Annotated in this window: 96 protein-coding genes, 8 tRNA genes and 3 pseudogenes; 71 read left to right on the forward strand and 36 right to left on the reverse strand. The window is 33.3% G+C overall.

Annotation, left to right across the window (positions count from 1 at the left end; all coding sequences use genetic code 11):
• Nucleotides 1–290: 290 nt before the first annotated feature.
• Nucleotides 291–1,463 carry a type III PLP-dependent enzyme gene (locus NAAC61_RS06985; protein WP_202695576.1) on the reverse strand — a complete coding sequence of 391 codons (1,173 nt, stop codon included), beginning with the start codon at nt 1,461–1,463 and terminating at the stop codon, nt 291–293.
• 297 nt (nt 1,464–1,760) lie between these two features.
• Between NAAC61_RS06985 and NAAC61_RS06990 the strand changes: the two genes are divergently transcribed.
• The 3 genes from NAAC61_RS06990 to NAAC61_RS07000 all read left to right on the forward strand — a co-directional run bounded on the left by NAAC61_RS06990 (nt 1,761) and on the right by NAAC61_RS07000 (nt 3,571).
• Nucleotides 1,761–1,847, forward strand: a tRNA-Leu gene (locus tag NAAC61_RS06990).
• A 121-nt stretch (nt 1,848–1,968) separates the two neighbouring features.
• Nucleotides 1,969–2,919 carry a GAF domain-containing protein gene (locus tag NAAC61_RS06995; protein WP_202695577.1) on the forward strand — a complete coding sequence of 317 codons (951 nt, stop codon included), beginning with the start codon at nt 1,969–1,971 and terminating at the stop codon, nt 2,917–2,919.
• Nucleotides 2,920–2,935: 16 nt separating this feature from the next.
• Nucleotides 2,936–3,571: an NUDIX domain-containing protein gene (locus tag NAAC61_RS07000; RefSeq protein WP_202695578.1), complete on the forward strand. Its 636-nt coding sequence runs from the start codon at nt 2,936–2,938 to the stop codon at nt 3,569–3,571.
• On the opposite strand, the gene NAAC61_RS07005 is transcribed toward NAAC61_RS07000, so the two are convergent.
• The 5 genes from NAAC61_RS07005 to NAAC61_RS07025 form a co-directional block, all read right to left on the reverse strand.
• Complete coding sequence (locus NAAC61_RS07005) at nt 3,548–4,795, reverse strand: glycerate kinase type-2 family protein (RefSeq protein WP_202695579.1); 1,248 nt, start codon at nt 4,793–4,795, stop codon at nt 3,548–3,550. The two genes, NAAC61_RS07000 and NAAC61_RS07005, sit on opposite strands and share 24 nt — an antisense overlap.
• A gap of 12 nt (nt 4,796–4,807) precedes the next feature.
• Nucleotides 4,808–6,151: a GntP family permease gene (locus tag NAAC61_RS07010; protein ID WP_202695580.1), complete on the reverse strand. Its 1,344-nt coding sequence runs from the start codon at nt 6,149–6,151 to the stop codon at nt 4,808–4,810.
• A 23-nt stretch (nt 6,152–6,174) separates the two neighbouring features.
• Nucleotides 6,175–7,287: a sensor domain-containing diguanylate cyclase gene (locus NAAC61_RS07015; RefSeq protein ID WP_202695581.1), complete on the reverse strand. Its 1,113-nt coding sequence runs from the start codon at nt 7,285–7,287 to the stop codon at nt 6,175–6,177.
• 90 nt (nt 7,288–7,377) lie between these two features.
• On the reverse strand, nt 7,378–8,346 hold the full coding sequence (locus tag NAAC61_RS07020) for an ExsB family protein (protein WP_202695582.1): 969 nt from the start codon (nt 8,344–8,346) through the stop codon (nt 7,378–7,380).
• Nucleotides 8,347–8,359: 13 nt separating this feature from the next.
• On the reverse strand, nt 8,360–10,414 hold the full coding sequence (locus NAAC61_RS07025; protein WP_202695583.1) for an EAL domain-containing protein: 2,055 nt from the start codon (nt 10,412–10,414) through the stop codon (nt 8,360–8,362).
• Between the two features lie 196 nt (nt 10,415–10,610).
• Here NAAC61_RS07025 and NAAC61_RS07030 point away from each other — a divergent pair, with 196 nt between their 5' ends.
• Nucleotides 10,611–11,489, forward strand: a complete 879-nt coding sequence (locus NAAC61_RS07030; protein WP_443146887.1) for an acetamidase/formamidase family protein — start codon at nt 10,611–10,613, stop codon at nt 11,487–11,489.
• 30 nt (nt 11,490–11,519) lie between these two features.
• On the forward strand, nt 11,520–12,398 hold the full coding sequence (locus NAAC61_RS07035) for an AEC family transporter (protein WP_202695584.1): 879 nt from the start codon (nt 11,520–11,522) through the stop codon (nt 12,396–12,398).
• A gap of 32 nt (nt 12,399–12,430) precedes the next feature.
• Here the strand turns inward: NAAC61_RS07035 and NAAC61_RS07040 are convergent, their stop codons facing one another.
• From NAAC61_RS07040 to NAAC61_RS07070, 7 genes and pseudogenes are all read right to left on the reverse strand, one after another.
• Nucleotides 12,431–14,110, reverse strand: a complete 1,680-nt coding sequence (locus NAAC61_RS07040) for a putative ABC transporter permease subunit (RefSeq protein WP_202695585.1) — start codon at nt 14,108–14,110, stop codon at nt 12,431–12,433.
• Nucleotides 14,073–14,825 carry an ABC transporter ATP-binding protein gene (locus NAAC61_RS07045; RefSeq protein ID WP_202695586.1) on the reverse strand — a complete coding sequence of 251 codons (753 nt, stop codon included), beginning with the start codon at nt 14,823–14,825 and terminating at the stop codon, nt 14,073–14,075. The genes NAAC61_RS07040 and NAAC61_RS07045 overlap by 38 nt, the downstream gene beginning before the upstream one ends.
• Nucleotides 14,818–16,057, reverse strand: a pseudogene (locus NAAC61_RS07050) (peptidase U32 family protein). Before NAAC61_RS07050 ends, NAAC61_RS07045 begins: the two are co-directional and overlap by 8 nt.
• A gap of 478 nt (nt 16,058–16,535) precedes the next feature.
• Nucleotides 16,536–17,405: a hypothetical protein gene (locus NAAC61_RS07055; protein ID WP_202695587.1), complete on the reverse strand. Its 870-nt coding sequence runs from the start codon at nt 17,403–17,405 to the stop codon at nt 16,536–16,538.
• 6 nt (nt 17,406–17,411) lie between these two features.
• A complete protein-coding gene (locus tag NAAC61_RS07060) occupies nt 17,412–18,389 on the reverse strand; it encodes an AI-2E family transporter (protein ID WP_233187770.1) in 978 nt (325 codons plus the stop codon).
• A gap of 37 nt (nt 18,390–18,426) precedes the next feature.
• Nucleotides 18,427–18,981, reverse strand: a complete 555-nt coding sequence (locus tag NAAC61_RS07065; protein WP_121959696.1) for a DUF4416 family protein — start codon at nt 18,979–18,981, stop codon at nt 18,427–18,429.
• Entirely contained in the window at nt 18,968–19,447 is a 480-nt protein-coding gene (locus tag NAAC61_RS07070; protein ID WP_146026697.1) for a hypothetical protein, read from the reverse strand. The genes NAAC61_RS07065 and NAAC61_RS07070 overlap by 14 nt, the downstream gene beginning before the upstream one ends.
• Before the next feature lie 297 nt (nt 19,448–19,744).
• Here NAAC61_RS07070 and NAAC61_RS07075 point away from each other — a divergent pair, with 297 nt between their 5' ends.
• From NAAC61_RS07075 to NAAC61_RS07245, 36 genes are all read left to right on the forward strand, one after another.
• Nucleotides 19,745–21,424 (forward strand): acyl-CoA mutase large subunit family protein, encoded by a 1,680-nt coding sequence (locus NAAC61_RS07075; RefSeq protein ID WP_202695588.1) that lies wholly within the window; start codon nt 19,745–19,747, stop codon nt 21,422–21,424.
• A gap of 141 nt (nt 21,425–21,565) precedes the next feature.
• Nucleotides 21,566–21,967: a cobalamin B12-binding domain-containing protein gene (locus tag NAAC61_RS07080; protein ID WP_121514670.1), complete on the forward strand. Its 402-nt coding sequence runs from the start codon at nt 21,566–21,568 to the stop codon at nt 21,965–21,967.
• On the forward strand, nt 21,945–22,877 hold the full coding sequence (gene meaB, locus NAAC61_RS07085; protein ID WP_202695589.1) for a methylmalonyl Co-A mutase-associated GTPase MeaB: 933 nt from the start codon (nt 21,945–21,947) through the stop codon (nt 22,875–22,877). Before NAAC61_RS07080 ends, meaB begins: the two co-directional genes overlap by 23 nt.
• Nucleotides 22,861–23,265, forward strand: a complete 405-nt coding sequence (gene mce / locus NAAC61_RS07090; protein ID WP_202695590.1) for a methylmalonyl-CoA epimerase — start codon at nt 22,861–22,863, stop codon at nt 23,263–23,265. Before meaB ends, mce begins: the two co-directional genes overlap by 17 nt.
• Before the next feature lie 220 nt (nt 23,266–23,485).
• Complete coding sequence (locus tag NAAC61_RS07095; protein WP_202695591.1) at nt 23,486–25,042, forward strand: acyl-CoA carboxylase subunit beta; 1,557 nt, start codon at nt 23,486–23,488, stop codon at nt 25,040–25,042.
• A gap of 13 nt (nt 25,043–25,055) precedes the next feature.
• Nucleotides 25,056–25,448, forward strand: coding sequence for an OadG family transporter subunit (locus tag NAAC61_RS07100; protein ID WP_012208392.1), 393 nt, complete (start codon nt 25,056–25,058; stop codon nt 25,446–25,448).
• Between the two features lie 6 nt (nt 25,449–25,454).
• Nucleotides 25,455–25,925 (forward strand): biotin/lipoyl-containing protein, encoded by a 471-nt coding sequence (locus NAAC61_RS07105; protein WP_012208393.1) that lies wholly within the window; start codon nt 25,455–25,457, stop codon nt 25,923–25,925.
• A 46-nt stretch (nt 25,926–25,971) separates the two neighbouring features.
• Nucleotides 25,972–27,012: a potassium channel family protein gene (locus NAAC61_RS07110; protein ID WP_103065706.1), complete on the forward strand. Its 1,041-nt coding sequence runs from the start codon at nt 25,972–25,974 to the stop codon at nt 27,010–27,012.
• An 11-nt stretch (nt 27,013–27,023) separates the two neighbouring features.
• The gene (locus NAAC61_RS07115; RefSeq protein ID WP_202695592.1) at nt 27,024–28,352 is read left to right on the forward strand and encodes a hypothetical protein; all 1,329 of its coding nucleotides are present in this window, start codon (nt 27,024–27,026) and stop codon (nt 28,350–28,352) included.
• A 114-nt stretch (nt 28,353–28,466) separates the two neighbouring features.
• Entirely contained in the window at nt 28,467–28,844 is a 378-nt protein-coding gene (gene rpsF, locus NAAC61_RS07120; protein ID WP_012208396.1) for a 30S ribosomal protein S6, read from the forward strand.
• 22 nt (nt 28,845–28,866) lie between these two features.
• Nucleotides 28,867–29,382: a single-stranded DNA-binding protein gene (locus NAAC61_RS07125; protein ID WP_103065708.1), complete on the forward strand. Its 516-nt coding sequence runs from the start codon at nt 28,867–28,869 to the stop codon at nt 29,380–29,382.
• 87 nt (nt 29,383–29,469) lie between these two features.
• Entirely contained in the window at nt 29,470–29,700 is a 231-nt protein-coding gene (rpsR, locus tag NAAC61_RS07130; protein ID WP_012208398.1) for a 30S ribosomal protein S18, read from the forward strand.
• 113 nt (nt 29,701–29,813) lie between these two features.
• Nucleotides 29,814–30,263, forward strand: coding sequence for a 50S ribosomal protein L9 (rplI, locus tag NAAC61_RS07135; protein ID WP_103065709.1), 450 nt, complete (start codon nt 29,814–29,816; stop codon nt 30,261–30,263).
• Between the two features lie 25 nt (nt 30,264–30,288).
• Entirely contained in the window at nt 30,289–31,116 is an 828-nt protein-coding gene (locus NAAC61_RS07140; protein ID WP_202695593.1) for an MBL fold metallo-hydrolase, read from the forward strand.
• Between the two features lie 130 nt (nt 31,117–31,246).
• Nucleotides 31,247–31,717 (forward strand): NfeD family protein, encoded by a 471-nt coding sequence (locus NAAC61_RS07145; protein ID WP_103065711.1) that lies wholly within the window; start codon nt 31,247–31,249, stop codon nt 31,715–31,717.
• A 48-nt stretch (nt 31,718–31,765) separates the two neighbouring features.
• Nucleotides 31,766–32,695, forward strand: a complete 930-nt coding sequence (locus NAAC61_RS07150; protein WP_012208402.1) for an SPFH domain-containing protein — start codon at nt 31,766–31,768, stop codon at nt 32,693–32,695.
• A gap of 18 nt (nt 32,696–32,713) precedes the next feature.
• Nucleotides 32,714–33,235, forward strand: coding sequence for a hypothetical protein (locus tag NAAC61_RS07155; RefSeq protein WP_012208403.1), 522 nt, complete (start codon nt 32,714–32,716; stop codon nt 33,233–33,235).
• Between the two features lie 71 nt (nt 33,236–33,306).
• Nucleotides 33,307–33,603 carry a hypothetical protein gene (locus tag NAAC61_RS10740; protein WP_237729811.1) on the forward strand — a complete coding sequence of 99 codons (297 nt, stop codon included), beginning with the start codon at nt 33,307–33,309 and terminating at the stop codon, nt 33,601–33,603.
• Nucleotides 33,584–33,976 carry a thioredoxin family protein gene (locus NAAC61_RS10745; RefSeq protein ID WP_237729812.1) on the forward strand — a complete coding sequence of 131 codons (393 nt, stop codon included), beginning with the start codon at nt 33,584–33,586 and terminating at the stop codon, nt 33,974–33,976. The genes NAAC61_RS10740 and NAAC61_RS10745 overlap by 20 nt, the downstream gene beginning before the upstream one ends.
• 22 nt (nt 33,977–33,998) lie before the next feature.
• Nucleotides 33,999–35,000, forward strand: coding sequence for a thioredoxin-disulfide reductase (gene trxB, locus NAAC61_RS07165; RefSeq protein WP_121959709.1), 1,002 nt, complete (start codon nt 33,999–34,001; stop codon nt 34,998–35,000).
• Nucleotides 35,001–35,098: 98 nt separating this feature from the next.
• Nucleotides 35,099–35,374, forward strand: coding sequence for a 30S ribosomal protein S15 (gene rpsO / locus NAAC61_RS07170; RefSeq protein WP_012208406.1), 276 nt, complete (start codon nt 35,099–35,101; stop codon nt 35,372–35,374).
• Between the two features lie 60 nt (nt 35,375–35,434).
• Complete coding sequence (locus tag NAAC61_RS07175; protein WP_103065104.1) at nt 35,435–37,522, forward strand: polyribonucleotide nucleotidyltransferase; 2,088 nt, start codon at nt 35,435–35,437, stop codon at nt 37,520–37,522.
• Between the two features lie 402 nt (nt 37,523–37,924).
• Complete coding sequence (locus NAAC61_RS07180; protein WP_202695594.1) at nt 37,925–39,154, forward strand: M16 family metallopeptidase; 1,230 nt, start codon at nt 37,925–37,927, stop codon at nt 39,152–39,154.
• 23 nt (nt 39,155–39,177) lie between these two features.
• The gene (locus NAAC61_RS07185) at nt 39,178–40,218 is read left to right on the forward strand and encodes an HD-GYP domain-containing protein (protein WP_012208409.1); all 1,041 of its coding nucleotides are present in this window, start codon (nt 39,178–39,180) and stop codon (nt 40,216–40,218) included.
• A 3-nt stretch (nt 40,219–40,221) separates the two neighbouring features.
• Complete coding sequence (locus NAAC61_RS07190) at nt 40,222–40,893, forward strand: metal-dependent transcriptional regulator (protein ID WP_012208410.1); 672 nt, start codon at nt 40,222–40,224, stop codon at nt 40,891–40,893.
• A 51-nt stretch (nt 40,894–40,944) separates the two neighbouring features.
• Nucleotides 40,945–41,757, forward strand: a complete 813-nt coding sequence (locus tag NAAC61_RS07195) for a purine-nucleoside phosphorylase (RefSeq protein WP_012208411.1) — start codon at nt 40,945–40,947, stop codon at nt 41,755–41,757.
• Nucleotides 41,758–41,789: 32 nt separating this feature from the next.
• Nucleotides 41,790–42,797 (forward strand): DHH family phosphoesterase, encoded by a 1,008-nt coding sequence (locus NAAC61_RS07200; protein ID WP_202695595.1) that lies wholly within the window; start codon nt 41,790–41,792, stop codon nt 42,795–42,797.
• Nucleotides 42,798–42,812: 15 nt separating this feature from the next.
• The gene (locus NAAC61_RS07205) at nt 42,813–43,235 is read left to right on the forward strand and encodes a Na+/H+ antiporter subunit E (RefSeq protein WP_121514687.1); all 423 of its coding nucleotides are present in this window, start codon (nt 42,813–42,815) and stop codon (nt 43,233–43,235) included.
• A gap of 38 nt (nt 43,236–43,273) precedes the next feature.
• The gene (locus NAAC61_RS11355) at nt 43,274–43,489 is read left to right on the forward strand and encodes a monovalent cation/H+ antiporter complex subunit F (protein WP_158584887.1); all 216 of its coding nucleotides are present in this window, start codon (nt 43,274–43,276) and stop codon (nt 43,487–43,489) included.
• The gene (locus NAAC61_RS07215; protein WP_103065099.1) at nt 43,486–43,770 is read left to right on the forward strand and encodes a cation:proton antiporter; all 285 of its coding nucleotides are present in this window, start codon (nt 43,486–43,488) and stop codon (nt 43,768–43,770) included. Before NAAC61_RS11355 ends, NAAC61_RS07215 begins: the two co-directional genes overlap by 4 nt.
• Nucleotides 43,767–44,543, forward strand: coding sequence for a hydrogenase subunit MbhD domain-containing protein (locus NAAC61_RS07220; protein WP_202695596.1), 777 nt, complete (start codon nt 43,767–43,769; stop codon nt 44,541–44,543). Before NAAC61_RS07215 ends, NAAC61_RS07220 begins: the two co-directional genes overlap by 4 nt.
• Nucleotides 44,540–45,229: an MnhB domain-containing protein gene (locus tag NAAC61_RS07225; protein ID WP_202695597.1), complete on the forward strand. Its 690-nt coding sequence runs from the start codon at nt 44,540–44,542 to the stop codon at nt 45,227–45,229. Before NAAC61_RS07220 ends, NAAC61_RS07225 begins: the two co-directional genes overlap by 4 nt.
• Nucleotides 45,226–45,561: an NADH-quinone oxidoreductase subunit K gene (locus NAAC61_RS07230; protein ID WP_202695598.1), complete on the forward strand. Its 336-nt coding sequence runs from the start codon at nt 45,226–45,228 to the stop codon at nt 45,559–45,561. Before NAAC61_RS07225 ends, NAAC61_RS07230 begins: the two co-directional genes overlap by 4 nt.
• A 27-nt stretch (nt 45,562–45,588) precedes the next feature.
• On the forward strand, nt 45,589–46,647 hold the full coding sequence (locus tag NAAC61_RS07235; RefSeq protein WP_202695599.1) for a complex I subunit 5 family protein: 1,059 nt from the start codon (nt 45,589–45,591) through the stop codon (nt 46,645–46,647).
• Entirely contained in the window at nt 46,634–47,020 is a 387-nt protein-coding gene (locus NAAC61_RS07240) for a hypothetical protein (RefSeq protein WP_202695600.1), read from the forward strand. Before NAAC61_RS07235 ends, NAAC61_RS07240 begins: the two co-directional genes overlap by 14 nt.
• A gap of 101 nt (nt 47,021–47,121) precedes the next feature.
• On the forward strand, nt 47,122–48,423 hold the full coding sequence (locus tag NAAC61_RS07245) for a hypothetical protein (protein WP_121959720.1): 1,302 nt from the start codon (nt 47,122–47,124) through the stop codon (nt 48,421–48,423).
• Between the two features lie 69 nt (nt 48,424–48,492).
• Here NAAC61_RS07245 and NAAC61_RS07250 read toward each other — a convergent pair.
• Nucleotides 48,493–48,582, reverse strand: a tRNA-Leu gene (locus NAAC61_RS07250).
• 91 nt (nt 48,583–48,673) lie between these two features.
• On the opposite strand from NAAC61_RS07250, the gene NAAC61_RS07255 reads away from it, so the two are divergent.
• Nucleotides 48,674–49,975 carry an NAD(P)/FAD-dependent oxidoreductase gene (locus NAAC61_RS07255; protein WP_103065094.1) on the forward strand — a complete coding sequence of 434 codons (1,302 nt, stop codon included), beginning with the start codon at nt 48,674–48,676 and terminating at the stop codon, nt 49,973–49,975.
• Nucleotides 49,976–50,034: 59 nt separating this feature from the next.
• Nucleotides 50,035–50,109: transfer RNA gene (locus NAAC61_RS07260), tRNA-Gln, on the forward strand.
• Between the two features lie 37 nt (nt 50,110–50,146).
• Here NAAC61_RS07260 and NAAC61_RS07265 read toward each other — a convergent pair.
• From NAAC61_RS07265 to NAAC61_RS07300, 7 genes and pseudogenes are all read right to left on the reverse strand, one after another.
• The gene (locus tag NAAC61_RS07265) at nt 50,147–52,150 is read right to left on the reverse strand and encodes a peptidylprolyl isomerase (RefSeq protein ID WP_121959721.1); all 2,004 of its coding nucleotides are present in this window, start codon (nt 52,148–52,150) and stop codon (nt 50,147–50,149) included.
• Between the two features lie 150 nt (nt 52,151–52,300).
• Nucleotides 52,301–53,281, reverse strand: coding sequence for a thiamine pyrophosphate-dependent enzyme (locus NAAC61_RS07270; RefSeq protein ID WP_049755229.1), 981 nt, complete (start codon nt 53,279–53,281; stop codon nt 52,301–52,303).
• Between the two features lie 13 nt (nt 53,282–53,294).
• The gene (porA, locus tag NAAC61_RS07275) at nt 53,295–54,464 is read right to left on the reverse strand and encodes a pyruvate ferredoxin oxidoreductase (RefSeq protein WP_121959722.1); all 1,170 of its coding nucleotides are present in this window, start codon (nt 54,462–54,464) and stop codon (nt 53,295–53,297) included.
• A gap of 26 nt (nt 54,465–54,490) precedes the next feature.
• Nucleotides 54,491–54,791 (reverse strand): annotated as a pseudogene (locus tag NAAC61_RS07285) (4Fe-4S binding protein).
• A complete protein-coding gene (locus NAAC61_RS07290; protein WP_012208425.1) occupies nt 54,784–55,359 on the reverse strand; it encodes a 2-oxoacid:acceptor oxidoreductase family protein in 576 nt (191 codons plus the stop codon). The pseudogene NAAC61_RS07285 and the gene NAAC61_RS07290 overlap by 8 nt, the downstream one beginning before the upstream one ends.
• A 38-nt stretch (nt 55,360–55,397) precedes the next feature.
• Nucleotides 55,398–57,014 carry a glycoside hydrolase family 57 protein gene (locus NAAC61_RS07295; RefSeq protein WP_121959772.1) on the reverse strand — a complete coding sequence of 539 codons (1,617 nt, stop codon included), beginning with the start codon at nt 57,012–57,014 and terminating at the stop codon, nt 55,398–55,400.
• Nucleotides 57,015–57,076: 62 nt separating this feature from the next.
• Nucleotides 57,077–57,790, reverse strand: a complete 714-nt coding sequence (locus NAAC61_RS07300; RefSeq protein ID WP_202695602.1) for a DUF4912 domain-containing protein — start codon at nt 57,788–57,790, stop codon at nt 57,077–57,079.
• A gap of 175 nt (nt 57,791–57,965) precedes the next feature.
• Here NAAC61_RS07300 and NAAC61_RS07305 point away from each other — a divergent pair.
• The 4 genes from NAAC61_RS07305 to NAAC61_RS07320 all read left to right on the forward strand — a co-directional run bounded on the left by NAAC61_RS07305 (nt 57,966) and on the right by NAAC61_RS07320 (nt 58,289).
• Nucleotides 57,966–58,041, forward strand: a tRNA-Pro gene (locus NAAC61_RS07305).
• 13 nt (nt 58,042–58,054) lie between these two features.
• Nucleotides 58,055–58,130, forward strand: a tRNA-Gly gene (locus NAAC61_RS07310).
• Nucleotides 58,131–58,206 (forward strand) — tRNA-Arg (locus tag NAAC61_RS07315).
• An 8-nt stretch (nt 58,207–58,214) separates the two neighbouring features.
• Nucleotides 58,215–58,289: transfer RNA gene (locus NAAC61_RS07320), tRNA-His, on the forward strand.
• 16 nt (nt 58,290–58,305) lie between these two features.
• Here the strand turns inward: NAAC61_RS07320 and NAAC61_RS07325 are convergent.
• Genes NAAC61_RS07325 through NAAC61_RS07365 form a run of 9 tightly spaced genes read right to left on the reverse strand, consistent with a single transcriptional unit; the run spans nt 58,306 to nt 66,092 of the window.
• Nucleotides 58,306–59,514, reverse strand: a complete 1,209-nt coding sequence (locus tag NAAC61_RS07325) for a L,D-transpeptidase family protein (protein WP_049755234.1) — start codon at nt 59,512–59,514, stop codon at nt 58,306–58,308.
• Complete coding sequence (coaBC, locus tag NAAC61_RS07330; protein WP_012208429.1) at nt 59,447–60,646, reverse strand: bifunctional phosphopantothenoylcysteine decarboxylase/phosphopantothenate--cysteine ligase CoaBC; 1,200 nt, start codon at nt 60,644–60,646, stop codon at nt 59,447–59,449. Before coaBC ends, NAAC61_RS07325 begins: the two co-directional genes overlap by 68 nt.
• 7 nt (nt 60,647–60,653) lie before the next feature.
• Nucleotides 60,654–62,057 carry a glutamate--tRNA ligase gene (gene gltX, locus NAAC61_RS07335; protein WP_012208430.1) on the reverse strand — a complete coding sequence of 468 codons (1,404 nt, stop codon included), beginning with the start codon at nt 62,055–62,057 and terminating at the stop codon, nt 60,654–60,656.
• Complete coding sequence (locus NAAC61_RS07340) at nt 62,057–62,581, reverse strand: TIGR00725 family protein (protein ID WP_012208431.1); 525 nt, start codon at nt 62,579–62,581, stop codon at nt 62,057–62,059. Before NAAC61_RS07340 ends, gltX begins: the two co-directional genes overlap by 1 nt.
• Before the next feature lie 5 nt (nt 62,582–62,586).
• Nucleotides 62,587–63,297 carry an LPS export ABC transporter ATP-binding protein gene (lptB, locus tag NAAC61_RS07345; protein WP_103065083.1) on the reverse strand — a complete coding sequence of 237 codons (711 nt, stop codon included), beginning with the start codon at nt 63,295–63,297 and terminating at the stop codon, nt 62,587–62,589.
• 11 nt (nt 63,298–63,308) lie between these two features.
• Nucleotides 63,309–63,791, reverse strand: a complete 483-nt coding sequence (locus NAAC61_RS07350; RefSeq protein ID WP_012208433.1) for an OmpH family outer membrane protein — start codon at nt 63,789–63,791, stop codon at nt 63,309–63,311.
• A gap of 32 nt (nt 63,792–63,823) precedes the next feature.
• On the reverse strand, nt 63,824–64,546 hold the full coding sequence (rlmB, locus tag NAAC61_RS07355) for a 23S rRNA (guanosine(2251)-2'-O)-methyltransferase RlmB (RefSeq protein ID WP_103065081.1): 723 nt from the start codon (nt 64,544–64,546) through the stop codon (nt 63,824–63,826).
• Nucleotides 64,519–64,938, reverse strand: coding sequence for a Mini-ribonuclease 3 (locus NAAC61_RS07360; protein WP_103065080.1), 420 nt, complete (start codon nt 64,936–64,938; stop codon nt 64,519–64,521). The genes rlmB and NAAC61_RS07360 overlap by 28 nt, the downstream gene beginning before the upstream one ends.
• Nucleotides 64,935–66,092, reverse strand: coding sequence for a glycosyltransferase family 4 protein (locus tag NAAC61_RS07365; protein WP_103065079.1), 1,158 nt, complete (start codon nt 66,090–66,092; stop codon nt 64,935–64,937). Before NAAC61_RS07365 ends, NAAC61_RS07360 begins: the two co-directional genes overlap by 4 nt.
• A 127-nt stretch (nt 66,093–66,219) precedes the next feature.
• On the opposite strand from NAAC61_RS07365, the gene mutL reads away from it, so the two are divergent.
• Complete coding sequence (mutL, locus tag NAAC61_RS07370) at nt 66,220–68,085, forward strand: DNA mismatch repair endonuclease MutL (RefSeq protein WP_121959724.1); 1,866 nt, start codon at nt 66,220–66,222, stop codon at nt 68,083–68,085.
• Nucleotides 68,086–68,237: 152 nt separating this feature from the next.
• Here the strand turns inward: mutL and NAAC61_RS07375 are convergent, their stop codons facing one another.
• The 3 genes and pseudogenes from NAAC61_RS07375 to NAAC61_RS07385 all read right to left on the reverse strand — a co-directional run bounded on the left by NAAC61_RS07375 (nt 68,238) and on the right by NAAC61_RS07385 (nt 72,713).
• Complete coding sequence (locus NAAC61_RS07375; protein WP_121514697.1) at nt 68,238–70,130, reverse strand: 5'-nucleotidase C-terminal domain-containing protein; 1,893 nt, start codon at nt 70,128–70,130, stop codon at nt 68,238–68,240.
• Between the two features lie 135 nt (nt 70,131–70,265).
• Nucleotides 70,266–71,776 (reverse strand): annotated as a pseudogene (locus NAAC61_RS07380) (5'-nucleotidase C-terminal domain-containing protein).
• 37 nt (nt 71,777–71,813) lie between these two features.
• Nucleotides 71,814–72,713 carry a damage-control phosphatase ARMT1 family protein gene (locus NAAC61_RS07385; protein ID WP_121959725.1) on the reverse strand — a complete coding sequence of 300 codons (900 nt, stop codon included), beginning with the start codon at nt 72,711–72,713 and terminating at the stop codon, nt 71,814–71,816.
• Between the two features lie 292 nt (nt 72,714–73,005).
• On the opposite strand from NAAC61_RS07385, the gene rpmH reads away from it, so the two are divergent.
• The 6 genes from rpmH to NAAC61_RS07415 are packed head-to-tail and all read left to right on the forward strand — an operon-like array spanning nt 73,006 to nt 76,700.
• Nucleotides 73,006–73,140 (forward strand): 50S ribosomal protein L34, encoded by a 135-nt coding sequence (gene rpmH / locus NAAC61_RS07390; RefSeq protein ID WP_012208441.1) that lies wholly within the window; start codon nt 73,006–73,008, stop codon nt 73,138–73,140.
• Complete coding sequence (gene rnpA, locus NAAC61_RS07395) at nt 73,140–73,496, forward strand: ribonuclease P protein component (protein ID WP_121959726.1); 357 nt, start codon at nt 73,140–73,142, stop codon at nt 73,494–73,496. The genes rpmH and rnpA overlap by 1 nt, the downstream gene beginning before the upstream one ends.
• Nucleotides 73,493–73,762 (forward strand): membrane protein insertion efficiency factor YidD, encoded by a 270-nt coding sequence (gene yidD / locus NAAC61_RS07400; protein ID WP_121959727.1) that lies wholly within the window; start codon nt 73,493–73,495, stop codon nt 73,760–73,762. Before rnpA ends, yidD begins: the two co-directional genes overlap by 4 nt.
• A 1-nt stretch (nt 73,763) precedes the next feature.
• Entirely contained in the window at nt 73,764–75,152 is a 1,389-nt protein-coding gene (yidC, locus tag NAAC61_RS07405; protein ID WP_158245453.1) for a membrane protein insertase YidC, read from the forward strand.
• 8 nt (nt 75,153–75,160) lie between these two features.
• A complete protein-coding gene (gene jag, locus NAAC61_RS11220) occupies nt 75,161–75,814 on the forward strand; it encodes an RNA-binding cell elongation regulator Jag/EloR (RefSeq protein ID WP_121514701.1) in 654 nt (217 codons plus the stop codon).
• 58 nt (nt 75,815–75,872) lie between these two features.
• On the forward strand, nt 75,873–76,700 hold the full coding sequence (locus NAAC61_RS07415; RefSeq protein ID WP_121514702.1) for a hypothetical protein: 828 nt from the start codon (nt 75,873–75,875) through the stop codon (nt 76,698–76,700).
• A gap of 108 nt (nt 76,701–76,808) precedes the next feature.
• Here NAAC61_RS07415 and NAAC61_RS07420 read toward each other — a convergent pair.
• Nucleotides 76,809–76,883, reverse strand: a tRNA-Glu gene (locus NAAC61_RS07420).
• Nucleotides 76,884–76,970: 87 nt separating this feature from the next.
• A complete protein-coding gene (locus NAAC61_RS07425; protein ID WP_121514703.1) occupies nt 76,971–78,251 on the reverse strand; it encodes a sigma-70 family RNA polymerase sigma factor in 1,281 nt (426 codons plus the stop codon).
• Between the two features lie 346 nt (nt 78,252–78,597).
• On the opposite strand from NAAC61_RS07425, the gene rsxC reads away from it, so the two are divergent.
• The 5 genes from rsxC to rsxA are packed head-to-tail and all read left to right on the forward strand — an operon-like array spanning nt 78,598 to nt 82,790.
• Nucleotides 78,598–79,920: an electron transport complex subunit RsxC gene (rsxC, locus tag NAAC61_RS07430; protein ID WP_121514704.1), complete on the forward strand. Its 1,323-nt coding sequence runs from the start codon at nt 78,598–78,600 to the stop codon at nt 79,918–79,920.
• 1 nt (nt 79,921) lies between these two features.
• Nucleotides 79,922–80,902 carry an RnfABCDGE type electron transport complex subunit D gene (locus NAAC61_RS07435; RefSeq protein ID WP_012208449.1) on the forward strand — a complete coding sequence of 327 codons (981 nt, stop codon included), beginning with the start codon at nt 79,922–79,924 and terminating at the stop codon, nt 80,900–80,902.
• On the forward strand, nt 80,895–81,593 hold the full coding sequence (locus tag NAAC61_RS07440) for an RnfABCDGE type electron transport complex subunit G (RefSeq protein WP_121959729.1): 699 nt from the start codon (nt 80,895–80,897) through the stop codon (nt 81,591–81,593). The genes NAAC61_RS07435 and NAAC61_RS07440 overlap by 8 nt, the downstream gene beginning before the upstream one ends.
• A gap of 4 nt (nt 81,594–81,597) precedes the next feature.
• Complete coding sequence (gene rsxE / locus NAAC61_RS07445; protein ID WP_012208451.1) at nt 81,598–82,218, forward strand: electron transport complex subunit RsxE; 621 nt, start codon at nt 81,598–81,600, stop codon at nt 82,216–82,218.
• Entirely contained in the window at nt 82,215–82,790 is a 576-nt protein-coding gene (gene rsxA, locus NAAC61_RS07450; RefSeq protein WP_202695603.1) for an electron transport complex subunit RsxA, read from the forward strand. The genes rsxE and rsxA overlap by 4 nt, the downstream gene beginning before the upstream one ends.
• Before the next feature lie 21 nt (nt 82,791–82,811).
• Here rsxA and NAAC61_RS11225 read toward each other — a convergent pair whose 3' ends face one another.
• Nucleotides 82,812–84,854 carry a metallophosphoesterase gene (locus NAAC61_RS11225; RefSeq protein WP_202695604.1) on the reverse strand — a complete coding sequence of 681 codons (2,043 nt, stop codon included), beginning with the start codon at nt 84,852–84,854 and terminating at the stop codon, nt 82,812–82,814.
• Between the two features lie 112 nt (nt 84,855–84,966).
• Between NAAC61_RS11225 and frr the strand changes: the two genes are divergently transcribed.
• The 12 genes from frr to NAAC61_RS07515 all read left to right on the forward strand — a co-directional run bounded on the left by frr (nt 84,967) and on the right by NAAC61_RS07515 (nt 94,724).
• The gene (gene frr, locus NAAC61_RS07460) at nt 84,967–85,530 is read left to right on the forward strand and encodes a ribosome recycling factor (RefSeq protein WP_103065065.1); all 564 of its coding nucleotides are present in this window, start codon (nt 84,967–84,969) and stop codon (nt 85,528–85,530) included.
• A gap of 17 nt (nt 85,531–85,547) precedes the next feature.
• Nucleotides 85,548–86,270, forward strand: a complete 723-nt coding sequence (uppS, locus tag NAAC61_RS07465) for a polyprenyl diphosphate synthase (protein WP_041534266.1) — start codon at nt 85,548–85,550, stop codon at nt 86,268–86,270.
• Nucleotides 86,267–87,112, forward strand: a complete 846-nt coding sequence (locus NAAC61_RS07470) for a phosphatidate cytidylyltransferase (RefSeq protein ID WP_012208456.1) — start codon at nt 86,267–86,269, stop codon at nt 87,110–87,112. The genes uppS and NAAC61_RS07470 overlap by 4 nt, the downstream gene beginning before the upstream one ends.
• Nucleotides 87,113–87,121: 9 nt before the next feature.
• Nucleotides 87,122–87,523, forward strand: coding sequence for a prepilin-type N-terminal cleavage/methylation domain-containing protein (locus NAAC61_RS11050; protein WP_103065063.1), 402 nt, complete (start codon nt 87,122–87,124; stop codon nt 87,521–87,523).
• 114 nt (nt 87,524–87,637) lie between these two features.
• The gene (gene alaS, locus NAAC61_RS07480) at nt 87,638–90,268 is read left to right on the forward strand and encodes an alanine--tRNA ligase (protein ID WP_202695605.1); all 2,631 of its coding nucleotides are present in this window, start codon (nt 87,638–87,640) and stop codon (nt 90,266–90,268) included.
• A 2-nt stretch (nt 90,269–90,270) separates the two neighbouring features.
• Nucleotides 90,271–91,074 (forward strand): patatin-like phospholipase family protein, encoded by an 804-nt coding sequence (locus NAAC61_RS07485; protein WP_202695606.1) that lies wholly within the window; start codon nt 90,271–90,273, stop codon nt 91,072–91,074.
• Nucleotides 91,071–91,709, forward strand: coding sequence for a hypothetical protein (locus NAAC61_RS07490; RefSeq protein WP_202695607.1), 639 nt, complete (start codon nt 91,071–91,073; stop codon nt 91,707–91,709). The genes NAAC61_RS07485 and NAAC61_RS07490 overlap by 4 nt, the downstream gene beginning before the upstream one ends.
• 13 nt (nt 91,710–91,722) lie before the next feature.
• Entirely contained in the window at nt 91,723–92,871 is a 1,149-nt protein-coding gene (locus NAAC61_RS07495; RefSeq protein WP_202695608.1) for a type II secretion system F family protein, read from the forward strand.
• The gene (locus NAAC61_RS07500; RefSeq protein WP_121959735.1) at nt 92,849–93,274 is read left to right on the forward strand and encodes a hypothetical protein; all 426 of its coding nucleotides are present in this window, start codon (nt 92,849–92,851) and stop codon (nt 93,272–93,274) included. Before NAAC61_RS07495 ends, NAAC61_RS07500 begins: the two co-directional genes overlap by 23 nt.
• 28 nt (nt 93,275–93,302) lie before the next feature.
• Entirely contained in the window at nt 93,303–93,752 is a 450-nt protein-coding gene (locus NAAC61_RS07505) for a hypothetical protein (protein WP_202695609.1), read from the forward strand.
• Nucleotides 93,733–94,143: a hypothetical protein gene (locus tag NAAC61_RS07510; protein WP_202695610.1), complete on the forward strand. Its 411-nt coding sequence runs from the start codon at nt 93,733–93,735 to the stop codon at nt 94,141–94,143. Before NAAC61_RS07505 ends, NAAC61_RS07510 begins: the two co-directional genes overlap by 20 nt.
• Entirely contained in the window at nt 94,140–94,724 is a 585-nt protein-coding gene (locus NAAC61_RS07515) for a hypothetical protein (RefSeq protein ID WP_202695611.1), read from the forward strand. The genes NAAC61_RS07510 and NAAC61_RS07515 overlap by 4 nt, the downstream gene beginning before the upstream one ends.
• Nucleotides 94,725–95,205: the final 481 nt, after the last annotated feature.

Below are 95,205 nucleotides of genomic sequence, written 5' to 3' on the forward strand. Positions count from 1 at the left end.
AAAGAGCTTCATTCATCAAGGGCTTTACCCCTCAAACTTACTTAAAACAAAAATTTATTTTTTTAAAAGAACTTGGTTTGCTTAAAAACGCAAACTTTAATAACTCTTTCATCCATCAGCGTTGTATATATTACCACATCTCTCTCCACTTTGTCAATTTCTTTTTTATGAACTTATTTGAAAATTATTGTGAATTGATAATTTTGTCAAAAGTCTCTTTTAGAAAACATTGACCTTGTATTTAAAAAAATGAGGCCTTCAAAACCAGGCCTCATTGAAATTTTACGCAATTAGCTCTGTACCTCTTCCATTAATAGTATATTGTTTCTTAACAAAGCTTCTAAATCTTCGACTGTGTATACTTTAAGAGGTTCAATTCCATTAAAAGATGTCGCATATTCATTGGTGTAAGCACCAGTATTTATAAAATATACTATATCGTTATAATCAATATTAATTGGCAATTCAATTTCATCATAGATAGTATCTACACTGTCGCAGGTAGGACCAGCTAAGGTCATAGTTGTTGTTTCGGAATACTCTTTGCCTTCCACCAGCACTTCGTACCTGAAATTTTCAATGGTTTCCATTAAACCGTGAAAAACACCGGTATCTAAAAACACCCAGTTTTGTGTACCCTTTCTACTCCTTAAAAGAACTCTTGAGGCAATTATCCCTGCATTACCAACCATAGACCTTCCCGGCTCAGATAAAACTCTTAACCCTTTCACCCATCCAAGATACTCTTTGATCGATTCATTTATTATTTCTCCAATTTCTTCTACGTCCGGCACTGGTTTTGTATGTTCTACTGGAATACCACCGCCTAAATTCAGCATTTTTAAATCAATCTTTTGCTTGTGAAGTTTTTCAAAAACCTCACTGGCATTCAAAATTGCTTCCTTCCACTTGTATTTGTTATATGATTGCGAGCCTACGTGGAAAGACACCCCATATGGTATTAAACCTTTTCTTTTTGCATATTTTAGGATTTCTATTAGATGATCTACGTCCGTGCCAAATTTACCCGAAAGTGGCCAATCTGAATCGTTGGAACTCATTGACAATCTTCCATATACTTTTGCACCCGGGGCGTTTCTTGCAATCTTTTCAACTTCCATCTCCGAATCTACCGCAAAATATTCTACATTATTATCCCATGCAAATTTTATATCTTTTTCTTTCTTTATAGTATTTCCAAAACTCATTTTATCTGTAGAAATTCCCAACTTCATTAATTTTTCTATTTCCCCTCTTGATGCAACATCAAAAGAAGCTCCTAAATCTCTTAATGTTTCAAGTATACTAGGATGAGAATTGGCTTTTACCGCATAAAAAATTTCGACATCGTTGATTGAATTTTTGAGCTTGTAATAATTTTCCTTTACATAATTAGTATCTAACACTAAAAAAGGTGTTTCAAGAGTTTTTGCCGCTTCTCTTATGAGTTGCGTTAATTCCAATTTATCCAACCTCCCTAAGTTTTTTTGGATTACTATCTTTAGAAACTCTAAAATTCCATATATAGCGCCATTTTACCCCGCTCCCTACCCACAGTTGTCATGAAAGTATCGGGTTTTCAGAGAATCCCAATTTCAAAAATCATAAATTTCTAATTCAATATTTAATACACAAAAAGTAACGCACAAACATTTATTTAGTTAATATATAATTATGCTAAGTTACATTATTAAATATCCGGAATGGTATTCACAAAATCCCTTTGTAGTGGTATAATTTAAACGAATGGCAGTTAATAAGCCGAGGTGGCGGAATTGGTAGACGCGTAAGATTCAGGATCTTATGGGCTTTTGTCCGTGCGGGTTCAAGTCCCGCCCTCGGCACCATCCACCTTTCTTTAAGAGGCGGAAGCTCGTTTCTTCAGAAAAGGTGGTTTTTTATTTTATAAGTCAATTTTGATATAATTTAAATAGTTATCAGTTGATCAAAAGGAGGTCCATTGTATTAATGAGAAGCGTTTTTAGAGATTTTACTGATTATTTTTTTGAAGTATTGACTTATCCAAAAGAAAAATGGAATTTATTTTGGCAGGATTACAAAAGATCTTTAGATTTTATAAATCTTTATCAAGAAAAAAAAGATATCAAAGATGATGAGATTGTTGAAAAGTTTAAAAAAATTGGAAGAAGGGAACTTGACAGGGCTTTTTGGTACAAGCAAGAAATCATAAAAGATTTAAAAGCTGATATCATCAAGGACCTGACAAAATCCTCTGAAAAGTTTCAAGTTGACAGGGGAGATTATGCGGTTTATTTAACTGTGTTCACAGGTAATAGCCCTTACGAATTTTTAGAATCATTCATAGGAACCATAATTGGTATAGATATACTTTATTTTTATTTCAACAGAGATAAGATCGACCCAAAAACCCTAATAGAAGAAGCAATAATGAAATTCATTAATTCTACACCACCCAATAAGAAAAAAGCTGATTTTTGGATTTTATACGATAAAATTAAAACGCTTATCAGTGACAAAAATTATAACGATCAGCAGAGTATTTTAAAATTAATTTCTCAATTGTTAGCTGAAAGGATACCTTATTATAATTGGGTGGGTTTTTACCTAGTCGATGAGACAGAAGATAATTCTCTTGTATTAGGACCTTTTGTTGGAGAGCCAACAGAACATACAAAAATTAAGTTTGGACAAGGTATCTGTGGGCAAGCAGCAAGTACAAAAACGACCTTCGTTGTTGATGATGTTAGCAAAGAGGATAACTATCTTTCATGCAGCCCAAAAACACAATCAGAAATCGTTGTTCCCATATTTGATAAAAATGGCAATATTGTTGGTGAAATAGATATTGATAGTCATGAAAAAGCCCCTTTTGATCAAGACGATCGATCATTTTTGGAGCTATTGCCAAATTACTTTCTGAAAGATTTTGGTAAATAATAAATAAGGTGATTCTGTGAATATAGATAAAATTAAACAAATTTTTAAAGATTATTCTCCAAAACCTATAGGAATAGAAAAGTGTTTTTCTGTGTTGATTTCGTTGATACAAAAAGACAATTCTTTACACCTTTTATACGAATTGAGATCCAAAACTTTAGAGAGACAACCTGGTGAAATTTCTTTCCCAGGAGGAGAAATTGAGTCCAATGAAACTCCAAAAAATGCAGCTATTAGAGAAAGTTGTGAAGAATTAAATTTAAAACCAAATAACATAGAAATATTGGGAGCAGCTGATTATCTCCTTACTCCCTTTAATTATTTAATATATTCGTATGTTGGCTTTTTGAATATAAACGTTAACACAATAAAACCTAATGAAGAAGTGGAGGAAGTATTCACTGTACCTTTAGAATATTTCTTATCTCATGAACCTTTAGTACATAACACTTATCTTACAAATGAAATAGATGAAGGATTCCCTTACGATCTTATCCCTAATGGAAAAGATTACAACTGGAGAGTTGGTAAATACCCTGTTTATTTTTATGTCTACGAAGATAGAATTGTTTGGGGCATCACCGCCAGATTGACCTACGAGTTTATTAAGAAATTGAAACGTGATGATTCAATTACAGAGAATAAAAGTTAAATCATTTACATTTGTGCCGGTAGGTCCTGTTATAACTAGACCGTCAATACTTTGGAGAGCATGATATGAGTCGTTGTTATTTAATACCTTTTCAACATCTATTCCTTTCTCTTGTAATCTGTTGATCGTTTCTCCGTCAACTATTCCGCCGGCGGCATCCGTTGGACCATCAGTTCCATCTGTTCCTACAGAAGCGATCAAAACTTCTTGATATCCTTTAATGCCTCGTGCTGCTGATAAAACCAGTTCTTGATTCCTTCCTCCCTTACCATTTCCTCTAACATGAACAACTGTTTCTCCTCCTAAAATTATTGCACAAGGTGTGTTTAATGGTCTTTCTCTTTCTTTTTCCTCTCTAACTATGGCAGCTAAAAATGAGCCTGCTTCTTTTGCTTCACAATCAAGGGTAGTCGTTAAAATCATAGTATTATATCCCAAATGTTGAGCAATCCTGACAGCACTTTCACATACCTTAGTGACGCTACCTATAATCCTTGTTTCAACGTTATTTAGATGTTTTGGAGTCTCGTTTTTTAGAGCCCGTAAGATCTTTTCTGAAAGTTGTAAGTCATATTTTTTTATTATTTTTTCCACATCTTTGGTATTGGTAGAATCAGGGTATGCAGGACCAGATGCTATACTATCCAACCTATCCCCTAACACATCAGATAGAACGAGAGAATATATTTTGGCAGGTTCAACTAACTTTGCAAAATTCCCTCCTTTAACTCGAGAGAGATGTTTTCTCACTGTATTTATTTCCACTATATTTGCTCCGGACTTTAACAACATATCTGTTACTTTTTTTATGTCTTCTAAAGTAACATTCTCAACAGGAAGTTCAAAAAGGGCTGATCCTCCTCCTGAAACAAGAAATAAGACAACATCATCTTCACGCAAATTTTGTACCATTGCTATAGCTTTCTTTGTAGATTTTATGGTATTTTCATCTGGAATAGGGTGCCCCGCTTCATATATTTGCAGGCTTTCTATTGTGCCTTGAGAATGACCGTATTTTGTTATAACTATTCCATCTTTTACCCTTTCTTTTAAGAAATTTTTTGCTGCTTTAGCCATCCTCCAAGCAGCTTTACCTATAGCAACTATGTGAATATTATCTTGTAAATTCATTTTCTCTAGTTCTTGTTGAACAGCTTTTTCTGGTAAAACAGAATCTATTGAACTTTTTATTATTCTAAAGGCATCTTCACGTAAATTTTTCAAACAATCAACTCCCTACAAAATTATTAAACTGATAATCCATATAACAATTCCTGCTGTGACTCCTTCTACCAAAGTTCCCAACGTTTGAAGCTTATAAGCTTGATTAACACTCATTCTCGAAAATTGTGAAACAACCCAGAAATAACTATCGTTAGCATGAGATACCACCATAGATCCAGCTCCAATGGCAACCACAGACAATGCTATTGCAGCAGGTGTAGTCAAACCTAGAGAACTCATCAATGGAGCCATTAACGATGCAGTAGTTATTATGGCAACAGTTGAAGATCCTTGGGCCGATTTAATCGCTGCAGCTACGATAAAAGGCAGCCAGATACCTAAATTAGCTGTTGCTAAACCTTCGCCTAATACATTTGCAATTCCTGAATTTTGAAGGACTCTTCCAAATGCGCCACCGGCCCCTGTTATCAAAATAATAGATGCGGCATTCAACAATCCTTCACCTACCCAACCACTTGAAGAAAGCATCTTTTTATCTAATTTTTTGGGTAAAGTGAAAGCTATTAAAACTCCTATTAAAAGAGCGATTACTGGATTACCAATGAACCCAAAAAAGCTTCTAATAGCTCCGTCCCCAAAAGGCGTGGTTGGGAAATCAGAAATTGATTTTAAAAGAATCAATATGATAGGAACAACTATGGGCATGAAAGAATTAAAAGTCGAAGGGGCTTTCTTGGTTCTTTCCTCTATCTCTGTATCGCTTAATTCTGGTTCTGGTTCAATATATATTCTTTTGCCCATTATATTGGCGTATAGTACACCTATGAGCATAGCGGGAACAGAAACTATCAACCCAATCAAAATAACCATCCCCAAATCTGCACCTAAGATACCAGCAGCAGCTATGGGTCCTGGGGTAGGAGGAACCATTGTATGTGTTGCATATAATCCAAGACTAAGGGCAAGACCGGTTGCTGCAAGGGAGAACTTTGCCCTCTTCGTAACAGCCCTGTTCAATGGGGAAAGAATTACAAATCCAGAGTCACAAAAAACAGGGATGGAAACTATATAACCTATTATAGCCATAGCCAACGGAACTCTTTTTTCCCCAGTTAATTTTAAAGTAGCTTCCGCCATCTTAAAAGCACCACCAGACTTTTCAAGGAAAGTACCAATTATCGTACCAGCGGCAATTACAATGCCTATACTTCCAAGCGTTCCTCCAAAACCACCGGTAATTGAATCAACTATTTCCGTCAAACCCATTCCAGAAAAAATACCGAACAAAATCGCAGTGAAAAGTAAAACTAAGAAAGGGTGTAGCGTTAACCTTGCAGTTGCAAAAATTATAAAAATAACAGATAAAACCAATAAAAAGATCAACCATATACCCATTAGTAATACCCCCTTAATATTAATTAATGTATTTCTTTTTGCAAATACATCCTTTTGTCCGCTATTTCAATGGCTTTCTCAATATCAGGAGCTTCTTGAGGAACAAGACAGTAGCCTATACTTATAGAAGATATTATCAATGTATCTTTAATTGTTATTGGGGTTTTAACAGTTGATTTGATCCGTTGTATTATTATGTCAATACTATTGTTCTCTCTTATTTCATTTATTATTATAACAAATTCGTCTCCCCCGTACCTATAGATTAAATCATCAGATTTAATAGAATTTTGAATTCTCTTTGTAAGAATTTTTAAAGCTTGATCTCCAATGGTGTGCCCAAAATTATCGTTAATCTTTTTAAAATTGTCAAAGTCCAGAAAAATAACCGCCTTATTTGAACTATCGGATTTATGTTGAGAGATATATTTTTCAAGGGCTTTCCTATTGTATACCTGGGTTAAAATATCTAACTCTGAACTTAGAAACTGTTCGTGCAAAGAAAAAACCGTCTTTAAAATCCTATCTATGTCTTCTAAAAAGTAATTTATTAATTCTGTTTCAAATTTAGATACCCGTGCTTGCTTAAACCAATCAACATTCAAAACACCTATAATCTCATTTTTAACCGTAATCGGTATGCCCAACCAGGATTTAGACAAGCTATGTTTTTGGTTCCATAGGCCATTCTTTTTAGTGTCCTTTATGAAAAGTATTTTTTTTGTATTTAATACTTTTTTAATATGTTCCCCACTAATTTGTATTTCTGAGGCTACTTCCTCTAAAGGAAGAAAGTCTAAATTCTTTGACCAAAATAAAAATCTCCATTCATCATTAGGGGAAGTCAAGAAAAAACTCCAAGAATCGGCTTTTAAAAAGAGTGGTAACTTTTCAATAATAGATTTAAACGCATAATCCTTTTCGACCTCATTTTCTAAACAAGTAATAGCCGTTTCAAATAGAGAACTTTTAAATCGATTTCTTATAACCTTTTTCGGACTTGGAGGAGCGAAAGCAGGTGGTTTATCTTTTTCATTAACAATTCTTCGAACATAGATGGAGGTTTTTATACCCGTGTAAAAAACATAGATCAATATGAAAAAAAGTACAATTGAAATAATAATTATGTATACCATACTATCTCCCTCGAATGTTAGTTATAGTATAACTCTATTTACCCTAACATTATATCACGATTCTAACCCTATGGATAGAATTGCGATTTTTTAGAGCTTATTATAATCCACTACAGCGAAAGTCCAGAGTTTGTAGTTTGAGCTTTTTATCCATTCAGCAGTTATGGGCATAGCAAATTCAGGAGCCAATCTCCCATTCAATATCCAATATCTTGATTCTTCATTGTTATATATACCTGGATTTACCAAAATCTTGAGTTTTAAAGCAGTATCTACTATATCCACAAAATCTATTGTTTCTTCATTCTGAAGGAGACTTTTTATCTCTTCTAAAATTTCTTTAGAGGGCAAAGGCTTAACGTTAATCAAAGCTATATTTTTTGAAAGAGGGCCGATGATTTTAACGTTTGCGATCTCTCTTTGAACATTGTAAAAATCAAGTACATCGTGAATCACTTCGTTGGCAATGATATCAGCTCTTGAATGATAATCTCTATTTACAGACATTTTTAATAAATGCTTGTACTTACATCCCTCTCTTATTTTATTCTCCCCGATTTTTGGTATCATTATATTATAGTACTCTAAAATCTCATGTATCTCTTCTTTGTTCAAATTTAAAAGCGGAGAGTATATCCCGTCAAAAAACTTAATCCCAGTATTGCCCCACGAATCAGATAAGTTCGCACCTGAAGCAACTATACCCCTATAAGAAAACTGCTTTACCTTTCGGATCTTTACAATCCTTGTACATTGATTACAATTTGGGCCATGGTACATTATTTCTTCCTGTTCTTCTTCTCCACGTGAAAAAAACAATTTTAAACCTAACTGTTTGGATAAGGTTAAAACAGCTTCTAATCCTTTTGAGTAAGAATAACCACCGAAGCAAACGTTCACCAAAGTAATCTTGCTTTTGGGCAAAATATCTTTTGCAAGTAGAGCTACAACAGTACTGTCCATGCCTCCTGAAAAAGCTATATAAAGATGCTTATTACCTATTATTTCTTTCATTTCCTTTTTTATGGAATCTATTTTTTCTTCAATCGTTGTTGTCATTTCTCTCTCCCTTTTATATATTAATTCTTTCTTTTTTCAGAAAAAATTTGAACTGATCAAAGGGTAAGGGCTTACTAAAATAATAACCTTGTACCTCGTAGCACCCTTCCTCTTGAAGAAATAATAACTGTTCTTTATTCTCTACACCTTCTGCAATAACTTCAAGTCCTAGGCTTTTAGACATTGAAATGATACTTGATACTAATCTTTGAGACGTTTCATCATGTAAAATATTATCGATAAAACTTTTATCTATTTTTATCTTATCTACATCCAATTTATTTAAATAAGAAAGGGAGGAAAATCCTGTTCCAAAATCATCAAGGGCTATCTTTAATCCTGTTTCTTTCAAAGCCTCTATTTTTTTCTGAGCTGAATAAAAATCTTCTATGAATAGATCTTCTGTAAGCTCAATTCCTAAGTAAGAAGGATTTAAATTATACTTATGTAACATAATTTTGATGCTATGTATAAAATTCTCTCTTTCAAAAAATGATTTTGAGACATTGAAAAAAATCCTTATGTTTTTATTTAATGATTCGTTTATAACCCATGCGTTCTTTATTGTTTCTTCTAAAACAAATTGATCGATCCTATCCATGAACGCATTCTTTTTAGCAATACCTAAAAATACGTTTGGAGGCAAAACAGACCCATCGGCTTGTTTTAGTCTAATTAAAGCTTCGGCACCTATTATATTCATCTCTTTTGTATCTATTTGAGGCTGAAAGTACATCAATAATCTATTATTTTCTAATGCCAAATTTATCTCATCTTCCACTTTCTTTTCAAACCCAAAAATTTTCGATAATTCGGGTGAATAAAAATTGATAGATTGTCTCATTGAATTTTTTAAAGCCATTTCTGCCTGATTTATTAAATCTTCAGGATTTGCTGAATCAATTGGATAGCTACTTATACCTATCTTTATTTTCAAAAAAATTCTTTCACCCAATATTTGAAGTGGTATTGATAACTTATTTAAAAGGTTGGTCGCGAGACTTTCTAACTCGTCTATACTTTCAAAACAACCAAACAAAGCAAATTCATCTTTAGAGTTTGCTGAGGCAAAGTATTGTTTGCCAACAACTTCGGTAACTTCCTTTGCTACTTCTTTGATAACTCGATTCATCGTTTCTAAACCATAAAAATCAATTAATTCGTGCAATTCATCAATTTCCACTATCAAAAGAGCAAGTTTATTTTCTTTTGTGTTTTTTTGTAGAATCTCTTCAATCCTTTCCAATAAACCTTTCATGTTTGGCAAACCTGTCAAAGAATCATGTTTCAGCACTCTCGTTATTTCTTCTTCTTTTTTAACACTATTAGTAATATCCGTATTTATAGCCATATACCCTATTACTTTGTTGTTGTATCCTTTAATTTCAAAGAAATTTGAATACAAAAATATCATTTCACCATTCTTTTTTCTATCTATTATTCTTCCGCTCCAAAATCCTTTTGATTTAAGATCGTGCCACATCTGCTCATAAAAATTTTTATCATGCATATTTGAAGCCCAAAAGTGAGGATTTTGCCCCATAACCTCATCAAGAGTATAGCCGGTCATTTCTAAAAAAGCTTTGTTTACCCTTACTACTTTGTTGTTTTTATCAGTTATAATTATAGCCTGAGGGGAATTGTCAAACATCTCTTTTGGAAAAAATGTGTCTGGGCTCATCAATCCAAAATTTTGATTAGGATTGCGAACTAAAATGTATAAAACATCTTTTTCATCTCTTCTTTTTTTCTTTCCTGTTAAATCAAACTTATTAAAACCCTCTTTATTACTTTTCGAAGAGATTTTCAACGACCACTCAGCCTCGTATTCAATGTTGTAAAATTTATCGATTAGCTTTTGTGCATCTTCTTCTTTTATCAAAGCTAATAATTCGTCTAGATTATTTGGAAGTTCGTTTTTTCCAAGACCAGTTATTTGTTTTAAATTTTCTGAATAGATGATCTTACCACTTGACAGATCTAGTCGCATTATTGCTCCTGTATACATCTCCGAAGCGGATTCATACATATCCAATAGCTCTTCTATTGCCTTTTCGTCATTTTCCACCGTAACCTCTCCTATTAAAAAAAATTTGCTTTGAATTTTTTTTAAATCAAGCTTTATAATTATAGATAATTAAAACTTGTATGATAAAATATACATTGATTATATTATAGTCTTTTTAATTATAAATAAAGATAAAACAAAATTTTCAAAAAGTATTCCTTTTATTTACAGAAAAATCCTAAAGAGGTGATTAATGTTGATAAAAATTAAAAAAGAAAACTCTATATTTAATTTTTCTAAAACAAATACTCCCATTGCTAGGGTTAAACCCAAAGAAAAAATTTGCATAGAGACAAAAGATGCTTTAAGTGATGAAATAAGATCCGAGAACCAGCCTTTCGATTCAATAAACTGGGAAAAAGTTAATCCAGCTACAGGTCCTCTTTTCATTGAAGGAGCAAAGGAGGGAGACATTTTAGAAGTTAATATAGAAAGTATAAAAATAACTAGGGATTATGGCGTAATGTTAACAGGCAAAGATATGGGAGTGTTGGGAGATTCTTTTGAACGAAGTTTTATCAAAATAGTGCCAATAAAGGAAAACAAAGCTTTTCTATACGACTATGAAATCCCTTTGAAACCTATGATAGGGGTTATTGGTACCGCTCCTAAAGATGGAAGTATCCCTTGTGGTACACCTGGAGAGCATGGTGGAAACATGGATTGTAATATCATTGGAGAAGGAACTACCGTGTACCTACCTGTACATGTTGAAGGAGCTTTATTTGCTTTAGGCGATCTACACGCAGCTATGGGTGATGGGGAAGTTTGCGTGACAGGTGTCGAAATTCCCGCTGAAGTATCCGTTTCATTTAATATAATAAAAGATAAAAATTGGAAATTGCCTATGGTTAAAACTGAAAAAAATATTTATACATTATCTTCAAAACCATCTTTAGATGAAGCTTCAATTACAGCAACAAAAAACATGGTACATTTTTTGAACCAAGAATATAAGTTGAGTGAAGAAAAAGCTATGTTCTTACTAAGCGCTACTGGAAACCTTCAAATTTGCCAAGTGGTTGATCCTTTAAAAACCGTGAGAATGGAACTACCGTTAGAATTCCTAAAATAGACATTTTAGCAATAAAAGGAGAGTAAGTCATTGACAGCACTAATAAACTTCGTAATAATAGCAACCATAGGAAATATATCTAAAAGATTTTTACCTAAAAACACAGGTGATATCCTCACAACTTTGATAATCAATTTTACACTTCCCATGACTGTATTCATAGGTATAACTTCCTCTCAAATAGATTTATCCAAATTATTTTTTGTTCTGATAGGCTTTTTAGGTGGTTTGCTGATCTTTTGGGGTGGAAAGTTTTTATTAAGAACTTTAAAAATCGAAGATGTAAAAATAAGTACCGTGATACTATTAGCTTTTTGTGGATTGAATATTGGCCTTTTCATGTACCCTTTGGCAGAAATGTTATGGGGCATTGAATCCATAACTTACTTTGCACTTTACGACTTAGGGAACAGTTTTATCGTATTCGGAGTTGGTAAGTCTGTTGCTGAAGGAAAAGGAGGAAAGTTCCATATTGTAGACCTGTTTGAATTTCCTCCTTTTATAGCTTTAATTTTAGCATTTCTCCTAAACGGCGTTAATTTACCTGAATTCATACTTTCCCCCATGATGGTTATAAAAGACGCCAATAATTTCTTGATAATGTTTTTAGTAGGATTTTATTTCAATATAGTATCTCTCAAAGCCCACAGAAGGATCTTAACGATTTCTGTAACCACAAAGTATTTATTAGGGTTGATAGTTTCTCTATCCACTTTACTAATCCCTGTAAGCACAGACTTGCAAAGAATTTCTCTTTTTCTTTCTCCATTGTTACCAAGTGCAATGATGGCGATCGTTTATTCGGTAAAAAATAACTATGACTCAGAACTCGCCAGCAGTTTCGTGAGCGTTACAACTCTTATTTCTTTCATAATTGTATTTGTTGTAACAGCGATAATGGGTTTTTGATAAGCTCTTGTGTTTTTTAAAAACAATTACTATTATAATTCTCTACTTAGAAGTTGAACGGTTTTTCTTTTTAAATATCGCCATAGGAAGAAACTAAAAATCAAGAATATTAAGTTTAGAATGATTAAAATAATATACTGATCGAATAATGGAACCAGCTTATATATCAAGAACCCCATGATTGCAACAACTCCAAAAACCAACAATACAGCAAGCAAACCATTTATATTTTGTTTCATCGCTTTCTGTGGATTATCCCAGTTTAAGTATGGTTTTGAAGCATCAATAATCATTTGAATTATATTTAGAAACAAATTAAAAATAATCGCTAAGATCACGGCTCCGCAAAATTCATAAAGATTTAGTTTAAAAAGAAATGTACCAATAATTAAACCTGAAATAAGACCTAAAGAGCTTATTTGCATAATATGTTTAATTTTGGCCCTCAAAATTTGATCCACCTTCACAGGGATTATTTTCAGTTCTTTTATCAAATTTCCTTCCCTTGAAAAACATGAATAAGAAAGACCGTTTATAGACGAAGCTAAGGTTGCAATAAAACCAACAATGAATAATTTGTACTGTAATATCGTACTGATTATTTCATTACTTAACCCTAATTCTACATTATTGATTATAATACCAAAGACTATCAATATTATTGGAAAAGCTAAAACATTACTAAATCCATTGACTGAAAATGAAGGTGTTTTCAAAAAATACTGCCACTCCCTTTTTAATAAAGATTTTTCTAAAGTTGATTCTTTGGTGAAGAAGTAATAATTTTCTTGAGTTTTAGATTTTCTAATTAAAGGTTTTGATTCTATCAGGGAAGAATAATTAGAATAGTATAACTTTTCACCAATATACAACGTTAAAATTAATAGGGATAAATGGAAACCAAGGAACAATAAAAGCCATACTAAATTTAAAAAAATGCCACTAGTTAAAGATTTTACAGCCAAAAAAGCAGGGGGATAAATTCTTGCTAACTTTGTAATGGTGCTATCGGAATTGATAGAAATATTAGGTATTTCGTTACTATTTTGCATATTTATTGAGAAATTTGACCCTGATAAAAACAAATATAAACCAAAGATAACCATAAGAAAAATTGTTGATAAATACAAGAGGAGCTCACGCCTATTAGATTTTTTAAATAGTTTTGAAGTCAACAACGTATACAATAAAACCAAAGTCATTGGAAATACTTGCGAAAAAAGAAAAACAATTACGAATATTAAATAATATAAAAAACCTTGTTTAGTATAAACCCCAAAATAAATCAAAGAAGGCAGCAATAATATCAATGAAATAAACATTTGATCTGATAAAATCACAGATAATTTCCCTAAAATAACTTCATAAGGTTTCAAAGGTAAGGTTAATAAAAGCTTCATATCTTTATTGATAAATAATTCTCCAATCAGCAGAAAAGCACCTAAGAAGAAGCCAAAAAAACCCGCTAAGACAAAAAAGTTTGCCAAAAATAAAGGCTGGATATTCAAGATTGTGTAAGTTTCCAAAGTAGTTTTAAGCATGTTAAAGTATAGAAATGAATATGCAACAACCGTTGGTACAAGTGCACAAAGAATAACTATAAAAGTAATTAAATCGCTTTTATTCCTTTTTATGGAGTATTTAGTTTTGGAAATTCCATAGTGCTGATCAAATTTAATCAAGATAAGAGAAATCAATCTTTTCACTTTCACTATTTGTCACCTCTAAGAATATTTGTTCCAAACTTTTATCCCCTTTGAGCTTTCTTAGATCGTTTATAGAACCTTCAAAGATGATCCTTCCTTTATCAATGATGGCTATTTCATCACAAACTTTTTCTGCAATTTCCATAATATGTGTGGAAAAAAATACTATATTCCCTGATTCCACATGTTTTTTCATAAGATTTTTCAGAATAAAAGCTGATTCAGGATCAAGTCCAACAATCGGCTCGTCGAGAATCCAGAACTTTGGGTTGTGGATCAACGCAGCAATCAGAGCTAATTTCTGTTTCATCCCATGGGAGTAAGTAGAAATAGGGTTGCTAATAGCGTTTTCGAGCTTAAAGGTTTTTATCAACCACTCCCCTCTTTTTTTGCGTTCTTCAAGTGGTACCTCAAACACGTCGCTTATAAAATTTAGGTAAGATATTCCGGTTATCTTTTCAAATAGAAATGGTTCATCGGGGACAAAACCTATCAACTTTTTTATCTTTATTGGTTCTTTTTGAAAATCCATACCATCATAAATAATTCTTCCAGAAGTTGGTTTGTACAAACCAGTAATCATGTTTATAGTGGTTGTTTTTCCTGCACCGTTAGGCCCTAAAAACCCGAAAATTTTCCCATCTTCTATTTCCAAGTTTACATGATCCACTGCCACTACGTTTTCAGCAAAACGTTTTGTAAGATCAATCAATTCAATCAATTTGATTACTGCCTCCTTTGTTAGAAACTCGGATCAAGTCCCCGAGGTCTAGGGAACTATCCCACTTCAAAATTATTTTTTGGTTGGGATTTGCACTATCGATTAAACTACCATCTTCAAGATTTACTATTTGATCTAATAATACTTTGGTATTTTCACCTTTTTGGGTTATAATCTCTAATTCTTCACCCTTTTCTATCTTATTCCTGACATCAACAACATATTGATCTTCAGATATCTTTTCTATAATTTTTCCCACAAATTTGTAGTTTCTAATGTAGGACGAAGTCTTATAATTTTGGGAGTTTTCATCTGGCTTATTAAAATAAAATCCAGATGTGTATTCTCTGTGACTGACACTTTCAAGTTCCTTTTTTAAGCTATCGAGAAGTTCCATTGTGTATTCTTTATTGTAATAACTATCTATTGCTTGTCTGTATACTTTAGTCGTCACTCCTGCATAATAACTACTTTTCATCCTACCTTCTATCTTTAAACTATCAACCCCGGTTTCGATTATTTTGTCAAGAAAATCTATAGTACAAAGGTCTTTAGAATTCATAATGTACGTTCCTCTTTCATCTTCAACCACTGGAAAATACTCCTCAGGTCTTTTTTCTTCCATTAGATAGTATTTCCATCTACAGGGCTGTGTGCATTGCCCTCTGTTGGCATCTCGTCCCGTTAAGTAATTACTTAATAGACATCTGCCTGAAACAGATACACACATTGCTCCATGGATGAATACTTCAATTTCTATATCTGGGACTTTTTCTCTGATTTCTGATATTTCACTTAATGAAAGTTCTCTTGCCAATATAACCCTCTTCGCTCCTAGATCCCTCCACATGGCTACACTAGCCCAATTGGTGTTACTCGCCTGGGTGCTAATGATCAAAGGTAAGTTTGAGTTTCTTTTCACAAGATTAAATACACCCAAATCCGCAACTATTACCCCATCAACGTTTAAACTTTCCAAATAATTTACATAATCAGGTAAGAGTTCCAATTCAGAATTGTGAGGTATTGCATTGAGAGTTACAAAAAGCTTTTTTTTGTAACTTTCTGGCCAATTTTACCGCCTTTTCTAACTCTTCATCTTCAAAATTTTTGGAAAACGCCCTTAGATTTAGGATTTTCCCACCAATATATGCAGCATCGGCACCATAGTGATACACAGTTTCCAATTTTTCGTAGTTCCCTGCAGGGGATAACAATTCAACTTTTTTCATGGCAATAAAAAGTTCACCTCGAATCCATAAGATATCAAAAATGTCTCAAATTCTTCCCCACCATTCTTCAAAGATTTCCACTTCATCTCAAAATCTCCCATCTTTGTATTGAATAAGAAACGAAAAATATTGCTGTTGATCATACCTTTTGAGTTTGTTCCATGATCCCAGATATAACTGAAATAACCCTTTTCAAAGGCTAAGGTTAAATCGACACTGTTTATCTTGGAATCTTCCCCATACTTGAAACCAAAAGGATAGTCAAAAAAAATTCTGGCACCAGGTGCGGAAGATAAAGCGATGGTTCTGTAGTATAAATTATCGTACGGATAATCACTCGAAAAAAAGTTATCTTCTATTTCATATCTCTCAGCACCAATTTTAAATTTGGCACCTTCAAAATCAAAGGTCTTTGAAAGTCCTAAACCATAACCACTGCTATTTGTGTCATAATTAAACGCATATTCAGCATCTATATTTATATCCCCAAAAGGATAATCTTCATATACCCACCATATACACCCACATCTGATTTAACAAACATATTTACAGGATTAGGTAGATCCCCCGCCACCTGATTCAAAGAGCTTACTCCCAAATAAAGTTTTTCGTTTGGATTATAATTTAAACCATTATAAAAAACATTTCTTAAGGCGATAAACTCGTCAGCCATCGCAGCGTACTCTTCTTTTGAAAGCAAAGGCACCATGGATAAAACAGAAAAATCGTAATCTAATTTATCATTAAAAGAATAAGAAATAGCCAACGTATCATAATAAGGAGAGTTATTTGATAAAACGAGGTTGTATTTCATAGTGCCGTATGAAAGAGGGACTCTTCCCAGCAAAAAACTAAGATCTTCTTTATTGTAAGATAAATAAGAATAAGTGGGAAAATCCAAAGAGATATAAACCAAAGATGGAAGGTTGAAAAGATTATAATTTTCGTAAGTAAAGTAAGAGGTATCACCTAACCTGAAATCAGCGATGAACTGTGCATAAAAATAATCGCTATAATAGTTTTTGATTCCGAACGTGAATAAATTTCCGTTTTCTAAAACAAAATCCCTAAACAGGACTTCATTTATTTCTGTACTTCTATACCAGCCTGTAGATAGATTAAAATTATCAATAATTCTGTCTTCGGATTTTAAATCCATCGAAAAGTGGATATAATTTTCAAAACTTTCTGGAGAGCTTTTTAAATCTCCATAAATAGGATATTTTAAATAGACTTCCCCTAGTTTTTTAAAATAGTATTCGGGATCATTTTCTGTTAACAGATTGGCAGATGAGAAACTAAATATTGCCAACAAAATGGTTATTAAAAAAAGATAAAGTTTTTTCATTTAGTATCACTTGATTTTTATCACAAAATATTCCCAAAAGTTTCTAATATAAACAACTATCGGAAGGGCGATAAGAATACCTAAAAAGCTGAATAACTCACCGAATAAAAGTATAGATATTATTATTACAAACCAATGCAAATTTAGAGCATTACTTTGGATTCTCGGACTGAAGAACCACATTTCTAACTGATTGGCAGCGGTTAAAATTACTAAACCTATTATTAGACCGATTAGCCCATTTTCGGTAAAAGCTAGCATCAACAAAGGAACCGCCGAAATAACTACTCCCAAATAGGGTATAAAATCAGTGATCCAAGCCAAGATACCTAAAAAAAGTGCACTTGGTATACCAAAGATGAAGGACATTAACCCAATGAAAGTTCCTACCATTATAGCTGTCAAAAATTGTCCATGTACAAATCTTTCAAACTGTGAGTATGTATCCTTCATAAATTTCAAACCCTTTTCTCTGTCGTTTACAGGGTAGAGTTTCCATAAATTATTCTTCGTGATTGTTTTTAATGAACCTATTGCCGCAGTTGTTACCACCAAAACAATTGCTGAAGTTATCAAACTGGGAATGGATGATAAAAGCTGGTTCATCAAACCTAAGGCAAAATCAGAAAGATTTTTGTTCAAATCGTTGATAAAAGTAACCAACCATTCTGGTAGTTGAGCCAATGCTTCTTCTTGTGGAATTGTTAAAGAGGAAAGCATAGAAAATAGTTTATTGCCTTCACTAATCACAACGGGGAAAAATGTGATCGCTGCATATAAGACTAACCCTAAGACAAGTATATGTGATAAAACGGCAGATAATTTAGAATTCATAATCTTAGAAAATAAATTTTGTGGTGCTTCTATAAGCATAGACAAAAAGACACCCAAAATCAACGCTGCAATAATAAAAGGAGAAAAATGAGCCAAAAACAGAAATAAAACTAAATATATTAGTGACAGCCAACCACCTTGTGACAACAATATTTTCACCATCCATTTATAGAAATTAAGAAACACTTTACGATATATAGTTTTTCCTTTTCTTCAGATAAACATCTCTGATTGCATCTAACTCATTTAAATATTCTGGATCTTTAAAATTAGGGTAAGTGTATTTGAGAGGTTCCCATTGCCCGAAATTGTACATTAAGGTAATCTCAGCATATATACCTTTGCCAATATAAATCCTATTGCCCCAGTGTTTTGTGCTCGCTAAAACAAATTGAGTGTGGTGAAGATAGCCGATGTCTATATTTACTTTTCTTTTACCATCAACCGAAAAGTTATTCTCAATCTCATTCGTTATCAATTTCGCGTCCGGCAAAAAACCGGGAGAACTTAGATATTTAAAACTCACCAACCTTGATTCAATTCGTATATTTTTACCCATTTCTTCGTTATAATAATCTGTAAAGCGCTGAAAATCTAATGAAGAAGAAATATAGTCGATAGGTCCAAAATGTTTTTCGAGCAACTCTTTCAAACTCATTTTATAAAGCCATAAATCAGAATCTCCAGCAGTAAATATATGCGCCAAATAATTTACAAGATCTGGTGCTTTAGTCATTCCCATACGACAAACTCACCTCAAAATCTTCCAGTTTTACAGTATATTTGACAAGTGGTGTTTCTATAACCGTTTCACCTTGGTTACCGTGTATCTCCAAATTTTCTCCAAAAGCCAGTTGAATTTGAATATTCTGGTTTGGTGGAACCACAGTTTTGTTTACATATATTTCAGAAGTTCCCCTATTGATAATATTTAGTGTGTATATATTTCTTTGCAGTATATTATTGTAAAACCTTAAATCTTGGATTAGAAAATAAAGAAAAATTAAGTTAACGATCAAGAATGCTACCATCAAAAATTGAAATATCTTAAGTTTGTTATACGCCGTATCTTTCCTTTCTAGCTGAACTTCTCCCTTTAACTCTTCATCTTCAAAGATTACATTTATCTCTTCATCTAATATAGTACTCAATCTCTTTGCTACATCTGTCAAAGAGACTTTGGAGAAGTACTCAAAGTCTCCATCCATAAGATTTTCTAGGGTGGATACAGGTATTTTTAAATTATCGGCTATTTGTTTTGGGGTATAATTGGATTTCTCAATTAATGACCTAAGGTCTTTGTCAAAATGTGCTTTTATCGTTTTTTACCTCCTCAAACTGACTTTTTAAATTATAACACAATATTGCCTTCGTTAGTCAGCAAAATTATTTTTTACCAATAATGATTTGTAAATTTTAAAATAATAGGGTAAAATAATAATGACCCCGGGTAATGAAATTTTTTTCATAGTTCGTATAAAAATTTATTGTGGGAGGAAATTCCTATGTTTGAAAGAGAAAAAATTCATGAAATAGAAAAGTCAAAAAAAGAATGGGAAGGGAAAAAATTAGAACCTACCTTAAGACGTTTCCCAGAGAGAAAAAAGGAATTTGTTACCTCATATGAAGATGAGATTGAAAGGCTTTATACACCTTTAGATATAGAAAATTTAGATTACCTTAAAGATTTAGGCTTTCCTGGTGAATACCCTTTCACCAGAGGTGTACAACCAACCATGTACCGAGGTAAGTTGTGGACCATGCGTCAATATGCAGGATTCGGGTCTGCAGAAGAATCCAACAAAAGATATAAATACTTATTAGAACAAGGCCAAACAGGTTTATCTATAGCCTTTGACCTGCCAACACAAATAGGTTTTGACTCAGACGATCCCATGTCCGAGGGGGAAGTAGGAAAGGTTGGAGTAGCAATAGATTCACTAAAAGATATGGAGATTCTTTTCGATGGCATCCCTCTTGATAAGGTGAGTGTTTCAATGACTATCAACTCAACTGCGATGATTTTATTGGCAATGTTAATGACTATTGCAAAAAAACAAGGTGTTCCTTATGAAAAACTTAGAGGTACTATTCAGAACGATATTTTAAAAGAATACATAGCAAGGGGCACTTATATCTTTCCACCAAAAGAATCTATGAAGTTGATAGTAGATATTTTTGATTATGGAAGCAAAAACCTTCCAAAATTTAACTTAATAAGTATCAGTGGCTATCATATTAGGGAAGCAGGAGCCAATGCGGTTCAAGAAATAGCTTTTACATTAGCAGATGGAATAGCCTATGTCGAGGCAGCAATTAAAGCCGGATTAGATCCAAATGAATTTGGAAGGAATCTCTCATTCTTTTTCAATGCCCATAACAACTTTTTAGAAGAAATAGCAAAATTTAGGGCCGCTAGAAAATTATGGGCAAGGATTATGAAAGAACGCTTCGGTGTGACGGATGAAGACGCAATGAAATTGAAATTTCATACCCAGACTGCCGGTTCCACATTAACCGCACAACAACCTTTGAATAACATAATAAGGGTAACAATTCAAGCTTTGGCTGCGGTTTTAGGTGGTACCCAATCACTTCACACTAACTCTTATGATGAGGCTTTAGGACTGCCTACAGAACAATCCGTCACCGTCGCTTTAAGAACACAACAAATCATAGCCCACGAAATCGGAGTAAGCGAAACCGTAGATCCTCTAGCGGGATCGTTCGCTATAGAAAAATTAACTTTAGACATAGAAAAAGAAGCTCAAAAATATTTAGAAAAAATAGATGAGATAGGCGGAATGGCAAAAGCCATAGAGGACGGATACCCTCAAAAAGAAATATTAAATAGTGCTTATAAAACACAAAAAAGGATAGAAAATAAAGAACAGATCATAGTGGGGATTAATGAATACAATTCTGACAAAAAAGAAAAGATAGATATCCTAAAAGTTGATGAAGAACAAGAAGAAAAGCAAATAGAAAAGTTAAAGAATTTAAAAAGGCAAAGAGATACCACAAAAGTAGAACAATCTTTGAATAGATTGAAAAAGGCTGCAATAAACGAGGAGAATTTATTCCCTTATGTAATTGAATGTGTAGAAAACTATTCAACAATAGGAGAAATAACAAAAATTTTAAAAGAAGTTTATGGGGAGTATCGTGAAAGTACTACAATCTAATTATTTTTTTATATTAACCGAACCTTTGCCATTTTAGAGACTTTATACAATGAGGGTGGGGAGCGGGGCAAAGGGGCGCTGACAGAAATTTTAGAGTTTTTAAAGTCAGCATTTACCATTTGGAGAGGAGGCAGCTTTGAAATGAGTACAAGAATTCGTGTCTTAATAGCTAAACCAGGGCTCGATGGTCATGACCGAGGAGCTAAAGTTTTAGCAAGAGCACTAAGAGACGCCGGAATGGAAGTAATCTACACAGGCATAAGAAGAACTCCGGAAGAAATCGTTGAAGCAGCAATTCAAGAAGATGTTGATTTAATTGGCTTATCTATACTTTCAGGTGCACACAAGAAGTTATGTCAAAAAATACTAAATTTACTAAAAGAAAAGGAAGCTGATATTCCCGTTACCCTTGGTGGAATCATTCCGGAAGAAGATATCCCGGAACTAAAGGAAATGGGAATAATCGAAATTTTCACCCCAGGTACTTCATTAAAAGATATAATAGAGAAGGTGAAAGATATTGCAATGGGCAGAAAAGTATGAACAATTACTTCCAAAATTTAAAGCCCATAATAAAACCGCTTTAGCGAAGATGATATCTCTATTAGAAGATAATTATTCACAAACCTGGGAAATTATTTCTCGATTACATTCGGATATTCAACCAAAAAATTCATATGTAATAGGTGTTACAGGTAGTCCTGGCGTCGGAAAAAGCTCTTTTATCTCAAGATTGGTCTCATTTTACTCCAATAAAGGTCAGAATATTGGAATAATCCTGATTGATCCCAGCAGTCCTTTCAGTGGCGGGGCTTTTTTGGGAGATAGGGTAAGAATGTTTGATTTAACCAAAGCTTCTAACGTTTACATCAGAAGTATAGCAAGTAGAGGAGCAATGGGGGGAGTTTGCAATTCGATTTATGATATTATTGATGTAATGAAGGCATTTGGCTTCGATACAATAATCATTGAAACGGTGGGAACCGGTCAATCAGAGATCGATATATTCTATGCTTGTGATACTACTCTTTTAATATTATCTCCTGATGCTGGCGATGAAATTCAAATTTATAAGGCAGGAATAATGGAAATAGCTGATTGCTATATTGTCAACAAGATGGATCTATCTAATTCCAAAAGATTCTTAATGTACTTAGAAAATTATTTGGATTCACAAATCGAAAATCCCAAAAAAGTTTTTAGCGTTAGTTCCACTGAAAACAAAGGATTTGAAAAAGTTCACGAATGGTTAGAATCAAGCAGAGAATACTTTCAAAACTCTAATTTAAAAGAGAATCTAAGAAAAAAAAGTCGTGTTAAAAACTATCTTTTCCATCTTATAGAAAATTTTTTGGAAGATTATCCGTTGGAAAATCAAGATACCGATTCCCTTAAAAAAGATGTTATAGCATTCATGTGTAAAAAGGAGGGAAACAATGGAAACCAAAATTGACCACATAGGAATTGCTGTCAATTCCATTGAAGAAGCATTCAAGTTGTATAGGGACTTGCTTCACGTTGAAAAGAGTGCAGAAGAAATCCTAGAAGATAGAGGAATAAAAGTTACTTTTTTATACATAAAAGATGTTAGAATAGAACTTATGGAACCTTTAAGAGAGGACTCTGAAATATCAAATTTTTTAAAAAAACGAGGCGAGGGATTCCACCACATCGCATATCAAGTAGATAACATTAAAATGGTCTTAGAAAACGCAAAAAAAATGGGTTACAAAACCTTATCTGATGAACCTAATCGAGGAGCAGGTGGAAGCTTAGTCTTCTTTTTACATCCAAAATCTGCTAACGGTATTTTAACTGAGTTTGTTGAGTATCGTAAATAATAAATTAAGAGTTGCAAGGTCTAAGGGACCTTTGGGCACTTCCTTAAATGGGTTGGGAGCGTTTGCTGCAGTATGCAAACCATTTTTTTTATAAATGATTTTGACCTTGAATTTGGGGTTTTTAAGGGGCTTCCCCTTAATGTCCGAACAAGGCGGCGCTGACACAACGTTTTAGAAATTCTGAAAACTGTATAAATCTCGCAAATAAGGAGCTTTATATATGCCAGATGAAGAACTAATTCAAAAAATAGAAGAGTTGAGAAAAAAGAAAGAATCCCTTCTTGTTGGAGGGGGAGAAGAGAGAATAGAAAAACAACATAAAATGGGTAAGTTAACTGCTCGTGAAAGAATAGAAGCTCTTGTAGATGAAGGTACTTTTGAAGAAATCGATATGTTAGTTAAACATAGATGTACATACTTTGATTTAGATAAAAAAGAGTTTCCATACGATGGAGTTGTCACAGGATTTGGAGAGATCAACGGCAAAAAAGTTGCAATTTTTTCCCAAGATTTCACCATTCAAGGTGGATCCCTTGGAGAAATGCATGCAAAGAAAATAATGAAATTACAAGATTTGGCTATGAAATACGGTATACCTTTAATCGGAATAAATGACTCTGGCGGAGCTAGAATACAGGAAGCTGTTGATGCCCTATATGGTTACGGTGGAATCTTTTATAGAAATACCCAGGCTTCTGGTGTAATTCCTCAAATAACCGTTATAGCCGGCCCGTGTGCAGGAGGGGCGGTTTACTCCCCAGCGATAACTGATTTTGTAATTATGGTGGATCAAACTTCACAAATGTTTATCACAGGCCCTCAGGTTATAAAAACTGTGACTGGCGAGGACATTGATAAAGAGAATTTGGGAGGGGGTAAGATTCATAACTCAAAAAGCGGTGTCGCCCACCTTTTGGCAAAAGACGATGGGCAAGCCATGGAACTTGTCAGAAAGTTACTTTCTTACATACCTTCAAACAATGTTGATCCTGTAGAACCAATTGATTACGATAAAAATTATGAATTACCCGAAGAAATAAACGAAATAGTCTCACCTAACCCGAAAAAAAGTTATGATGTAAAAGATTTAATCAATTTAGTATTTGATCCAGGGTCTTTTTTTGAAATTCATCCTCATTTTGCCAAAAATATTGTCGTAGGCTTTGCAAGATTGGAAGGAAAATCTGTGGGGATAATAGCCAATCAACCAAAAATCTTGGCAGGTTCTCTCGATATCGATGCTTCCGATAAAGCAGCCAGATTTATAAGATTTTGTGACTCTTTTAATATACCTATTATCACCTTTGTTGACACACCTGGATACTTACCAGGAGTATCTCAAGAACACGGTGGAATAATTAGACATGGAGCAAAGCTATTGTATGCTTATTCTGAATCCACCGTTCCTATGATCACAGTAATTTTAAGAAAAGCCTATGGTGGGGCTTATATTGCAATGGCTTCACAACATTTGGGCGCTGATTTTGTGTTTGCATACCCAACAGCGGAAATAGCTGTTATGGGATCAGAGGGTGCCGCAAACATTATCTTCGCTAAAGAGATTGAAAGTTCTGAAAATCCCGAAGAAAGGAGAAAAAGACGCGTTGAAGAATACAAAGAGCGGTTTGCAAATCCCTATGAAGCAGCTTCTAGGGGCTATATAGAAGATGTTATAGAACCCATCGAAACAAGAAGAAGGTTAGCTACTTCTCTTTCCATAGCTTACTCAAAAGTAAAACCGACTCCATCTAAAAAGCATGGAAATATTCCGTTATGATGGAGGAATAATTATGAAAAATGTATGGATTATTTCATTAATGGGAATATCTATAGTCTTTCTATTGCTAATAATTTTAATGGTGATCATTTGGCTTTTCCGTTTTTTCTTTAAAAGTAATACTAATAATTCGTCAGGTAAATCAAGTTTAGAAAAACCTCAAAAAGAGTACATAAAACCACCACAGGTCAAAAGAATTGAAAATGACGAGAAAAGTGATGAAGAAGAACTGTTTGCTATCGTTTCGGCTATAACCAGTTATCTTGCTGACAAAGAATTCAAAATTGAAAGCATTAAAGAAGTTCCAAATAAAGAGTTGAAATTGGAAAAGAAAATTAAAACAAGGTGGATGAAACACCAACCTTCTATTTCTTGGAGACCTTATTACAACAAAAAGTGGAGGTAAAGTAAATTGAAAAGAAAATTCAAAGTTACTATAAACAATAAAACCTATGAGGTTGAAGTTGAGGAAATAGGCTCTGAAATTGCTAACGAAGAAAAAACAAAAGAAACAGAAGAAAGAGTCTCTGAAAAAGAGCAATTTAATGAGATCCCCAAAGCTGTTGTCGAGAAAAAAGCTGAAAAAAGGGGCAAGAAAAAAGTTGAGAAAAAACAAAAAGATGAAGAGGAAAAGGTCCCTGAGGAGCCAAATAAAAGGGAAACAGACTCAGGTTATGAGGTCAAAGCTCCCCTTCCAGGAGTAATCAACGAAATAAATGTGAAAGAAGGTCAGAGCGTCAAAGCTGGAGATAAGCTTGTCATAATCGAAGCAATGAAGATGGAAAATGAAATACCAGCCGAAAACGACGGTATAGTTGAAAAAATTTTGGTAAAAAGAGGGGACAACGTCGAAGGTGATCAAACATTAATGATTATAAGGTAAAAATCACTAATCTCCAAAGTGGAAAGGGGGCACATGTCTCGATCAAATGAATGAAACTCTAACTTTGAAAATAAGACGATTTGTGATATCCATTATGATTTTTATTTTAATAGTCTTTACAGGAACAGTAGGTTATATGATACTGGAAGATTGGGCTTTTTTAGACTCTATTTTTTTTACTATAATCACGTTGAGTACCGTTGGATACGAGATACCTGCCAATCTATCGAGGGCTTCACAGATATTTACAATGGCATTGATCCTCTCTGGAATAACGGTAGTCTTATACTCTCTTTCAACCCTAACCTCCTTCATTGTTGAGGGTGAGATGAGAAACGTTTTGGAGGTAAGAAAAAGAATGAAAAAAATAGATGGTATGAATAATCATTATATTGTTGTAGGAGCTGGTAAAACGGGATTTTTTGTCTGTCAAAATCTATTAAAAGAGAAAAAAGATTTTGTCTTGTTGGATAAATCAGAAGAAAGAGCACAACAATTTCTAAAAGAAATAAATGAGGAAATTCCATATTTTATTGGTGACGCAAAAAATGAAACGGTGCTGGAAGAAGTTGGAGTCAAAAGAGCTGATAGCATCATATTAACCCTACCGTCCGATGTGGATAACTTGTTTGTTGCTTTAACGGTGAAAAGTATAGTACCTAAAATCAACATCATCTCAAAAGTCAACGATCCCGAATCGGTGAAGAAACTATCTTATGCTGGAATCAACAAGATTGTTCTTGAATCTGAAATCTCTGGCAATAGATTAGCCTATATGGCAACTCGGCCTAATATTGTATCATTTCTTGAAACGATCATTCATACGCCAGAAAAAGATTTACAGCTGGAAGAGGTTGATATACCCAAAAACTCTTGGGTAATTGGTAAATCCCTTAAGGAAATAGCCCTACCCGACAAGGTAGATATGATTGTGATAGCCGTAAGAAAAAAGGATAATAACAGCATATTCAATCCTAAGGCAAATACCATAATAGAAGAGGGAGACGTGATAATAGTACTGGGGGAAGACTCTAAAATTAAAAGATTGAGAGAGATAGTTGAGCAAGATAGTTACCAGCTAAGATGAGGGGGTATAAAATGTACAAAAAAACATTGGTTCCCATTTTAATGATTCTTTTACTTTTTTCACTAGGATTTTCAATAAATTTAGAACTTGACTTTCAAGGGACATATGATAATTATGAAGAAACCTTCACTGACAGGATAGGTATAAAGTTATACAATTACACTTCAAACTTCGATATCACAAGTGAGTTAGCCTTTTACAACGATGATAAGTATTATTTTTATGAGTCAGATTACTATTGGGATCACTACTTTCTGATAGAAAACAGTTATATTACCCTTAGAAACGATGATCAAACACTTGAATTGAGTGGTGGTATAAAACAACTAAAAGATGAAGTGAATTCTCCCTACTCATTGTTTTTATCTTCCAATAATATTCCTCTTGTCAATTTAGATGTAGGTTATGAAGATGAACATTTCTTTTTTGAAACCATGTGGGTTCAATTGGTAAGTGAAAATAACACCAATTTTGCTACCCCTACAGCAATGAATTACAAAACGTATGGATTGAAATTTGGCAATTTCAGGGTAGGTTATCAAGATGTGCTCGTTTACAACAGGGCTTTTGACTTTTTTTACTTTTTAAATCCTATGCCCGCATATTTTGCTCAAGAGATTAGAGCAATAGAAAACCGTATGCCATGGTGGGAAAATATAAACGATAACTCAATAATGGGATTCTTCTTTGATTACAAGGACCCTAATTACTATATTTACTCTCAACTATTAGTAGACGATTTCAACACTAACAGATTCTTCAATCCAGAAGAGAGACAAAATCCTGACAAAGTTGCCTTTTCTTCAGGATTAAACCTAGCAAGCAGCCTAGGAACTTTTGGTGTTTACGGTGCCTTTGCAACCCAATACACTTTTCAACCAGGAGGTGGGCCAGGTTACACTATCTATCCGGAAAGTATTTATTCTTATGAGAAGAATAATGTTGTTTTTGAGGAAGGTATAGATTTCACAGATAATTACATCGGATACAAATACGGTGAAAACACGGTTTCTTTCCTAGTTGACTATGACTATACATACAATAACTGGTTCAACCTTTATTCTTCTTTTGAAACTGTGTTTTCCGGAAGAAAATCCCCAACGGAGAATACGGCTCCAGATGAAGGTACCTATCTTTTGGATGATCCACTTTTGGAAAAGAGATATGTGTATACCATAGCAACAAACTTCTATTTTAACAATTTAGAGTTTAACCTATCAGCTGATATGGGAGTAATACAAAATAAATTAGAATTCAATGAAGTTGCAGATACTTTCGAACCTTCAACTGAAGATGAAAATATTTTAAAACTAAACTTTGGATTTGGTATAGAATTTTAATATAATTTTTAAATAAAAACAATAACCTTATTTAGATTTTCTGTTATAATTGCACATGAAAAAATCCTGCTTCTGATAAGTTCAGAGGCCTAAGACCATAGGAGGAGGTATATAGTGGGAAAAAGATACTACGAAACAATGTTTGTCGTTAGAACAGACATTCCTGAAGAGGAAAGAAATGCTTTGGCAGAAAAGGTGAGAGGTTGGATAGAAGGCCAACTGGAAGGTGAAGTAGAAGAGTTCACGAGATGGGGTGTAAGGAAATTAGCCTATAGGACTCAAAAAGGTAAATTTACAGAAGGTGATTATACCTACATCATATACAAAGCTGATCCAGAAAAGATTAACCAACTGGATGATCTTTTTAAAGTGAACCAAGAGATTTTTAGGTTTCAAACGATTAGAAGAGAAGATCTTGAGAAAAAAGTAAGAAAAACCCAAAAAGAAGCAAAAATAAAGGTAGAAGAACCAGAAATTTCTGAAGAAATTTAACGAAAAATAGGAAGTGTTTTTTATGTCTATTTCTTATAACAAAGTTATTTTGGTTGGGAGATTGACCAGAGATCCAGAGATACGTTCTACTATGAATGGAAATAACGTTGCAAACTTTCATTTAGCTGTTGACAGAGGTACTTCAAACAATCAAGATGGCACAGATTTCATAAAAATTGTGGCTTTTGGTAAACAAGCGGATTTTGCATCAAACTATTTAAAAAAAGGGAAATTGATCCTAGTTGAAGGATCGCTTCATATTAATCAATGGACAGATAGAGATAATATAAAAAGAGAAACAGCTGAAATCTGGGCCAATAGAATGAATTTCATGGAAACAAAAAAGGCTCAAGAAGCTAATGAATTTTCTGGTATGCCCATTGCAGTAGAAGAAGGTTTCTCTGATATAGGCAATATTTCAGACACCGATCCGATCGAAGAAATAGGTGATGAAGCTTTTCTCGGAGACGACACTTTTTTAGAAGGAGACCTTGATGACCTTGAAAATGATCTTTCTTCAGATAATAAACCTATCTGAACTGAAGAACTTTAGAAATAAGTTTTTTAGGTAAAAGGGTATCGAGAAAGGAAATAAAAAATGAGAAAAACGGAGGTTTTAAATAGAATGGCGTACGTTAAAAAAGAAAGAAAAAGAATAAAAAAATGCAAATTATGCAGGGATAATGTTGAATATATTGATTACAAAGATGTCAGAAAATTAAAAGAGTTTATGAACGACAAAGGAAAAATCCTTCCAAAAAGAATAAATGGAAATTGTGCCAAACATCAAAGAATGGTACGAACAGCGATACAACGTGCAAGAAAAATGATGTTAGTCCCTTACGTGAACGAGTGAGGCTACAATTCATGTTATAAATACAATAGATAGAGGGATTCCTCTATCTATTTTTTTGAAGATATGTTTTTTACCTAATTATGATAAAATTGTACAAAGGGGTGTTTTGACAGATGAAAGTATTGTTGCTGGAAGATGTAGCTAAATTAGGGAAAAAGGGTGAAATAAAAGAAGTTTCTGATGGATACGCAAGGAATTATTTGATTCCAAAGAATTTGGCTGCTGAAGCAACCGGAGGTTATATAAAGCACATTGAAGAAAGCAAAAAAATAGAAGACGAAAAGAAGGAAAATCTAAGAAAAAGAAGCGAAGAAATTTTAGAAAAATTAAAGGGTACAAAAATAGAAATAAAAGCAAAAGCAGGAGAAAAAGGCAAACTTTTTGGTGCGGTAACAGCTCAAGATATTTCTGAAAAAATAGAGGAATTACTTGATGAAAAGTTTGACAGAACTTGGTTTGATGAAAAGGTAAACATAAAAGAATTAGGAACTCACACTTTAAAAGTTAAACTTCCTCAAGGCGTGAGAGGGGAAATAAAGGTTGAAATAAAACCAGAAAACTAACAAATTTCAATGGGAGTTGTGATAGTTGGAGTTTTTAATAAGATCAAAGGCATTGTATACGACTTGGGTTTTTTACAAACCAGATAGAATACTTTTTGATGCTGGTGAAGGGGTTAGTGCAGAGTTAGGAAACAAAATATATGGAATCGAAAAGATTATTTTAACACACTCCCACGTAGACCATATAGCTGGATTGTGGGGAATCATTAATACTCGTAATAACGCTATGGGGAACAGAAACAAAAAACTAGAAATTTACTATCCAAAGGGATCGGAAAATATTACTGAATATTTAAACTTTATAGGTAAAATGAATAAAAGATTAAGATACGAAATAGATTTTAGAGAAATAATGTTATCGGATACTATCTCTCTAAACAACAAAAGATTTATAAAACCCTTTAAAACAAGACATACCCCTGGGGAAGTCTCTTTTGGTTACCAAATTTTAGAGCAAAGAAAAAGAGTAAAAGAAGCGTATAGAGAATTAACTGAACCCGAAATAAAAGATTTAATAATTAATAAAAAAGAAGATATCTTAGAAAACTACATTGCGAACATATTGACTATAAGCGGGGATTCGCTACCTATTCCCCCCAATTTCGCAAAAGATTGTGGAACGCTACTTCATGAATGTACCTTTTTTGATGAAAAGGATAGAAAAATTAGAAACCATACCTCTCTAGCAGAATTAAAAAATTTAATTAACATTTCCAAGCCTAAGAGAGTTATTATATACCATGTCTCAAGTAGGTACAACAGCAAAATTAAGTCAGCCAAAGAAGAATTGAATAAAGAATTCCCAGATATACAAATAAATATCGTCCACCCTGAAAAAGTTTTCAAGATCTAATTTTGCTGTTTTTTGCAAAATGGTTTTACTGTGATGTGCAAAAAGGTCTTTTTTGCAATGCTTTAGAAGTAACATCCTAATTCTCATTTGCTTCGCAAATGATGTTTGCAAATGACGTGAGGTGATAATTATGGGTCAATGGGGTGTGTGGGTCATTTTTGCTATAATTTTTGCGGGCGTTGAAGCTATACTTCCATCTTTTTTCTTTTTATGGTTCGCCATAGGAGCTGGAGTAGCAGCTATTACATCTTTATTTATTTCATCGGTTGTTTTAAATTTGCTAATATTCTTAATCGTTTCTTTTTTGTTGTGGATCTCAACAAGAAAAATTGTACAAAATATGTACAAAGGCTCTTCTACTATAAAACCTTATCAAGATCAATTTGTTGGCATGAAAGCTAAGGTAGATAAAATTGACGATGAAGGAAGAATCATAGTTAAAATAAAGGGAGACGAATGGAGAGCATTTCCAGAAGATGAAGAAAACTATCTTATTAATGTGGGCGATGATGTTATAATCACAAGAAAAACCGCTAATTTTGTATATATAAAAAAAATCAATGCATCTGAAAATAATCAAAAAAAAGAGACGGGGGAATAAAATGTTTTTTAGTGACCACAATTTGAAAAAGAAAGGTGGGGAAAAACAATGTTGGTAATATTGATAATAGCAGTTTTGTTTTTGATCTTTATTGCTGCAATGAGTTTAAGAATTATCCGCCCTTACGAAAAAGGTTTGGTAGAAAGATTAGGAAAATTTCATAGACAGGTCGATTCTGGATTAAATTTCATCATGCCTTTCATAGAAAGAATAACCAAAGTAGATTTAAGAGAAATGTTGATAGATGTTCCACCTCAAGAGGTTATCACTAGGGATAACGTTATAGTTACCGTTGATGCTGTTATATATTACGAGATAACTGATGCTTATAGAGTAGTCTACAACGTTGGAGATTTTACTTCGGCGGCTGTTAAATTGGCTCAAACAAATTTAAGGAACGTGATCGGAGAATTAGAATTAGACCAAACATTAACCTCTAGAGAAAGAATCAACACAAAACTCAGAGAAGTATTAGATGAAGCCACCGATAAATGGGGAGTAAGAATCACCAGAGTGGAGATCAAAAAGATCGATCCTCCTCAAGATATTATGGATGCAATGAGCAAGCAAATGAAAGCCGAAAGAATGAAAAGAGCTGTTATTTTAGAGGCTGAAGGGTACAAACAATCACAAATTACCAGAGCAGAAGGAGACAGAAATGCTGCAATATTAAAAGCAGAAGGTGAAGCGGAAGCCGTTAAGAAAAAAGCAGATGCTCAAAAGTATAAATTAAGTATCGAAGCAGACGGAGAAGCTGAGGCAATTCTTAAAGTTTTCGACTCAATCCATAAAGGCAATCCTACAAAAGATTTGATAACAATAAGGTACTTTGAGGCATTAAAAGCAATCTCAGACGGGAAATCAACAAAGGTCTTTATGCCTTATGAAATTTCGGGAATATTGAGCTCTGTAGCTGCTATGGCAGACATTTCGAAAAACGATATAATCTCTGATAGCAATCCAGAAAATAAAGAATAAAATTCTGAGGTAATTTTTATGGTATTATTAAAGTCTTTGTTTATCAATGCAATCAGTTTTTTAATAGCTTTTGCTGTTATTAGACTTTTGATCATGAAAAATAAAGAACCCTATCATTTCGTAGATTATTTTAACCTGTACGGTTTAACATCTTTTTTGCTGGTATGTTTTTATTTGAAGTATTTAAACGATTTAACGATATTAATGGAAATTATTGCATTCTTTATTTTGTTCTTATTTTATCTAAGGTCTTTTGACGCGGCTACAAAAAAATATCATGAAAGATTCAAAATAACTATTCTCTCTTTCGGTTATTCAAAAAAAACATATTTTAATAATTTTCTCTCAAAAAAAATCCTAATGAGAGGGGTTGAAGCTTTTCTTTTCGCCGTATCTTTTTATTATTTCATGGATAAACTATTTTTGTCAATCCCCATAATATTAAATCCGATGATAATAATAATACCGTCGATCCTTTTATTTTTTACAACGATTGTTAAATCATCAAAAATTAACAAAACATATAGAATTTTAAAGTAGATTAAATCAAAATATGTTAATATACCTATATAGGGTATATACAACACTAAATTAGATGGAGGTTTTTAAATATGGAAAAATTGATGGACAAAGAAACACAAAACAAGGTAAGAGAAATTTTAGAGGAATTGACAGAGCCTGTTCAAATATTTTTATTCAAAAATGATGGAGAATATTCAGAAATTGTTGAACAGTTACTTGGAGAGCTCAAGGAATTAGATGATAGAATAAAAGTTGATACCTACCATTCTGATTCTGAAGAAATTAACAACTACGATATTGAAAGAGATTTATTTCCAGCTATGGTAATATTAGATAGCGAAGGGAACGATTACGGAATTAGATATTATGGGATCTTCGGGATATGAGTTCACTACTCTGCTTCAAAATCTCATCGCTGTATCTAATAATAGTGTGACCTCTTTCAGCGATGAAAACAAAGAAAAATTATCTAAAATAGACAAAAAGATGAGGATCAGAGTTTTCGTGACTCCAACTTGTCCATACTGCCCTAGGGCTGTTTTTGCAGCTCATCAAGCCGCTATGTTAAACCCTAATATAACAGGAGAAATGATAGAAGCTAACGAATTCGATCGAATATCTTTTGAATATGGTGTAAGTTCCGTTCCACATACCGTGATAGAAGTAAAAGAAAGCGAAGAATGGGTAAAAAAAGGTGAGTTTGTGGGAGCCTACCCTGAAAATAGTTTTGTGGAAGAAGTTTTAAAAGCAGTTGAATAAAGTAGTTGAAGGAGGTTCTCAGATGTTTTTTAACGTTGAAGGGGCTAACAAAAAATCCGAAATAAAACAACAATATGACGTTGTAATAATCGGTGGCGGTCCTGCCGGGATTTCAGCTGCTATATATGCCTTACAAGGCGGAGCTTCTACCCTGGTAATTGAAAAAGCAATTGAAGGCGGACAAATGAATTTAACAGATATTATAGAAAATTACCCAGGGTTTAAAACGATAAAGGGTGAAGAGCTATCTTCTTTGATGAAAGAGCACGCAGAGCAGTTCGGAGCCGACTTCTATGATGGGAAAGTTATAGAATTAAAAGATGAAGATTCCCATAAAACGGTTGTTATGGAAAATGGAAAAACAATCAAATCAAAGGCAATAATAATAGCAAGCGGATCTTACCCTCGAAAATTAGGGGTTAAAGGTGAAGAGGAATTTTCTTCCAGAGGTGTTTCTTACTGTGCATCGTGCGATGGTCATTTTTTTAAGAATAAAAAAATTGCTGTCGTGGGAGGAGGAAATACAGCCGTAGAGGAAGCGGTTTATTTATCGAACATAGCTAAAGAAGTTTATATAATTCACAGAAGAGAAAAACTTAGAGCTGATAAACTTTATCAAGATAGAGCCTTTTCTCGTAATAACATAAAGTTTAAATGGAATTCGGTCATTGAAGAAATTAAAGGCAAAGATAAGGTCGAAAGTTTGGTCATTAAAAATCTAAAAAACGATGAAGTTTATGAAGAACCTTTCGATGGAGTTTTTGTTTTCGTTGGATTAGTGCCAGAAACAAGCTTTTTAAATAAAGATCTTTTCGATTTTGACGAATATGGTTTCTTAATTACAGACGAGAATATGGAAACAAAAGTTAAGGGTATTTATGCAGTAGGAGATGTAAGAAAAAAGGAGCTCAGACAAATTGTAACTGCGGTGTCCGATGGAGCTATAGCTGCTTCACATGCAATTCGCGAGTACGTTAATGAAGACCAAATATCATCAACTCAATCGATAAATTTGACAAAATGAAGATATAATTGTATAATATGTTTAGTACCTTTAACTCAGTTTAGGGTGTAACCCCTTTTCTTGGTTAAAGGAATATTCTGCAGGAGGTTATAGAAAAGATGTCTAGAGGATTGGACCCCGAGAAGAAAGAAGAGCTTATCGAAGAATTTAAAATCAACGACAAAGATACTGGTTCTGTAGAAGTGCAAGTAGCTCTTCTTTCTGCTAGAATCAAACATTTAACGGAACATTTGAAACAACACCCAAAGGATTACCATAGTAGACGTGGATTGATGATGATGGTAGGAAAAAGACGAAAGATGCTCAAATATTTGAGAAAAAGTAAACCCTTAGTTTATCAAGAAATCATCAATAAATTAGGTATAAGAGGTTGATAACAAATTTTTTAAAAAGCGGGGCATAAGCTCCGTTTTGTTTTTATAGGAGGTGTGAGAATGAAAGTATTGGAAAAAGAACTTTTTGGCAGAAAATTACGTATTGAACATGGTAAAGTTGCCAAACAGTCTCTTGGTTCTGTGATGCTGACTTTTAACGAGTCAACTATACTAGTTACAGCAGACGCTTCGGAAGAAACAGTAAAAGGTCAGGACTTCTTTCCATTAACCGTAGAATTTCAAGAAAAATTCTATGCAGTTGGTAAAATTCCAGGAGGTTTTATAAAAAGGGAAGGGAAACCAAGCGATGAAGCCATATTAGCTGCAAGGCTTATCGATAGACCTATTAGACCTTTGTTTCCAGAGAATTTTTTCAATGAGGTCCAAGTAATAACTACGGTATTTTCAATGTTGAATGGCGATAGTATAGAAACATGGGGTATAACAGGTGCTTCGTTAGCCCTGAATCTTTCACCTATACCATTTAATGGTATTGTTGCGGGAGTAAGGATAGGATACGTGGATGGACAATTCATTGCCTTCCCAACCCAAGAACAACTAAAGAATTCTAAAATTGACATGGTCGTTGCAGGAACCAAAGATGCAGTTACAATGGTAGAAGGTGAATCACTGGAAGTTTCTGAAGAAGAAATGGTAGAGGCTCTGATGTTCGCACAGGAAAAGATAAAAGAAATTATAGCAATTGAAGAAGAGTTTCTTTCAGAATTAAACATTGAAAAATGGGAAGTTCAAAAAGAAATAGTTCCAGAGGAGTTTATTGAAGATTACCTATCTCTCATAGACGAAGAAGAGTTAAAAAAGGTACTACTCACAAAAGGTAAAAAAAACAGGGATAAAGTTATATCAGAGTATAAAAAGAACGTAATGAAAAAATTTGAAGAAATCTTCTTGGAAAAATGGAGTGTGGCTTTTTTTGAAGATAAAAAACGTTTCTTAGAAAATGCTTTTGAAGAAAAACTTCAAGATTCGATGAGAAAAATGATTATTAACGAGAACAAAAGAGTTGATGGAAGAACTTGTGATGAAATTAGAGATATCACCTGTGAAGTAGGGCTGATACCTAGAGTGCACGGTTCTGCACTTTTTACCAGAGGGGAAACTCAATCTCTAGGAACTGTTACTTTAGGTGCTCCTTTGGATGTTCAAGTTCTTGATACTATATTCAGCGACGAAGAAAAGAGATTCATGCTCCATTATAATTTTCCTCCTTTCTCAACCGGTGAAGTAAAAAGGCTCAGAGGAGTCAGCAGAAGAGAAATTGGCCATGGGCATTTAGCAGAAAGAGCACATAAAAACCTTATCCCAAGCGATGAAGAGTTCCCTTATACTATTAGAGTCGTTTCTGATATTTTAGAATCAAATGGTTCCTCATCTATGGCTAGCGTATGTTCTGCCTCCTTGGCTTTAATGGATGCAGGTGTACCAATCCAAAAACATGTTGCGGGTATTGCCATGGGTTTGATCTTTGAAAACGATAATTTCGTAGTTTTAACAGATATTTTAGGAATGGAGGACCACCTAGGAGACATGGATTTTAAAGTAGCAGGAACAAGAGATGGAATAACTGCTTTTCAAATGGATGTTAAAACCAGTCAGGTTAATAAAGAAGTTCTTCAAAAGGCTTTAGAAAAAGCAAAAATAGCACGGTTGAAAATTTTAGATAAGATGTATGAAACTATCCCTCAACCACGCAAAGAATTGTCTCCATACGTTCCAATAATGAAAGTATTTAAAATACCCGTCTCAAAAATAGGAGAAGTAATCGGACCCGGTGGGAAAAATATTAAAGAGATCAGCGAATTATACAATGTTGAAGTTTATATAGAAGATGATGGAAAAGTCAAGATAACTGGCCATAATGCAAACAAGGTTGATGAAGCTATTAATCACATTCAAAATTTAATCGCACAAGTAGAAAAAGGTGGAATTTTTGAAGGTACAGTGAAAAGAGTCGAAAAATACGGTATATTTGTAGAAGTGTTACCCGGTAAGGTTGGAATGTTACATGTATCCAATTTGAAAGACAAACTTGAATCCTTTAAAATTGGTGATAAGGTTAAAGTCGAAGTAATGAAGGTTGAAGACCAAGGAAAATTCCAATTAAAACAATTAAAAGAAGAAAATTAAAAAATCAAACGTGCGGCTTTTTAACCGCATGTTTTTATTAATATTAGTAATAGATATTGTTTTTAGAAGTTCTAAAATTTATATAAAGCAACCCTTTCTCCGCCCCATACCCCTAAGGATTAAAAAGTTCTTGCGTTTTTGCCTCGTCCCTTCCCTTATTTTATTCCTAAAATATCTTACGATTTCAATACTTGCTTTATAAACCACAATCAGAGAAAAATTTTACAGCCAATTTCGAAGTTCTTACTTAGGAAAATTATCCATCCAATTGTTTGTATTATATGTTAGATATAATTGATAATGTTATGGTATAATTAAATATCGTAAATTTGCTGTTTTTTCAAACAAAATATTTAAGAAAAATGATTTTAAACTCTTTAGCACATGGAGGGAAAACTAATTTTGTATACTCATGAAATATTAGACAATGGTTTAGATGTAATTCTTATCAACAGGGATTCTATGATGAGTGCTTCTGTACTTTTTTGTGTGAAAGCAGGTTCCTCAAAAGAGGCAAAAGAAAATGCAGGATTATCTCATCTCATTGAACACGTTTCTTTTCGAGCAACTAAAAGAAAAAACACCTTCGAAATTAAACAACCAATAGAAGAAGTAGGTGGTGTCTTAAATGCCTTCACTTCAAAGAATTTCACAGTTTTTTTTGCAAAGATACCTTCTCTAAAAGTGAATGAAACATTAGAAATCATGTCTGAGATTCTTTATGAACCTTTATTTAAAGAAGAAGATATAGAAAAAGAAAAAGGTATAATATTAGAAGAAATCTCTTCATATGAAGATGACCCCATAAACATAGTATTTGAAAACTTATACACTAATGTATATGATGACAACTTTTCAAGACCTATAATGGGATACAAAGATACAGTTATGAATATAAAAAAATCAACAATAGAAGAATTCCACTACAAATACTATCAACCGGAAAACACTGTGGTCATAATATCAGGAAAATTCGATGAGGATTCGGTATTGAAACAACTCAACAGAATTAAGAGCATTGCAAATTTGAACTCTTTTAAAAATAACATCACCAGTCCTTCGATAGTTGACAAAGAAATTTTCATCAAAAAATACAAAAATGATTTAGCTAGCAATTATTTAGTTCAAGGATTTAAAGCACCTTCTAAATTAGATGAATACTATTACTCTACACTAGTACTCAATACCTTTCTGGGAAGTGGAATGAGTTCCCTGCTATTTTCAAAAATTAGAGAAGAAGAAGGTTTAGCTTACGAAGTCACATCAGATTATGAAACTTATCCGAAAGCTGGATTGTTATTATTTTATGCAGCAACAACTGATAAAAACCTAGAAAATCTACTCGGAAAAATAGAGGAAGTTGTAGATGATCTCAAGAATAATAAAGAAATCGAAAAATGGTTCAATTACGGGAAAAATAGATTAATCGGTAAATTAACGTTAGAGGTAGAAAACAATTTATCCATGGCTTTAAATATTTTAAATTTGTATGTAAATTATGGTAAAATCATGACGATAGAAGAATTTATAAAAAATATAGAAAAGGTTGAACTTTATAACGTTATTGAAACAGCAAGCAGTATTTTTTCTAACAATAAATATGTTTCGATACTTTCACCGAACAATCAATAAAATCCTGAAGGTGGGTGTTTTTTATGAAAAAAATCCCTTTTTATGAATTAAAACCCGGTCAAATAGTCGCAGAAGATGTTTTTAAAGAATCTCTTTTGTTAATTCCAAAAGGAACTGTCTTAAAATCAACTGACATTAACAGGTTAAGAAGCCACGGTATAAAGACCGTAAATGTTTATGATGAAAATGATTTTATTGAAAAAAAGATCGAAGAAAATATTTCCATAGAATTCGAAAATATTCCCCCTATTGTAGAAGAGGAAACATATAATGAATGGCATCAACATTTTGAATTTGTAAAAGATATTACGTATTTAAAAGATGATCCTTCAGAATTAGATTCTCTTGCAGAAGATATTTATAAGAAATTTTTAAAAACTGAAGACGTCGTATTAAATTTATTTCATGCCATAGGAAGCGAAGCTTTAAATTCTCATTCTATAAATACATCGATCATCGCCTCAATAATCGCTTCAAAATTGAATATGCCGGATGTATTCTTCGATTCTCTTGTAAAAACGTGTCTACTCCATGACATTGGATACAGCTTGATAGGAAAAAGAGTGATATTTGATTATATAGACCTAGAAGATGTAACGGTCAGATCTCATATTGTATCCGCTTATGAAACCTTAAAAAATATTCAAAAAAATATAGGGAAAGAAATTGTAGATGCTATTTCTACCCACCACGAACGATACGACGGAACTGGTATTTTTATGAGATTAAAAGAGAACGCTATAAGTCCTTTGGTAAGAATATTACAAATAGGAGACGCTTACGACTCCTACATAGAAATAGGGAACTCCCCATACGAGGCGATGAGTTTTCTCTTAAGATATTCGGGATTAATTTTTGATCCGTATTATGTAAGTGTTTTCTTTTCAATAGTTGGGTTGTACCCAACAGGAACCCAGGTAATTCTAAACAACGGCAAGAAGGCTACCGTAGTCAAAAAGGGAAAAACTTCATCTTTTCCAATAGTCGAATGTGATGGAAAAACTATAGAAACAGGAATGGAAACTGGCTTGTTTATCAGAGAAGTACTGAAAAAAGGAGAGTAAATATTGGCTGAAAATATCTCAGAAAGTTTGGAAAATTATTTGAGAGCGATTTATATTTTACATATCGACGGAAAAATACCAAGAGTAAGAGATATTTCAAGAATATTATCTGTAAAAGATGCTTCTTCAGTTGAAGCCATTAGAAAACTAGAAAAGCATGGATACGTTAAACATGAACGGTATGGTTATGTAAAACTTACGGAAAAAGGGTTGCTTAATGCCGAAAAGGTTTATAGAAGATACATAATTCTTATAGATTTTTTTGTCAACGTATTAGGACTTTCAAAAGAAGAGGCATATACCCTGTCTTGTGGTATTGAGCACCACATGAATGATAATTTTTATATTTCTTTAGATGGATTAATGTTATTCCTTAAAAGAAACCCCATAGAATTAACGGAAGCAAAGAAGTTTATTTCAAATTATAAGAAAAAAATGCCTCATGACTTCAAAACTTCTCTCTGGGATTTGAATATATCAGAATCTGCAAAAATATACGATATTTCAGGAGATTCTATATTACGGAAAAACATAATGGACAAAGGTATATATCCTGGTTTAACTCTAAAAGTAATAAAAAAAACCGATGACATGATCGAAATTTTGGTTAATGAAAAAGTAATCAATCTTACGTCACATGAATCAAAGCATATAATAATAGGAAATCTAAATTAAAGTTTAACTCTTTAAATTTATTTTTTGCCCTAAGGAGGTACATATTTACATATGACCACTAAAATCGAAAAAGCTTCTCAATATATTAAAGAAAGTACAGAAATAAAACCAATTTTAGGATTAATATTAGGCTCTGGCCTTGGATACATAGCGGACCAGGTAGAAAATCCAAAGGTGATTGAATACAAGGACATTCCTTTTTTTCCACAATCAACTGTAGTAGGACATGAAGGGTCTTTAGTCATAGGTACTATAGAAGGTATCCCTGTCATGATATTAAAAGGACGATTTCATGCTTATGAAGGAATTGAACTAAAAGATATTGTTTTTCCTATTTATGTGATGAAGGATTTAGGAGTTAAAGGTCTGATAATAACGAATGCAGCTGGTGGAATTAACAAAACATTTTCTCCAGGTGATATAGTGGTAGACGTCGATTTCATAAATTTTACATTCAAAAATCCTTTAAGAGGCCCTAATTTAGATGAGTTTGGCCCCAGATTCCCTTCTTTAGTTGAACCTGTCGATAAAAATTGGGTTAAAAGCGTTATCGAGAAATGTAAAAAAGATAATATAGAGCTCAAAGAGGGGACTTATTTATGGACTTTGGGTCCATCTTATGAAACCCCTTCTGAAATTAGAATGTTCGACAAATATGAAGCAGACCTAGTAGGAATGTCAACCTTACCAGAAGTGATGGCGGCGAATCATGTAGGCTTAAAAGTTATTTCATTTTCTGCAGTTACCAATATGGCTGCTGGTATTCTCCCACAACCTCTAAAACATGAAGATGTTCTTAGAATAACTGAAAAAATAAAGGGAAAGTTTGAAAAGGTCGTATACAACGCTATTAAATTATTTTAATATAAAACATCAAAAAGAACGGAGGAGAAAAGTTGTCTGAAAATTTAAAAGAGATCGTAGAGGAAATAAATAAGAATGATAATGTTTTGATAGTAGGCCATATACTCCCGGATGGAGATGATGTAAGTAGTTTAGTATCGATGACCTTAGGATTAGAAAAATTAGGAAAAAAAGTGACGGCGGCGATCGACGATGAAATCCCGGAATATCTTTTACAATTTCCTTTGGTTAAATCAAAGATCAAAAAATTTGAAGATGTTGAAAAAATAATTTATAAAAATTACGATATTATGGTAATTTTAGACTGCTCATCACCGGACAGAATAGGAAGATTTGAAAAATATTTAAATGCTTTTCACGTTCTTTTAATCGATCATCACGTAACAAATACATATTTTGGAAATTTAAATTGGGTAGACCCTTCGATGGCTTCAACAGCTCAAATGGTTTACAGAATTTTGACTTCTTTAAATGTTGAATACGACAAAGAACTAGCAACAATGAATTTATTGGGAGTAGCAACCGATACCGGCTTCTTTAAATATCAAAATGCCAACGTTTTAGTTTTTAAAGATGTTACTGGGTTGATTGAAAAAGGAGCAAATATTAGCGATATTTCAAATACTATATTAGATAACATACCATTAGAACAAATCTACTTGTATAAAGACGTCATTTCCAATCTTAAACTAGCCTTAAATGGCCAAATTGCTTATTCTTTATTATCCTTGGATATGTTCTCTAAATACAACGTTTTACCAAAAGATTCCCCTTCATTTGTGGAAAACCTTCGATCCATCAGAGGCGTGGAGATCGCCATCGTATTTCAAGAATATGAAAAAGGTTCTTATCATGTTTCGTTGAGATCCAAAAAATGGGCAGATGTATCAAAGATTGCTCTCAATTTTGGTGGGGGAGGTCATCCGCGCGCAGCAGGATTTTCAATTGAAACAAACGATATAAAACAAACAATGGAAGAAATTGTAGATTACATTGCTAAAACAATTCCAAATCACAATCCTAACCCAGCCTTTCAATAAGGGTAGTGTTTTTATATGGCATACATTTTTTTATTTACAATTTGGAGCGTTCTAATTAATGATTTTTCTGATCTTTCTCTAGTATTAGGAGTTTTTGTTGTTATAAGTACAATTAGAATAACCAACTTGTTTTTTAAAAATACCACTTATGGGACGATACAAATATTGGTGTACAGTTTAGGAAGCCTTTTAAAAATGTATAAAAATGCATTTGCTTTTTTGCCCTTAATTCTCTTAAAAAAGTACTCCGGTTTATCTCACATAGACGTTAAAGGAAAATCCGATTTTGAAAAAGCTGCAATAGCAAATTCAATCTCACTAACCCCTAAAACACTTGTTTTATTTGAAGAGGATGATAAACTAATAGTTCATAAAGTTTCTTCAACCCCTGAAGAAGCTCATAGAGTAGATGATATTTGGAAGGACGATATAATCTGATACATATATTAGAAATTTTCATCCTTATATCTCTTTTTATGATTTTGATTAAATTAATATTGTCAAAATCAAAATGGGAAAAGGTACTTTCCTATTCTTCGTTTTCTTCAAAAGCGGTAATACTGATGTTAGTTTTTTCCCTTGCCTCTGATCAATTGTTTCTTTTAGATGTTATAATTATATTTTTAATTCTTAACATCTGGGGTGTTTTAATAGTATCCGCTTACCTTGAAAGAGGTGGTAATAAAAGATGATTGCCAACCTTTTAATGGGAATAGGAATTATATTTCTATTTGCAGGAACTTTAGGATTGTTTACTATGCAGGATTTCTATTCTAAAATTCAAGCTATCGGGATATCAGACACAGTAGGAATAATCTCAGTTATAATCTCACTGATGCTCAAATATCCAGAAAACATGGCAAGATTACTCATGTTATCTATCATCATTCTAGTTTTAAATCCAGCAATCTCCTCTATAATCGCTTATCACGCTGCAAAATCAGGTGAAAAGGTGGGCAGAAAAATCAAGTGAGTTATTCTATAATTTTTTTGTTTTTAAGTTTAATCGTTCTTTCATTATACATATTATCACAAAAAAGCTATGTTAACGTAATCATAGGCTACGGAGTTTTTTCTGTAGCTACTTCTGTACTATTTTTTCTTCTGAATGCGCCGGATGTGGCTTTTGTTGAAATAACCATTGGTGCTGCTTTTGTTATTTTTATATATCTAATTGCCATAAAAAAGGCCGCTGAGGTAAAGGTCTATTACATCGAAACACCTTATATGATAGAGGAAAAAGAAGGAAATTTATACGGATTTGAATACGAATTGATCAAGGAATTTTTAGAAAGAAAAGGTTTGGATGCTGATTTCATAAAAGTTGATGCTAAAGATCCTATGGAAAACATAAATGACCACGGAGAAATTCTGGCTGGAGGAATAATTTTAGAAGATAATAATTTTGAAAACATAATACCTTCCAAAGGTATCTTATTATCAAAATTATACGCTGTTGGTCAACCAAATAAAATTTGTTTAGGAATCTTTATGCCAAACTTAAAATCAAAAAGCTTTGAAGATTTGGATGATGATTTCATAATTGATGCGGTAAGATTAAGAAAAATAGTTATGGGAGAAGAAAGGCTGTTGTCCAAAAAGATAGAGATTATTAAAGATACTAGTTACAGGATAATCTTTTATAAAAGAGATAAATCTTTAGCAAGGGACTTCAACAAATTTTTGGAAGAAATAAAAAGTGACACCGAATATTATGAGAACCTCGTCAGGAGGTATATTGGATGAAAAATTACCTTGTTTTAACGTTGATAATAGCAATTTTTTTCGTCCTTGCATTAAACTTAAAAGTTGGAGATATGAAAAGTTTCTATGAACCTTCTGAAATTCTTGCTGAAAACGGATCAATTAATATGGTGTCCGCTATTGTTCTTGATTATAGGATCTACGATACCTTTTTTGAAATATTGGTTTTTACAGTGGCAATCATTGGTATTTCCGAATTTATAGGGAAAATTCCTACGGTTGCTCCCGACGACCAGCAGATAAAATACGATACCCCAATCATAAAGGTTATAACACCAATAATTTTTCAAATAATAGTTTTAATCTCTCTTTATATTGCAATAACCGGACATATAGCCCCTGGTGGAGGATTTGCTGCAGGTACTATTCTAGGAACAGGTTTTCTAGCGGTTTCCCTGGTGCGACCAACGGATGAAATAGAAAACTTGTTTGTAAAATCCAAAATTGAGAAATTGAAAATGTTGGTTCCTTTATTAATAATATTATACGGCTTATTAGGATATACGTGGGGGGGAACAATTTTTTCTAATTTCCATCTACAAGGATCCCCTGGAAAATTAGCTAGCGGAGGTTCTGCTATTTTATTAATTTTTTTAATTTATTTCGAGGTTTTTGGTGGATCATGGACTATCCTGTATAGATTTTTAAAACATAAGGGATTATTGTGAATATTTACTATATCATCACTTTATCAATAATACTTATTGGTTTATTTGGAATTATTACAAAAAAAGATCTAATCTTAATATTTATCAACCTCGGGGTTTTCCAAGAAGGAATTGTTCTCTTCTTTGTTCTTTTGGCTTACGATGAAAATTCACCTATTATCACCACACATTTACAAAGTTACGCTGATCCACTTATCCATTCTTTTCTACTTACCGTTATAGTAATTGGATTCGCAAACTTGGCTTTAATGCTGGTTTTCGCCATGATATTATCTTCCAAATTCAAGACCCTTGAAGTTGATGAAATTGAAAAGAAAGTCAAGAAACAATAAAAAATCTCATAAAAATAGGAGCAAAGCATGATTCTACTTGTATCCTTAATACCCATATCTTTTGGCATACTGACCTATTTTTTTAAAAAGAAAACATCTCTATTGGTAACAATCTCATATATACTCACTTTCTTGTTTCTTACTATTTTGCAAGAAGGCTCATTTGTAGTAGGGAATTATTCCGCACTTAAAGGTATCGAATTCACCTTTAACTTTACTATTAAATTCTTACTAATTTTATTCAATCTTTTCTCTTTAATAACCTTTTTTAGAATCTACAAAAATTATGATCATGTGTTTTTTTCACTTTGGCTTCTATTAACAGGAAGTATAAATGGTTTCTTCATGAGTAGAGATTTTTTCAATATATACGTTCATTTGGAGCTCGCTTCTATATTAACTTTCCTTTTGTTATCATACGATAAGAATGAGATAAGAATATGGGCAGCTTTGAAGTACATGATGATGAGCTTAGTATCCTTAAATTTCTATTTGATAGGGGTAGGGATTCTTTATTCAAATTCAGGCACCTTGAATCTCAATTACAACCTTTCAAATGGAATTAATACCTTTGCTTTCAGTTTTATCCTAACGGGGTTGTTAACAAAAGGCGGATTATTTTTTCTTTCTGGATGGTTACCCGATGCCCATACCGAGGCAGTGAAAGGAACCTCTCCTATATTATCAGGTATAATCGTCAAACTTCCTTTATTTATAATTTATTTACTCATACCCTCTTTACCCAATGAACTTAGAATTTTTCTATACTATTTCGCAGTTATAACTGCTATTTGTTCCTCCCTCTTTACACTGCTACAAAACGATATCAAAAAATTTATGGCTTATTCCACTATGACTCAGATGAGTTATGGACTAATGATCATTCTAATTAACCCGCCTTTTTTTCCATATTTTATAGTTTATCATATGTTCACTAAAGGATTTTTATTCATGATAGCCGAAGATATATACGAGAAAAATGGCACAAAAAATCTAAAAGAACTGGATGGTTCACAAATATCCTTAGATACATTTTTTTTTGCTTATTTTCTTGCTGATGAACTTAGGAGGATTGTTCCCCTTTAGCCTTTATATCATCAAAGATAATTTATCTTTACCCTATTTTCTCGAGATAAACATTTTCATCTTCGGAATGTACTTTTATAAATTATTAAACACCTTTAAAGTGAAGAAGAAAAATTTTGAATACAAATATTGGTATATGTTCATCTTCGCAATTTTAAACGTTGTATCTATAACTTATTATTTCACAACTATCGCTTCCAACTTATCCATCTTAAAAATTTTAACCGAATATTTACTGTTTGCAGCAGGTATTCTATCATTCTTATTTTTAAGAAAAAAGGTATCCTTACCTTCAATAGAGATATACAGTTTTGAAAATAGTTTTATCTATCAAATATCATTTTTATTGGTTGCTTTGCTAATGGAAATGTAGACAAAAGTTTTCAAATATTTTGGAAAACTATGGTAAAATAATAAAGATAATATCAAAAAAATCAAAGGAGGTAATGTGCGTAGTATCGCACTATACAAATTATGAAAAAATTCTTATTTTCTTTTTTATTAGTAACTTTCATTTTTAGTATTACTATTTTCCCTCAAGACGTTTTAAAATTTATACCTTCAGATTCAAAAGTGGTAGTTTTAATAAATGATTTAGAAGGCACATATACGGATTTAAAAACTGTGCCAACTATGAAAACTTTATTGTTAGAACCTTTTAACGCCGAACTAATGCTTTCTAACCTTGCTCAAATGTATTTTAATGCTTTAAAGATAGATTACGAAAGTTTTCTAAATAATCTCAGCGTTGATCTCTCGATTTTTGTTCAAGAACCTAAAGAAAATAATTATATTTTTGGCTTCTCCGTTGGTCCTTTAGAAAACCCCCAAACTTTTGCTACAGATTTAGATAAACTATTAGAACCTTTGAAAGATTACGGGATTTCGTTTACTCCTATCTATCAAAGTGTCGGAAATCAAAATTACCTTGTAATGGTTCAAAATAAAGATGTATATTCTTCTTCTGAAAAAGGAGTTACCGATTTTGAAGAAATCCTTCCAACAAAAAAAGGATTATATTACAGAATAAACACCTCTGACTATCAAGGAGACGGCTATTTTTACGTTAAAGATGGCTTCTTAATAGGTGGAGGCAATGGAACTGCAGAAACAGAATTCATCGATAAAAACTTTGTAAAAGGGGCTCAAGAATATCCCTTCCTGGGTAGTATATTTTTTACCTCTGGTTTAATCCCAAAAGATTTAACAAATTTTGCGGATTTCATAAATATAATAGTAGATTACAAAATTGTAGAAAATTTAATATCCCTTTCACAAGGAGTGGAAGCTAACGTTGATTTAACTACGAGTAACAATGCAATGCCGACAATTTCTAATGCGAGCTATTTAAAATTGAAAACTGACGCTAAAATAGACGAAATTATACCTATTTTGAATGAAAATAACATAAAATACAAAAAAACTAGTGAAAACATGATGGAATTTTATATAGAATCTGAAATTACAAGTCAAAATAACCAAACAGAAATTTTAACCAATACTTTTTATGTTTGGAAAGACGAATACTTGATGGTATCACAAATGAAATCCGATGAGCTTCAAAAACTTCTTAATGATAAACCAAAGCTTTCAGAGAATGAATTGTTCCAAAAATTAAGTGAACGAATTGGAACAGGGGATGTTACTTACGCCTTTGTAGATTTAACTCCTATTTTTCAGAATTATGTGCCAAATTTGAAAGGCCAGTATGGTTTATTACTAAATGTGAGTTCAATAGAAGAAAATAAATTAAAAATTGATTTTATTGTGCAATAAGAAATATCGATTAAAGTTAGGTAAGACTTCAATAAAAGATTAAAGGGCATGCTTACGCATGCCCTTTATTGGTGCCGAGGGCGGGAGTTGAACCCGCACGGGGTTCTCCACCCCAACGGATTTTGAGTCCGCCGCGTCTGCCAATTCCGCCACCTCGGCAATTCTAAGTTATTATACTATATTTATAAACTCTTGTCAATAGAAATTGAACCTTTGTAGGATAGCAAATGATTTAATGGGAGGGAGTTTTATGAAAAAGATAGCTATTATAGGTTTCGGCGCAGCTTCTATAGGTTTCTTAAAAGGGCTACAAGAAGAGCAAAAGATTGATAACTACAAGATAGATATTTATGAAAAAGGTGAGAATTTAGAAGGTGCAGGATTCGGTGGTTTGAAATACGATGGAAAATTATTTATTTCAAAAGAAATGGGTGGAGATTTAGTTATCCCGTTGAATATTCAAAAGAAAGTAGTAGAATATTATCTCACAAAATCTGGATTAGCAAAGCTGGATGAGGATAAAAAATTAGAGCTTTCCAATAAATTAGAAAAAGGCGATTCTTTTGAAAACGAAGAGCTATATAAAAAGTTCTACGATGCGGATTTTGAACCCGTAAGATCTCACTTTTTTCATCTGGGTACAGAACTACTAATAGAAACCGTAAAAAACATTTTCGAAGAATTCTCAAAATTCAATAACATAAATTTTATATTTGGTGAGGAAGTTATCAAAGTTATTCCTGGCCCAGAGGTTGCCGTAGTAACAAGTAGTGGAAGTGAAAAAACCTATGACAAGGTTGTTGTTGCCGTTGGGAGAAGAGGTCATAAATTAGTATCGGATATGGTCAAAGATCATCCGGATTTAGTCTTATCAAATGACAAGGTTGATCTTGGTGTCAGATTTGAACTTCCTAATCATATAGTGGACGACTTAAACAAAGAGATGTACGAATTCAAAATTAGATTAAAAACTAAAACAGGGTATATTGTGAGAACTTTTTGCAACAATCCTGGTGGAGAGGTTACTTTGGAAAGTTACGACGACTTTTTAACGGTTAATGGTCATGCAAATACTACTAAAAAGACTGCCAACACTAATTTTGCAATCTTGGTTACTCATTCGTTCACTCAGCCTTTCAACGACCCTGTAGGTTACGGTTCTTATATCGCAAAGCTTTCCAATATCCTTGCTGGCGGAGACAAGGTTATACTTCAATGCTATGAAGATTTTAAAGCTTCAAAAAGGACAAAAAAATTAGGGCGAGTTGAACCTACGTTAGATCCCAAACACTTCATTTTGGGAGATTTGAATCTGGCTCTTCCCAGACGTACTATAGAATCAATAATCGATTTTTTGGAACGATTAGAAACAGTTGTAAAAGGCGTTACTTACCCAGATAATCTCTTATATGGAGCAGAAGTTAAATTTTATGCAAATAAGATAAACAACGATTTCTTTGGAAATGTAAAAATAATTGGAGACTGTAGCGGATGGACTCGGTCGATAACCTATGCTACAAGTCATGGATACCTAATCGCAAAGGAGTTTTAAACGGTTGTATTGACAAAATAATATTGATATGTTATAATGATTTTTGTAGACTTAATGAATGGGACGTAGCCAAGCGGCAAGGCGACGGACTTTGACTCCGTTATTCGTAGGTTCGAATCCTACCGTCCCAGCCAAAAAAAGGGAGGTTATACCTCCCTTTCTTCATTCCGATTATTGAATATTCGACTGAGTTGCAATTTGAGATGTGTCTGTAGAAGTATCAGAAGTATTGTTTGCTTCTTGTATTTCTCTTTGCAAACTTTCTATCATACTATCAATATTAGTATAATAATTTGGATCGATCTCTTTTATTGTTTCCAAATAAGACAATTTAATTTCCTTTAGCCCTAACAAATCAGTTAAATCTAGTCCAACATCTAATGCTTCTAATTTAGTATCGGTTGCTGCTTGCGTAGAATCAACAACTGTTTGAACATTCACCAAAATCTCAGTGATTTGTTGTTGAAATAGAGTAAATAAATATTGAGATCCTAAATAATAGGAATATTGTTTCAACTGATCCAACTGTAACTTCGAATAGCTAACCTTTACTTTTGGATCTTGGGGGTTCAACTGATAATAAAGTTGAACTACTGAGTTAGAAGAAGGGTACTGTGCATATAGATCTGCTAAAACCTTTTTTAACTTTTCAGTGTAATCTTGTGATTTAGTTTGTAATTCTGATCTAACAACACTTGCATCTTCTGTAGTATTTACTCCAAAATTCTCAAGGGTTTCTTTGGAACTCAGATAACTTTGAGCATCCTGATATTTCGATATCTCGGCTAATAATGAGGTACTTTCGTCCGTATATGATTGAGCGTTCAATTCTTCGAGCCTAATATTTATGGCATCCAAACCCAGCGAAACAATATCTGGATCAACAAATTCAGATAAGCTAAGATATTGATTTATAGAAGTAGTTCTATCACTGTATAAACCCAATAATTGGGTTACAACCATCGTATATACAGCCAAATAATCAGAATCAACTTCCATTGAAATTTCAGTACCCTCGAACACAATACCTTCTAGTTCTTTCGCTAATTCTTCTAATCTTTCTACATCTGTACCCGCCTTCGTTAATTCGTACATATACATCAATTTTGCATCGTAATAATTCCTTCCAAAGTTCTCACTTTCTTTGTAATTAGACAACCAATTATCATACTTTTGACCTTGAACTGTACTTTCTACTTCAGCATATACATCATCGTACAAAAATATATCTTCAGGCTTTTCAAATATTTTCTTATCAAGCACTCTTATCAAATGGAAGCCTTCAGAAGTTTGTACAGGCCCAATAATTTCGCCAACTTGTCCATTAAAAACTGCATCTTCAAAACTTTGTTCATAATTCCCATGTTTTATCCATCCAATTTCTCCAGAATTAGTAGCATTAGAAGTATCCAATGAATACAAGGAAGCAGCATCTTCAAAAGTTATCTCACCTGTTGCAATCATTTCCTTGATGCTATTGGCGGTTGCTTCATCTGAAAGTAGTATATGCTGTACTCTAACTTCTTCATAATCATTCTTTATACTTTCAAAGTTTTGTTCGATATAAGCTAGAGCATCTTCCCTAGAAACTGAAGCGACTGCGTCTTTAACCGCATTATTTATTAAATCTGTTTCCACTGTTTGTTGTAAACCCGAAATTAATATGTTTCGTATATTTTGTTCACTACCGTAGTACTGAAGCATATTATTCCAATTTGTTTCATCTGATTTGTATTGAGTTATATATTGATCAACTTGTGTATTTATCTGATTATTCACTTCCTCATTGGAGGGTAAAAGATCGCTTTGTTCCGCGTAATATCGTACAATTTTTTCGTCAAAGAGTAGATCTACCACCTGATTATCAAGTGATAAATAATCAAAAACAGGATCCAACTGTTGACCGTAATACTGTTGATAGATCTGTGCTTGCTGCTGAGTTATGTTATCTACTTCACTTTTCATTATCCAATATGGGTAATCCAAATCTTCGCCGTCTTTAGTGATCACCAAAACAGAGTCTTCTTTTCTCAGTGTATTTCCACTTTGTGAATTAATCACAGGGTTTCGAGATGAAACATAAGTTGCCACGGACCACCAAACTATACCTGCCAAAAATCCTGCTATAACTATTATAGTGATCAATCTTTCGTGTTTTTTAAACCAATTATTCATCGACTAATGCCTCCTAAACTCTTGAAATTTTACTATCTTTCGAAACGAACTGACTTTGATTTTAATTTTACCACATTTTTTTGAATTTCCCCAATGTTTAATCTTTTATTATTGAAAAAAGGGGATAAATTAATATCCCCTTTAAAATTTCTATATTTTTGTTCTAAGAGGTTTATCTTTAGTCATTTCTTCTAAAGCCAACAACCTATCCCATTTAGCATCTACATAATTTTGTAGTTCTTCCAGTATTTCGTTTGCATCTGGTCTTTTCATAAGTTTACTGTATCTTCCCAATTTAGTTATGTAATCTTTTACTGGTTTGAATGTTTTTGGCTTCTTAGTAACCCTATAAACACCCATATTGTATTCCCATAATGGCCAATACTTTGTTTCGACAGCTAATTTAGTTACTTCTGGACCTGAATCGTCAGGAATTCTCCAAAATCTTACACATGGTGCCAGCATAGCAATGAAAGAAGGTCCTTTGAACTCTAATGCTGTTTGCATCTTTCTCATAAAATCCCAAGGTTCAGCCGTTACTGCGGTTGCGGCATAAACACCTTCATGACCGGCTACTATATCAACTATACTTTTTTTCAATTGTAACTTCCCTGATATAGATTTACCTACTGGAGCAGTGGTTGAATCGGCACCCACAGGAGTGGACCCAGATCTTTGGTTACCTGTGTTCATGTAACCTTCGTTATCATACAAAATGTAAACAAAATCGTGTCCTCTTTCTATAGCTCCAGATAAAGATTGTAAACCTATATCGTAAGTGCCGCCATCACCAGCAAATGCGATAAATTTTATCTTATCGTTGTTAATTTTCCCTCTGTTTAATAGAGATCTGTAAGCGGCTTCTGCCCCAGAGATTGTTGCAGCAACATTTTCAAAGGCATTGTGTATATAAGGTACATTCCAAGAAGTAAATGGGTATATTGTGGAAGAAACTTCCAAACAACCTGTGGCAGCTGCCACTACAGGTTCATAACCCAAACTTTTTGCGGCCAAAGTAGCCCAATTTGCAACCATCGGAGCATTACACCCTGGGCATAATCTATGTCCTTGTGTAAAAGACCAATCATGTGTTTCAACGTATCCTACTATATCTCTAATATTAGGCACAATTATTCACCTCCGGTTATTCTCTTAATCCCAAGTATCTTTGTTCATCAGCTATTAGATTACCCTGAAGGGCATCTTCAAATGCTTCTCTTATCATTTCAGGGGTTGTGTCTCTTCCTCCTAAACCATAAATATAAGAACCTAAAGAAGGTCGAGAAGCAACTTCGTACAAAGAAGATTTTACTAAAGAATATAGGGGAGCTTCTTTCCCAAAAGACATTGCTCTGTCTAAAACAACTACTCCCTTTCTTCCATTTAAAGCTTGCTGAAACTCCTTCTTAGGGAAAGGAGTAAAGACTTGAGGCTTCACCAATCCAACCTTATGTCCTTCTTCTCTAAGCTGGTCTACAACATACTTTGCTGTAGATGCAGTAGAATTCATAACAACCATTATATAATCAGCATCATCCACTTTGTACAAATCCAGAAAATCGTATCTTCTTCCAGATATCTTTTCAAATTCCTCAAATACTCTGGGAAGCTCTTTGTAAGCATTTGTCATAGCTTCTTCTTGCTGACGATGATGTTCGAAGTAATAATCAAAAAGGTCCAATGGACCAAAGGAAACAGGATTTTTAGTATCTAAAAGAGAGTATTTAGGGTTCCAACTTCCAACAAACTCCCTTACCACTTCATCATCTAACATCTCGAAGCTTTCCACTCCATGAGAGGTAATGAAACCATCTAAATTCACCATTGCAGGCAACAATACATTCTCTTTTTCCGCCAATTTAGTTGCCATTATTGTAAAATCATAGGCTTCTTGATGGTTTTCAGTGAAGAATTGAATCCATCCAGAATCTCTTGCCATCATTGCATCGGAATGATCACAGTGAATATTAATGGGCCCTGATAATGCCCTATTGACTACAGGCATTATTATAGGGAGCCTGTAAGAAGCAGCTATATAAACTATTTCTAGCATCAATGCCAACCCATTTGCAGCAGTGGCTGTCATAGTTCTAGCCCCAGAGGCCGCCGAACCTATTACCGCACTCATCGCGGAGTGTTCTGACTCCACAGGAACCAATATGGTATCTACAATACCATCGGATACAAATCCTGCATAATATTCAACAATTGGTGTTTGTGGTGTTATTGGGTAAGCTGCTACTACATCTGGATTGATTTGTCTCATAGCATGTGCAACAGCAGCAGCTCCAGTAACCGTTAGTTTTACGGGCATATATTTTAACCTCCTTCACATTTTCTCTAAATAAATTCTGATTCAGGTTTCATTTCTATGGCGTTAACTGGGCAGACAGCTGCACAAACACCGCAGCCTTACAATAATCTAGATTCACTTCTCCCAATTTCATTTTTTACCGTCAAGCCCACCACTTATAGCCATATCTGGACAATAAAGCCAACATTGCATACAGTTAGTACACTTTTCTCTATCTATTATTGGTCTTTGAATCCTCCATTCACCGGTTTTGTATTCCCTTGCGGTGGCAGGTTTATCAATTACGCCACCAATGGGGATTTCTTTCCATCCTTTCAACTCACTCACTGAGTTTCACCTCCTGGTAACCTCTCTCAAGTGCTCTAATATTAGCTCTCACTACTTCATCGGAGAACTTTTTGGAGAAAGCAGCCTTGATTTTTTCTTTAACGGCATCTAAAGGTACTACATCAGTGGCTCTTATCAAAGCTCCTATCATAACTGTATTAGGTATACCTCTTTTTATTTCTTCCAATGCTATCTCCGTAGCAGGTATTACACCAATTCTTCCTTTATACCCTGATAATTTTCTTACTTCTTCAATGCTTCTAGATGTGTTGACCAACAACAATTTATCCTCAGCTAATCCAGATGTTACTTCCGAATTTTTTAAAAGTGTGTCATCTATGACAACCACCACATCGGGGGTCTCTATGTTACTTTTAAGTCTTATAGGGACATCCGCAACCCTGTTAAAAGCTTTCATCGGAGCACCGGATCTTTCCGCTCCATATTCTGGAAATGAACTGGAATACTTTCCAGCTTCTTCTGCAGCTTCCGTTAAAAATTGAGAAGCACTTTTTGCTCCTTGCCCTGCTCTTGCATGCCATCTTATCTCAAAATATTTTTCTGGCAACGTTTTTATCCTCCCTTCATGTAATAATTTTCAATAAATTAGTTTGTTCTATAATCACTCGAAAATATTGTGTAATCAATATTTCTAAAGATATCATCTATCCATTCATAAAATGAGAGCCTTTCTTCATTAACTTGTTGCTTTTCTAACATTTTGTCAAGATCCAAAAATCTGTTAATATGACATTTAACTCGATTCTTTGCATATTCTATAGTGGTTCCTGTGGTCATTATAAAAGGCCAATCACTAGCTTGTGCAAGGAGAACCTCTCTCATCATCTGATTTAAAGCCCTTTTTTGTAAATTTGAAGGGTTCTTAAAAGTATTGGCTTTTTCTATCATTCTTTCAGTTATTTCGTGAATATGCTTATAAACCCAATCATTTTTCTCATTGAGCCATACATCATGGTATCCACCGGCACCCCAAGAGGATTCTGCGGGATAAGTGATTTGAACTTTTTTAACTGTTTGTAAAATCTCAGTAGGTACAGAAAAATCTAAATATTCGTTTTCAGATGATTGCCTAAAAAGCTCTTCCAAAAATTTCGGACCTTCATACCACCAATGACCAAAAAGTTCAGCATCAAAAGGAGCCACAATTATTGGTTCTTCTTCGTCTAAACATGCTAATAATTTCTTGATTTGCAAAGTTTTTTTATCTAAAAAATCTCTGGCATGCTCTTTTACGATGTTACTGGCTTCTCTAACATCATATATTTCTTTTTTATCCAAGGATAATGATTTATCGGTAATACGATAATACTTTATTCCCGTATTACACCTTGTTCCGCTTGGATCTATGTATGGCTTAATGTAGTCATCTTCTCTGTCATAACCAATATCTCTGTAAAATTCACGATATCTTGAATCGCCTGGATAACCAACTTCAGAACTCCATATCTGCTCGCTTGATTCAGGATCTCTGGCAAACACAAAAACTTTATTCGGGGTGATTATGGGTCTATACACACCATACCTTGGCTGACTGTCTGCATAAGTAAAACCATGTGTACCCACAAAAAAGTATCGTATACCTTCGTCTGATAAATATTTGTCAAGACTTTTAAAATAAGCACATTCCGCCAACCATATACCCATAGGATGCTCACCAAAGTTTTTTTTGAAGGTTAACACGGCTGATTTTATTTGAGCTCTAATAGCCTCTGGATAATCCCGATAAAAAGGTAGATACCCATGAGTGCCATTAGATGTTATCACTTCAATGTAACCTTTATCTTTAAATTCCTTGAAAGCTTTTAATATATTTTGATTATATTCTTCACAAAAAATATCTAAATCTTCTATCAATTCTCGCCTATAATGTTGGGCGAGTTGGTGTATCCTAGGGTCTTCATCTTTTGTCCTAATTATTTCTTTTTCGGTTAATTCTATCAAATTTAATAAATACTTGTGATATTTTTCTCTTAAATCCTTTAAATTAAACATCTCCATCAACGTTGGAGAAAGGCTTATTGTAAGCTTAAATGGAATTTTATCTTTTTCTAAAGATTTAAAAACTTTTATTAAAGGAATATATGTCTCAGTTAATGCCTCAAAAAACCATCTTTCTTCCATAAAATTTTCAAAGTCCGGATGATGAATATAAGGCAGATGAGCATGTAATAAGAACAAAATTTTCCCTTTTCTACTCTTCATAACTTCAATCACTTCCAAAATTGGTATCGTTGAATTTTCTTTTGTTTGTAAACATTGTTTCACTACTGCCCTGATGTTTTTCTACCTTCCAAAGTCCAGGTTCTTTTTTTTTTATCTTCTTTGATAATTTTTCCATCTTCTATCAAAAACCATTCTTCTTTATCTGAACTTTTAATGGATGAAGAAGGTGTTTTAATTTCATTTGATTCTATTAAAGGAGTAAATTCGCCATTTTCATTTTTTACCCCAAGGAAAGCAACATAGGCGGAATTATCTTGTGGGAGATGAAAATAAGTATTGCTGTTTTGGTCTAATTTTAAATCTGTTTCAATAACTTTTTTTTCTACTTCTTGATCCTCTTTTGATTTTTTTATGACCCTGATTGTAATATTAGAGTTTTTTGATAATTTTTTTAGTTTTTTTCTGCTTTTTTCAGAAATGTTCCAGTAAACATATACCCAGTTGGGATTGACCGGCATTATTTTTAGTTTTTCCCTTTCGTACTTTTGAGGAAGCTCTTTTGATTCATTTGATTTTGGAAGTTTTTGTGGATTCTTTGGTAATTTTGTATAATCTGAAATCTCTTCAACTTTGTTATCTGAAGATTGCTCTAACCTTTTAATCTCTTTTCTAACCACTTTTAAAATCTCTTTTTTATTCATATTTCGTTTTAGTTTAACTCCTAAATTTTTTGCAATATTTCTCAATTCCTGTATTGTAGGTTCATCTGCCCTAAATGTATCTAACAATTTTTTATCCAATTTCTTTACTTTCATAAAACACCTCCCATCCTAATTGCTGCAACGTTTAAGAACGTCCCATTCCCCTTGATATAATTTTATCATAAAAAAATTGAATAGTAGAGATTTGATTTTTAGAAGAATTAAAAAGAAATTAAATATTGACAAAATAGATTCCTTGTGATATTATATATTTTGAAAAGTAAGGCAGCGGAGCGTAGCGCAGTTGGGAGCGCGCCGGTCTTGGGCACCGGAGGTCGCTGGTTCAAGCCCAGTCGCTCCGACCATTAATGTATTAATGCGGCCGTAGCTCAATTGGTAGAGTATTGGCCTTCCAAGCCAAGGGTTGCGGGTTCGACTCCCGTCGGCCGCTCCAGCGCCTGTAGCTCAACGGATAGAGCATTGGATTTCTAATCCAAGGGTTGAGGGTTCGATTCCCCCCAGGCGCACCAAATTTTTGGTGGCTGTAGTTCAGTGGAAGAACGCCTGACTGTGACTCAGGATGTCGTGGGTTCAAATCCCACCAGCCACCCCAGCCATAAGAATCCTATTCAGGATTCTTTTTTATTTTCTCCATTGTACACATAAACCTCGGTCCCTAAAGATGCCAAAAAGTCTATAACTTCCACATCAAAGTTGAACATCCTTATACATCCATGAGATATCCTTTTACCTATTTCCCATGGCTTTGTTGTGCCATGAATCCCATATTGAGGATTTGAAAGTTGTAACCATCTTGTTCCCATTCCATTCATTAAAGATCCAGGAGGTATATATTCATCGTACCAATACAACGCAGGATCTTTCTCTTTGTATGAAATTCGATAGTAACCCGGTGGTGTGTAATCACTCATACCAACCGCAACTATATAAGTTTTTAACAACTGATCATGAAAATATAAGTACATCTTATTTTGTGAAAGGTTTATTTCTAAGCGTAAAGGACTTTCTTCGTATTTTACTTTTCCTATTTTTAAAGCTTGCCCTGGATATATCAAAGAAGGATCTTTTAGATCGTTCATATTAACTAAATCTCCAGGAAGAACTTTGTATTTTTCAGCGATTTTGTACAAACTCTCACCTTTTTGTACGATATGGTAACCATATACTTCATATCTTTGCTTTGGTTTTAAAACGTTCTCAGTGGCAACAACATTCGCCACTTTCAAAAAGGTAACTTTTCGCTCAAAATGTATTCCATATCTATTTCTAAAAGTAAAAACAGAATCATGAAACCCCTCTTCAAAGTTACCCAGCAACCTTAAGAACTCATTCGGATCTTCAAAAACGGTATTTTCTACCTGTACTTTCACTAATTCCAAATTTTCTTCTGGATAATAATCCAAATAATATTGATACCCATTTTCCACAACAGAGGTAGTTATTTCAACTTCTATATTTGGAGCAAATAAGGCTTTTTCCAAAAAATTTGCAAAAAACTGTGACACATAACGCCCTTCTTTATCTGTAGAAGTTACTAAGAATGAATAATAATTGCCTTTAAAAGCATTTAAATTAACATAAAAGAAGAATTCACGGTCTTCTTTTTCATACAAAGTTAATTTCTTTCTATCTCCCCCATCATATATGTATACATTTGGTTTTTGCGTGATATTTATATAACTTTCTAAATTAATTTTCACAGTATTTTGAGTTTGATCATATTCAGCAGGATACAAATGAAAATAATCTTCAGAAAAAAGTACTGAAAATAAAGTCACAAATATTATTAGCGATAATCCTTTTGTGATTTTTCTCAAGTCGAAGCTCCTCCTTACTAGTAAAAATGGTCACCTCGTTTTCCTCTTTTTCAAACCCTATATCTTTTCTTGAAACGTCGTTCAAAATTATCATGTCCATCTTTTTTTCTTTTAATTTCTTTATGGCATTCTCTTTTAAGTTCTCTGTTTCTGCAGCAAATCCAACAAGTATTTGACCAACTCTTTTTTTCCTTCCTAATTCTTTTATTATATCAGGGTTTTTCTCAATCTCTAGATTAACTATTGTATCTTTTTTTAACTTTTGTTCAGAATAATTTTTTATTCTTAAATCACTTACTGCAGCTGTCATAACTATTATATCATTATCTTCAAAATCCTCTAATACCTTTTCTCTTAATTCTTCCGCACTTTCTATTCTTATGATTTTTTTTACAATAGATGGTGGTCTCAAGTTTGTGGGCCCCGATATTAACGTAACCTCAGCTCCTCTGTTTGCAAATTCTCTTGCCAATTCGTAACCCATTCTTCCGCTGGACCTGTTTGACAAAAACCTTACAGGATCAATATTTTCGACCGTGGGACCGGCTGTTACTAAAACTTTCTTATTCATGAAATCCTTTTTGGAAAGTAGGTATTCACTGTATTCTAATATTTCACTATTATCCGGATACCTTCCTTTACCAAATTCTCCGTCTGCTAAGTGACCTTCTTCTGGTTCTATTATAGACCAACCATTTTGTTTCAATATTTCTAAATTCTTTTTATTAACGGGATTTTCATACATCCTAACGTTCATTGCAGGGACAATTAGTTTAGGAGCTTTCGAATAAGCTAAAGCGGTACAAGAAAGTAGATCATCGGCAATTCCATGTGATATTTTGGCTATTATATTTGCGGTCGCAGGGGCGACGATAAACAGTTCTGCCCATCTAGAAAGCTCTGTATGGGGTATCCAACCGCTTTTAACATCGAAAGTTTCATAGTAAACCTCACAGTTACCTACTGCAGAAAAAATCTGGTCGGATATCCACCTTTGGGCATTTTTTGTCATGATAACTTTTGGATTACATTCAATCTGTCTCATCTTAGAAATTAGATCTACCGCTTTATAGATGGCGATTCCACTTGTTACACCGAGTAAAATATTTTTTCCTTTTAAGTAAGGATACACAGAGAATTCACCTTCTTGGATTAATATCCAAAGTATTTGAGAATTCCAAAGCTCTTTTTAACCTTTTAATGCTCTCATTTTTTCCTAAAATAATTATAGATTCGTACAAACCAGGAGTTACTAATCTTCCTAAAAGAGAGCCTCTTATTGTCTGAAAAACATTTTTTCTACTAGTTATATTTAGATCCGCTATTTCTTTTAAAGTATTTTCTACATTTGCAAGGTTGTACTCATCAATTTCTGAGAGTTTTCTTATCGTTGCCTCGATGACTTGCTTAAACCAAGGTTTTTTCATGTATTTTTCGATAAATTCCTCTTCGTATTCGAATTCTTCAACAAAGAAATTTTTGGAAAATTCATAAAGTTGTTTTAATGTTTGAACTTTAGCTCTGGAAGCTTCTATAATTTTTTTCACAAAAGAATCTTCATTGTCTATCTTGACGGTTGTATATTTAGCCCATTCAGTAAAACTTTTGTGTACTTCTTCAATTGGATCGTTTCTCAAATGTACTTCATTTGTCCATAGAAGTTTGGTGTAATCAAAAATGGAAGGATTTCTTGAAACTTTTTTCAGATCAAATTCCTGATATTTTTCCGTATAATCAAATATCTGTTCGTTGGCATTCCAACCTAACAAACTCAAGTAATTCAATATAGCTTTAGGAAGATACCCTTCTTCTCTAAAATAAGTTATAGAAACCTCTCCGTGCCTTTTAGACAAAGGAGACTTGTCTTCACCCAAAATCAAAGGCAAATGGGCAAATTTTGGAAGTTCAAAAGATAAAGCATTATATATTAAAATTTGTTTGGGTGTATTAGAGATGTGGTCTTCTCCCCTTATAACATGACTTATTTTCATCAGATAATCATCTATCACAACTGTGAAATTGTAAACAGGAATTCCGTTTGATCTTAGAATAACAAAATCATTTATATTGGATGTATCAAATTGTATGGTTCCTCTAACATCGTCCAAAAAAGATATTTTTTGATCATTATTAACCTTAAACTTTACAACCACAGAATAATCATTGTTTTTTTTATATTTGTCTAGAAGATTATTACCTTCAAAAATTATTTCATCGTTTTTAGTAACTGAAAAATAAGCCTTTTCTTCATTTAAAAGTTGATCTATATAATGTTTGTATATGTCTAGTCTTTCACTTTGTCTGTATGGCCCATATTCACCAGGTTTATCTACACCTTCATCGTAATCTAAGCCTACCCATTTCATTTCTTCTAAAATGGCATCCTCGTACTCTTTTTTGGAACGTTCCATATCGGTATCTTCAATTCTTAGAATAAACTTCCCATTATTTTTCTTGGCAAAGTACCAATTAAACAAGGCTGTTCTTAAACCCCCAACGTGTAGATGACCCGTGGGACTTGGAGCAAATCTTACTCTTATCATTAGTTGTTCACCTCTTCAATACCTTTCAAAATTCTTTCAAGTTCATCAATAGAAGATACTTGTTTTACCTCTACTAATTTTCTATTATCAAGAAACTTACCTTCTATCAAAACTTCAGTTATCCTATCTGTCCATCCGCCTGAATTTTTCATTAACAATATCGGTTTTTTGTACGAATAAGCCCCCAAAATTTCTATAGCCGTGCCGATTTCCCCTCCTATACTTACGACCACATCGACATTTTTTAACAAAACAAAAGAACGCATATTAAGATCAAGCCCTGTTTTTATAGGAAAGTCCAAATAACCGTTCCCTTCTTGTTCCCACGGTAAAAAACCAATAACATGCCCACCATTATTTTTTACGGCCTTTGAAACTAGTTGCATTATTCCATCACGTCCGCCGTTCACTAGAATCCAATTATTCTCTGCTATAATTCTACCGACATCATAACAAAGTGAAGCTAACGATTTAATTGGATCTTTAAAGATATTTCCAGAATACCCGATAACCCCTACATTCAAACCGATCACCAACCCAAATAACTTTCTTTGACCTTTGCGTTATTCAAAACATCTTTTGGAACACCACTAGCTATAACTTCACCTTTGTGTAAAACATAAAGTTCATCAACTACCTGAGCAATTTCATCGACACTGTGATCCGTAACAATTATTGAAATCCCACTTTTTGCAAGTTTTCTAATTATTTGTTGTATATCCTTAACTGTTATGGGATCTATACCAACAAAAGGCTCGTCCAAAAGGATTACTTTTGGATTCGTTATCAACGTTCTAGCAAACTCTAATTTTCTTTTTTCTCCACCGGATAAAGAATAAGACTTTTGGTGAATTAAAGTATCTAATCCAAAATCTTCCATTATACTCTTAATTTTTTGATTCGCATCTTCAATTTTAAGAAGATCGGCGATCATTTCAAGATTATCTCTTACAGATAAGTTCCTAAAAACAGACGGTTCTTGAGGTAGATAAGCCAATCCATTCAACGCTCTTTTGTGTATAGGAAGATGGGTTATATTTCTACCATCGAGGAAAACATCCCCAGAATTGGGAACAACTAACCCTAAAATTATCTTAAAAAGAGTTGTTTTCCCTGCACCATTTGGCCCAAGTAATCCTGTAATTAAACCGGCTTTTGATTGAAATTGAACATTATTCAATACCATCTTTTTTCCATATGTTTTGCTAATGTTTCTACAATCAATAATAACCCTTTCCATATTATTTATTTTTAATTCTCATTCAAATATTGAATAATTTTTTCCGTTAAATCTAATTCTGGATTGTAATAAACTACACCAATTTCATTTAAAATTAAATCGTACCCATTTTCTTTTGCATACTGAGCTATCTTCACTGTTACTTCCGAAGTGATATTTGCCATTTTCTGTTGATACTCATTTTGCAATTCCTGTTGATATTGATTTACACGAGTTTGTAATTGTTGAAGATTTTGTTGCAGGACTTCCTCAGTTGCCCCCGAACTCTGTAAATCCTTGAACTGTTGTTCCATTTCATTGATTTTTCCTTGATAATATTGTAGATCAATTTGATACATTGATTCCAAATCCTTCCATTTGTAATAACTTTCTACTGTCTTTTCAAAATTCACATAACCAATTTTGAGAGTTGAATCCGTTTGAGAAAATGAAATAACAGCAAACAGTATGCTAAATACCATCACAGTAAAAACTTTTCTTGTTGTATTACTCACAACATACACCTCCATAAAATTTTGAATTATAATTACATATTAAAAATTCTTTGTTTCTTCGCTTCAAAAAGTATAATTCCTGCACTAACCGATACATTTAAAGACTCAACGTTGTTAAACATCGGAATGCTTACTAATTCATCACAATGGTTTTTAACGTTTTTTCGAATGCCGTTTCCTTCATTTCCAAAAACCAAGCATATTTTTCCTTGCCAATCGATTTCATAATAAGGTTTACCCTCAACATCTGCTCCATAAACCCAAACATTTTCCTTCTTTAATGTCTCTATTGTATTTGAAAGATTGGTTACTTTAATTATCGGTATCTTAAATATTTGACCAGAAGATACTTTTATAACAACAGGGGTGACTTCAACAGCATTATCTTTTGGTATTATAATGGCGTCAACCCCCGCGGCCACCGAAGTCCTTACAATAGCTCCAAAATTATGCGGATCTTGAATCTGATCCAAGATTACTAAAAACAGTTTTTCCTTTCCTTCTATAATATCCAAATTTTCATATTTAAAATCGTTCCCCATATCAATTACGATTCCCTGATGTTTGTTTGTTAAAGCCATCTTTTCCAAAACTTCATTGGGGGAAAAACTGTAGGAATATCCTAAATTTGCAACATCTTCGACGATTTCTTTTAAAGATCCTCTTTCTGTTTTAGAACTACTGAAAAAAATATGCTTTACAGGGTAACGAGCTTCAATAATCTCTTTTAATATGTTTTTTCCGTATATATACAATTATCGATCACTCCCAATAATTCCTCGATTCTTGAGTAACTTTTAGTCAAAAAAAGATATCCAATGACCGCTTCAAATCCTGTAGATTTCCTATAATCATTATCGTTGCCTCTTTTCTTGGCACCGTTGGAATTTTCCGCACGCTTGTAATACTGCATTTCTATTGGAGTTAAATGATCTAACACAATATCAACAAACTTCGAATGAGCTTTTGCACTTAAAAAATCTTTTGTTTTTTCATAAAGGTCTCTTGTCTTTATCCTTCCATCCTTTAGCAATTTCACCTTGTAAATCAAACCTATAACAGCATCTCCAATATAGGAAAAGTTCTCGATAGGTATTTCACGCAGATCCGCAAGTTGGAGATTTATTATTTCCTCAAATTCTTTCATACACTTACTATCTCCCTTTTATATAGTTCCAAAATCATATCTACACACTTTTCGATGGAATAATTATCTTTCACAAAAATTTCAGCTTTCTTTTTTATTCCTTCGTATGACGATAAATCTCTTAATAGTTTAAGTATCTCATGAGAAAAATCATCTTCATTTAAATCTTTGATCATAATTCCACCTGCACCTTCTTGAGAAAGTATATCATAAACACCTAATTTACCCAAAGCCACTACCGGCGTACCAGCAGCCATAGATTCAAGAATAACTAATCCCTGTGTTTCCGTGTAAGAAGCAAAAATAAATAAATAAGCTTGTTTGTAGGCATCTATAACCTTTTCTCTTGGTTGTGGACCTGTAAAAATAACATTTTCAGTGATATTTAAGTCCATAGCTAACTTTTCCAACTCTTCTTTTTCAGGCCCTCCACCAACAATAACGAATTTTACCTTTGGTTCATCCAAAAGCACTTTCTTAAACACCTTCAAAAGAAAACTTATGTTCTTTTCCTTTCCCAACCTACCTACAAATAAAAGAATTCTGTCATCTTCTTTTATTTGTGGATATTCTTTTTTCAAATCCCAGTTAATAGGTTTATCAAAAGAAGCTAGGTCTATCCCAGTTGGGATAGTTACTATATGTTCGGAAGGTACACCATATTCAACAAGCGTCTCTTTTATATTCTCAGTAGGAGCGATTATTTTATCTGTTTTTAAACACCAATTTTTTATAAGTCTTTGAACAAATTCAGGTTGGGGTCTAACTATCAATGGTAGATAGTGCAAATAATAATCATACATGGTATGGTGTGTTGCTACGTATTTTAACTTCAACATGCGTGAAACAACCCTTGCAAGAATTCCCATAGAAAAAGGATCATGAGAATGTATTATATCCAAGTTTAACTCTTTAATTTTAAAAATTTCTGGAGAAAATGGTAGTGCAATCCTCTGCTCTTTCTCAAAGAGGAATTTAACAGCCGGAAATTCAAAAATTTTATCATCGTTCCTTTTGTAGTCAAATTTATATTTTGGAACAAATAGATATACATTGTGTCCCCTTTTTTCCATTTCATCCTTATAGAGTTTTATAGCTGTGGCAACTCCATTTTTTTGCGGTAAATAAGTATCGGAAAACATTCCTATATTCAATTGCATTTCCCCCTTATAAAATTCCTATACGTATTTATTATAACAAAAATTCGCTATTTTTTGAGGTTGAGTTTTTAAAGATGATATAATAATATATGAACTGTTATACTTTGAAGAGGTGTTTTTTATGAGAATAAAAGTACTTAATCCTGAAGTGGTAATGAAAATAGCAGCTGGAGAAGTTGTATCCGGCCCAAGCTCAGTAGTAAAAGAATTGGTAGAAAATTCTTTAGATGCCCAAGCAGATAGTATAACTGTTGAAATACTTGATGGCGGCAAATCGTTAATAAAAGTCGATGATAACGGAATTGGGATGGAAGAAGAAGAATTAGAATTATCTATACTTCCTCATACCACAAGCAAAATTTTCTCTATTGAGGATCTTTATCAACTAAAAACATTTGGTTTTAGAGGTGAGGCCCTATCTTCAATTTCAAGGGTTTCTAGAATGAAAATGACCTCCAAACCACCTGAAAAAGAAGTTGGAACAATGTTAGAAATATTAGGTGGAAAAATAATAGAAAAAAAGAGGGTTAATTCATCAAATGGAACGAAAATAGAAATTATGGATCTTTTTTTTAACATTCCTGCACGTAGAAAATTTCTTAAAAGTGATTCTGCTGAAGGAAGATACGTTACAGAGATTATAGAAAAGTTTGCTTTCACCAACAACATTAACTTAACATACATAAGAGAAAACAAAGAAATCTACAAATTTTCTTCGGATATGGATCTAATTACAAAATGTTTAAAAATATATCCCGAGTTAAAAAGAGATGATCTCATAGAAATTGAACACAACGACTCATTATGCAAAATATCTGGAGTTATTTCACAACCCAAAGTTGGAAGAAATAACAGAACTGCCCAACATTTTTTTGTAAACAACAGATACATCAAGGCTGCCTCACTCTACTCCGTTTTAGAAACAGGTTACGGTGAAATGCTTGAAAAATCAGTTCATCCTTATGGAATAATATTCATAGAAATACCACCGGATATGGTTGATGTAAACGTTCATCCTCAAAAATTGGAAGTAAAATTCACTGACGAACAGATGATAGCTTCTTTACTTAAAAAAGTTGTAAGAGAGACCCTGAAGAAAAACATTCACTTTACGGTGGAATTTATAGGTAGTAACGATACAATTGATTCAAATAAAAAAACTTCTTCGTTTTCTGTTCAAAATTTATACAACAAGAACGAAAATTCTCAAAAAGTTGATTTTTCACAAAACAATACAAATAAAGATTATTTTGAAATTACAGACAAATTTTTTAATAACTCTGAAATAGAAGATCTTCAAGAAGAACATAATCATTTTGATAATAATTATAAACTTTATGAACCTTCAAAAACCTTTGATTTTAAAGGGTTTGAATATCAAAAGAGTCAGCCGTTTACTCCTGTTGAAAAAATTAATTCTTTAGAAAAGTTAAGAATTTTGGGCATAGTTGCTGAAAGATATCTCGTAGTTGAAGATGAAGACAAATTACTTTTAGTAGATTTTCATGCCGCACATGAACGTTATATATACGAAATTTTAAAGGAAAATCTATACGAAAAAGGTGGACTTACTTCCGACCTTCTACTTACCCCTGTTAAAATAACTCTAGATGAAGTAAGAAAAGGAATAATTTTAGAAAACAAAGATCACTTAGAAAAATTGGGTATAAAACTAGAAGAAGATGAAAAAGAAATTATTGTGAAAGGGCTCCCTTCACTTGTGAAAATTGATGATACCGAAAAATTGATATTCGAGATAGCCGATGATCTAAGAATATCAAATTTTGATCAGCAAACAAGCATACTTGATAAGAACTTAGCTACTATGGCATGTAGAGCGGCTGTAAAAACTAAAGATAATCCTACCGGTATGGAAACACTTTTAAACAACATTTTTGAGAAAAAATTACTAACCTGTCCACATGGTAGACCGATAATGATCCAAATCACCTTTAAAACCTTAGATAAATACTTTGGAAGAATCTAAAAGGGGTGTAGATTTTACTTACACCCCTTTTTGTATGATTACGTAATTAGATTACTCTTCTGAAACATTCTTTCCATTTATCTGGACGACTCATAAAGAAAGCACAACTTATTTCATGAGACTACTAGGTAATTATATTATGAAGTTAGGAGTTATAAAAATACTTCAATATCCTCTACTCTAACAGGTTCGTACGGGCTTACTTCCACGGTTCCTTCGTGGGATAATTCCTTAAGCTTATTATGCAATTCCTCACCCCAATCGGTACCCACTATTTTCCAATTTTCTTCATATTCTGGGGTAAGCATACCATTTTTTACTTCTATTATATACTTTTCTATGAGTTTTCTTAGATCTCCTCCGCTTATAGCTGAAAAGTCAGGATGATCTTCTGTTCTACCAAGAAGCTTTGGCAGTTGTTCTCCTTTTTCAAATATTGGACCATATGTCAAAAGTTGGGTATTTGCTCTATAATTGTTGACTGCCAACGTCAATACATCATTATCTTGAATAGGTGTACCATCTATTTTTCTTAAATTTACTATCCTCTGACCAACGGGTTTTGAAACATCGATCTCGTAATAAACCCCTTTAAACATATCATAATTATAACCCGGAATTTTTTGGTTGAAAGAAATAGTTAAATCTCCAGGTTGGTATTGATTGTAATAAGAAGCCGACCATTCCATATATTTCTTCAACTGCTTCCCCGTTATTTCTAGTACATACAAAGTATTGTCGTATCTATAAATTAAAGAAATATCCGATCTTTTTATAGGGCCTTCTTTTATATTTGCATCCGATCTAAAAGCTGCAGAAGCTGATACATCTATCTTTTCACCTATTAGTTGTTCTCCATAATACATTTGAACGGAATTTATCAAATCTATCATAGCGGTGGGCTGTATGTATACTTGTGGGATACCTTTTATTTCATCTGGAGGAACTAAAGATCCACCTTTTAATTCTCCTATTACCTCGTTAGCATAGTCTAAAGCCTTATAGTGAAAAGGTTGAAGCTTTTTCTCCAATTCACTGTCTGGTGGTACTGTTCCAGTAGCAGTTTTTACATCGTAATTGGCGGAACTTTTATCAACTATTACGTACTTATCCCCTTCCTTCTGTAGTTCCAATACCACTTGTGATAACGTCTGCCCCCATTTTCCGGGTTCCACAATTAAAGTTCCTTTGAGCTTCACTTCTTGCGTAATGTCATTTTTTTGATCATCGATAATCTTACCATTAACAGCTTTATACAACTTTCCATTATAATAGTAAGTTTCAGCAATTTTTTCATGGAAATGACCCGCAATAACAACATCTAAATCAGGTGTCTTTTCTAGAATATCTATGATTCCAGAACCATAGGTCCCATATTCTTCTTCGATTCCCATATGAAAAGCTCCCACAATCACGTCAACTTGTCCTTTTAGTTGTGCAACTGCTACTCTTACCTCATCCACAGGATCAACAACAATGTAATCCTGCAAATTTGCAGCGTCCCATTTTACTATGTTAGGAGTAACCATACCTATTATTCCAACTTTTACTCCATTCCCTGTGGTAACTATTTTATAAGGGGCAGCTAACCTTGTTCCATCGGGATTATAAACATTGCCACACAAAACACTGTTAGGATTATCATCCACTGGCATGAATTGTCTCATAATCTTTTTAAGTGTTGGGACCCCATAGTTAAACTCATGATTACCTAAAATCCATGCATCATAACCCATTTCATTCATAGCAAAAATCATGGGATGTATGGCATCTTCTAAAAAAATGTTTGAAAGGTTTTCTTGGATTGTATCTCCATTGTCAATCAATATAGTTCCGTCAGGATTTTCACTTCTCAACTCATTTATGATCGAATAGACTTGTGCAATACTTCCACTATAATTAGGTTGGTTTAAGGCATAATCATAAGGTAAAAAGCGTCCGTGCAAATCTGAAGTTGCTAAAATTTGGACTTCTATCGTCTCAGCAAAAAACAACGAGAACACACTCAAAAACAAAACAAACGATAAAATGCCTCTTTTTAACATAAAATCACCCCTTTGCTTTAAGTTTTTCGTCAAAAAAGAAGTTAAAAAAAAAGAAATACCAAACAAGAAGTAAAAGTGTTACTTAACATGAATCTAAAAGGGGTGTAGATTTTACTTACACCCCTTTTAGATTGTTTACTTAACTTGATCTAATTCTATCAATCTCTCTTGGGAAGTATAATCTTCTATAGTTCCCAAATGAGCAATATATTCACGTAAAGAATCCGCATCTCTAAAGTATGTATCGTAACCAGGTTTACCTGCAAGCATTGTGTATCCGTCTCCACCTGCAGCTACATAGTTGTTGGTAACAACTTTATAAGTTTTGTTCAAATCAATGGGTTTACCGTTTATTTTTACGTTTGTAGCTTTTCCACCTTTTATTTCTGCAGTTAACCCCGCAACATGTAACTTAGCTCCCTGACCATCAGGAATTGTAGCAGCATAATTTAAAACATCCATTATGTCTTTCCCAGTCAACTCTAAAACGTACAATGTGTTTCCAAAAGGCAAAACAGTCAAAATGTCTCTGTAGGTTATCTCTCCTGCTTCAATAGAGCTCTTATCCCGCCACCGTTCATTAAAGCAACATCTGCACCTGTTTTCCAAATCATACCATCCGCTATAAGGTTGCTTAGATTCGTTTCGTCACTTCTAACGTGGGCTCGTTCCCCATCGAGATATACTTTTGTCACTCCAACAACCTCATTCAAAGCCTCCGATCCAAGTTGATAAAAAGCATCTGTAAACATTTTTATGAAAGGATCTTCAGGGATATCAGATGTTAGTGGAATTACTTCTCCTCTCCAATCTACTATCCTACCATCATCGATCCATAAATCTATCCTTCCTATATTCTCTGCGTTTTCTCCAGTTTGAGCTACTATAACATTATTGATTACCACAGGTGTTTCTAACAATGTGTGAGAATGTCCGTCTATTATAATATCTACTCCAGATACATTTTCAGCCAGCTCATCTGAGGTAGTGAACTCAACAGACAAGTTAGGCCTTCCTCCATCTGCATGATAGCCTAAGTGTCCGAGGACGATAACTACATCGGCTTTTTCTTGAACAATTGGGAGATATTTCTTCAAAGTCTCTTCTGCATCTACAATCGTATTCTCACCCAAATAAATTGGCTCTAAAACTTTTGTTTGTTCAGTAACAAGACCTATAATTCCAACTGAGAAATCACCATAGTCTTTTATAACGTATGGTTCAAAAACTGGTCCACCACGTTTCTCGTTGACAAAATTTGCCCCTAAAAAAGGAAACTGTGCTACTTCATACTGTTTCTCAAGCACTTCAAAAGGTTTGTCAAATTCATGATTGCCCAAAGTCATAGCATCCAAACCCATGTAATGCAACGCCAAGAAGTCAGGAACTGCATCCAATTGGTCGGATTCTGGAATCCCTGTGTTTACATCGCCGGCATGTAGAAAAAGAACTTCTCCACCTTCCTTAGCTACTTCTTCTCTTGCTTGATTTATCAGAGTAGCTGCTCTGGCAAATCCTCCACCATCTTCTGTTCCCCACACATGTCCGTGAGTATCGTTCATGTGGAAAATCACTAAGTGATTAGGCTCTGCAAAAACCGATAAAACCAAAACGATAAAAACTAAAATACCTAAGAATCTTTTCATCTTGTTCCCCTCCTTTTGAGTTGGTTTCAATCACACATCAACTACCACTCATAACCCAGCTTCGCTTAAATATTAAATCTTCTTTGTTCACATCAAGATCCTTCGCAATTTTTGAACACTTAACAATAAAAGAATAATAGATTGATTTTTTTGGATTTTCGTCAACCAAACTTTCAAAGTTAGATTGTCCTTTAGCTATTACAATATCTGCCTCATTGTAGATATTTTTGAAAGATGGACTAACGAAGCTTAAATCGGTTCCTAAATATTTGGACCCGCTTTCAACAGGAATAGAAACTTCTTTTAAAAAAATTTGATCGGCATCTTTTTTAGTCGCACATTTGTAAACCGGACGAGATTTCAAAGCAGAGTGAACGATCAAGTTGGGGTATAATTCTTTTAATACTTTTATAAACAATTTATCAAAAACTATTTCACCAGCATAATTATGAATAAAAAGCAGGAGCCGGGCATTTTCTAGCTCTTTTTTAAATTTTTCTAAATCGTTTATTGCTTCTCCCTTTGTGTTAAAAAAATTTTGGATTTCTATCTCTAACTCACCAAAGGAATTTCCCGAATTGTGGCAAAAAAGCTCCCCCATCAGTGATAATTTGAAAGCAGTATAAAGAGGATCTTTGCTAGACAAACAAAAATCTAATAGATCATCGTAAACTTCTAAAAATAGTTGGTTTAGGTCAGCTTTTTCTGTATGAAAGTAATCATTTTCACCAAAAGCATCATAAAAAGAATCATAAAATGTTTTTACTAAATAATAAGGTGTGTGGGTTGAAGTCGTATCCCCGAATGTTTTTAGAATTACCTCTTTGTAATTATCAAAAATGTTCTGAGAAGAATCTGAAGAGTTAGTATTAACTTTAGACATTAACTCAGAAGAGTGGTTTAGAAGACAATTAATACATTCATAATCTATATTCATTTTTGTTCACCCCACGAACTTATAAAATCCCTACAAAACTACTTTTAATTTTATCACTGTTTAATTAATTTAGTATTAGCTTTATTTAGTATTTTGTTAAGAAAAATATCCCAAAAAATTGTTACTTCTATTTCTTGACATTAAAACATTAAATCATTATAATATATTCGATAGTTTTAAAACCAATTATTCAGCTTCTATTGGTTGAGTTTGCCTTTAAAGATGAACTAAATAAGGAGCAACCTTATTTTCAATAAAACAATTTAATTTAAAAGGATTTGGAGGTGTAGAGATGAAAAGAACATATCAACCATCTAGGATAAAGAGAAAAAGAACTCATGGCTTTTTAGCTAGAAAAAGAACATCAACTGGAAGAAATGTTTTAAGAAGAAGAAGAGCAAAAGGCAGAGAACGTTTAACAGTATAATGGAAGGGCAAACTTTCAAGAAAAAAGAACGCTTACGATTAAAAAGGAATTTCAAAAATGTTTTTGAAAAGGGCGGGCGTTTAATCGATAATAATTTTGTTATAATATATGTTCGGAATACTATGGATTATAACAGGATCGCCGTAATTGTGAACAGAAAATTTGGCAACGCAGTTGTTAGAAATTTAATTAAAAGATACATCAGAGAAATATATAGAACAAACAAAACTTTTTTTCCTTTAGGATATGATTTCGTATTCATTCCAAGAAAAGAGTTATCGAAAAATTTTAAAGGAATAGATTATTCTCAAATTAAAAATCAAATTTTAAAATTGGTGAGGAAGTTAGAAGCATGAAAAAGTTTGTTCTCAAGTCTATTGATTTTTATAGAAAACATATATCGCCTGCAACTCCTCCCAAATGTATCTACCTACCGACCTGCTCATCTTACACCTATGAAGCGGTGGAAAAGTTCGGGGTATTTAAAGGTTTGTACTTGGGATTTAGACGTTTTATCAGATGCAATCCATTACACAAAGGGGGCTATGATCCTGTCCCCGAAAAGTTTTCTTTTTTTGTTCATAAGCAAGGAAAAAATAAACAACACAGAAGGAGTGTATGACTTGAAAAAAGGATTGTTTTTTTTGACGTTACTAATGTTTTTGAATGTTGTTGCCTTTGCAATTCCTGAGATAACGGTATCAGAGAGTTCATTGAATCAAGAAATTAGCATTGAAATGAAATTGTATAGATTGAAGTTAGACCATAATGGGCACATTTTAAATTTCGAACTCTACGATAGCAGAACTAAAAAATATAATTTAGTCTATGAGTATACAGCTGATAGCTACGATATTTTAGATACTCAAAACATGACAGAAATATTACCTAGTAACTATAATATCAGATTGGCGGAAGATCAAAGTTATATCGAAGTAAATTACTTTTTCCCCAACGGAGGCCAAAAGATTTATAAGTTTTACAACGATCCTAACTATCATTTTGATGTTGAATTTAAAAATTTAAATGGATACGTTGTTTTACCTAGCATATCTTTTTCTTCGGGAATAAGATATAGTGGAAATGTTTTTGTTTCATACATTGATAAATCCATCTCAACAGGTGAAGCTTTAGATTCTACACTAGCGATATATACGCCTGTAGCAATAGAATCCACTCAAAATCAATACTTGATGCCATTAAATAATTCAGATCAAAAAATAATTTCTTATTTAGGTCCAACCAAAAAAATATTTATTAAAGAAACGTTTGATGGTATAGAAGAAGGGATCGTTTACTCTACAGTAATCGATTTAATGCAGGATTTAGGAAAGTTTGGACCTTTCAATAATATTTTTTATTGGTTCGTTAACTTTTTCTGGTGGCTATTTAAAGTAACAGGGAATTTTGGTTGGGCTATAATACTCTTTACCCTCATTGTAAATGCAATATTATTCCCCGTATATGGCAGGCAAAAGAAATCCATGATCGAAATGAAACAGTTACAACCAGAACTTGAGAAAATAAGAAAAAAATATAAAAACCCTCAAAAACAGCAAGAAGAAACTCTGAAATTGTACAAGGAAAAAGGAGTGAACCCTGCCGGAGGATGTTTGACTTCTTTGATTCCTCTCCCCATTATGATCATACTGTGGCAAGTAATCTACTATTTTGAAGGTAGTTATGCATACAATCCCAGATTCCTTTTATGGACAGATCTTTCTCTAGGCGGTTTCCAAGCCAATTTTTTCCTACTATTACTAGCCATAATTGCTTCTTTAATCAATGCCCTTTTAATGTCGCAAGATGCCAGGAGCGCATGGACGTCGGTAATTATGTCTGTGGTGTTTCCTTTCATTTTGATTGGATTACCCGTCGGAGTATTCATTTATTATTCACTGAACACTGTAATACAAACCTTGTTGACATTTGTGTACAACAGGATTTACAATGTCAAAGGTATTACGTTTAGACAACTCGTTGGTTTGGGTCCAAAGCCTGTCAGGAGGTGAAATGATAAGTGTTTAAATTACAAGGTGAGACAAAATTTGAAGGAACTGATTTGGAATCGGTTTTAGAAAAAGCAAAATCAAATTTTAACGCATCATGTATCGATGAGATTTCTTATAAGATTATTCAAGAGCCTTCTAAGGGATTCTTTTTTGGAATAGGTAAAAAGCCCCTCATCATAGAAGCTTATCCCAACGAGAAATACCTTATCAATAAGGTAAAAAAATTCTTGAAAAATATCCTTTCTTATTTTGAAGAAGATGTTGATATCAATATTAATTATTACAATAAGACCTTGAAAGTTTTTTTAGAAGGAGAAAACTTGGGTAAAGTAATTGGCAAACAAGGGCGAAACCTTGGAGCACTACAGCATTTAACCATGATTTATGTCAATAGAATGACGGATACTAAATGTGATGTTAAATTGGATGTTGGGGATTACAGAAGAAATAGGAAAAAAAACCTAGAACTAATCGCTGACAATGCTGCTAAAAAAGCAATATCTACTAACGAAAAGGTGGAATTAGCCCCTATGTTTTCCTTTGAAAGAAAAATAATTCACAAGTATATAAATTATAATTATCCCAAATTACATACCGTTTCCATGGGTTTAGAACCTTATAGAAAAGTTGTGATTTATCCCTCAAAAAATGGTCACAATTAAATTAAAAATTACATTAGCACTAACCACAGTGTTTAAAAAATCGTGGGAGGAAACGTAATTGAAAACTGTTTACCAATATCAAGAGCAAGTTCTTTCCATAATTAGTAGAGAAAATCTTCCTGATATTGGTGTTTTAGGTGGCATAGAAATCGAACATATTATAAAAAAAATAAAAGATAATATCAAAATAACAACTGAGGTAGCGGGACCTGGTGGAAGAGTTGTTATTTATTTGAACGATTATTTTCATCTTAAACCATCGATATTTGATTTTTTAAGTCCTGATGAGTATATTGAATTCTTACTTAAAACTTTTCAAACAAAAGAAATTCCTATTATTTGGATTGAAAAACCTGGAGGAAATACGAGGAAAGTTAGGAATATAGAAGAAAGTACTGAATACCTTGATTATCGTGAAACAAACTTAAAAGTAGAACCTGAATTTATTACCGAATATCTCTATAATATAAAAAATCTTTTTATAGTGTATAACTCCTGGAACAAAAAGATAATCGATCTGACTAAGGCAAAAAGAAGATTATTTGTAGATTTACGGGAACCTTATACAGATGAAATTGATAAATTTACATGTGATTATCTTTTTTTAATTTCTAAAACGACATATAGAGAATTAGCAGAAAAAAGCAATAATTTGAAAGCTGATAATAAGCTAATTATAGCAAAAGATGCAATCTCTTTTGATAAAAAAATATATGAAGTAAAAGTTAAAGAAAAAAAGTATTTTGAAGAGGCTGTATCTGCTTTTGAGGCTAATTTTATCAGTAGTATCATAAAAGGTTACACGTTGAAATCTGCTTTTGAAAGTTCTTTTAATCTTTTCAATCACGTTTTTGAATGTGGAAGCATTCCCACAGAAAAATTGTGACTAAATTTTTCGATAAATCAAACTAGCTTCCCTTAAAAAAACAATAAAAATTTATCGGGTAGAAGGTTGATAATAATTCTTATCTATCTTCTACCCGATTATTAATTCTGGCAGCCCCACAGGGAATCGAACCCTGACTCTTGGACTGAGAATCCAATGGACTAGCCGTTATCCTATGGGGCCATTTGTATCGTTTCATTTTCAAATCCTTAGTTATTATATCAACCATAAATTACTTTGTCAATAGGCTTGAGACTTAAAATTTTCCCTTTAGTATTCCTGGATAATATTTTCTATCATCTTTTTTCTAGCCGGATGTTTTAACTTCCTGATAGATTTGGACTCTATCTGCCTTATTCTTTCCCTTGTTACGTTAAAAAATTCTCCGACCTCTTCGAGAGTTTTCTGTTTCCCATCTACGAAACCGTATCTCATTTTTAGTATCATAGCTTCCTTAGGTGAAAGTGTATCAATGATCATTTCCATTTTTTGACGAATAATCATCTTCCTTCCCTCTTCATCAGGGGTAGGTGAATCAGAATCAATAAAATCGAGTACCTCACTTTCTCCTTCAGCATCTACATCATTAGAAATCGGGGCATTTAAAGAGAATATATTTTTGGCACTAATTAATACCTCTTTCATCTTATCTACCGGCTTGTCCATCAAAACAGAGAGTTCTTCTAAATCAGGTACTTCTCCATTTTCTTGAATATACTTATTTACGACCCTATTCATTCTATTAATCGTTTCTACCAAATGTACTGGAATTCTTACAGTCCTTCCTTGATCAGCAATCGCTCTTGTTATAGCCTGGCGTATCCACCAATAAGAATAAGTAGAGAATTTGTAACCTTTTTTCCAATCAAATTTAGCAACGGCTTTCATTAAGCCAATATTTCCTTCTTGTATGAGATCCAAAAAGCCTAATCCATGACCAACATATCTTTTTGCGATGCTAATAACTAATCGCAGATTAGCTTTTATAAGTTCCTCTCTGGCTCTTTTATCTCCCATTTGTGCCCTTCTTGCTAATTTTCTTTCTCTTGAAGGGGTTAATAATTTGCTCTTACTAATCTCTTTAAGATATATTTTAATCGGATCTTGCAACGAAATATTATCACACATCTCAACTTCAACATCGGCAAAATCTTCGAAAATCTCATCGTATTCTTCAGGATCTTTAAAATCTTCATTGTTCTCTAAATCTTTTTCTTCTTCCTCTTCTTCTTCATAAAAATGATGTATTGAGCTATCCACTACAGAAATATTAGATTTTTTTAATTCATTGTAAAACTTTATTAAAAATTCTAATGTAAAATCTTCACGCATTTGGCTAGGTATAGACTCGTCAATTTCTTCAAAAGTTACTGTTTTCTCATCCTTCGATAGCTTTTTTTTGATTTTTCTTAAAATTTCATCGGTGATTGCATTAGGATTATTTTTAATAGTTAAAGACAAGGAATATTTTTTGACTTTTGAGCTTTTATCAGCTTGAGTGCAATCTGTGCTCTCCGATTCGAAGTCCTCGATTTTGTCTTTTTCTATCATGAAAACTCACCTTCTATTAAAAAATTAGAATAAAAAAAGAAGATATTATATGATAAAATCATAGAGAAGCATTTAAAAAAAGTAGACTAATTTAAAACAAACAGTTATATCTCTGTTAAGTATTATAGCGTGACAATATTAAATAAATATGAAAAAACAATTAATATACATAAATGTAATAATTTTTCTTAAAAACTTTAGAAGTTGTTGAAATTAGAACATTCTTTCGTGCTATAATAATTTTCGAACCGCTTTTGAACCCTTTAAAAAAGTTATAGAAGATTACCTAAAATTTATATAGGCTTTCAATTCTTAGTTTCTTAAAAAACAAAAAGGAGGTTTCTTTGTGCCAACATTAACTTTTAAAGGTGGTGTACATCCGCCTCAGAAGAAGCATTTTACAAAGGACAAACCTTTTGAAAAGTTACCTTTGCCCGATTTTGTATACCTATTCACAACTAACCATATAGGAGCTCCTGCAAAGCCGATCGTAAAAGAAGGCGATCAGGTAAAAACAGGTCAATTAATAGCAGAGGCTGCAGGCAATATTTCAGCAAACATACATGCTTCTGTTACAGGGGAAGTTGTTGGTATAGAATCATTTATAAATACCTCCACAGGAAGAAAGGATAACGCAATTGTAATAAAAAGAACTTCAGAAGATATTTGGGAGTATATTGAACACGATGAAAACTTTAAGAAGTTTTCAAAGGAAGAATTAATTAACATTGTTAAAAAAGCCGGTATAGTGGGATTAGGTGGTGCTATGTTCCCATCTCATGTAAAATTAAGTATACCCGCTGGCAAAAAAGTCGATTACTTAATAATCAATGGAGCAGAATGTGAACCTTACATAACTGTCGATGATATGATGATGAGAACATACACAGAAGAAATCATTAAAGGAATAAAAATAATAGAATATATAGTTAATCCGGGAAAAATTTATGTGGGCATCGAAGAAAACAAACCTGAAGCAATAAAAGCCATGAAAAACGCTTTAAAAAATGAAAATATCGAAGTTGCAATTCTAAAAACAAAATATCCTCAAGGTGCAGAAAAACAATTAATAAAATCTATCACAAAAAGGGAAGTCCCTTCAGGAGGATTACCTATTGACGCTGGGGCTTTAGTTTTTAACATTTCCACTACCTATGCAATTTATGATGCAGTAATCAATGGGAAACCCTTAGTTGAACGTGGTATCACTTTGAGTGGGGGTGTAAAAAAACCTGGTAACTATTGGTTCCGAATTGGAACTAAGGTTTCAGACCTTTTAAATCAAGTAGGACTCGTTGAAGAGGAAAAAATCGACAGAATAATCTATGGTGGACCAATGACAGGATTACCTTTACCAAATATTGATTTACCGACTTTCAAGGGAAACAATGCGATCACCGTATTAACAAAAGAAGAGATACCACAAAAGCATGAATATCCATGTATTAGATGTGCTTCTTGTGTTAAAGCATGCCCCATGGGACTTCAACCTTACTACCTAAAAAAACTTGCTGATGCTAGGAAAAACGACATCGCACAAGAAAATGGAATTATGGATTGTATAGAATGTGGTGCTTGTTCTTACATTTGTCCATCAAATATAGATCTAGTTAAAACATTCAAGACAACAAAAAAGGTTATAAAAGCCATTCAAAAAAGGAGGGTTTGAGTTGAATCTTAGCACTGAAGCGGCTCCCCATTTTAGAACTACCAATACTACTAGAAAAATTATGATCGATGTTTTGATATCATTGATACCTGCGGTTATTGCTTCAACGTGGATCTTTGGTTTTCGAGCACTTTTTATTATGTTATTTTCTATGGTTTTTGCAGAAATGTTGGATTTTTCGATCGTTCGTTTTATAAGAAAGCAAAAAGATCACATCCCTGATTTTTCCGCTTCTGTTACAGGGTTACTCTTAGGTATGAACCTTTCTTTAGCTGTTAACTGGTGGCAAATTATGTTAGGAGTGGTCATTGCGATAATTTTAGCGAAACAAGTATTTGGGGGGTTAGGTCAAAACTTTTTTAACCCTGCTTTAGTTGGAAGGGCTTTTATGTTGATATCTTTCCCTACAGCTATGACCACCTGGTATGTACCTTTTTATTACCAGAATCCTGATATTGTTACTTCTGCCTCCGTACTGGGAATAATTTCTGAAGAAGGAATGAGCACAGTACTCCAAAATTATACTTACTGGGATATGTTCATCGGAACAATTCCCGGTTCTATCGGAGAAGTTAGCGCTTTAGCTTTAATTATTGGTTTCATATACTTAGTCATTAAAGGTAGAATAAAATTGATGATCCCTGTATCCTATATAGGAACGGTTTTAATTTTTAGCTCTGTTTTTTACATGGTTGATCCTACCAAATTTGGAACTCCCTTGTTCCATCTTTTAGCAGGTGGCTTAATATTAGGTGCTTTGTTCATGGCAACGGATATGGTTACTTCTCCAATGACCAAAATGGGCCAGCTCGTTTTTGGTGTGGGAGCTGGTATTTTGACGATGATCATAAGATTTTTTGGTAGCTACCCCGAAGGTGTTTCCTTTTCAATTCTTATCATGAACGCTTTTGTCCCTTTGATAGATGATTGGCTAAAACCAAAAATTTATGGAACAACCAAAGGGGAGATAAAACATGCGTGAATATATAAAAACAGGTTTAATCTTAACCGCTTTTATGGTTGCTGCCGGTCTTTTAGTATCTATTGTGTATAATTTTGTCAATCCAATGATAGTACAATCAGAATTCAATAATACATTGTCAGCTATAGAAGAGGTATTAAAAGATGCAAATACTGGTGAATATTTAGTTTCTAATATTCCTACCAATGAAGAACAGTTAGAAAAAAATATATGGAAAGAAGATCAAGATGGTGTTTTATACGTAAGTCCAAAAAACGCAAAAGTTTTTTCCCCGATTTATAAGTTCACGGAAAACAACACCGAAATTTATGTCATGACAGTTTCAGGAGTAGGTTACGGAGGAGATGTGGTTAGCGTTATTTCATTCATCAAAAAAGATGATGTCCAAATTACTTTGAATAAAATAGAAGTAATAAATTATTCACAAGAAACTCCGGGGCTTGGGGCCAAAATCTCTGAAGAACCCGTGAAAAAAAGATTTAGTTTGATCCCAGAATCAGGTTTAAATGTAGGTGTTAAAGTCGATAAAGACGCCGGCGTAACTGTCCCAACTAATTCAATAAATAGTTACAAAGAACAAGGTGTAGTGAAAACTAGCGATGTAATGACAGGAGCAACAATAACTCCAAGAGCCGTTGCTGATTCTATTAATGCAGCTGTAGAATTTTTAAAAGAGGAAGGGGTGATGTGAAAAGATGGCGGATCTGAAAAACTTTACCAACGGTTTGATAAAAAACAACCCAACTTTTGTTCAAGTGTTAGGAATGTGCCCTACTTTAGCTACAACTACAAGCGCAGAAAATGGTTTGGGTATGGGAATAGCTACTCTAGCTGTTTTAACAATGTCAAACATTGTAATCTCTTTGATCAGGAAAATAGTTCCTAAAAAGATAAGAATACCCATTTATATTGTTATTATAGCTTCTTTTGTAACAATGATAGATCTCATAATGCACGGACTAACATACGAATTATGGCAGACTTTGGGAATATTTATACCTTTGATAGTTGTGAACTGTATCATAATGGGAAGGGCAGAATCTTTCGCATCAAAAAACGGGGTATTAGATTCAATATTTGATGCCTTGGGAATCGGTTTAGGTTTTACAGGAGCACTCGTATTATTGGGATCAGTAAGAGAATTATTGGGTAACGGAACGATCTTTGGTTTTACGGTGTGGGGAGACGCCCTCAACTTATACCTTTTCATACTACCACCTGGCGCATTCATTACTTTAGGACTTTTACTTGGAATGTTCAATTCGATAGGTATAAGTAGAGAAAACAAAAAGAAGAAGGCAGGTGCTAAAAAATGAATCTTATCCTACTGTTTATTTCAGCTGCTTTGGTTAACAATATTATTTTAACTAGATTTTTAGGTATTTGCCCTTTTTTAGGAGTTTCTAGAAGTAAGAGTTCCGCTATTGGGATGTCTATCGCCGTAATTTTTGTCATGACGATAGCCGGAGTAATAACTTGGCTTTTAAACCAGATCCTAATAATGCTTGGAGTAGAATTTTTAAGAACGATCGTGTTTATTCTTGTAATTGCTGTACTTGTTCAATTTGTTGAGTTCTTTATTAAAAAATCCAGCCCAGCCCTTTACGAAGCCTTGGGAATATACTTGCCACTTATAACAACCAATTGTGCAATATTGGGGATTGCGTTGTTAAACATACAAACCAATTACACCTTTATCGAAAGTTTGGTAAACTCTTTTGCCTCTGGATTGGGATTTTCGCTAGCATTGATAATATTTTCTTCAATAAGAGAAAAAATGCAACTAAACAACGTTCCAAAACCTTTCCAAGGTACCGCTTTAGCGCTAATAACAGCCGGACTTCTTTCAATGGCTTTTATGGGTTTTTCAGGTTTGGTAAAATTGTGAAAAGGGAGAACCATCTCCCTTTCACTTTTTGTATATGTAGAATTCATCGATTACTTCATCAATTGGAGTATATTGATTTGGGAAAAGAGGATTATCAACCCTCGCCACTGCTTTTACAGTAACTTTTATAGAATCTTCGTAAACATCAAAAATAATGTAATGAAGTTTTTCAAGCACGTGTTTAACATGCCAAGGCAACGGATCCGCTCCATGATTTGTATTTAGTTTAGCACCCCCTCCACCACTGGTTATAAACATAATTCCATCCTTGAAATATCTTTCGTAAGCGTGTATATGTCCGTTTATTACAACATCAACACCGTACTTTTTGAAAATAGGCAACCAATTTTTTGTGTTGAAATGACCTTCTGGAAGATTTTCTTCCATACTACCATACTCTGTAGCTGTCGTCCAAAAAGGATGATGAAAAGACACAAAGATAAACTTTTTATCATTATTGTTTTTAAGATCTTCTTCCAACCACTCCATTTGTTTTTCATAAAGATTTGAAGATTCTAAAATATTAGAATCTAAGATGACAAAATGTGAGTTTCCATAGTCAAAAGAGTACCATCTCTTGGAATAATCTCCACCACCACTTGGAAGCTCGAATGCCCTATAATAAAGTAGACTGTTTCTTTCGTGATTACCTAAAGCCATGTAATAGGGGATTTGAGAACTTAAAGGGTTTGCAGACTCAAAAAATTTACTCCAGCTCTTCTCTGATGTGCCTTCTTCCGTGTGATCTCCAGGCTTTAGAATGAATGCTGTATTTAGATCCGAATCTCCTACAATTCTATTAACAACGTAAGCGTGTCTTTCGTCATAGATTTGAGTATCTCCATAAACTATAAATCGAAAAGAATCAATATTTTCATCTAAAGGCTTGGTTTTAAAAGCCTTTTTTTCTGTCTTGACATCATTCAGAGTATAAGTATCTTCAACATTTATCACGTATTCATAGGAAGAATCAGGTTGCAAGCCAGAAAGTTCTATATAGTGATATTCCAAAGGAAACTCGTTTTGTATTTCTAACACCTTAGCTTCGCTACTTGAATCATAAACTTCTACAGTTGACCTGGCAGGGACAGCCATCCTGAAATTGATAGTCACACCATCTTCCTCTTTGTTAGTGAGGAAAGGTTGGTAAAAAAAGTAATTTTCTCCAACTTCAACAAAAAGGTCTTCAGACTCTACAATAGAGACAGATTCACTCTTCAAATTTCCAAAATCTACTTTAACTTGGAAATTCCCATAATCTTCATCATTGGGAAGATAAAATTCTGCTTTTCCTTTTTCATCAACTAGTTGAACATCTTGAATGGTTCCCAATTCATCTTCTACAACAACTCTCATGCCCTTAGCAGACTTTTCATTGTTCAATATTATATTTTTTTCGATAGTTGTATAACCTATACCGAATTTATCGTAATATCTTTTTTCTATTTCGCTAACGCTCTCACCAACGGTTATAACTCTCGTAAATTCAAGAACATCCTCAGGTTCAAGGGTAAAAAATGAGATACTTGTGGTCATCTCGTCGTTTGCTATAACCCTCTGAAATGTTTGATCATCAACTGGGAAATAGCCAAAGCTTCCAAAATCTTGCTGAAGAACTAATACATAGTTATTTAAGATCTTTGACTTTATAAAAAAAGGAAATGTGTCGGAGTAATCTATTATTTCATTCATTTGGACTCGTTTTTTTGTTTCCGTTTTGTTAGTTATCATAGTACTCAATAAGAGGTTTTGTTCTTGTAGGGTGTAAGTATTCAACACTTTGAAGTCGTTTTCATCATAAATGAAAGAAATCGAATCTTCCGAAGTTTCTACAATGCTGTTTTGGAGCTCTACACCTGAAATTAGAATTTTATGATTTGTGAAAAGACTTTTATTAACTTCATTACTTTTAAAAAGGGTTATATATCCATTTTCTTTAGAAATTCCTATTGTCAAATAGTTGTTGGATAATATATAATTATCCTGATAAGATGAAATTAGATCTGCTGAAAAAAAGAGTACAGACAAAATAGCAAAAAATGTTACGATAAGATACTTTTTCACATTAATGCCCCCTTTTCGTGTTTTTTCGCTCTTTCAATATTATATCATATAAGAAAAACCCTTTGGTGTGGTATAATATTTGCTGAATTAAATTTTATGCGGAGGTGAAGTCATGGCAAAGAGAAGTTCTTATGCGAAAGAAGCAGAAGAAAAAATGAAAAAAACTCTTGAACATTTCGAGGACGAATTAAAAAAAGTAAGAACCGGACGACCTACTACCGCTATTTTTGAGGATATAAAAGTCGATTATTATGGTATGCCTACTCCCATTAATCAGGTTGCAACCTTAAGTGTTGGAGAAGAAAGAACAGTTGTCATAACCCCATGGGATAAAAAGATGCTGGAACCGATAGAAAAAGCTATAAATGCTTCTAATTTTGGCTTTCACGCGATAAACGATGGTAACGTAGTTAGGGTATCTTTCCCAAATCCCACTATTGAAGAAAGAAGAAAACTGGTAAAAGCTATAAAAGAGATGCTAGAAGAAACAAAAGTGGCTTTAAGAAATATTAGAAGAGATGATATAAAAAAGGTTAAAGAAATAAAGAACGAGGGTTCAATAAGTGAAGACGAGGCAAAAAAATTCGAAGAAGAAATCCAAGAGATTTTAAAAGAAAATGAAGATGAGGCAGAAAAAATATTCCAAAGAAAAGAAAAAGAGATCATGGAGTCATAAATGTGGAAAATATAAGTATGAAACTTTCAAAAGTACCTGCCCATGTTGGTATAATTATGGATGGAAACGGAAGATGGGCAACTAAAAGTGGCTATGACAGAAACTATGGACATCAAAGGGGTGCTGAAACTGCCCTCAAAGTTATTGAGTGGTCTAAAGAATTTGGAATTAATTATCTTACCTTATACACCTTTTCAGAAGAAAATTGGAAGAGACCACAAAATGAAATAGAATTTTTATTTGATTTACTCATAAGATACTTTGAAGATAACCTTAAACGTATCATAGAAAATGGGGTAAATGTTAGATTTTTGGGAAGGATCAATAAACTGCCAGAAAGTCTCATAAAGACTTGTAAAGAAATCGAGGACATAAGTAAAAATAACAAAGATTTCAATTTGATCTTCGCCTTGAATTACAGTGGAAGACAAGAGATTGTAGATGCAGTAAATAAAATCTTGAAAGAAAAGAAGACAACAATAACAAAAGAAGATATTGACAGCAACCTTTATTTACCAGATGTTCCTTATCCTGATTTAATAATAAGAACAGCAGGTGAAGAAAGACTAAGTAACTTCTTACTTTGGCAATCTGCTTATTCTGAACTGTATTTTACAGAAACTCTATGGCCTGATTTTTCCTATGATGATTACTTCAACGCCCTTTTAGATTATTCTAAAAGAGAGAGACGATTCGGGGGTATAAGCAGTAAGTCTAAAGATATGGAGGAAAACCTTTGAATAAAAAAGAACTCTGGACAAGAGTAATATCAGGGGTAATTATTGGACCTATAGTTGTTTTTTCTTATTTAACGTATCCCACTCTTTTAGGATTGGTTACAACTATAGTGATGTTAGCTTCCTTTGAATTGATTGAACTATTTACAAGTGATGTCAAAAATAGTTTCATCAAGCTTTTGCTTACTTTTATTGTAGGAACATCCAGTCTTATATATGGATTCTCCTTGGAGGCTGAATATAGAGGAATTTTACCTTTTGAAAGTGAAGGAATATTTTTCTTAGCTTTCGTAGCGTCTGTATTTTCGATCATGCTCTTAGTTAAAGAAATAACGCACACAAAAAGGTTCATAGAATCTTCTGCATTAAGTATTATCTACGTATCTTTTTTCCTTTCAAACTTTTATTTGATTCATTTGAACTATGGACCAGGGATGGCGATTTTAGCATTAACTGCAGTATGGGCTTATGACGCCGGTGCATATTTTTTTGGGTTGAGTTTCGGTAAACATAAACTTTCTCCACATTTTTCACCAAAAAAAAGTTGGGAGGGATTATTAGGTGGCATCTTTTTCACTTTTGCTTATATATTTATATTTGATTCCATTGGGGTTTTTTTTGGAAGCATTCAAAAAATAACTCTCTTGCAAACCCTTATCTTTGCATTGATGGTGGGCTTTTTTGATACCATTGGAGATTTAACAGAATCAATTATTAAAAGATATTATAATGTAAAAGATTCTGGAGAAATTTTACCAGGTCATGGGGGAATGCTCGACAGAATTGATGGTTTGTTGATCGTAACCCCAATGTGGTATTTTTTGTTGAGAATACTGTGGATATAGGGGGCGAAAATGAAAAAGACAAAATTTAACGAAGGTTTCACAGTGGTTGAGGTTCTAATAGTATTGGGGATCATTTCAATCCTCGCAAGTATCGCTATCCCATCGGTTACGAGACTTATCAATCAAGCTAAAGCAACTAAAATAGTAACTGAAATGCAAAATGTTCAAGTCGCTGTAATGAACTATGGTATTTATAATTCAACCTTAAGTGGGGTGACGTTTGCTGCTCTCTTGTCAGACGGCTATTTAACTTCTCAACCAGAAAATATAGAAATAGTAAAAGATTCATCTACCCCATTAGAAATCAGAATCGTATATGACGGTGACTCACCTACCGCAACAGAGCTAAAAAAGATTAACAACAACATACTTATCGATAATGATACTGCCTATTTAGTAGTTAAATATTAAAAGAATAGAAAGCAGACACTTTAGTGAGGGTGGGAAACGGGACAAAGGGTTACTGACAGAAGTTTTAGAGTTTTCAAAGAAAGAATAATTTGAAAAAAATAGGAGGATTTCTATATGAAATATTTTACCTCTGAAGAAATCAGAGAAAGTTTTTTGTATTTTTTCGAGAAAAAAGGGCATAAAAAGTTACCTAGTTCCTCATTAATTCCCAACGATCCTCAATTGTTGTTTACGGTGGCTGGAATGGTCCCTTTTAAACCAATATTTTGGGGAAAAGTTGAACCCACTTATACGAGAATCACCACATGTCAAAAATGTTTAAGAACGAACGATATAGAAAATGTTGGAAGGACCCCCAGGCATCATACTTTTTTTGAAATGTTGGGGAACTTTTCTTTCGGGGATTATTTCAAAAAAGAAGCCATAAAATGGGCTTGGGAATTTTTAACAGAAGAATTAGGACTTCCAGCAGAAAAATTATGGGCTTCTGTGTATGAAACCGATGACGAGGCTTTTAATATCTGGAAAGATGATATCAAAATACCTGAAAATAAAATACTAAGATTTGGTAAAGAAGAAAACTGGTGGGGACCTGCAGGTCCAACCGGTCCATGTGGCCCATGCTCAGAAATATACTTCGACACAGGGTATGCCGAAAACTGTCCAGACCAAGAAAATTGCACTCCCGCCTGCGATTGTGGTCGTTTTGTCGAGATTTGGAACATAGTTTTCACTGAATATTATTCCGACGAAAACGCAAACCTATCCCCTTTACCAAGAAAAAACATTGATACCGGTGCGGGTTTTGAAAGAATCTGCGCAGTGGCTCAAGGTAAATATGATAATTTTGACTCCGATCTATTCAAAGAAATAATAGAAGAAATACAACGAATCTTTGGTGTAAAATTCAGAGAAAATAAACGTAAAGACGTATCAATAAAAGTAATAGCCGATCATTCAAGGGCGATTGCTTTCCTAATATCTGAAGGAATTATACCATCAAATGAAGGAAGAGGCTATGTTTTAAGGAGATTAATAAGAAGGGCTGTACGACATGGAGCTTTGTTGGAAGCAAAAGGCCCATTTTTAAGCAGTATCCTTGAAACAGTGATTAAAAAAATGGGAAAAATCTATCCTGAACTCATCGAAAAAGAAGCTTTAATCAAAGATATTTCCTTTATGGAAGAAGAAAAGTTTTTTGAAACTATGGAAAAAGGAATGGAAAGGTTAAACAACATAATTCAAAACTTAAACAACGAAACTACATTACCGGGGAAAATAGCCTTCGAACTTTACGATACATACGGATTTCCTTTGGACCTCACAAAAGAGATATTATCCGAAAAAGGGATAGAAGTTGATGAAAAAGAATTTACAGAACTGATGAACAAGCAAAGAGAGATGGCAAGATCAGCTTCGGGTAAAGTAGAGTATGATACAGAAAAACAAATTTACAAAGAAATCGATAAATTTTTGACTCCAACTGAATTTATTGGTTATGATAAACTAAGTACGACAGAAGAAGTTCAGCTTATAATAAAAAGTAATAGTATTGTCTCACAAGCTCAAGAAGGTGACGAAATCGAACTCTTCTTCCCTAAAACGCCCTTTTATGCAGAAAGAGGAGGGCAAGTCTCAGATAAGGGTATTATCTACAATGAAACATTCGAAGCTGAAGTTATACATGTCAAACCTATAAGAAATGAGATAATATCTCACCTAGTAAAAATAAAAAAAGGTAGTATAAAAAACGGAGAAAGAGTATTTCTAAAAGTTGATGAAAAAAAGCGAAAAGCTACAGAGAAAAACCATACAGCGACACATCTTTTGCATTCTGCATTAAGAAAAGTAATTGGAGAGCATATAAGGCAGGCTGGTTCATATGTAGCCCCGGAAAGATTAAGATTTGATTTCACACATTATGAACCTTTGACCCAAGATCAAATAAAGCAAATCGAATACCTTATAAACGAACAAATACAAAAAGCTATCCCTGTTAACATATACCTAAAAAGCTTAGAAGAAGCAAAAAATATGGATGTTATAGCCTTATTTGAAGAAAAATACGGAGAAGTGGTAAGAATTGTGGAAATAGACGATTTCTCAAGAGAGCTCTGTGGAGGCACACATGTTTCCAACACAGGAGAAATTGGTCTCTTCAAAATTTTGGAAGAATCCTCTATTTCATCAGGAGTTAGAAGAATAGAAGCTATTACAGGTTTTGAAAGCCTTAATTATGCTACAGAATTGGAAAGTATTATGACTATTTTATCTAAAATGTTGGATTCATCAAGGGACCAGATACCTGATAAAATCGAAGGTATTCTAAAAACTATAAAAAATCAGGAAAAAGAAATTAAACAACTTCAATTTCAGTTGGCCACAAAAAATATAGAAAGATTAGCTGAAACTCCACAAATCATAGAAGGCGAAAAGGTGGTAGTAGCTCAGTTAGAAAACTTAGAAAAAGATGTTCATGCTAACACGGCCGATATCCTACTTCAAAAGTTGGGTAGAGGCGTTGTGATCCTTTTCAACAAGAGTAACAATGATCAAGTAAGTTTGGTAGTAAAAGTATCAAAAGACACTTCTAAAAAGTTCCACGCCGGAAACATTGCAAGAAAAATAGCCTCTTACTTAGGTGGCGGTGGAGGCGGTGGACCAACTTTTGCACAAGCCGGCGGAAAATATGCTAATAAGGTGAAAGAAGTGATAGAACACATAAATGATTTTATGGAGGTTTAATATTGCTTGGGGTTGCTTTATCTGGAGGTGGGGCCAAAGGCGCTGCCCACGTTGGAGCACTTTTAGAACTTGAAAAAATGGGAATTAAATTTGATATCGTTGTTGGTACAAGTATTGGCGCACTCGTAGGTGCTGGGTATGCCATTTTAGGTAATTCCAACTTATTGTATGAATACGCTTTAAGGTTACAAAAAGCTCCTTTTATAAAAAAAGCACCCTCATCTCGTAAAATACCTCCTATTTTGACGTGCATAGGTGCAAACTTGCTACCGTCGGCTTTACCTTCTTTTCTTTATTTTTATATATTAAAAAGGGTATTTAAAGATGTTACTTTTGAAGATTTGAAAATTAAATTCTATTGTACAGCGGTAAAAATGGATAGTGGAGATTTGGTAATTTTCCGTGAAGGACCTTTGTTCCCAGCTTTAAAGGCTAGCATGGCGATGCCTGGTGCATTCAGACCCTTTAAAATAAACGGTAGCAAATACATAGATGGTGGAACTCTGGAAAAGCTACCTATCCTAACGGCTAAAAAAGTTGGCGCAGATAAAATTATCGCCCTAAAACTTTTATCAAAGAAGATAAAATACGAGGAAGTAAAAAATGCCTCCCAAGCTTTTGATAGGATGGATACAATAAGAGAAAATATATATGATAATTTAACAGAAAAATTTGCTAACGTACTTATCGAATTGCCCACAGAAGACTTTAATACTTTAGATTTCACACAAACAGAAGCTTTAATAGATACTGGAAGAAAAGCTGTTTTAGAAAGAAAAGAAGAAATCTTGGAGAAAATATCATGATTTTAGTAAGTGGAGGATTTGGATGGCAAGGAATTAAAGCAGCTGAAAAATTAAAAGGGTTGGATCTATCCTATTACGATAAAATCATCACCAACGGCATCACAGGATTTTGTATCGCCTGTTTCCAACTCAAAAAAGAAAAGATTCTTCATCAAAGTATAAAAAGCTTAAAACCCTACTTGAACACAATAGACAAAGATTACATCTTTTTTGGAAACATAAAAAATTGTCTCAAACTTTCTTCAAATTTAGGCAAGTATGAATATCAATTAGAAGAAGATGCTGAATTAAACATTCCCTTAGAAATCGAACTGATAAATTTAAAGACTGAAGAAATAACAGCTAAAAAGATCACCACCATTCAAGAAAGTTTTTTCTATTCTACCCTCTTACCTGGTATCAGACCACCATTTCAAGGATGGTACAATACCGCTTCATTTTCAAGAACACCTTGCTACTCATTATTAAAATACGAAGGTGAAGAAATAGAAATCTATGATTCACCATATAATTATCACAAATCTTCAACCATACAAAGGTTATACAAATCCATTCAGGTTATGAGAAGCAGATACTTTTACGAATTGGTCATGGATGAAATAAAAACAAAAAATAAGGTACATTTCAAAGGATAAAAGAAGGGAAAAGGTGAAAAAACTTTACAAGGTGGAAGTTGAAGAAAGATCATCAAATAAAAGATACGAATGTCTATTACTTGTAAAAGATAAAGATGAAATTTATCATATTCTTTCTAACCTCAACATCAGAGTTATCAACATCAATGTTGATAACTTTTATTTCAACAGTAAAAAATTCAATATCGATCAAATGATCAGCCTTGTTGATAATCTGTACCTCCTTGTAAACTCGGGGCTGACCCTCTTTGAAGCTATGGAATTTTTAGTTTTCAACGAACAGGTTGATAAGTTCATAAGAGGTGTTGTTTTTAAAGGATACTTTTTAGTGAAAAAAGGATTAGACTACAAAACCGCATTTGATTTTCCTGAAATAGATAACTACTTTAGGTATACAATAAACATCTCAAAGACAACGCTAATTTTAAGAGAAAACTTATCCAATTTAAAAAATTACTATAACAACGTCAAACTTTCCAGGTCTACCGCTGAAAAATCATTAATTTATCCACTACTAATTCTTTCATCAATTTTGGTTTTACTTTTTCTTCTAAATTTTTGGGTTATTCCACAGTTTTCTACTCTTTTAGGATACGATATTAATCTTAACTTATCAACTTACATGTTGATAAGTATGTTGATATTTTTCTTCTTTGGGTTGATAATTTTCTGGATAGGCAAGGGAAACGATATTTTTTGGACAAAGATTCCGTTTTTAAAGTCCTTGTACAAGAATTACATACTTCACGAATTCACAAGGAACGTTAACTTACTTTTAAAAAGTGGTCTCACAATATACAACGCTTTAGAAATAGTCCTTTCTAATACAAATTCACAGTATATATCATCTACTTTCTTAACAGCCTATTTGGATATAGAAAAAGGGAAAGATCTTACCGAAGTTTTTTCAAAAATAAAAGACGTTAAAGAATTTTCTTTAACAATGAGCGTTTCAAAAAGGAAAGGAAATTATAAAGAGGTGTTTGACTTTTTAGAAAACTATTATTATTCATCTTTTAAAACCGCTTCAGATAAGATTATGAAAATGATCGAACCTGTACTTATAATATTTTTATCTGTAATAATTTTGAGTCTGGCATTTGAAATTTATTCCAATGTCTACTTGGGGGGGATAAAATTTGAAATGGGGGGTACATTCTAAATCTCATAAGGAAGGCTTTTTACTTATGGAAGTGCTAGTTTCTTTAGGTATCGAATTAATCTTGTTCTCGTCGATAGTTTTTTTCACTGTATATCCACTTCAAAAATACTTTTCATCTCTTACGGAAAGATTCATAGCTTCAGAGGTGGTGTATAAAACACGAAGCGCCTCTACCCATTACGGAGAGGATAACAACTTAAACGGAATCCTACGCTCTCAAATAGTACAGGGAAAATTAAAAATCGTGACTTATGATATAAGATACAGAATAGAAGATCAAAGTAGCCAAGATCTATTATGGAGCTTTGGAAAGATAGTCGGAAGGGGAGGCAGAATTGTAAACAGCGAAGGAAAAACCATATTCAACGTCGTTCCAGTCACGGGAGCGCTCACCAATCCATGATCTATCTTCAAGCCTTTGGAGGAAAATTATGATTAAGTTCAAATACAAAGGGAAAAAAGTATGTATAAATCATATTGATTGTTTTATTAAACCATTTGAAAATGAATTTCAACTGAGAAAAATATACTTCCAAGAAATAACGGATAAAAAAATCGCTTTTAAAAAGATTCATTCTTCTGATAAAGAATATTTCTTGGTAATCGATACTATCGACTACAAAAAATCAAAAAGATCTTTATTCTTTGACACTATTCTACCGGTTCAATCCATTCTTTTGAAAAAAGTCTTAGAATTCAAAGAGGGTAGATACGTTTTAGGTACAGATTTTTTCAATTATGAATTTATTAGAAACAAAGAATTCGCATTTTCAGGATTAATAGTTGACGAAAAACCAACATACTTTTTTAATAATCAAGAATTGAAGGAATTAGCAATAAAATATTTGGAGGATAAAAGAATTGTTCCTGTTAGAATCTAACGTTAGAAAATTTCTGAAATACACGCTAATAACAATAATAATTATACTTTTCGTTCTTCTCGTTGTTGAAAGTTATGGCAAATATCAAGAATATCTGAATATCAAAAGGATGCAGAACAATTTAAATTATACTTACAACAACTACCTTTACAAAGTTGCCAACCAAAGGATGGTCGTAGAAGAATTTTTTGATTTCCTAACAGATAACAACTTCTTTCTAATAGAATTCAACTACTCCTTGACCGATGGACTAACAGCAAAAGTTGCAACCTTTATGGAACCAACTCAGAAAATAAAGAGCAAGTACTCCATATCAGAAGTCTCTAAAATAAACATGGGATCCAATTATTACGTGGTTCTTGAAATTAAAGAACAAGGAGTCAACCAATGAAACGCTATCTATTTATTATTCTTTTGTTGATTATAACTTTAGTGTATATAAAAAATTATGAAATTGAATCACCGAACCTAAAATTCTCTCTCCATACCATATCAGAAGTAGAAAGCAACTTCTTATCAGAGCCTCTACAAAAAGAGTTAGAAAATATTTTATCTTCTGATCTTTTGTTGGAAAGTATGATTATAAAAAGAAATAACGATTCTTTTCTTGAACTTGGGGATAATTTTGACATCGCCGTATCCTTTTCATACCCTAACTTTGAGTACAGCCCATCGGATGTTATTAATAATAAAAAATTATACATAAAAAGCTCAAACATTTTCAAGCCTTTAAAAATTGACTTATTAGATCTATGGTCACAAAAAGATAACTTGCCTAAATATCAAAAAGAAGGGGTAGAATTCTCAGGTTTTTTCATAGATTCAGAAGGAAGAAATACAGGGTTTGTTTATTTCTTCGATGAACTTATAAAGCTTTCCACTGGGGATAAATTGGGAGAAGATTTGGTATTGGCGATTTTCAATGATGGAATTTTAATTCTCACTCAAGATAAGAGACTATGTGTTCTCTAGTCAATTCAAATTCCTTTAATTTTCCCATCTCCACTAATAGTATCTGCAAGAAAAATTAACTTCATGTGAATTTTTATTTACTCTTTCGTTATTTTTTATCCCTCTAAGAATATTCGAATTTCTTCAATCTCTCGCTTACGTATAATATGGCCTAATGCATGTTTTATAGATTTTTCAAAATATGGTATAATTAAATTGACAAACAAAATCTAAAAAAAGAGAGGCCAGACATGAATGAATTAGTGCACAATCCTCATGATCTATTCTTCAAACGAATTTTCAGTGACATAAGGATAGCTCGAGATTTCTTATGGAACTATCTACGTTTGCTGCTTTGTGCAAACTAATTTTTTAGATGATTTTGACTTTGAACTTGTTTTCGTGGATCTTAAGGGGCTTGCCTTTTGCTGGTTTATGTAAAAAAATCTTTTAAAACAAAATTAGGTTTTGGGGATCTTAAGGGGCTTGCCCCTTAATGTGT

The sequence above is a fragment of the Petrotoga sp. 8T1HF07.NaAc.6.1 genome (assembly GCF_016772115.1).
Lineage (GTDB): Bacteria > Thermotogota > Thermotogae > Petrotogales > Petrotogaceae > Petrotoga > Petrotoga mobilis.

Bases quoted from the DNA above. Each gene is read 5' to 3' on its own strand.
- NAAC61_RS06995 (WP_202695577.1), top strand. From the start codon at position 1,969: ATGAGAAGCGTTTTTAGAGATTTTACTGATTATTTTTTTGAAGTATTG.
- NAAC61_RS07010 (WP_202695580.1), bottom strand. From the start codon at position 6,151: ATGGGTATATGGTTGATCTTTTTATTGGTTTTATCTGTTATTTTTATA.
- NAAC61_RS07015 (WP_202695581.1), bottom strand. From the start codon at position 7,287: ATGGTATACATAATTATTATTTCAATTGTACTTTTTTTCATATTGATC.
- NAAC61_RS07020 (WP_202695582.1), bottom strand. From the start codon at position 8,346: ATGACAACAACGATTGAAGAAAAAATAGATTCCATAAAAAAGGAAATG.
- NAAC61_RS07055 (WP_202695587.1), bottom strand. From the start codon at position 17,405: ATGAAAAAACTTTATCTTTTTTTAATAACCATTTTGTTGGCAATATTT.
- NAAC61_RS07065 (WP_121959696.1), bottom strand. From the start codon at position 18,981: ATGGGAATGACTAAAGCACCAGATCTTGTAAATTATTTGGCGCATATA.
- NAAC61_RS07070 (WP_146026697.1), bottom strand. From the start codon at position 19,447: ATGGATGGAGACTTTGAGTACTTCTCCAAAGTCTCTTTGACAGATGTA.
- NAAC61_RS07075 (WP_202695588.1), top strand. From the start codon at position 19,745: ATGTTTGAAAGAGAAAAAATTCATGAAATAGAAAAGTCAAAAAAAGAA.
- NAAC61_RS07080 (WP_121514670.1), top strand. From the start codon at position 21,566: ATGAGTACAAGAATTCGTGTCTTAATAGCTAAACCAGGGCTCGATGGT.
- mce (WP_202695590.1), top strand. From the start codon at position 22,861: ATGGAAACCAAAATTGACCACATAGGAATTGCTGTCAATTCCATTGAA.
- NAAC61_RS07095 (WP_202695591.1), top strand. From the start codon at position 23,486: ATGCCAGATGAAGAACTAATTCAAAAAATAGAAGAGTTGAGAAAAAAG.
- NAAC61_RS07100 (WP_012208392.1), top strand. From the start codon at position 25,056: ATGAAAAATGTATGGATTATTTCATTAATGGGAATATCTATAGTCTTT.
- NAAC61_RS07110 (WP_103065706.1), top strand. From the start codon at position 25,972: ATGAATGAAACTCTAACTTTGAAAATAAGACGATTTGTGATATCCATT.
- NAAC61_RS07115 (WP_202695592.1), top strand. From the start codon at position 27,024: ATGTACAAAAAAACATTGGTTCCCATTTTAATGATTCTTTTACTTTTT.
- NAAC61_RS07125 (WP_103065708.1), top strand. From the start codon at position 28,867: ATGTCTATTTCTTATAACAAAGTTATTTTGGTTGGGAGATTGACCAGA.
- rpsR (WP_012208398.1), top strand. From the start codon at position 29,470: ATGGCGTACGTTAAAAAAGAAAGAAAAAGAATAAAAAAATGCAAATTA.
- rplI (WP_103065709.1), top strand. From the start codon at position 29,814: ATGAAAGTATTGTTGCTGGAAGATGTAGCTAAATTAGGGAAAAAGGGT.
- NAAC61_RS07145 (WP_103065711.1), top strand. From the start codon at position 31,247: ATGGGTCAATGGGGTGTGTGGGTCATTTTTGCTATAATTTTTGCGGGC.
- NAAC61_RS07150 (WP_012208402.1), top strand. From the start codon at position 31,766: ATGTTGGTAATATTGATAATAGCAGTTTTGTTTTTGATCTTTATTGCT.
- NAAC61_RS07155 (WP_012208403.1), top strand. From the start codon at position 32,714: ATGGTATTATTAAAGTCTTTGTTTATCAATGCAATCAGTTTTTTAATA.
- NAAC61_RS10740 (WP_237729811.1), top strand. From the start codon at position 33,307: ATGGAAAAATTGATGGACAAAGAAACACAAAACAAGGTAAGAGAAATT.
- NAAC61_RS10745 (WP_237729812.1), top strand. From the start codon at position 33,584: ATGGGATCTTCGGGATATGAGTTCACTACTCTGCTTCAAAATCTCATC.
- trxB (WP_121959709.1), top strand. From the start codon at position 33,999: ATGTTTTTTAACGTTGAAGGGGCTAACAAAAAATCCGAAATAAAACAA.
- rpsO (WP_012208406.1), top strand. From the start codon at position 35,099: ATGTCTAGAGGATTGGACCCCGAGAAGAAAGAAGAGCTTATCGAAGAA.
- NAAC61_RS07175 (WP_103065104.1), top strand. From the start codon at position 35,435: ATGAAAGTATTGGAAAAAGAACTTTTTGGCAGAAAATTACGTATTGAA.
- NAAC61_RS07185 (WP_012208409.1), top strand. From the start codon at position 39,178: ATGAAAAAAATCCCTTTTTATGAATTAAAACCCGGTCAAATAGTCGCA.
- NAAC61_RS07195 (WP_012208411.1), top strand. From the start codon at position 40,945: ATGACCACTAAAATCGAAAAAGCTTCTCAATATATTAAAGAAAGTACA.
- NAAC61_RS07205 (WP_121514687.1), top strand. From the start codon at position 42,813: ATGGCATACATTTTTTTATTTACAATTTGGAGCGTTCTAATTAATGAT.
- NAAC61_RS11355 (WP_158584887.1), top strand. From the start codon at position 43,274: ATGATTTTGATTAAATTAATATTGTCAAAATCAAAATGGGAAAAGGTA.
- NAAC61_RS07215 (WP_103065099.1), top strand. From the start codon at position 43,486: ATGATTGCCAACCTTTTAATGGGAATAGGAATTATATTTCTATTTGCA.
- NAAC61_RS07225 (WP_202695597.1), top strand. From the start codon at position 44,540: ATGAAAAATTACCTTGTTTTAACGTTGATAATAGCAATTTTTTTCGTC.
- NAAC61_RS07235 (WP_202695599.1), top strand. From the start codon at position 45,589: ATGATTCTACTTGTATCCTTAATACCCATATCTTTTGGCATACTGACC.
- NAAC61_RS07245 (WP_121959720.1), top strand. From the start codon at position 47,122: ATGAAAAAATTCTTATTTTCTTTTTTATTAGTAACTTTCATTTTTAGT.
- NAAC61_RS07255 (WP_103065094.1), top strand. From the start codon at position 48,674: ATGAAAAAGATAGCTATTATAGGTTTCGGCGCAGCTTCTATAGGTTTC.
- NAAC61_RS07265 (WP_121959721.1), bottom strand. From the start codon at position 52,150: ATGAATAATTGGTTTAAAAAACACGAAAGATTGATCACTATAATAGTT.
- porA (WP_121959722.1), bottom strand. From the start codon at position 54,464: ATGCCCGTAAAACTAACGGTTACTGGAGCTGCTGCTGTTGCACATGCT.
- NAAC61_RS07295 (WP_121959772.1), bottom strand. From the start codon at position 57,014: ATGAAGAGTAGAAAAGGGAAAATTTTGTTCTTATTACATGCTCATCTG.
- NAAC61_RS07300 (WP_202695602.1), bottom strand. From the start codon at position 57,790: ATGAAAGTAAAGAAATTGGATAAAAAATTGTTAGATACATTTAGGGCA.
- gltX (WP_012208430.1), bottom strand. From the start codon at position 62,057: ATGATAAGAGTAAGATTTGCTCCAAGTCCCACGGGTCATCTACACGTT.
- lptB (WP_103065083.1), bottom strand. From the start codon at position 63,297: ATGGAAAGGGTTATTATTGATTGTAGAAACATTAGCAAAACATATGGA.
- NAAC61_RS07360 (WP_103065080.1), bottom strand. From the start codon at position 64,938: ATGAAAGAATTTGAGGAAATAATAAATCTCCAACTTGCGGATCTGCGT.
- mutL (WP_121959724.1), top strand. From the start codon at position 66,220: ATGAGAATAAAAGTACTTAATCCTGAAGTGGTAATGAAAATAGCAGCT.
- NAAC61_RS07375 (WP_121514697.1), bottom strand. From the start codon at position 70,130: ATGTTAAAAAGAGGCATTTTATCGTTTGTTTTGTTTTTGAGTGTGTTC.
- NAAC61_RS07385 (WP_121959725.1), bottom strand. From the start codon at position 72,713: ATGAATATAGATTATGAATGTATTAATTGTCTTCTAAACCACTCTTCT.
- rpmH (WP_012208441.1), top strand. From the start codon at position 73,006: ATGAAAAGAACATATCAACCATCTAGGATAAAGAGAAAAAGAACTCAT.
- rnpA (WP_121959726.1), top strand. From the start codon at position 73,140: ATGGAAGGGCAAACTTTCAAGAAAAAAGAACGCTTACGATTAAAAAGG.
- yidD (WP_121959727.1), top strand. From the start codon at position 73,493: ATGAAAAAGTTTGTTCTCAAGTCTATTGATTTTTATAGAAAACATATA.
- NAAC61_RS07425 (WP_121514703.1), bottom strand. From the start codon at position 78,251: ATGATAGAAAAAGACAAAATCGAGGACTTCGAATCGGAGAGCACAGAT.
- NAAC61_RS07440 (WP_121959729.1), top strand. From the start codon at position 80,895: ATGCGTGAATATATAAAAACAGGTTTAATCTTAACCGCTTTTATGGTT.
- rsxE (WP_012208451.1), top strand. From the start codon at position 81,598: ATGGCGGATCTGAAAAACTTTACCAACGGTTTGATAAAAAACAACCCA.
- rsxA (WP_202695603.1), top strand. From the start codon at position 82,215: ATGAATCTTATCCTACTGTTTATTTCAGCTGCTTTGGTTAACAATATT.
- frr (WP_103065065.1), top strand. From the start codon at position 84,967: ATGGCAAAGAGAAGTTCTTATGCGAAAGAAGCAGAAGAAAAAATGAAA.
- uppS (WP_041534266.1), top strand. From the start codon at position 85,548: ATGAAACTTTCAAAAGTACCTGCCCATGTTGGTATAATTATGGATGGA.
- NAAC61_RS11050 (WP_103065063.1), top strand. From the start codon at position 87,122: ATGAAAAAGACAAAATTTAACGAAGGTTTCACAGTGGTTGAGGTTCTA.
- alaS (WP_202695605.1), top strand. From the start codon at position 87,638: ATGAAATATTTTACCTCTGAAGAAATCAGAGAAAGTTTTTTGTATTTT.
- NAAC61_RS07490 (WP_202695607.1), top strand. From the start codon at position 91,071: ATGATTTTAGTAAGTGGAGGATTTGGATGGCAAGGAATTAAAGCAGCT.
- NAAC61_RS07505 (WP_202695609.1), top strand. From the start codon at position 93,303: ATGATTAAGTTCAAATACAAAGGGAAAAAAGTATGTATAAATCATATT.
- NAAC61_RS07515 (WP_202695611.1), top strand. From the start codon at position 94,140: ATGAAACGCTATCTATTTATTATTCTTTTGTTGATTATAACTTTAGTG.